Raw genomic sequence first — 115343 nt, 5'->3', positions numbered from 1 at the left:
GGCGCCATCGCCGATCTTTAGGTGGTTGTTGATGCCCACCTTGGCGCCCAGCGCTACGTTGTCACCGATCGTCAGGCTGCCCGCGAGCCCGATCTGGGCCGCCAGCAGGCAGTGCCTGCCGATCGTCACATTGTGGCCGATCTGGACCTGATTGTCGATTTTGGTACCCTCGCCGATCACCGTATCCCGCAGGCTGCCGCGGTCGATGCAGGTGCCGGCGCCGATTTCGACATCGTTCTGGATCAGGACGCGGCCGGTCTGGGGCACCTTCAGATGGCCTTCCGGGCCGAAGAAAATGAAGCCATAACCGTCTTGGCCGATGCTGCAGGCGGGATGGATCAGGACGTTGTTGCCGATCAGGGCGAACTGGATCGCGCTACGCGCACCGACATTGCAGTCGCGGCCGATTTTGACGTCGGCGCCGATCACCGCGCCGGCACCGATTACGGTGCCAGTGCCGATCTCGACCCGCGGGCCGATCACCGCGAGCGGATCGACGATGACGCCGTCCTCGAGATGGGCGGACGGGTCGATGATCGCCGATGGCGCGATGCCGTCATTGTCGAACCAGGATTGCGGGCGGAGCGCATCGGCGTGCCACTCGCGCGCCAGCTTCACGAAGGCGCGGAACGGCTGGGCCGCCCGCAGCACCGCCACATGGGCGGGCACCTGGGCCTCAAAACGCGGGCTGACCAGACAAGCGCCGGCTTTGGTGGCCTTGAGCTGATCGGCGTATTTGAGGTTGTCGAAAAACGCCAGATGCATCGGACCGGCTTCGTCGAGCGAAGCAAGGCCCCTGATCACATGATCGCCCCGCGCGGGGTCAACCAATAGAGCTCCCGTCAACGCGGCCAGCTCGGCCAGCGTCGAGGAAGGAGGTTGCTTGAAGAATATCGGCTGCGCCATTTCACCCGTCGCAGTCCGGCCGCTATTCACACCAGAGGGCCGGCTCCGAAGGAATGGAGCCGAACCCTCATCTTGTTCCCTGGTGTTCTCGTCACGCGGACCTTAGTCCGTTTCGCTTCAAGACACCTTAGAACGATGTGCCACCGCCAAACTTGAATTCCTGCACGCGGTCAAACTGACCCTTCGTAAGCGGAACCGCATAGTCGAAGCGCAGCGGACCGAAGGGCGAGGCCCAGATGATACCGACACCCACCGAGGTGCGAACCACATTGCCGTTGTCGTACTGCAATCCCAAACAGGTCCCGGGATTGGGTCCAGTCGTCGCCGTCGCCTGCGTCGGCGGGACACAGCCAGGCACATTGACCTCGCCCGTTGCCGCCCACGACGTCGGACCCTTGTAGTCGAACAGTCCGCCGGCGTCGGCATAGACCGAGCCCTTGAGCCCAACTTCCTTCGGCAGGAACCAGAACGGCATCTGCAATTCGAACGAAGCGCCCCAATACTTGGTGCCGCCGAGCGCGTCGCGCGTGCCGAACGGATTCAGGTCGCGCGGACCGATACCGTTCGGCGCAAAGCCGCGAACCAGGTTCGGACCCATCTGGAAGTGATCCAGCATGCGCAGCTCGCTGCCGCCGAACTGGTTGAGAATACCGCCCTGGAGATGGATCAGGCCGACAATATCGGCGACCAGCGGGGTGTAGTACTTCGCATCGATCGCCGACTTGATGTAGCTCACGTCGCCGCCAACACCGGCGAAGTCCTGCTTCCAGTCGATCAGCAAGCCATCGGTCGGGTTCTTGTTATTGTCCAGCGTGTTGTAGTTCAGCGAATAGCCGACCGACGAGGTCAGCGTCTTGCCGCTCTGCAGTTCCTTGCGAACCGGCAGCGAAGCTTCACCATCGAAGTAACATCCGAGACCGCTTGTGGATGTCAGGTCGATGCCGTTCAAGTTCGCAAAGGCCGGGCTTGGGTTGAAGGCGAGCAACGAGTTCGCCGGGTTGTTGTTACAGTTCGCGAGCTGGCTCGGCAGCGAGATTTCCTGCTGATAGATCGAGTAGCGCAACTGAAGCGCGAGATCTTCGCGCAAGGTGAAGCCGAGCCGCGGGCTGAAGCCAAGCGTCTTCGTGCCATAGGCGATGTAGCTGTTGGCCAATTGCTCGCGGTAGAACAGGTCGAGGCCGAGCGCGACGCGATAGTCGAGCAAATAGGGGTCGACGAACGACAGTGAGCCGCCACGCGCGTACTGACCGTAGGTCACGGCAGCCTTCGCATACAGGCCGCGGCCGAGGAAGTTGCGCTCGGAGATACTGACCTCGGCCAGTGCGCCGTCCGTGGTCGAATAGCCGCCCGACACCGAGAAGTCGCCGGTCGATTTTTCTTCGAGATCGACGATCAGGATCACGCGATCGGTCGACGAGCCGGGCTCGGTGACGATTTTCACGCTCTTGAAGAAGTCGAGGTTCTTCAGCCGGCGCTCGGCGCGATCGACCAGGGCGCGGTTGTAGGCGTCGCCTTCGGACAGGTCGAACTCGCGGCGGATCACGTAGTCGCGGGTACGGGTGTTGCCGCGGACGTTGATGCGCTCGATATAGGTTCGCGGGCCTTCGTCGACGGCGAACACGATCGAAACGGTGTGCTGCTCGAAATTGCGATCGCCGCGCGGACGCACCACGGCGAAGGCATAGCCGCGCCGTGAAGCCTCGATCTGCATTTCCTCGACGGATTTCTCCAGTGCCTCGGCATTGTAAACCGAGCCGACGCTGACGCGCGAGAAGCTGCGCATCGATGCGGCATCGAGGGTCGGGATGGAGGTCTGGAAATCGACGGAAGCAACGCGATATTGCTGCCCCTCATCGATCTTGAAGGTGACGAGGAAGCCCTTCTTGTCGGGATCATATTCGGTCAGCGCGGCGACCACCTGCACGTCGGCGTAACCGTTCTTGAGGTAGAAGCGGCGAATCAGGTCGCGGTCGGCCTCGACCCGGTCGGGATCGTAGACGTCGGCGCCGCCGAGGAAGCTCAGAAGGTTCGATTCGCGGGTCTTGATGACGTCCTTGAGGCGATAGGACGAATAGGCGACGTTGCCGATGAACTCGATCGACTTGACGCCGGTCTTGCTGCCTTCGGTGATCGTGAAGATCAGATCGACGCGGTTGTTCGGCTGCTCGATGATTTCCGGAGTGACGCGCACGTCATAGCGGCCGGAGCGCCGGTAGATTTCGGCGATACGCTGGGCGTCCGACTGAACCATAGGGCGCGAGAAAGTACCGCGCGGCTTGGACTGGATTTCAGCCGAAAGCTGCTCGTCCTTGACCTTCTTGTTGCCTTCAAACGCAATGCGCCCGATCACCGCGTTTTCGACAACCGTCACGACCAGCCGGCCGCCGACCTGGTTGATTCGCACGTCCTGGAACAAGCCGGTCTCGATCAGCGCCTTTAGACCGTCGTCGATCTGGGCCTGCCCGAGGCGGCCGCCGGGGCCCGGCTTGAAGTAGGAGCGAATGGTCTCGACCTCGACACGCCGGTTCCCTTCGACCGTGATCGACGCCGCGGTCTGGGCCGCAGCCGGCACAGAGATCAGCGCGCCCCCCATCGGCGCGGCAACCATGATCAGAGCGGCCAGCAAGCCCCCCCGCACTCGCATTCCAAACATCATCCGCAACGCGCCCTCGTCATTGCAATGCCGGCCCGTACCCCTACGAACCGGCAGATTCCCAAAGTTGCATTGCTTGTAGCCAATTTCGACAGGGCGGCAAACCAGACATCGCGATGCGATTCCATTTTCATTCCAAGACGTTGCCAATGGGCAACGCCATAAAAAAGCCGCTTCTACGATCTCCCGAACAGCCCCTTCAACCACGGCACCTGATGGAAGTCGTTGTAGAAGGCGAACACCATCAGCATCAGCACCAAAACCAGTCCGACTCGGAACCCGTATTCTTGGGACTTTTCCGACAATGGACGCCCGCGGAGCACCTCGGCCGTGTAGAACATAAGGTGACCGCCGTCGAGCAAGGGCACCGGGAACAAATTCAATAGCCCGATCGAAATGGACAGCACCGCCGCCAAATGGAGCAGCGGGATGATTCCCAAGGTGGCCACCTGCCCCGAAATCTGCGCGATCCGAATCGGCCCGCCGATCTGGTCCGCACTCGCCCGGCCGGTAAAAATGTTCCCGATATAGGCGAGCGTCTGCTCGATGACGAACCAAGTTTCCTTAATTCCCAGCCAAAGTGCGGTGGCCGGATCGACCTTCTCCGTGGTGACTTCGCCGGGCGTCGTCGCCCGGGTAATGCCGAGAATTCCGAGCCGCTGGGTATTGCCGAACGGATCCTTCACTTCGCGCAGTTCCGGCGTGCCATTCAACTGCAGCGTGGAATCACCGCGCTTGACGGTGAAAGTCATGGTCTCGCCGGCGCGAACGCTCACGAAGCGCTGCATGTCGGAGAAGCTGCCGATCGTCTTGCCGTCGATGGCGGTGACGATGTCGCCGACCTGAAAGCCCGCCCGCTCGGCGGCGCTGCTGGCTTCGATCTTGTCGACGCGTGCCGTCGTGCTCGGCTTGCCGAAGAAAGTGAAGAGACAGGTGAAAATGACGATCGCCAGAATGAAATTCGCAATCGGACCGGCGGCCACGATGGCTGCGCGCGCGCCGACCTTCTTGTGATGGAAACTGCCCGCGCGCTCTTCCTCGCTCATGCGGGCGAGCGATTCGGCCGAGGCCGGCGTTGAGGCCTCCGATTCGTCGCCGAAGAACTTCACGTAACCGCCGAGCGGGATGGCGGAGATTTTCCAGCGCGTGCCATGACGGTCGTTGAAGCCGGCAAGTTCCGGCCCGAAACCGAGCGAGAACGTCAACACCTTCACGCCCGCCCATCGGGCGACCAGGAAGTGGCCGAGTTCATGGAAGAACACGACGATGGTCAGAACGAACAAAAAGGGAATGATGTAGCCGATGAGCCCGTGGCCCAACGTATTGAAACTATTTAGCAAAAGTTCTGACATCAGGTTCCCCTCGACAAGAGCCGATGGCTCCGTCCCCAACCCTCTAGGATGCCTTTAAGGCAATTTGAGGCAATAGGGAGGCAGCTCGATTTCGCGCGTTATGGTCAACGGAAATGGCGTCGTCGGCCGAGCTCAAAGGCGCAAGGTTCCCGGCACGAATCCAGTCGTTGATGGTGGCTTCCACGAGGCGCGCGATCGACCCGAACTTGATCTTTCCGGCGATGAACGCCGCCACCGCCACCTCATTGGCAGCATTGAATACCGTGGTCGCGCCGCGTCCTGTACGTAACGCCTCGTAGGCCAGCCGCAAGCCCGGGAAGCGCTCGAAGTCCGGCGCCTCGAACGTGAGCTGGCCGATTTTTGCGAGGTCCAGCCTGGCTGACGGGCCGACGATTCGATCGGGCCATCCAAGGCAGTGCGCGATCGGGATGCGCATGTCGGGCGCGCCGAGCTGCGCAACCACAGAGCGATCGGAGAATTCGACCATGCCGTGGATGATCGACTGCGGATGCACGAGAACGTCGATCTCGTCGGCCGAGAGTGCAAACAGATAGGAAGCTTCGATGACTTCGAGGCCCTTGTTCATCATCGAGGCCGAATCAATGGTGATCTTCTGGCCCATGCTCCAGTTCGGATGCTTCAAGGCCTGCTCAAGCGTCGCCCGCTCGATGTCGGCCGGCGCCCAGGTGCGGAACGGGCCGCCGGATGCGGTGATGATCACGCGCACCAATTCCTCGCGATTGCCGGAAGAGAGCGCCTGAAACAGCGCGTTGTGTTCGGAATCCGCCGGGAGGATGCAGGCGCCGGCCTTCGCCGCGCGCTGCATGAAGAAATCGCCCGCACAAACCAGGCATTCCTTGTTCGCCAATGCGACGGCGGCGCCGCGGTCGACCGCAGCGAGCGCGGGCTTCAGCCCGGCCGCGCCGCTTACCGCCGCCATCACCCAGTCGGCGGGACGCGCGGCGGCCTCGATGATCGCGCTTTCGCCGGCGCCGCATTCGATGTTCGTGCCTGCCAGCGCATCCTTCAGTTCGGCAAGGCGCGCGGGGTCGGCGATCGCAGCGAATCGCACGCCAAATTCCTTCGCGAGCCTGGCCAGCGCTTCGACATTGGTATTCGCGGTCAGCGCCTCGACCTGATAGCGGTCGCGCGCGCCGCGCAGCAAATCCATCGTGCTGTCGCCGATGGAGCCGGTGGCGCCCAGCACCGTGACGGTGCGCACATCCGATAAAGCGGCGGCCCTGTTGTTACGCAATGGAACTGCGCTCATGTTTCACCAAACCATAAGACCGCGACCGACGCCATCGGCGCCGCCCCGCAGAAAGCCGAAAAGTGCCGCCACGACAACGGCTGCGACAAACCCGTCCAGACGATCCATTAGTCCGCCATGGCCGGGAATGATGTGACTTGAGTCCTTTACGCCAAAACGGCGCTTCACGGCGGATTCGAAGAGGTCGCCGAGCTGCGAAGCCACCGAGAGGGTCGCCGAAAGCATCAATAGCGGCCCTATTCTGCCCAGATCGAACGCGGCAAATCCGCCTGCCACAGCCAGACTGGCGGCAAAACCGCCGACGGCGCCGGCCCAGGTCTTTTTCGGACTGACGCGCGGCCACAGTTTCGGTCCGCCAATACCGCGGCCCGCGAAATAGCCGCCACTATCGGTCACCCATACGATCAGCAGCACGAGCATCAGGGCGGCAAAACCCTTTACGGAATCCAAACGCACCAGCACCGAGGCAATCTCGGCCGCCGCCGCGTACAGAAATCCGGCTGCCGCCCAGTTTCGCCGTTCCGGCGCGATCGACACGACCGCGACAAAGCCGATGCCGAGTACGATTAGGGCGGCATCGAGCCGGCCGATCGCAAAGCAAACCCCGCCGAGCGCAAGCGCGGCCACGCCGGGGACGATCACACGCGTTGCCCCGGCGAGACCCACGATCGCGAGCCATTCGACGAACAGACCGATGGCCGCCAGCGTCACCAGCGCGGCCCACAGCCAGCCGCCCGCATAGGCGATGGCGACCGCAAGCGGGATCAGCACCGCGGCGGCGGCGATACGCATCACGAGATTGCGCGAATCGGGCGCGCTTACTGCCGCCGGCGAGGGCTCGGGGTCCGTCACGATCCGGTTTTCGCGGCCAGACCGCCGAAACGGCGTTCCCGTCTGGCATATTCGGCAATCGCGCTTTCGAGCGCGGCCTTGTCGAAATCCGGCCAGTGGATCGGCACGAACACGAGCTCGCTATAGGCCGCCTGCCACATCAGGAAGTTCGACAGCCGCTGTTCGCCGCTGGTGCGGATGATCAGGTCGGGATCGGGAATCTCAGGCGCATCGAGATAGCGGCCGAGCGTATCGGCATCGATCGATGCGGGGTCACGCTTGCCCTCCGCGACTTCGCGCGCCAGCCGCTGGGCAGCGCCGGCGATTTCCTGGCGCGATCCGTAATTGAACGCGACCACGAGGTTGAGCTTGGTGTTGGCTCTCGTCAGTTCCTCGGCCTCGTTCAACAGCGTGCAGATATCGGGCTCCAGCCCCTCTCGTTCGCCGATCACGCGCACGCGCACGCCGTCGCGGTGCAGCGTCGCCAAATCGTTGCGGATGAAGCGGCGAAGCAGACCGAAGAGATCGCCGATTTCGGTCGCCGGCCGCGACCAGTTTTCGGAGCTGAACGAAAAGATCGTCAGATAGAGCACGCCGAGTTCGTGGGCTGCGCGAACGACGCGGCGCAGCGCCTCGACGCCGCGACGATGGCCTTCGGTGCGCGGCAAGCCGCGGGCTGCCGCCCAGCGCCCGTTTCCGTCCATGATGATCGCCACATGCAACGGGACGGATCGATCCGGTCCTTCCGTGGCGGGGGCGGCGGCGTTCGGCATTATCTCAATTCCAGTGCCAGTCTCACTCGTGAACGTTGCCATTAAACGGTGAGGATTTCCTTTTCCTTCGCCGCCAGCAACTGATCGATTTCGGCAATCGTCGCGTCGGTCGCCTTCTGCACATCATGGGCCAAGCGCTCCTGATCGTCTTCGGAGATCTCGTGATTCTTCTCGAGCTTCTTGACGATGTCCAGGCCGTCACGACGGACGTGGCGAACGGCAACCTTGGCGGCCTCGGCGTATTTATGCGCGACCTTCACCAGTTCCTTGCGCCGTTCCTCGTTAAGCTCGGGAATCCGCAGGCGCAGCACCTGCCCTTCGGTCGCGGGCGAAAGGCCGAGATTGGAATCGACGATCGCCTTCTCCACGGCTTTCACCATCGACTTGTCCCACACCTGGACGGAAAGCAGCCGCGGCTCGGGTACGCTGACGGTGGCGAGCTGGTTGAGCGGCATGTGCGAGCCGTAGGCCTCGACCTGCACCGGCTCAAGCATGGACGCCGCCGCGCGGCCGGTCCGCAAGCCGCCCAACTCGTGCTTGAGCGCATGGGTGGCGCCTTGCATGCGGCGCTTCAATTCATTGATGTCAAAACCGGGCGTGGGCATAGCGCTCTCCCCTCCTTAGAAACCAGCCGCCGGCGTCTTGAAGCCGCGGTTCGAAACTGCAACCGGCCTATCAGCCAGCAACCACCGTGCCGCGGCCGGTCCCGCGCAGGATCGCGCCGATCGAACCCGGCTCGGCGATCGAGAATACGATGATAGGCAGTGACGTCTCGCGGGCAAGCGCGAATGCGGTCGCGTCCATCACCTTGTAGTCGCCGGCGATCGCCTGCGAATGCGTCAGCCGATCGAACCGTTTGGCCAACGGGTCTTTTCTCGGGTCGGCGCTGTAGACGCCGTCGACATTGGTCGCCTTGAGCACCGCCTGCGCCCCGATTTCGGCCGCCCGCAGCACCGCGGTAGTATCAGTGGTGAAGAACGGATTGCCGGTTCCACCGCCGAGCAGGACGATTCGTCCGTCCGCGAGATATTTGTGCGCTGCACCGCGGGTGAACAGCTCCGAAATCTCCGGCATCACGAAAGCCGAAAGCGTCCGCGCCGGCGCTCCCTTGCGCTCGATCGCAGCTTCCAGCGCCAGACAGTTCATCACAGTGGCGAGCATGCCCATGGTGTCGCCGGTCGGGCGCGACACGCCGCGCGAGGAGACCTCCACGCCACGAACGATGTTGCCGCCGCCGATCACGACGGCCACCTCGACGCCGAGCTTCTTCGCCGCGATCAGGTCGTCGGCGATACGGTCGATGGTAGGCTGGTGGATACCGAAAGACTGGCTGCCTGCGAGATACTCGCCCGAGAGCTTGATCACGACGCGACGATAGACCGGCTCAGCCATTGCTTATCGCTTCCTTGTCCCGCGCAGGTAACTTCCGGCGCTTTGCGCCGGAAGACTGTGACCGCAGCGGTTACTTTTTGCCGCTGGCCGCCGCGACTTCGGCTGCGAAATCGGATTCCTGCTTTTCGATTCCCTCGCCGAGAGCATAGCGCACAAATCCGGCAATCTTCACAGGTGCGCCGATCTTGCCTTCGGCTTCTTTCAGAGCTTGCGCGACCGACTTGCCCTTTTCGTCGTGGATGAACGCCTGCTCCAACAGACAGACTTCCTTGTAATAGGTCTTCAGGCCGGACTCGACGATCTTTTCGATCACGTTTTCCGGCTTGCCCTGCTGGCGATACTTGTCGGCCAGCACGTCCTTTTCGCGCTTAACGATCTCGGGGTCGAGGCCGGACGGATCCAGCGCCTGCGGATTGGTCGCAGCCACATGCATCGCAAGCTGACGTCCGAGATGCGCGAGTTCATCGGTCTTGCCGGTGGATTCCAGCGCGACCAGCACGCCCATCTTGCCGGCGCCATCGATCACGGCGCCATGGATGTAGCTTGACACCACACCCTTGCCGACCTCAAGCGAGGCAGCACGGCGCAGCGTCATGTTCTCGCCGATGGTGGCGATCGCGTCCGAAATCGCGGTTTCGACCGTGACGCTGCCGACCTTCGCCGCCTTGATCTTCTCGACGTCCGCACCAACGTCGAGCGCGACCTGCGCGATCATCTTGACGAGGCCCTGGAACTGCTCATTGCGGGCGACGAAATCGGTCTCGGAATTGACTTCGACCACGACGCCCTTGACGCCCGAGGTGACCGCGCCGATCAGGCCTTCGGCCGCGACGCGGCCGGCCTTCTTCGCGGCCTTCGAGAGGCCCTTCTTGCGCAGCCAATCCTGGGCGCCCTGCATGTCGCCCGCGGTTTCGGTGAGCGCTGCCTTGCAGTCCATCATGCCCGCGCCAGTCGACTCGCGCAGTTCCTTGACCATTGCCGCAGTGATCGTTGCCATCGTCGAATATCCTTCTTGCCTGTGAGCTGCAGGCGCGGCGCGCGCCTTGCGCCGTGCCGTCGTCAGCTACAGGGAACGCCGTATCTGGGAGCAGGACCGGTGGCCGGAAGACCCGGCCACGCGGAGAACCAATTATTCCGCTTCCGCGGTCAGCGCCTTGGCCTGGGCGACCCAGGCATCGGCCCGGCTCGGAAGACCAACCTCTTCACCGATCTTGTGCGCGGTGTCGTGGTCGAGTTCGGCAAGCTGCCAGTAATGGAAGATGCCGAGGTCGTTGAGCTTCTTCTCGATCGTGCCCGACACGCCGGTGAGCTTCTTGAGGTTGTCGGCAGTGCCGCGCGGACCGGCCAGCCCCTGGAATCCTGAAGTTTCCGGCGCGGTCGGAATTTCCTCGCGGACCGGCTGAACGGCGGCGCCGATGTCGATGCCGGACTCGCCCTGCGCGCGCGAGATGCCGTCGATGGCGGCGCGGGCCACCAGGTCGCAATAGAGCGAAATGGCGCGGCCGGCGTCGTCATTGCCCGGCACCACATAGGTGATGCCCTTGGGATCGGAGTTGGTGTCGACGATCGCGGCAACGGGAATGTTGAGACGCTGCGCTTCCTGGATCGCGATATCTTCCTTGTTGGTGTCGATCACGAAGATCATGTCGGGCAAACCGCCCATGTCCTTGATGCCGCCGAGCGAACGGTCGAGCTTGTCGCGCTCGCGCTGCAGCGTCAGCCGCTCCTTCTTGGTGTAGGAGTTGGCCTCGCCTGAAGACAGCACCTCATCAAGGTGACGCAGCCGCTTGATCGAGCCCGAAATCGTCTTCCAGTTGGTCAGCGTGCCGCCGAGCCAGCGCGAATTGACGAAATACTGCGCCGAGCGCTTGGCCGCCTCGGCAACGCCGTCCTGCGCCTGACGCTTGGTGCCGACGAACAGGATGCGGCCGCCCTTGGCGACGGTATCCGACACCGCCTGCAGCGCGCGATGCAGCATCGGCACAGTCTGGGCGAGATCGATGATGTGGATGTTGTTGCGAGCACCGAAAATGTAATCCGCCATCTTCGGATTCCAGCGGTGCGATTGGTGGCCAAAGTGGACGCCAGCTTCCAAGAGCTGACGCATGGAAAAATCGGGTAGCGCCATCGTGATAGTTCTCCGGTTGGTTCCTCCGGAAACGTGTGAGCAAACGAGCCTGATTGGCCCGGTTGCCACCGGACGGCCTTTGAGAGCCATGTTTCCGTGTGAGATGGCGCGCTATATAGCCGGATTCCAGCCAGAAGCAAGGAAATACGGCCGAATTTTCGGTCTTCCAGCCCCGCGATTTAGGGCCGCTCCGGCCAGACCCGGGGGATCTGGCCCGTTAACAATCAGCATCGGGCACCCGGCGGACACGCCCTCGCCGCCGCTGCCGCCGGTGGCGCTGGACGCGGCGGGGGTGGCGCAGCCATCCGCGGCGGCGGTGGCGGTGGCGCCGCCATCCGGGGCGGTGGCGGTGGCGCTGCCGTCCGGGGCGGCGGCGGTGGCGCCGCCATACGCGGAGGCGGCGGCGCCGCCATACGTGGGGGTGGCGGCGGTGGTGCTGCCATCCTTGGCGGAGGTGATGGCGCGGCCATCCTCGCCGGTGGAGGCGGCGCAGCCATTCGCGGCGGCGGAGCCGACGGGGCGACGCGAGCTGCCGGCGGCGGTGGGGGCCTTGCCACATGCGCCGCCGACGGCGGCGGGGCTCGCCGCAATTCCGGCTGCGGTTGAGGTCTCGGAGCAACCGTAGCGGTCGGCTTTGGCGGCGCGGCGGCGCTCGGTGGCGGCACGGCCGCTCTTGGCTGTTGGCCAGCCGAAGCCGGCGGAGCAGTCGCCCCGATGGCGGGCCTGGGGCCTGCAGCCGCGCCGGGCGTAGCCGGCGCGGCCGATCCCGGACGGGGCGCTCCCGGCGCAAGCCTCGCGCTCGGATTGACTGCCCCCGGTGACACCGCAGCGCTGGGAGGCGCGGCTGGCGCCCCCTTCGCGCCTGGAACTGGCAGGGCATTGCGCGGCGAAGGCTGTGTCGAAGGCAGCGCGCCTGGCGCGTTCGCCGGTTGGGTCGCGTTCGGCCTTCCGGTCGGTCCCGCCGGAGCGCCGGGCAAACCAGTTCTCACGGCGGGATTGATCGTGGCGCTCGGCGGCACCGGCGCTTTGCCCTGCTGGATCAAGGTGGCCCGTTGCGCCACGGCAGGCGGCAGCGTCGGCGTGGCGCTCCCCTGGCCCGGCCTAACCGCCACCGCCGCCGGGGAGCCGGGGCGTCGGGTGGCCCTATCGCCAAGTCCCGCCGCAGGCAAAGCGGGCTGCGGCGGCCTATTGATGACGTTGTTGATGACGGCCCGATTGTGGATGTTGGCAAAGATGATGTTGTTCGGTGGCGGCGCCACATAGCGCGGCGGCCTCACATAGACCGGTATCGGCACAAAGATCGGCTGCGGCAGGATGAACAGGCCGATCGGCGGCGGTGGCGGCTCCAGCACCACGAAGTCCTCCGGCGGCGGCGGCAGGTAGTAGACCGGCGCCGGTGGTGGCGGGACAAAATCGAACTCGGGATCGAAGAAGGCCAGCACCGGACGTTCGACATAGATAAACTCGTCCGGTGGCGGCGGCGGCACGTCGTATTCGATGACTTCAAATGTCGGCGGCGGCTCGAGCGGCGCGGTGAGAATGGCCAGCCGGCGGCGCGCGTCGGCCGCATGAGGCCCGCGCGGGTAGCGCTGCAGATACGACCAATAGGCGTTCGGGGTGTCGGCGCGATAGGTGCGGCGCCAGGTGATCGCTTCACGCCGCGCCGCCACAATCGCCCTCACCCGCTTCGCCAGCGGATCGCTCGCGTGGGCGGCGAGGAAATCCTCGTAGGCCTGCAACGTGTCGCGCTCCAGCGCTGCAGCATAGGCTTCCTGCACGCCGAGATCGCGGATCGGTCTGTCCCTGACAGCGGCGACCTGATCGGGCGGTGCCGGAGCCGGCGCATCGGGAGCGCGCTCGAAGAACGTGAAGCTAGCGTCGATCTTCTGGCTGTCCCAGGGTACCTGCGCGCCCTCGCTCGCCTCGTTGACGCGGAGCCGTACGCGATTGAAAACCTCCGGCAGCGGCAATCCACCGGTCCGGATCATCTCGGCCAACGACTGGGCGTAAATGCCGTACGGTCCCTGCTCGGTCGGCGCCACGGTGCCGGGCGCCGCATTGAACGCGATCAGCATGCGCGGATCGGCCTCGACCAGAGCGAGGCCGCTCGCGATCTGCCCATCGACGAACGGCTGCTGCCGCGCCGCGTCCAGCACGACGATTCCGGCCTTCAGCGGCAGCGAGGCGAGTTGGCGGATGTAGTCGCCGGTTCGCAACGCCTCGGTCGGAATATCGGCATCGCGATTGATCGCGGAATCGACCGGCACGAAATAGTTCTCGCCGGCCAATTGCAGCCCATAGCCGGCCAGATAAACCATCGCGACCGTGTCCGGCCCCGAGCTTTCGGCCTTCCGAATGAAGTCGCGGAAACTCTTGCGCAGCGTGTCGCCATCGAGGTCGCGGGCGCCGATCACGTCGAATCCCGCCGCCTGCAAGGTTTGGGCGATCAGGCCGGCATCGTTGGCCGTGGTTGCCAGCGGCGATTTCGCATAGGCGGCATTGCCGACCACCAGCGCGATGCGCTTTTCCTGTTGTTGCGCAGCGGCGGAGCTCAAATGACCGGCCAGCCCGGATATCGCGACGAGACACACCGAGAGGATCGACAAACTTCTTGCTACCCGCATGGGATCCCACCCTGTCACCGCCCGCGCTGTATGGGACGCGCGTTGAGCTGAACCTTTCTTGAACAAATGCGCTCTCAGCAAGGCATGCCGCAAGTGAAATCGAGCCCGGGATTCTGCTCCTCCCGGTTCCGGCACCGAGATTCGCATTGTCGCGGCGCCCCGGCAGGCGTATCCTCTCGTCGAGATCGTGTTCGCCCGCATCGTGAGGCGACTGCGCGAGTTCCTCCCGGTGTGCGGAATGCCCATGCAATGGAGGAATTGCCATGACCGTCGCCCCGACCCTGCAGAAATATCTCGATCAGAGCGTCACCTACGACCTGATCCCTCATGCTCCCACGAAGTCATCGACGCGTACAGCGGAAGCCTGCCACGTGCCGGGCGACGCGCTGGCCAAGGCCGTCGTGCTGCGCCGTGACGGCGGCTACATGATGGCCGTTCTTCCGGCCTCCCATCACCTGCATATGTCGGCGCTGAGAAGTCAGCTCGGCCACAAGGTCGACCTGGCGAGCGAGAAGGAGATCGCGGAGCTGTTTGTCGACTGCGACGTTGGAGCCATCCCGCCGGTTGGCGAGTGCTATGGGCTCGATGTCATCGTCGACGACAGTATCGACGCACGACGGGACATCTACATGGAGGGCGGCGACCATTCGACGCTGATCCGCATGGACGGCGACCAGTTCGCCAAACTGACGGCGAAGGCCTGGCGCGGCCACTTCAGCACGCACGATTGAGGCCGCCTGATCCCGCCGACGGCCCGCGTCGATTTCGACGCGGGCGCCGGTACTCGTAGCGCGAGGGCCGCCGCGCGTCAGTGATGGGCGGAAACGCTCTTCACGCACCCGGCCAGTAAATCATTGGGCGCCAAGCGGCCGACGTCGCCGAGGCTGATCATGCCGACCATTCGCTTGTTCTTGTTGATCACCGGCAGCCTGCGAACCTGCAGCGCCTCCATATGATGGACGGCCTTGGCGAGGTCGTCGTCCTCGCGACAGCAATGGATGCCTTCGGTCATCACGTCGCGCGCCTGCGCGCGGCTGGGGTCGAACTTGCCGTTCGCAAGCCCTTTGCAGACGATGTCGCGATCGGTCACCATCCCGATCAGCTTGTCGTCCTCTCCGATCGGAATGCAGCCGATGTCATGTTCGCGCATCAGCTTCGCGATTTCGGTAATGGGGGTGTCGGGATTGACCCAGTCGACGCCCTTGTGCATCGCGTCTTTGACTTTCATGGCGGACCTCCGTTACTGCGATTTCAGGTGATACTCCCGTGATGCAGCACAGTTCCCCCTCGGCTCGATTATATGATGGTTCGGGCAGGTCGGCATCGAAAAGGCAATGACAACTTCTTGAATTCGCCAAAGGCGTCGTTGCGCGAGTTGAAGTACTCCGGCGCAACGCCGACGTAGAAACCGCCGGCCAGGTCGTCGCCCGGCAGTTCATTGCGCGCCCGGCCGGCGATGAAAATTGGACGACCGGCGCCAGGAAGCAACCACAGCCGATGTAGCGGCCGAGCCATGCGCGACCGTCGCCTGCACCTGACCGGCATGGTGTTTGGTGGTCTACGCCACGCTCCATCCTCTCGCGTAGGTCAAATATTCGGCCTGGGGCGGTTGGCGATTGATCCAGATCAACCGCGTGCGATCTTGACCGTCTCTGCCCTCGACCCGGCAACAAGCCGGTTACGCCTGATGATGCTGACACGTTTTGGCAGCGTGCCCAGACAGACTTTAGTTGGCTTGGTGACGGGACGGGTTAATGTCGCGCGCGCAGCGGCTGCTCGATCTCATTCAGCTCGTGCCTGGCTCTTCCGGTCCGGCCCGCGTTTGCCGGCGCGCTATTGGCCCAGCTTGAGCTCCGCAATGGTTGTTCTCGCGGCCGCATCGTCCAGAGGAAAAAAGTCGATCGGCCCGGGATTGTCGTAGCCCGAGGTAAATGCAGTGCCGAGCGCCAGCCCCAATATTCCGCCTCCGGTTCCGGCCGCGGTGGCCATCAAGGCGTTCTTTTGCTTACTTGTCCGCGCCACGAAAAAATAGGTTTGGCCGGATTGGACTGTGATGTCGTGTTTGGTCACGCCCGGGAACGCGGCCTCGGTGGCCGTCAATTGACGCGGGCCGTGTGGGCGATCGACGAAGACAAAGGTGCCGGTCTTGAGGCCGGACAGCGGCGTCCCGTCGAGCTGAACTTCCCACGCCCCATCGACGATGCCGCCATAGCCCTTTCCGCGCAGCACGACGATCCGCGCGTGCCCTGCTTTCGGCGGGCCCACCTAAAATGCGATGGGCTTGCCAACGAGCGCGTTGTGCATTTGGGGCCGCACTCGCCGCCAGCGGCGCAATCAACTACTGGATCGTCTCGTTTGGCCTGGCATGCACGCGATCGCTGTCGAGCCTGGTTTTGAGATTGGCGATCTCGCCAAAGAATACGTTTTGCTCACTGAGCTGGACCGCACGGAACGCAGGCGGCATGAGCTGGTGCGTGGTGTATTGCCGCCCGTAGTCGGAAAAAGCCTCGGACCGCTGCAAGGTCTGGAACGCAATCGCCGTAACGAGCAGCGCGACCACGATGGCGCCCTTCAGCTTCAGCCGGGTTCGGCCTACCTCGCGCAGATGCAGGAAGCACATGGCGGCCAAGATCGACCACGTCGCGACATATTGGTACGTGCTGGCCCCGGACCAGGTCCACGCAAACGCAAAAACCCGGGCAAACTCGTGGTAGAGCGAGAAAGCAAGGCCGCCCGCCAGCGTGATGAGCAGGTTGCGCAAGAGGTGCGAGCTGCCGGAAAATATTCGCGACAGCAGCGCCCATACGCCAGCCCACACGAGGATCGTGGCGACGATCCAAAGCAGCGGGGTGAGATAGCTCGAAGCCCGCAACTCGGCCGTCTGGGCCAGCCAGATCTGAAGCGCGCTCAGTCCCAACAGCGACGCGCCGAGCGCTGCGACCGCAGCGATCGGCAAGGTCTGCCACTCCGGCGGGGCCACGCGTTCGGGTTCGACCTCATGGTGGATCTCGCGAATGCGCAGCCAGGTTTGGCCGATACGAATCGGCTGTTTGCCGTCAACGACGATGCGCGCGAGCCGGTTGCGGCCGCCGTCGAGAAACGTGCCGTTGGCGCTGCCCAGATCCTCGGCAACAAGTTGCCCGGCTTCGTCGCGAAAGACGCGCAGATGCTGTGCGGCAACATAGGGATCGTCGATGATGACGTCGTTGTCATAGCCGCGGCCGATGCGCGCCTCCGGAGCGGCGATCCGGAAACGCGCGGCAATATCGCGATGACGCGACAGTACTTCCACCCAGATCATTTGCTCGACTGCACCGATTGAAGGAAGCGCTTGCCGAGCGCCACGGCGTCGTCATAGGCCACGGCCTGAAGGCTCAATCGCGAGACCAACGCCTCGCTGGCCTGGTCCTGGGTCACGGCGATCAGGGCCACGTCGTAGAGCCCTTCGAATTCACGATAGGCCTGCGCGCACCAGATAACCCTGAGCGGTGGGTGGTCCGACGCCGCCGCGGCACCGACAAAATCCTCGTGACAGCGCTGCGGCGTATACCACTTGCGGAAGGGCCCGCCGCCGACAAGCCTCGGCTGGCTCATCTGCGTCAGAAGGTTTGCAAGCTGGAACTGATTGAGATCGGTGGCCTTGACGTAGGAATGATCGATCTGGATCGCTCCCGTGTTCAGGTCGGGAGCGACATACAGGCCGGTATCGGCCTTGCAGTTGATCGAATTGATGCTGGCGCGCGGCCTGGGCGTGGCACCCGCATTGGTATTCGCCCAGCAATTGAACCAGGGCGCGACCGTCTCGGGGGCCAGATACGGCCCGAGCGCGGTCGAACGAAACCCCTTCTCGGCAAACGATCTGTAGAGCGCCGACTGCCAGGCGGCGAGTTGTCGGCCGACCTCGGCCCGCAGATCCGGCGGGGTTTTCTGCCCGCGCACCCGCTGCAGCAGCGCCGCCGCATAGCGCGCCGGGACCAGAAAGCTGACAAGTTGGCCGCCCCTGCGGGTGGCGACATTGACGCCAACCACCTGTCCCTCGGCGGAAACGGTCGGGCCGCCACTCATACCCGGGTTGAGCGCGCCACTGAAGTGCACACGATCATTGTAGGTGCGGTCTACCAAGCCGTTATAGGTGCCTTCGACGATCGTGAATCCGAGGTCGAGCGGGTTGCCCATGGAATACAGGCGCTCGCCCTTGGAAGGCGCGCCTTCCATTGCGGCGCTGTCGAAGGCGAAAAATGGAGCGTCATGCTTGGCAAGGCGAACGATCGCGAGGTCGTTTGGCAGATCTACGCCCACCACGCTGAGCTCTCCGCGACCGCCGTCGGCCGCGGTATACTCGAGCCGAAAGGTTTTCGGCTCGAGTACGGCCTGCGAAATCACGTGGTAATTGGTGATCGCCAGCCCGTCGGCGGACACCAGGAAGCCGGAGCCGATCGACGCCTGCTGTCCTGCATCCGCGACCAGCGTCCGAATCTGCAGCAGTCGCGGCGGCGCCGCGGCATAGATGCCCTCCGCGATCGAAGATGCGCCCTGCGCCGTCCACGCCGTGCCGCCGTCAAGGGCCAGGAACAGCAGCAACCATGTTAGCGCACGCACAACCCTGGCAACCGAAACAGCCACGAAGCCCCCCTGGCCATGCCCACACGTCAATGATGGCTCTCGCCGTTTAGCCAAAACGCCGCGTGGTTGCAATCGTATCCCCATGCGCCCGACAAACGACGCCGCATATTGCGTTAACGGGTACCGAAGGGGTGCGATACCTTTAACGAATGCCAATCGTGCCTGCCGTAATTTCGGTCGGCCGCGGGAGCAGCTCCTTGCCACGACCTACACCGTCTGCACATCCACCACGCCGGCAACCGCCTTGATCGCGCCCGCGATCTGCGGCGAGACCTTGAAACGGCCCGGCAGCTTCATCTCCACCTCGGTCTGCAGATCGAGCATGATGACGAGCGAGACGTCGCCATCGGCGCCGCCAGATGGCGCGGGCGCAGGCTTCGCCGGCAGGCCCTTGGCCGGACCGTTTTGCGCCGATGCTTCCGGCATGTTGAGCCGTCTTGCGATCGAATCCAGCGGCTTGGTGTCGCGAACGAATATCCGCAGGCCCTTTTGGGTCTTGGCCGCGGCGTCATCCAGCGGCTCGGCATGCAGCACCCGCGCGCGCACATCCTCGCCCTGCAACTCGGCGCCGAGCTGCAGCAACACGGCCGCCCCCGGCTCCAGCACGTCGCGATATTGCGCCAGGCCTTCGGAAAACAGCACCGCCTCGAAATGTCCAGTCGGGTCCGAGAGGCCCATGATGCCCATCTTGTTGCCGGTCTTCGTGCGGCGCTCCATGCGCGACACCACGGTGGCCGCAACCCTGCCCGCGGTCGCGCCGGTCTTCACGGCACGGGAGAATTCCGCCCAGGACTGCACCCGCAACCGCTTCAACACGGTGGCGTAATCGTCGAGCGGGTGGCCGGACAGGAAGAAGCCCACGGCGTCGTATTCGCGGCGCAGTTTTTCGGCCGGCAACCACGGCTCGATCTGCGGCAGCATGATGGTCGGCGCGTCGGCAGCATTGCCGAACATGTCGTTCTGACCGATTGTTGCGGCTTCGTGGCTGCGCTGACAGGCGGCAAGAATCGCGTCCGCCCCGGCAAAGACACGGGCGCGATTAGACTCCAGCGTATCGAATGCGCCGGCCGCGGCCAGGCTTTCGATGACACGCTTGTTGATCGCACGCGGATTGACGCGGGCGGCGAAGTCGGCGAGCGAGGTGAAGGCGCCCTTCTTGCGCTCCTCCACGATCTGTTCGACCGCCTGCAGGCCGACGCCCTTCAGCGCGGCCAGCGCATAGTAGATGGTCTTCTCGCCAACCTCGAAGGTGGCGCCCGAGCGGTTGATGTTCGGCGCCTCGACCTTGATGCCGAGACGCTGCGCCTCGGCGCGAAATTCCGAAAGCTTGTCGGTGTTGTTGAGTTCGAGCGTCATCGACGCCGCCAAAAACTCCACCGGGTAATGCGCCTTCATGTAGGCGGTGTGGTAGGACACCAGCGCGTAAGCCGCAGCGTGGCTCTTGTTGAAGCCGTAGTCGGCGAATTTGGCGAGCAGTTCGAAAATCGTGTCCGCCTGCCCCTTCGGTACGCCGTTCTTGACCGCCCCGGCGACGAAGATCGCGCGTTGCTTTTCCATCTCGGCGCGGATCTTCTTGCCCATCGCGCGGCGCAGCAGGTCGGCGTCGCCGAGCGAATAGCCGGCCATCACCTGCGCGATCTGCATCACCTGTTCCTGGTAGATGATGACGCCGAACGTCTCTTTCAGGATCGGCTCCAGGATCGGATGCAGATATTCCGGCTCCTCGTCGCCGTGCTTGCGCGCGCAATAGGTCGGGATGTTGGCCATCGGACCCGGGCGATAGAGCGCCACCAGCGCGATGATGTCCTCGAAGCGGTCGGGACGCATGTCGATCAGCGCGCGCCGCATGCCCTGGCTTTCCACCTGGAACACGCCGACCACGTCGCCCCGCGCCAGCATCTGGTAACTCGGCGCATCGTCGATCGGCAGCGTCGCCAGATCGACATGGATGTTGCGCTGTTTGAGCAGTTTCACCGCGACGTCGAGCACGGTCAGTGTCTTGAGGCCGAGGAAGTCGAACTTCACCAGCCCGGCCGGCTCGACCCATTTCATGTTGAACTGGGTCACCGGCATGTCGGATTTGGGATCGCGATAGAGCGGCACCAGCTCGCTTAAAGGTCGGTCGCCGATCACGATGCCGGCGGCGTGGGTCGAGGCGTGGCGGGTCAGTCCTTCGAGGCGCTGGGCGATGTCGAAGGCGCGCGCGACCACCGGGTCCTCGTCGCGGAACGCCTGCAGCTTGGGTTCACCCTCGATCGCCTGCGCCAGCGTCACCGGCGCGGCGGGATTTTGCGGCACCAGCTTTGTGAGCTTGTCGACCTGCCCGTAGGGCATCTGCAGCACGCGGCCGACGTCGCGCAGCACGCCGCGGGCCTGCAGCGTTCCGAAGGTGATGATCTGCGCCACCTGATCGCGGCCATAGCGCTGCTGCACGTAGTCGATCACCTCGCCGCGGCGGTCCTGGCAGAAGTCGATGTCGAAGTCCGGCATCGAGACGCGCTCGGGATTGAGGAAGCGCTCGAATAGTAGCCCAAAGCGAATCGGATCGAGGTCGGTGATGGTGAGCGCATAGGCGACCAGCGAGCCGGCGCCGGAGCCGCGGCCCGGACCGACCGGAATATCGTGGGCCTTGGCCCATTTGATGAAGTCGGAGACGATCAGGAAGTAGCCCGCATAGTTCATGCGGTTGATGACGTCGATCTCGAAGGCGAGACGCTTGTGGTATTCCTCTTCCGTCGTGCCGGGCGACAGGCCATGAACCTGCAGGCGCCGTGCGAGCCCCTCCTCGGCCTGACGCTTTAGCTCCGCGGCTTCCTCGGTTGCCGCGTCGGAGCCCGAGTCCGCGCCGACGGTGAAGCGCGGCAGGATCGGCTTTCGCGTCTTCGGCCGGAACGAGCAGCGCTCGGCGATCTCGACAGTAGAGGCCAGCGCTTCCGGAATGTCGGCAAACAGCACCGCCATTTCGGCGCGCGTTTTGAAGCGGTGATCGGGGGTGAGCTGCTCGCGGTCGGTCTCGGCGATCAGCTTGCCGCCGGCGATGCACAACAACGCATCATGGGCTTCATAATCGTCGTTCGACGCAAAGTAAGGCTCGTTGGTCGCGACCAGCGGCAGGCCCTTGGCGTAGGCAAGATCGATCAGGCCGGCCTCGACGCGACGCTCCTTGTCGACACCGTGACGCTGCAATTCGACATAGAGGCGATCGCCGAACAGGCCCGCCAGCCGGTCGATACGTGTTGCTCCAAGCGCCGCGTGATCGGCATTGAGCGCCAGCGAAATCGGGCCGTCGGGGCCGCCGGTCAGCGCGATCAAATCCTCGGCATCGCCCTCCAGCCATTCGAGCTTGATGTGCGGCGATTGATGGACCGGCGTTTCCAAAAACGCTCGCGAGTTCAACCGCATCAGACTGCGGTAACCGCGCTCGCGCGCCGCCAGCAGCACGATTCGCGACGGCGTGGCAGCCAGCGCATTACGGGCGTTGGGATCCTGATCGCCGAAATCGACCGCGAGCTCGCAGCCGACGATCGGCTGGATACCGTAGCCGGCCATCTTGTCGGAGAATTCCAGCGCTCCGAACATGTTGTCGGTGTCGGTCAGCGCCAGGGCTGGCTGGCTGTCGGCTTTCGCCAGTTCGCCGAGCTTGGCGATCTTGATGGAGCCCTTCAGCAGCGAATAGGCCGAATGAACGTGGAGATGAACGAATCCTGCACTGGACATGCGCTAAAGCGGCTCTTGCATCGATGGGGAGCGATCGCCGGCAGCTAAGGGAGCGCCGACTCGCTGCCACAATGGTGATGCCTTGGCCGGACGGAGTCCACGCGGATCGCGCGGTGCGCGCGCGCCATCCGGCTTTTCCCCAGCCCACCCGCAAGCCGGATCGGGCCGGGTCTCCGCCCCGCCTTAAAGCTGTGGAATCACCTGGGCCCAGACCGCGATCATCCCGACAAACAGCGTAATCGACGCCAGCGCCGCCGCTTCTTCCACGAACATCCGCAACATGATCCGACTCCCTCGGTCCAAGAACATATGAGGAACATTGTTCCTCTTTTGTTCCTGGAGTCAAGGGCGGCAGCGGCCTCTGCTTTAAAAATGCCCTCCGAAGAGATCGCTTGGTTAATTCCGGAGGTCAGGAAAATCGATTGCAGGCACCAGCCATCGACAAGTTCGAACAAAAAGGCAGCCGCTCAGGGCGGCTAACGACTCTCGCGCTTCGCGCCCGGAGCAGCGTGCCCGTCGCGCTACGCGATGATAGCCTTGGCAATCTGGCTGGAGACCCCCGGGGTGTTCGAGGATTACTCGAAGCGCCTCATAAGTCGCTCGATGTAGTCGTTCACAGCATCAGCAAAACTCAAATCCAAACCGGGACATTCCTCCTTGTGCGCCTGGACGGCTTGCTGGACGTTAGTGAGGGCATTTTTCTGATCCGGTGGCGGTGTCGCGGCGACGTATTCGTTGACCGCTCTTTCCGCCGCTCCAATGCCGTTGGCATCGCCCTCCGCGATTAGCGAGCGCAAGGCCGACATACATTTGTCAAAGGTTTCCATCCCACCAATATGACCCCGAACCGGGTCGATTTCCAGGCATCCGGACTGTCACGATCAAAGTGACGCAGTACCCAAGGGCCCTCCTTCCGGATTGGCCGTCCGTTCACGATGGCTAACCGCCCGGTCGCAAAAAAGCCCCGGGACTGCGCCCGGGGCCTTCATTGTTTCGCAAGTTCGCGCGAGATCAATACCTCGCGACGCCCGGACCGCCGAACTTGTAGTTCAGACGGGCGGTGACGAGATCGACGTCCTGACTGATGCGGTCGGCGCCGAAGAAGCCGCCGGCCGGCGTGGTGAAGGTGTAAGTACGGTCCTGCATGAACAGGTGATTGTACTCGACGCCAATTGACCAGTTCGGCGCGAAGGCGTATTCGAGGCCAGCGCCGATCGTGCCGCCCCAGCGGGTGTCGTCGCCGGTGACACCAGTGACCGCGCCTGCAAGGTTGGTGATGCGGTAGCTATTCGAGGTCACAGCGGCACCGCCCTTGACGTAGAGCAGGACGTTGTTGACGGCATAACCAACCTGACCGGTGAACAGGCCGAACGCATCGACGTTCGTGTGGTTGCGGGAGCCGGCGAACAGCGTGCTCACGTTGCTGCCCGAGAAGTCGGCCCAGTTGCCCTGGGCTTCAAGACCGAACACGAAGGTGCCAGCCTGCCAACGGTAGCCGACCTGGCCACCGACCGTTCCGCCAGTCGCGTCATGGGAGCCCTCGGGGCCAACCAAAAAGGCAGGCGGAACCGAATCCCAGTCGTTGCGGCTCGAACCCCAGCCGCCGTTCGCACCGATGTAGAATCCGGTCCAATCATACACAGCAGCAACCATCGGGGGCGCCTTGGTGTAAGGACGCGCCGCGAGATCCGCAGCGAGTGCCGGCGCAGTCGCGCCGAGCGCGATCAGACTGGCCGTAACAAGCAAAACCTTCTTCATTCTTATTCCCGTTCCTTTTTGAACAGCCCCCAAGGCCGCGGCATGCTCATAGCATCGTTGGCTCGAATTGCTGTAACCTCGCTGCAACAGCACACACCAAACGGCCTCCGTGTGGACGCAAGTTAATGTTGTCTTGCAGACGTTTTTCGAAACTTTGCGCCGGAGCTCGCCGCAAAAAACTCACATTTTGTTTTGCGGCCGTATTTGCAAAGCGGTTTGGCTTGACGGAATTGCAGAGCTGCGGCTTGTGTCGATCAGAATGAACGCGAAGCGCCAATGCGCCGTGAGGGAGATTCGAAATGCGTAGAGCGATTCTGGCCGTGCTGACCGCGATCGGATTGGCAGCTATCGGTGCTGCGCCTGCCGAAGCAGTCGGCACTCGATATCCGTTCTGCCTTCAGGGCGATGAACATCCGGGACTGAGCTACTGCACGTTCACGAGTTACGAGCAGTGTCAGGCGACCGCTTCGGGACGCTTTCTCACCTGCATTGCCAATCCCTATTATATTGGTGAGAGCGAACCCCCTCCCGCCGCGTATCGCCCGCTGCCCGGCCGCGCGCTGCCGCCTGCTCCCGGCTACGGCAGGTACTGAGCAGCGGCGCCTTTCGCCGCCGAGACATTTCCGCATACGCGAGCCTCCGGACCCCTGCACCTACAGCGCGTGAACGTGATTTGACGCCGGACTGCGTCGAATGTCTGCTGGCCGTCAGCACACGCTGACCGACGCAGTTCTCAAGGAGATTTCGATGCGTATTCTGGCTTTGGCGATTCTGGCAGTCGGGGCAGGCTCGACGGCTGCACCGGCGCAAGCACAGACGTACGATCCCAGTTATCCGGTTTGCCTGCATGTCTATGGCCGGATCAGCTACTACGAATGTCGTTATACATCGCTGCCTCAATGCAACATGTCGGCGTCGGGCCGCTCGGCGCAGTGCGTGATCAACCCCTATTTCGCACATGCTCAGGGACCGTCGTCACATCGCAACAAGCGGTACCGCAACGTCTACTGAACGCCCTATTCGAGTTCGACGACCCGGCCGTCGACCAGCGACACCCGCCGGTCCATGCGGCCGGCGAGCTCCATATTGTGGGTGGCGATCAGCATCGCGACCTGCGTCGCCTTCACGAGCTGCATCAGCGCCTTGAAGACGTGATCGGCGGTATGCGGATCAAGATTTCCGGTCGGCTCGTCGGCGAGTAGGGCCCGCGGCGCATTGGCGACCGCGCGCGCGATGGCGACGCGCTGCTGCTCGCCGCCGGACAGTTCGGCCGGACGGTGCGAAATGCGATCGCCGAGGCCGAGATAGGCTAAAATCTCCTGCGAGCGCTTGATTGTCTCGGAACGTTTGAGGCCGCGGATCATCTGCGGCAGCATGACATTTTCGAGCGCGGTGAATTCCGGCAACAGCCGGTGCGATTGATAGACGAACCCGATATCGGAGCGCCGGATCTGGGTGCGGTCGATGTCTGACAATTGCGAGGTCGGCGTGCCCGCGACATAGACCTCGCCTTCGTCGGGGCTTTCGAGCAGGCCCGCGATGTGCAGCAGCGTCGACTTGCCCGACCCCGAGGGCGCCACCAGCGCTACCGACTGCCCCGCCCACAGCGCAAGCTTGGCGCCGTTGAGGATGGTCAGCGTCGCCTCGCCCTGCCTGTACTCGCGTTTTATCTCGTGGAGATAGATAACCGGTACATCTTCCGCCTCCTCGGCCATCTCGTCCTCACTCGTACCGGAGCGCGTCGACGGGATCGAGGCGCGCGGCGCGCCAGGACGGATAGAGCGTTGCCAGGAACGACAGCGTCAGCGCCATGATCACCACCGCAGTGGTCTCGCCGAAATCGATCTCGGCCGGCAGCCGCGAGAGGAAATAGAGTTCCGGCGAGAACAATTCGGTGTTGGTCATCCAGGACAGGAACTGCCGGATCGATTCGATATTCAGGCAGATCAGCATGCCGACGAAAAATCCGGTCAGCGTGCCGACCACACCGATCGCAGCGCCCGTGATCAGGAAGATCCGCATGATCGAGCCCTGCGAGGCGCCCATGGTGCGCAGGATGGCGATGTCCTGGCCCTTGTCCTTGACCAGCATGATCAGGCCGGAGACGATGTTGAGCGCGGCAACCAGCACGATCATGGTCAGGATCAAAAACATCACGTTGCGCTCGACCTGAAGCGCGTTGAAGAAGGTCGAGTTCCGTTGCCGCCAGTCGACCAGGAACACGGGCCGCCCGGCCGCCTCCGTCACGCTCTTGCGGAATGCATCGATTCGATCGGGGTTGGTAGTGAATATCTCGATCGCGGTGACGTCGTCCTTGCGGTTGAAATAGGCCTGCGACTCCGGCAGCGGCATGAACACGAAGCTGGCGTCATATTCCGACATGCCGATCTCGAACACGGCCGCCACCTTGTAGGGTTTGATGCGCGGCGTCGTACCCATCGGCGTCACCGCGCCCTTGGGCGCAACCAACGTGATGGTGTCGCCGGCATGCAGCGACAATTGATCGGCGAGCCGGCGTCCGATGATGACGCCCTGCCCCTCGTCAAAACCTTCCAGCGTGCCCTGCCTGATGTTCTTGGCGATCGAGGTGAGGTTATTCAGGTCCGCAGAGCGCATACCACGCACCAAAACGCCGGCGGCGTTGAAAGCGGAAGACGCCAGCGCCTGACCGTCCACAACAGGCGCGGCAAGGCGGATGCCCTCGACCTGGCTGATGCGCTCGGCGACATCCTTCCAGTCGGTCAGCGGCGATTCCAAGGGCTGCACCAAGATGTGGCCGTTCAGCCCGAGTATCTTGTCCAGCAGTTCCTTGCGGAAGCCGTTCATCACGGCCATCACGATGATCAGCGTGGCGACACCGAGCATAATGCCGAGGAACGAAAAGCCGGCGATGACGGAAATGAATCCTTCCTTGCGACGCGCCCGCAGGTAACGCCCCGACAGCAGCCATTCGAAGGGCGCAAAAGGCGGAGTTCGGGCTGTCTCGTTCATGGTCTCATCCATTACTCGATAATCCCATGATTCGGGCCAAATGTGGCCGTATTGGCCAACATATCAGCCGCGGTGGATATCTTATCCCGCGATCTTCGCCACTACTTCCGCCGGACTGAGATTCTCGCGCGAGCCGTCGCTGCGCCGCTTGATCTCGAGCTTGCCCTCGGCGAGGCCCTTCGGCCCGACCAGTATCTGCCAGGGGATGCCGATCAGGTCGGCGGCCGCGAATTTCGCGCCGGCCCGCTGGTCGGTATCGTCATAAAGCACATCGACGCCCTTGGCCTGAAGCTCGCGATAAAGCTTCTCGCAGGCGCCATCGACAGCAGCGTCTCCCTGCTTCAGGTTCAAGATCACGGCCGTGAACGGCGCCACCGCCTCCGGCCATTTGATGCCGGCATCGTCGTGGCAGGCCTCGATGATAGCGCCGACCAGCCGCGAGACCCCGACGCCGTAGGAGCCGCCATGGATCGGCACGTCGACGCCATCAGGGCCGGCGACCAGTGCCTTCATCGCATCGGAATATTTGGTACCGAAATAGAAGATCTGGCCGACCTCGATGCCGCGGGTGTTGACGCGCTTGTCGGCCGGCACTTCGCGCTCGTAACGAGCGGCATCGTGGACGTCCTCGGTTGCGGCATAGACCGACGTCCATTGCTTGATGATGTCAGTCAGATCGCCGTCGTAATCGACATCGTCCGGCGGGATCGGCAGGTTCAGCACGTCGCTGTTGCAGAACACGCCGGACTCGCCGGTTTCCGCGAGCACGATGAATTCATGGCTGAGATCGCCGCCGATCGGGCCGGTCTCGGCGCGCATCGGGATCGCCTTCAATCCCATACGCGCAAAGGTGCGCAGGTAAGCAACGAACATCCGGTTATATGAACGGCGCGCCGCCGCCTCATCGATGTCGAAGGAGTAGGCATCCTTCATCAGGAACTCGCGGCCCCGCATCACGCCGAAGCGCGGGCGCTGCTCGTCGCGGAACTTCCACTGGATGTGATAGAGATTAAGCGGCAGGCTCCGGTAGGATTTGATGTAGGCGCGAAAAATCTCGGTGATCATTTCCTCATTGGTCGGCCCATACAGCAACTCGCGCTTGTGGCGGTCGCTGATGCGCAGCATTTCCGGACCATAGGCGTCGTAGCGGCCGCTTTCGCGCCAGAGGTCGGCGAGCTGCAGCGTCGGCATCAACAGTTCCAGGGCGCCGGCGCGGTCCTGCTCCTCGCGGACGATCTGCTCGATCTTCTTCAAAACCCGGAAGCCCAGCGGCAGCCAGGCGTAAATGCCGGCCGCCTCCTGCCGCATCATGCCGGCGCGTAGCATCAGCCGATGCGAGACGATCTCCGCCTCTTTCGGATTCTCCTTCAGGATGGGTAGAAAAAACCGCGACAACCGCATGGGACAACTCGAGGAATCAGTGGGCTACCGGAAGAGGTGCAGTGAAACCGGATCGGCTGCGAAAACACAAGGCCGGAAGCCGCGAAAAAGCCGCTGAAAACGCCGATTTGTCGGTCGTTTTGACGGTGAATTGTTGGTTTCCCAATCCGTAGGATGGGTGGAGCGAAAGCGATACCCATCATGCCCGCGACACGGATTCATGCGATGATGGGTTTCGCGGAGTTTATCATCGGGCCGGCCAAAGGCCGGACCCGTTGGCTCTACCCATCCTACAAATTCCCCCCGCAAGCCGCTCCCTATTTCTTCATGCCGGAATGATCATGCTTCATGCCCATATGGCCTGAGTGATCCGCGCCTGCCGGCCCTTGCGCACCGACGCCCTGGACGTCGAGCGACAACGTTACTTTTCCAGCCTTCTCGAATTCAAGCGTGACCGGCACCTTGTCGCCCTGCTTGAAGGGCTGCTTGAGATCCATCAGCATCAGATGATAACCGCCCGGCGCGAGCTTGACGGTCTTGCCCGGCTCGATCGGCAGGCCCTTGTCGAGCGGCCGCATCGTCATGACGCCGTTTTTCATGGCCATCTCGTGAATCTCGACCTTGCCGATGTTGTCGCCCGAACCGCCAACGAGCTTGTCCGGCGCACCGCCCTTGTTCTCGACGGTGAGATAGCCGCCGGCGATTTTTGCGCCGCTCGGCGTAGCGCGGCTCCAGGCTTGCTTGATGACGAGGTCTCCGGCCTTAACCTCTTGCGCGTGCGCGGGCGTGCCCAGGAGAGCAAACAGGATGGCGAAGGCGAAGAATGGCAAGACAGGTTTCATCGGATGTCTTTCGATTATGAAGTATGGCCGGCACACGACGGACGGCCGAGGGCCACCGTTGCATTAACGTGAGAATGCAACGTTCATGTTCACAATAGCGGGATTGCGTCCTTATTTGTTCGCCGCCTTTTGCTGAGCCAACCATTTTTCGAGGTCCGCTATTTCGGCCGAACCTTCGATTGTGGTCACGGTTCCATCTCGTCCGATCAGGAGCGTGCGCGGGATATCACCCTGCCAAGCCGGGTCAATCTCGAATCGAAGGCGTTCGACGAAGCCGTCGCTGAAAATCCAGTTCTCCGCTGTACCGAGTCCGGCCTTCTCCAGCATTGCACGCGTTGCGTTGTCCAGATTTGGGACCAGGTCGGCGCTGATCATCACAACATCGATCTCGGAATGATCCTTCATGAATTGTCCGAGCAGCGGCAGTTCGACCTTGCAAGGACCGCAGGTAACGCCCCAGAAATGCACCAGCGTCGGTCGCCCGGCATGCGAACGTAGCACGTCCTGCCAGCTTCCCCGCACGAACGGCTTGAGCGTGAGCTCGGACGGCGTCTCGGCTCCGGGCGCGGCGCTCAGACACACGACGAATAATGCGGCGAGCAGGAGGCGTTTCATGTTCCATCTCCGATCGGCAGAAGGCGATATCCGTCGGCCTTGGTCATCCAGGACAGGTAGGTCTTCTGCCCGTCGCTGACCAGCAGCGGGTGGTCGGACGTATCCGTCGTCGTGGCAATCGCGACCGGCGTTGACCAGCTCTTGCCCTCATCATGCGAGGTCATCGCGTTCACCGCAGTCTTTTCGCCGTCGAACTCCTTCCAGACCATGGTGGTGCCGTGCGGCCCGGCAAGAACGTAAGGCCGCGTCGGATTGCGGTCGGCGCGGCCGAGCGGAAGCGGATCGGAGAACGTGCGACCCTCGTCTTGCGAGCGGGCATAGAACAGCCCCTTGCGGGCCTTGCCGTTGGTGTACCACGTCACGTGGTAAGTGCCTGCGGACGAGATGGAAAGACTCGGACCATGATGCGGGCACGCGGCGATCTGCCAGTCGTCATTGCTGACGCGGCGAACTTCACCCGGCATCGCCCGATCGGCGAACGTCATGATCGCGTGATCCCGCACACCGCCTTCGAAGATGTTCCTGAACACCACCACGGGACGGCCCGGGCCTGCGAACGCCAGGCCGAGCCGGCAGCATTCGCAGGTGTTGTCGGCTGCCAGCCGCGTCTCGGAATAGGTCGCGCCGCCGTCCCTCGACGACGCGAAGAACAGCCCTGCCCCTTCATATTTCCTGCCCTCCTTACTCGCGGGCACCCGGTTGCGCTTGTCGATCCACGCCGCAAACACCGAACCATCCGCATCGAGGCCGAGCGCGACAAAGCGCTGGCTCTCGTTGCTCGACGTGATCGGCCGCAACTCGGCAAAGCTTTGGCCGCCGTCGGCCGATCTCGTGGTGAGCACCTGGCCGTTGAACGCCTTGTCCCTGAAGAGCGAAAACGCCAGTGCAATGCCGCCGTTCTTCTCGACGACGATCTGGGGTCGGGCATCCGGGCCCCAATCGAGCTTGAGCTTCTCCTTGGTCACCTGCACCGGCGCGGCAAAGCTCCGGCCGCCATCCTTCGAACTTGCCACCGATATCTGGCCCCCCGCCATCCAGGCGAGCCACAGCGTTCCATCCGGCGCGAAGGCCGGCGTGACCTTCGACGCGCAGCGCAAGGCGACCTCCTCGCACGCCGCTTCCGAGGCATGCTGATGATGGCTCATTTGCGCATTCGCGGCGCTTTGGCAAAGCGAGAAAGCGAGCGTCGCGAGCAGGCTCATTCGCAGCATGGCTTTACTCCTCTTGTGTTGTTGTCCGATCATTTGAACGCCAGCTTCATTCCGGCAATGAACGCGCGCGGCGAGCCGGCGTAGATCGTACCGCTCGTGCTGAGACCTTGAATGCCGCCGGCCGTGACCGAATTGCCGAGATTGTTGGCGGAGGCAATGTAGGTCCGGTCGAACACGTTCCTGACTTCGACATACATGCTCAAGGACCTGAAGTAATCGGACACGAGGTCCGTCGTGTAGTGCACGTTGAGATTGACCAGCTCATAGCCTGGCGCCTTCTGCAAATTGGCGTTGTCCATCCAGAACGAGTCTTTCCACTGCACCTCGACAAACGCTCCGAGGCCGGCAAGCGGTCCCCACATCTGCTCATAGCCGAGCCGCGCGGTTAGTTCGTGCGGCGAGATGCCGGGAATCTTGTTGCCGGCACGGTTGAAGCTGAAAACCGTCCCGCCTGCGCCTTGGCTTCTGATGTCTTCCGTATATTCGGTGTAGTACTGATCGAGATAGGTATAGGCCGCAGTGAATCGCCAGCCGGGATAGAACTTCCAGTCAGCGGCTAGCTCCACCCCGCGATGCTCGGATCGCGGTGCGTTGAACATGTAACTGATGCCGGCTGTGCGTGTCGCCTGGCTCACCAGTTCGTTGCGGAAGAACTCATAGAAGCCGGTCGCACTGAACTTGAGCGCGCTGTTTGGCGTCCAGTCGAAGCCGAGATCGTAACCAAGGTTCTTTTGCGTCTGGAGCTGTGTGTTATTGCCGGGGCTACCGTCCGAAAGGACGAACAAGTTGTTGACCTGCGGCGTGCCGTATCCAGCAGCGGCACGCGCACGGAACAGCCACTCGGGATTCAGCTTGTAGACTAACGCCAGCTCGGGCGCTGTGTTCTGGAATTGCCGGTCGGCGGTCGTGGGGATGATCGTCGGGTTCGGAACCGGCGAAGTTCCGTAATTATAGGCGGTATTGATCCCCTTCAGATGCGTGGTTTCCCAGCCGATGCCGGCAATGGCGGTCAGTTGCGGGGTCAGCTTCAATTCTTCGCGCGCGCGAACGCCGTAGTTCGTGGTCTCGCTCCAGGTATTGCTCTGCAGCCTGCCAAGCGTCGCGTTACCGCCTGGCATCACGAATCTCGAGTCGCTCGACGCGGTCAGCGTGTTGTAAAAGGCACCGAAATAGGTGGTGGACTCCAAGCCGAGAATTTCACCGCGCTTGGTGATATCGCTCATGTAATTGTACGACGGAAAATCGCCGATCGCGCTGGTGGCGCCGGTCGGCTGATTGATGTTGCGGTCGTCGAACACGAACTGGTTGCGCCAGGTCGTCGTGTTGTCGAAATCATGCTCCCATCGCCCGCCGATGATCGTTCGCCTGTCGTCACGGCCAAGGCCTGCCTGAGTAGCGGTGTGGGGTGTCGTTAAGCCATTAAAGCCATTGTTGAACAATGGCACCGTTGCACATCCCCGTGCGGCGGTTCCGGCCGTCGCGCAGCCTTGCTGGAACGGATTTTGGTAGAACTGGTCGAGCGTGTAACGAAGCGGCAGTCTTGTATCGAGATTATTGTTGATGAACTTGACCGTGAAGCGATCGTCAGGCGTCGCGCGCAAGGTGCCGAGAAAATTCACCGTCTGGGTATTGAACCAGCTATTGCCGATAAATCCGTCGCCGCGCGCGTCGCTGGCAAACAACGAGTACTCGAAATTGCCGACCTGCTTGCCCGCGGCGAGATAATTGTTGAGATAACCGAAGCTGCCGCCATCGGCGCCGTATTCGATACCGTCGATGGTGCGGCCCGGGCGGGTGCGGAAATTGAGCGCGCCGCCGGTTGCGTAATTGCCATAGAGCGCCGACGATGGCCCGCGGATCACGTCGATCGCGCCATAGGCCTTGGGGTCGATCAGGTCGCTGCGGGAAAGCCCGTCCGGCTGCGTGACCGGAAAGCCGTCGTCAAAGATCACGAGATTGCGGATACCGAAGCCGTTGCGGGCATTGGAGCCGCGGATGGAAATGCCGACATCGCGCGGCCCGTTGCCCTGCTTCACGGAGATACCGGGGCTCTCGCGCAGCACGTCGGCTACGGAGAATGACGGCCGGTTGTCGAACTGGGTGCGATCGATGGTGGTTTCGGTCTGGCCATTGGGTGCCTGATAAAGCAGCGCACGCGCCACGCTCGGGGTAATACCCGCGGTTAGCGAAGCGGCCGGCGCAGGGTTCGCCGAAGGCGGCCTCGCCTGCGTCCTGGTGGCCGAACGGACCGCCGGCTTTCGGGCCGCAGGTCTGGCGCTCGCGGCGCGCGGCGCATCGACGGTGACCGCCGGCAATGCCGTTTGGGCGGTCGCATTCGACGGGTCAAGGGATAGCGCGCTGCCAAGCACAAGCAGGCTCGCGCCACCCAAGGCGTGATAACGATACATAAGATATTCCTGACGCCAGCTCTTCGGCCGGCTTGAATGACTGCACCAACCGGCACGGCTGTCGCCGCACCGATCATTGGGTGTTCCAGCTCGTCAGGAAATGGAGGGAGGCGCGCGCGCCTGCGCTTGGCTGCCGGCTCTAGAATTCGTCAGCCGGAAAGCAAAATCGAACCAGGCCACCCGCTCGGCAACCCGATCGACGTCGACCGCCGCAGTCTTCGGCCCATCGACCGGCGCACCGGTGTGCAGCATGCCGCAAACCGAACAGCATCCGTCATGCGCGCGGTGGTTGGCCTGATCGCTCTGCCCTGCACCGGGCGCACCGTTGCCGTGGCAGATCACGGCGCCAGCGAGCGGATCGGAGCTTGCGATGCTCGCCGCCCAGCATGCGCCGATCGGTGCAAAAACCTGCACCACCAGAGCAATCAGGACGATTGGCAGGAAATTCTTCAGCCGTCGGCGCATCGCAACCTATCCGCCTCAGACCTAATCACCCTTGGTGTCCGAAGTCGAGAACAGGTTCCTGGAACTATGTTGCAGCTTCAAGGAATAAACCTGGCGAAAAGCGACGCGTTTTGCAGCATTTGGAGGGCGCCCTACCGTGATACCAAGCCTCGGGTGAATTGGGGCTAAATCCACAACCTTCAGTCGTAAATTGCCAATCATTTCCCAGAGTGCTGGAATTTTGAACAAACGTTGCCGAAAATGGTGACAAGACGAAAAAGATGGTCTACCAATTCAAGCTCAGGCTTGCCGAGAGGCAAAGCTTGGTGGTCCAAGTCTCGGGAGGAGCCCTGACGCGCACAAGCAGCGTCGCCTTGACAATCAAGATCAAATCTCAATTTTCGGGGAAATTAAGGGTCGACACAATTTTTGAGCAGGGCTTGGTGCCCTGCTCTTTTTTTCGAGACGATCGCAACGACAATGACGGCATCGTCAAATCCGATCGAGCGAAGTTTTGAACTGGCCGCCGAGCGCTGCGAAGATCTGACCCCGCTGGTCTATCGCCGCCTGTTCGAGGCGCATCCCGAAGCGCGGACGATGTTTCGGACCGAGGGCAGCGAACTCGTCAAGGGCTCGATGCTGGCCCTGACGATTGAGGCGATGCTGGATTTCGCCGGCGAACGCAGCGGCCATTTCCGCCTGATCGGATCGGAAGTTTCCTCGCACGATGCCCGCGCGCGATCAGCAAAAGTGGAAGCCGGTTTTGCGTCCGATCGCGCGCTATTCTCTTGAATCGGCGCATGATCTTGTCGCCAAACCGCGCACACTTTGGCGGATCATGCGCTGGCACGCCGCGTGAATTGTTCGTCGCGTTCTTCGGCATCATCGCGCAGACGCTACGCGAAATCGCCGGGCCGGACTGGTCGGACGAAATCGATGCGGCGTGGCAAGAACTGCTCGGCGAGATCGAGGGCCTCGTTGCAGCGCAGTGAAGTGACGAGACCAAAGTCTCCCGGCGCTCATTGATACCGACGATCAAGTCATCCGGTGGCGGAAACGCGCCGAGTGTGAAAGACTGCCTCGATCCGCGGTGCGTGCAATCGACGCCGACGGCGATAACAAACGACAAGCGAGGGAGCAAACGATGTCCGGAACTGACAAAACGGCAACGACCAGGCGCGACCTTCTTCAGGCCGCAGGCGCGGCTGGCGCAGCCACCGCCCTGCTCGGGGGACTGGGTATTAATCCAGCGCTGGCGGCGGCCGCACGTTCAGAGAAACCGCTGAAGGCTGCGTTCTCCAATGCAGGCCTGCAGGCGACCTGGTGCGCCCAGGGCAAGCAGGCCGCGGAATGGTGGGGCAAGCTGTTCAACGTCGAGGTCACCTGGTTCGACGGCCAGCTCGATGCGGTCAAGCAACGCGCGGCGATCGACAACATGGCGTCGCAAAAATGGGACTTCGTCGCCATCCAGGCGTTCGGCATCGGCACGCTGACCCAGCCCGTGCAGAAGATGATCGATGCCGGCATTCCCGTGATCGACATGGACACGCTGATCGCCCCGCTCGATCAGATCAAGGTTCATTCGTTCCTGGCGCCCGATAATGAATTCATGGGCGCTTCGGTGACCCAGGCGCTGTGCAACGCCATGGGCGGCAAGGGCAAGATCATTATGACGCAAGGCGCCCTTGGCCACACCGGCGCGCAGGGCCGCGCCAAGGGTTTCAACACAGTGGTGAAGCAATTCCCGAATATCGAGGTGCTGGACACGCAACCGGCCGATTGGGACGTCTCGAAGACGGCGCGGCTGTGGGAGACCTATCTGACAAAGCACCCGCAGATCGACGCGGCCTTCTTCCACAATGACGACATGGCGCTGGCCGCCTACAACATCATGAAGGCGCGTAACCGCACCAATATCCTGATCGGCGGCGTCGACGCCATGCCGCCGGCGATCCAGGCGGTGAGTGAAGGCCGCATGTTCGCGACCGTCCGCAACCCCTCCTGCCGCATCCACGGCGGCGCCATCATTGCCGGCGTCGCCGCGGTGACCGCGGGCGAGAAGAGCGGACAGGGTATTCCAAAGCACGTCATCACCGACGGTCCGGTGGTGACAAAGGCCAATGCCGCCGGCATGCAATGGATGCAGGACCATTTCCTGATCTGAACCAGCATGCCCGCGGGACTTAAGCCCATCCTCGAACTGCAAGAGATCACGAAGGCCTTCGGCGGCGTCGAAGCCCTTCGTGGTGTCGACTTCGCGCTTTCTCCCGGCGAGATCCACGGTCTCGTCGGCGAGAACGGTGCAGGCAAAAGCACGTTGATGAAAATCATCGCCGGCGTGCATGCGGACTTCTCCGGCCGCTTCATCCTGGACGGCCACGAAACCCGCTTTCGGTCGGTGCGCGATGCTCATGCGGCGGGCATCGCCATGGTGCATCAGGAGCTCAGCGTGGCGCCTGATCTGTCGGTGGCAGAGAACGTGTTTCTGGGCAACCAGCCGACCAACCGTTTTGGCTTCGTGCAGTGGCGGCGGATGGCGCGCGAAGCCGGCGAGCAACTCAAACGCTTCGGCATCGACGTCGATCCGATGTCGCGGCTCGGCGATCTCCCGATCGGCCTGCAGCAACTGATCGAGATCGCCCGCGTACTGTTTTCGGGTGCCCGCATCATCATCCTCGACGAGCCGACCTCGGCGCTGTCGCCGCCCGAAGTGGAGCGGCTGTTCGCGACCCTGAAGCGGTTGCGCGAGGAAGGCACCAGCATCGTCTTCATCTCGCATTTCATCGAGGACATCCTGCGCGTCTCCGATGTCGTGACGGTGTTCCGCAACGGCAGGAAGGTCGCGGAGACCAAGGCCGTCGACACCAGCAAGCCCGCGCTGATCGAGGCGATGATAGGCAAGGGCCGCGAGGCGCTGGAGGAGACCTATACCCACGACATCATGCTGCCGCCGCCCGCCGAGAGGCCGGTGGTGCTGAACGCGAGCGGGCTGTCGCTCGCCCGCAGCCTGCGCGACGTTTCGTTCGAGGTCCGCGCCGGCGAAGTGCTCGGCATCTACGGGTTTATGGGATGCGGGCAGCTCGAACTGGCACGGATCCTGTTCGGCAAGCTCCGGCCCGACCAGGGCACGCTGGCGATCGCCGGCGAACAAAGAGCCTTCCGCAGCACGGCCGGCGCGCGCCGCGCCGGCATCGCCTTCGTGCCCGAGAGCCGGCGCGACATGCTGTTCCACCAGGAGCCGGTCTACAAGAACATCTCGATCAGCGTCCTCGGTCGCATTTCATCGCTGCTGCTGAAGCCCTCGCGCGAACGCGAGATCGCCACGCGGCAGGTCGACCAGTTGCGAATCCGGCCCGCAGCCGTCGAACTCGATCTCGGCATGCTCTCGGGCGGCAATCAGCAGAAGGTGGCGCTGGCGAAATGGCTGAGCTATCCGCCGCGGCTGCTCGTGCTGTGCGAGCCGACCCGCGGCATGGATGTCGGCGCCAAGGATGACGTCATCCACATCGTCAGGGATTTGCGCGCCAAGGGGCTCGCCGTCATCGTGCTCTCCACCGAGCCGGAGACGGTGCTGTCGCTCGCCGATCGCATCATCGTGCTCAAGCGCGGCGCGGTGGTGCGTGAGTTTGCCAATGAACGGATCAGCAAGGACCGCCTGCTCGAAGCGGCATGAGGAGACCGACATGACTTCAGGTGAAAGCGTGACAGTCCCCGCTTCGGATCGCAAACGCTCGCACCGGCTCGCCGTGATGCTGCGCTCTCAAATGCGCAACATCGCGCCGTTCCTGACGCTGATCTGCCTGTTCGGCTTCTTTGCCGCCGCCAGCCCCTCGTTTGCGACGCTGGACAATCTCGGCAACATCCTGACCCAGATTTCGGTCACCGGCATCATCGCCGTCGGCCTCACCTTCGTGATCCTCTGCGCCGAAATCGATCTCTCGATCGCCGCCATCGCCAACGTCACCGGCATTGCGGTCGCCTATTTCACGCTGCAGGAATCCTACGTCAACATTGCCAACGTCCCGATGCCCGGATGGGCCGCGATCCTCTTGGCGCTGGCGCTTTGCGCCCTGCTCGGTCTCGTCAACGCGTTCGGGCTGACGGTCATCGGCATCCCCTCCTTCATCATGACCTTGGCCATGATGCAGATCGCGGCCGGCATCTCGGCGCTGTTGGTGCGCGGCCAGATCGCCTACAAAGTGCCCCCGCTGGTCACAACGCTCGGATCGACGTCGATCGGCGGCATCCCCTGGATCGTGATCGTGGCAGCCTTGATGCTGCTCGGCGGCCATCTGGTACTGACCTACACGCGCTTTGGCCGCTACGTCTACATGGTCGGCGGCAACCGCGAGGCCGCTGAATATTCCGGGCTCAACGTCAAGCTCATCCTCGGCAGCGTCATGGTGATATCAGCCGTCTGCGCCGGCATCGGCGGTATGCTCGGCGTCGCCCATTTCGGCAGCGCGCAGCAGAACGAGTTCGACACGTATTTGCTGGATTCGATCGCCGCCGTCGTGGTCGGCGGCACCAGCCTCTTTGGCGGCCGCGGCGGCATCGGCAACACCATCGTCGGCCTGTTCGTGCTCGGCGTCCTCAACAACGGACTCGATCACGTCAACATCGACAGCTTCCTGAAGATTTTGATCCGAGGTCTCATTCTGCTGGCCGCGCTCATCATCAACGTGTATGCGCAGCGGTTGCGGGAGCGGACCGCCGAATAAGACCGGGGCAACTCGGCTTTACTCCCCGGCTTTGGCTTCGGCCATGGCCGGAGCTGCAATCTTGTCCTTCATTTCCTCGCAGATCTTGCGGACTTCCGCCGTCACCAACGAACAGCTCTCAATTTGAACGAAGACACGTTTAGCCTCCGCGCGGTAGCGCGCTGCGGTCTCCTTCAGTTCTTCAGTCACCGCGAGCGCCTCGCGAGTCATGGCCTCGCATTGCCTGGCTTGCTCGATAAGCTCAACGCCCAGGGCTTCGATGTCCTTCGCCGCGGCTTCATATTCGCGGACGACAGCTTCCGCTGACAGCTTGCCGATCTCCGTGGCCCCGTCGCTATGCTCCACATAGTCCGGCATCCCCAAATCCGGAGCGCGTACCGAGGGCGGCGCGAAATCGGTCGGTTGGGATTCGTGAATTGGCAGCTTGCGAAACTCTTCTTCAATCTCGCGTTCAAGATCGAGCGTATTTAACATCGGCGGTTTTACTGAACGTACCATGCGGATGCTCCTTGAATGATAATGTGAGCAGACACCAAAAATCTCTCGAAATGCAGCTTAGACGGTTAGCTCTCCTGTGGAGGCGAGCAACCAAATCCGTTAGGTAAGCTTGTTATTTAACCTTGATGTCCGCGCTGGCGGTTAATTCGGGAACTATCGGAAGAGTGCCGTCTCGGCGGGGCCCCACGATTCAGCTTGAGAATGTTGATCGGCGGTATGATCCTGCTGGCGGCGCTAATCATCAACGCGTATGCGCAGCGTTTGCGGAACGAAACGCCGGCTCCGTATGCAGCGCACGGCGCCGCGGCGCAGAGGCGGGACCTAGGGTTTCGACACGTGGACCTCGGATCTGAAGACGCCGGCTCGCACAGGATGAGGCGCCTGGAAGAGAGGATCGATCCGTACATTGCCCGTGAAATACTTCGCCTCTCGCTTGCGGGATGATGCGAGCCGGATCGTGCGATCTGCATGGCTCCAGTCCTTCCGCAAGAACCTATAAGCTGGAGCAATATGGCGCGCGGGAGCTTCGACGACCGATGCGAAACGCATTTTGATATAGCCAAGACTCCGAAGGGACATTCCTGACGGCATGCGGAATTAACACCTCCGCCTCATGACGGCGGGCAATGCGCGCCAGCATCAGCCCAGGCCTGCAGCAGGGCGCCGAACGCGGCCTGCGTGCCCGGCGCGGGCTCGCGGCCCGGACCGGGCGACCAGCCCCACCCCACGAGCGAGTCCTCTGCCATGTGATGCAGGAGCGCGGCCATGTCCTTGCCGCCGTTGCGGTTCGGATCCTTGATCTGCGCGCAGATCTCGCCGAGCGTGCGCCCCTCCCAAGCCATCGACGCCGGGGCGAGGTGCCACTGCGGATGGCCGGGGACGCGGGCGGCATCGAAATTCGCGGCGTGGTGGCAGGCATTGCAGGTCATGCCGGCCGCACCGTGCCCGTCGGCCCCGCGCACCACAAGCGGTTGATGCGGCCGCATCGCGTCGCCCTGCAACGGCCGCTCGGTCGCCGGATGGCAGTTCACACAACGCGCATGCTGCAGCACCTTGCCGGCCTCTTCGAAGAGCGCGATCGAACGCGCCTGTTGATCGCCGATGTTCTGGAAGCTCGAGACGGGGCGCAAGTCCTTCGCAGTCTGCTGGCGGGTGGTCTGAGCCACCGCGCCCGCGACGAGAACCGTCACGGCGGCCGCCCCCGCCGCGAGGAGAGCCTGTGCGCGCATCATGCGACCGCCCTCACCAATGGCAGGCGGCGCGGCCGCCCGAGGCCGAGCCGTGCCATCGCGTTCGCGACAGCGGGCCCGATCGGCGGCACGCCCGGCTCGCCGACGCCCGTCGGCTTCTCGGTCGAGTTCACGACGCGCACCTCGACCTGAGGCATTTCGTGGATGCGCAGCACGCGGTAGGTGTCGAAATTCGCCGGCACCGGCCGGCCCTGATCGAGAGCCACCTCGCCGTAGAGTGCCGCGCCGACACCAAAACCGATGCCCCCTTCCATCTGCGCGCGGATCACGTCCGGATTGACCGGCACGCCGCAATCGACGGCGCACCAGACCTTATGCACGCGCGGGCCGTCGTCGCCGGCCGAGACCTCGGCGATCTGGGCGACGTAGCTGTCGAAGCTCTTCACTACCGCGACGCCGCGGGCGCGGCCATTGACCGGGCCGGGACCGGACCATTGCGCGAGCTCGGCCACGGCGCGCAGCACGCCCGCCTCGCGCGGCGCCTTACCCATCATGGCGAGCCGGCCCGCCACCGGATCCAGCCCTGTCGCCTGCAGGAGTTCGTCGACGAAGCATTCGACCGCATATCCGGTGTGCGTATGGCCGACGGAGCGCCACCACAGGACCGGCACGCCGACATCCGTCGTGTGCAGATCGCAGCGGAAATCGACGATATCGTAGGGGATTTCCCTCGCGCCCTCGACCGACGTGGCGTCGATGCCGCCCTTTGCCATCACGGCCTCGAAGGGCGAGCCCTTCAAGATCGATTGGCTGACGATGGTGTCGGCCCAGGCGACGATCTTGCCATCACGGAGGCCGCCGCGCATACGGTGCACGATGAGCGGACGGTAGTAGCCGCCGCGGATGTCGTCCTCGCGGGTCCAGACGAGCTTCACCGGCCGGCCAGGACCGATCGCCTTCGCCACCTCGGCCAATTCTTCCGCCAGATGACTCGTTTGCTGCGCCCGGCGCCCGAAACTGCCGCCGGCCAGCATCGTTTCCAATTCCACCTGCTCCGGCTTGAGCCCAAGCACCGTGGCGATCGTCTGGTGATCGAGCGTTTGCAACTGGCTGCCGAAGCGGGCATGCGCGCGTGGTCCGTCCCAGCGCAGGAAGCCGTCGAGCGGCTCCATGGGTGCGTGCGCGAGATAGGGGAAAACGTATTCGGCTTCAATGATTCTCTCGGCGCGCGCGAGCGTCGTGATCGCGTCCCCGTGGGCACCGGCAATGCGGCCAGGCCGGCGCGCCAGCGCGCGGTATTCCTGGATGAGTTGGTCGCTGCTGCGCTTCTCGGCGGCCGAGTCGTCCCAGTTCATGCGAAGTTGTTCGCGTCCCTTGATCGCCGGCCAGGTGCCGTTGGCGTAGACGGCCACGCCGGTTGGCACCTGCTTGACGTCGACCACGCCCTGGACCGCGCGTGCCGCGCTCGCATCGAAGGACGCGACCCGGGCGCCGAACCACGGCGGGCGCGCCACGACGACGGTGAGCATTCCGGGTTCACGCATGTCGATCGTGAACTGCGCTGTTCCGTCGGATTTCGCGGCACTGTCGAGTTTCTTGACCGAGCCGTCGTCGCGGCCGATCAGCCGGAAGACGGACGGGTCCTTGAGCGGCGGGTCGGCCGGGGCCAGCTGGCGCGCGGCTGCCTCGGCGAACTGCCCGAAGCGGCCCTCGCGACCGGTCCCGGCATGGCGCAGCACGCCGCGTTCGACCGTGATCTCGGGCGCCGGCACGCCCCAGCTTTGCGCCGCGGCGGCGACCAGCATGGCGCGCGCAGTTGCGCCCGCCTTGCGCATCTGATCGTACGAATTGGCGATCGCGGTGGAGCCGCCCGTACCCTGCACGCCGAAGGCCAAATTCTTATAGAAGTCGGCGTTGGCGGGCGCGTGCTCGGCCCGCACCTTTGACCAGTCGGCGTCGAGTTCCTCGGCGACAAGGGTTGCGAGACCGGTGAAGGGACCCTGGCCGAACTCGATATGCTTGATCAGTACGGTCACCGTATCATCCGCGCCGATGCGAATGAAGGCGTTGGGCGCGAAATCAGCGCCGCCGGCGGCGCGACGGAAGGCATGCGCCGCGCCCGATTGCGCGCGCGCCATCTCGGGCAGATGAAGGCCGATGACGAGGCCGGCGGCGCCCTTGAGCACAGTGCGGCGGGAAAGCGCAACGTCGTGGGTCGTCATGGCTCAGCCCTCGAGCGCGCGGGCGGCGTCGTGGATCGCGGCGCGGATGCGGACGTAGGTGGCGCAGCGGCAGACGTTGCCGTTCATCGCGAGATCAATGTCGCGGTCGCTCGGTTTCTTGACCTGCTTGAGGAGCGCGACGGCGCTCATCACCTGGCCTGACTGGCAGTAGCCGCATTGCGGCACGTCGCGCGCGATCCAGGCCTGCTGTACCGCCTCGGCTTCCCGCCCGGAGACGCCCTCGATGGTGGTCACCTCGCGGGTGCCGAGTGCTGAGATCGGCAGGGCACAGGAGCGCATTGGCTTGCCATCCACGAACACGGTGCAGGCGCCGCATTGTGCAACACCGCAGCCGAATTTCGTGCCGGTCAGGCCGAGCGCATCACGCAGGACCCAGAGGAGCGGCGCGTCATTATCGACATCGACGCTCTGCATAGTACCGTTGACCTTGACCGCAAGCGCCATGGCTGCCTCCCGGTTTGCTGAGCACTGATTGATGCAGACGACGGCCTATGCGCTGTCGCCGCTCCACGGGCATCGAATAACTACTCCGCCTCCTGACCGGTTCCCGGGCTCCGAACACGATTCATCGGGAGCAGCATGTCCGATGTGATCGCAGCTTCGGGAAGCATCGCGTTGCGCGATGCCTCTGGCCACGGTGACAATTTAAAAGATGGCTCTACTGCGACTACCTCCTATAATCTGCAAGGACTTATAAGGTGGTGCAATAAATGGCGCGCGGGAGCTTCGACGACCTTCGCTACCTCATAGCCGTCGCGCGGGACCAAAGCTTTACAAAGGCGGCGGGGAAGCTCGGCGTTTCGCAGTCGGCTCTCAGCCAGACGATCCGCCAGATCGAGGAGCGTCTGGGCGTTCGGCTTCTCGCCCGCACGACCCGCAGTGTCTCGCTGACCGAAGCGGGCGAGCGGCTGGTGCGGACGGTGGCACCTCGCCTCGAGGAGATTGATGCCGAGCTCGAGGCCTTGAGCGAACTCCGGGAAAAGCCCGCTGGCACCGTGCGGATCACGGCCGGGGACCACGCAATCAAGTCGATCCTCTGGCCGAAGCTGCAGAAATTTCTGCCGGATTACCCTGACATCAAGGTCGAAATTGTTATCGACTATGGTCTGACGGATATCGTTGCCGAGCGCCATGATGCCGGCGTGCGCTGGGGCGAGCAGGTTGCGAAGGACATGATCGCGGTGCGGATCGGACCCGACATCCGCTTCGCCGTTGTCGGCACGAAATCCTACTTTGCGAAACGAGCAGCTCCACGAACGCCGCAGGATCTGATCGACCACAACTGCATCAACCTGCGCCTGCCGACCTATGGCGGCATCTATGCCTGGGAGTTCGAGAAGGACGGGCGCGAGCTGAAAGTGCGCGTCGAGGGTCAGCTCGTCTTCAACAGCATTTTCCAGGTGCTGGATGCCGCCGCTGCCGGGCTTGGACTAGCCTTTGTGCCGGAGGACATCGCGCAGCCTTATCTCGCGAAGGGGCGCCTGAAGCGCGTGCTTGAAGCGTGGTGCCCGCCCTGGTCGGGCTACCACCTCTATTATCCTCACCGCCGTCAGTCTTCACCGGCTTTTGCCTTGCTGGTCGACGCGTTGCGCTACCGGGGATAACAGCGTTCAAGAGGAGCCGTACCGTTCCCCTCACTTCGCCTTGGCGCCGAGCATAATGGGGACGGCCCGGACAAGTTTGAGTGACTTGACCATCTTCTCCGTCGTGGCCTTGTATTTTTTGAAATGAGTGGATTCCAGATGCGCCTTGTACGCATCCGCATCCCTATAAATTTCAAAAACTCTAATGTTGGCGGGATTATCCTTTTCAGACACGGCGTATAAGACCAGAACTCCTGGCTCCAGGCGAATAGCAGCGTCGATTTGCTCCAGAACCGCAGCCTTGTAGCCTTCCAACTGAGCGGGATCGATTTCCAGTTCTGCTAGCTGCACGTATTGGCCTTGCGTCTCCTGGGTAAGCGCGGGCCCGCACAGACATAGCGTCAGCACCGAGGCGCCAACAATTAGAGAATGCTTAATGTTCATGTCGCCCTCCTGAATTAGCGGGGACGTTTCTCGAAGACATCTTTCGCGACTGGCATCGCCGAGAAGGCGTTGGGCCAACCCGCGTAATAGGCGAGGTGCATGATCGCTTCAGCAGCCTGCTCTTGCGTCAGGCCATTATCCATCGCCCGATTGAGATGGTAGGGCACCTGCGCGATCTGGCCCGATGCGATCAGCGCGCTCACGGTCACGAGGCTCCGGTCACGTGGTGCCAGGTCGGGGCGCAGCCATAGGTCGCGGAACAGGACGTCGGTGGTATGTTGAACGAGTCCCGGAGACGTGGCGCCGAACTGCTGCCCGACCCGTGAAGCGCGGTCGGCCTCCGCGGCTTCGTTCAGCGACAGGAGCGGAGGCGACGCGGGAGCGAGCTGATCAGGTCCGATTCCGCGCTGGGCAAAGACGTCCCTGGCGGGTCCTATCGCCGCAAAGGCGTTCGCCCAGCCCGAATAGAAGGCCAGATGGGTAATGATCTCCGAAAGCTCGCCTGGCTTGACGCCGTTGTCGATCGCCTGATTGAAATAATAAGTCATCGGCAGGGTCAGCTCGCGGGCGATGAGCGCTGCGACCGTGACAATGCTTCGATCGCGCGGGCTCAGACCGGGCCGTTTCCAGACCTCGCCGTAGAGGCGTTCCTGCGTGTACTTCTCAAGAGCTGGAGCAACCCGCCGCACGTCTTCCGGTGACAGTCTCCGGCCCGTGACGTTGGATTGCTGCGCGTGCGCGAATGACGATGCCATCAAGAAGACCGATGCGATCGTGGTGCGAAGAAATTTCACGTCGAACTCCGTTCCTGAGTTTCTGTCACTCGCCTGTATTCCGCGTGGCGCACAGGCATCGGGCTGGGCGATGAGCGGAGCCTCTCGTCAACTGCGCACCCCCCGGCCGTAACGAACGAACCAGAGCTAGAACCGGCCAGCACATGCTTGTTGTAGGCGCCATCGAGCCATTCGATTAGGCGGCAGAATGCGCATGCAGTTATTAGAACGGCTGATGAATTGCCCGGATGACATTCAGCCGGTGGCTTTCGCTAGCATCCTGAAATCGGCATTCCGTGTCCCGGACGCGGTGCAGCCTAGGCGATGCGCAGCATCGTCCGGCAACGCTGCTCCGCAGAGCCGGGACCCGTCGTCTCGGCACATGGACCCCGGATTAGCCGTGCACCACGCCGCAAGCGCGCCGCGCTGCACTGCATCCGGGGAACGCCCCACTAGCGCTGTAAGGTGACCGTAAAGCAATTTAGGCGAAATCCGGCTGCCAGTCGCGCAGTTCCCGCGTCGCTTTCGTCACGGAGACGATCGTCGGAAACGAGGTCGTGTCCACCATCATCGCGCGCCAGTCGCAGGCTGCGCGCCTCAGAGATCGCCCGCCGCTTCGGGTCTTCGATCAATTCGAAATCGATATTGTGCGCCAGCCCCAGAACGCGGCGGATGATTTTTGCGGCCGCGAATCCGACGGTGTCCTGGAAAAGCCGCGCCATATAGGCCTGCCGCTCGGCCTCCAGCCGCGCGGCGCCGGCCTCGCCTTCGAACAGCGTCCGCGGATAGGCATCGCCTCCCGCCCGCGTCCGCCACAGCTCCAGGAACTTGCTGGCGAAGTCGCTCCAGACGTTCTCGACCGTCTTCAGCACCCACGCCTCGAACGCGCGGCGCTCGCCCGGCGCACGCTCGTGGCCAGCCGATGCCAGATAGGCCATCAGCAGATTGGCGATGAAGGCCCCGATATCAAAGCCCATCGGTCCGTAGAAGGCGAACTCGGGGTCGATCACCTTGGTCTCGCTTTCGCTCACCATGATCGATCCGGTGTGGAGATCGCCGTGGATCAGGGCTTCCGGGGAGCCCATGAATTTGACCTTCAGCCGCGAGATCGCGACGTGGAGGTCGAGATCTTCACGGAAGGCCGCCGCGGTCGCATCCAGCCAGGGCTGAGTCCAGCGGTTTTGCTCGGCTACGCGGTAGGGATCGGTGAAAATCAGGTCCTCGGTGATCTTGCAGAGTGCATGGTTGCCGGCGAACGCGGCCATCCCCTCCTTCTTTTCGGCGGCCGATATCGCGAGGTCGGAGGACAGGAACAGCGTGCGCGCCAGGAAGGTCGTGATGTCCTCGACGAAGCGCGGATATGTCGCGCCGGCCACCAGCCCCTTGCGCATGATGATGTGCGGCTCGAGCAGCTCCATGACGACAAGCGCCAGCGCCTCGTTGTGGTGCAGCACATCAGGCACCAGCCCCGGCGCCAGCCGCGCCTGATGCGTCAGCGCCAGATATTCATAGTGCGACCGCGACAGCGGCAGCGGCCAGCTCTCCCCGACGAGCCGCACGTAAGGGAGCGCCTGCTTGACGGCGATGCCGCCCGTCGTCCCCTTGACGATGAACACGAGATTGAGGTTGCCGTCGCCGACTTCGCTGATCGACCAGGAAGCCGCGGCGCCGCCAAGACGTGCCGCGACTTCGGTAAGTCCTGCGAGGTAATCCCGCAGATCGGCTTCATGCAGAATTCGGTATTCGTCCTGCCGGCGATTAGCCAACGATGTTGCTGTGAACTCATCGCGTCTGCCCCCCGTGCTGGTTCGGGGGCTACCGTTTACTCCCGTTCCAGGAAATTCGAGCCGATATCGGCCTTTTTCTTGACCTGATCATAATCGCAAAATTCTGTCAGATTTCGACAATCTTCTTGTCTGACGCATATAGTAGGCTTCGCCGAAAGGGTGGACGGCACATGAGCATCACAAGCGACGCCCGTTTCTGGGACAGGTCCTCCCGCAGATACGCCAGATCTCGCATCGCGGATCCGAACGGATACGAGCGCACCTCGAGCGCACGCGCGCTTATCTGCAGCCTGGGGACAGTGTGCTGGAACTGGGTTGCGGCACGGGAACGACGGCGCTGCGACTTGCGAATGGCGTGCGGAGCTACCTCGCGACCGATATTTCCGGCGGGATGATCGCGATCGCCGAAGAGAAGCTCGCGGTCGAGTCGATCCCGGCACTTTCCTTTCGCACCGCGACCGCCGAAGAACTGGTCCACGAAGAAAGCCGGTTCGATGCCGTTGTGGGCTTCAACTATCTGCATCTGGTGCGCAACGTGCCGGACACGCTGCGCAGCATCCACGTACTGCTGAAGCCCGGGGGACTGTTCATCTCGAAAACGCCTTGCCTGGGAGACATGAACCCGCTGATCCGGCTGGTCCTGCTGCCCGCGATGCAACTCATCGGAAAGGCGCCACATGTCAGCTCCCTCGGCGCGTCCGAACTCGAGCGGTTGATCGTTGGCGCGGGTTTCGACGTGCTTGTCCGAGAGAGCCACGCCAGCAAGGGCAAGGACCAACGCCCCTACATTGTGGCCCGCAAGCGATGACCGAAATTTCAGCGCCCGGACCGATGTCGGCTTTCTTCTTGATCGGGTCATAGTCGCAAAGACGCTGTCGGCGACCAGCGTTCACCGTCCGCATTTGTCCCAGCGCCTCAAATGAGCTGCGCGAGCCAAATGGTGTGGCCACCGCAGCCGGGGTCCTCGACGACATGCGACACCACGCGAAACCCGTTCCGATCGAGCAACGAACGATATTCGACGGGATCGAGACTCGCATGATACAGCGGCTCGCCGCCAAAATTCCCGATCACCTCGCCATGCGCGGGGCCGCTTGTGAACATCAGTGCCGCGCTCGGTGCCGCGTGCGCGCGAAACACCGGAAACATCCGGCGCTGGTCGTCATGGCAGAGGTGAAAGAAACTGTCCCACGCAACAATACCGGAGAACTGCCGCCGCAAGGCAAGTGTGCGCATATCGGCAACTATCCATTCCTGCTTGGGAAAATGCTTTCGGCAGACATCGATCATCGCCGTGGAGGAATCCACGCCAACGACGGGATGACCAAGCCCGATCAGATACGCGGCCAATGGTTCAGCGGATCCGCACCCGACGTCGAGGATCGAGCCAGCAGGCGGAAGCAGCGTCCGGAAGCGGTCGATCCAAGGCTTTTCAAACAGATCGCTGCGTGCGCGGCTCTCGATCCAGTCCTGCGCCTTGCGCTGATACAGGTCGATGATACCTGCGGCCTCTTCCGATGGCATTCAGGAACTCACGCTCCACTTATAGCCCCAGCCTAGAATGTTTCCCGTTCCAGAAAATTCGATCCGATATCTGCCTTCTTCTTGATCGGGTCATAGTCACAAAAGACGCTGTCGGCGACCAGCGTGTAGCTTGGGATGATCGTATCCTTGTTGAGCTTGACTGAGGTCAGGCCAATGACGGCGGTCTGCTTGCCGCCGGTCCATTTGAACGGGGTCGTGCTCTGCACCCTCTCGCAGGCGGCGACCGCGTCGGCGAACACCGAGCTCTCCACGAACGCCTTCACCGTTCGAAGCTGCCCCAGCGTCTTCCAGTTCATGTAGAACGATCCGGCAAGGCCGGCGGCAAGCAGCACGACGAGCGCCATCAGGATGCGTTGAACGGCCATTCTTCTCCCCCGCCAGATCGAAGTGTCAGAACGGCAGCCCCATCAGCTTCGACAGCCGCTCGATATTCAGATAGCCCTGATGATACGCCCACATCCCGATGCCGAAGACCACGCCCGAGATCACCGTGGTCCAGAGCAGCTTCCAGCCCATCCGCGCCATGACCGGCGCGCCGGGGTCGGTGCCGGGCGCGCCCTCGCCATCCTCATGCTGGCTGCGGACGCCGAACGGCAGCGTCGTGAACAGCACGACCCACCACAGCACGAAGTAGATCGCAAGCGCGGTGGAGATGCTGTAAGCCATCAGCGTTCAAGCCTGTTCGATTTCGACGAGCGCGCCGGAGAAATCCTTGGGATGGAAGAACAGTACCGGCTTGCCATGCGCGCCGATCTTGGGTTCGCCGTCGCCGAGCACGCGCGCGCCCCCGCTGATCAGCTTGTCGCGCGCGGCGATGATGTCGGGCACGTCGTAGCAGATGTGGTGAATGCCGCCGTCGGCATTGCGCTCGACGAATTTGGCGATCGGCGAGGCTTCGCCGAGCGGCTGGATGAACTCGATCTTGGTGTTGGGCAGCGTCACGAACACGGTGATGACGCCATGCTCCGGCAGCGGCACCGCGCCGGAGATTTCGGCGCCGAACGCGCTGCCGTAGATTTTGGCAGCTTTTTCCGCGTCTTTGACCGCGATCGCGACGTGATTGAGCCGGCCCAGCATGATTATTCCACTCCCGTCTTGCCGGCACGTTGGCGCGGTGCGATAACCTTAGTACGTCACAAGCCAGCCCTCATGGTGAGGAGCGCGAAGCGCGTCTCGAACCACGAGGCCCCGTCTGTGGCCTACATCCTTCGAGACGCCCGCTCCGCGGGCTCCTCAGGATGAGGGGTTTGAGCAGCTATGACACAGTAGAACTAACGCTTTCTACCTCAAACCATCAGAACATGAACGAGGCAAATCGGCTTCTTGCCCCAATTCTCGGCAATGACCGCCCGCACCGCGCGGCGCACCGATTCCGCCGTGGCGTCCGCGTCGCGGCGCCGCGCCCGCGGCAGTCCTTCAACCGTAGAGATCACCACGTCGAACACGATCTCGTCGATGAGCTCGCCGGCTATATTCTTCTCGGGGATGCCGACGAGATCAACCTCGGGATCGTCGACCAGTTCGCCCTTATCGGTCATGGCAATCGCCACGAAGGCGCAACCGGCAAACCCCATGCGGCGCCGTTCCACCACGGCGCGGGATTTTGCATCCTCCAGGATCGCGCCGTCCTTGTAGAGCCGCCCGGCCGGCAGTTCGTCGATGATGCCGGGCTCGCCGGGGCCAAGCTTGACCAGATCGCCGTTACGGCAGGTTATGACTTTCGGCACGCCGGCGGCGCGCGCCAGCTTGGCGTGCTCGGCGAGATGCAGCGCCTCGCCATGGACGGGGATCAGTATCTGCGGGCGCACCCATGAGATCATGTCGCGCAACTCGTCGCGGCGCGGATGGCCGGAGACGTGGACGAGATCGTTGCGGTCGGTGATGACCTCGATACCCTGTACGACCAACCCGTTGATGATGCCGCCGACCGCCTTCTCGTTGCCAGGAATGGTACGCGAGGAAAAGATCACGCTGTCGCCCTTGTTCAGCGTTACCTGCGGATGGTCGTTGTTGGCGATGCGGGCCAGCGCGGCGCGCGGCTCGCCCTGGCTGCCGGTACACAGCGCCAGCACCTTATCCGGCGGGAAATGGCCATAATAATCGGCACTGCGAAAGTTCTGCACGCCGTCGAGATAGCCGGTCTCGCGGGCGACCTGCACCACGCGCTCCATGGCGCGGCCAACTACGACCACCTCGCGGTCGGCGGCCCTGGCGGCGTCCGCCACCGCTTTGACCCGCGCGACGTTGGAAGCGAAGGTGGTGACGGCGACCCGGCCCTTGGCGGCGCCGACCAGCTTCTTGATGGTGGCGGCGACTTCGGTTTCCGAGGGCGAGCGCCCGTCCCTTACCGCATTGGTGGAATCCCCGACCAGCGCCAGCACGCCCGCGTCGCCAAGCTCGCGCAAGCGGCGCTCGTCGGTCGGCAGACCGATGATCGGCGTCGGGTCGATCTTCCAGTCGCCGGTATGGAGGACGGTGCCGGCGGAAGTGTGGATCGCCAGCGCATGCGATTCCGGAATCGAATGCGCGACCGGAATGAATTCGACGGTGAACGGCCCAAGCTCGACGCGGCCGCCCGACGGCACCACCGTCACCGGGATTTTCGGCGGGTTGCGCTCGGCGGCGCATTTGGCCTCGAACAGCGCAGCGCTGAACTTGGTCGCATAGACTTTGCACTGCAGCTTCGGCCAGAGGTCCATGATGGCGCCGAAATGGTCCTCATGGGCGTGCGTCAGCACCAGGCCCATCAGGTTGTCGCGCTCTTTCTCCAGGAAGCGGATATCGGGCATGATCAGGTCGATGCCCGGCAGGTGCTCCTCGTCGCCAAAGGAGACGCCGAGATCGACCGCCAGCCAGGACCGCTGGTGGCGGTTGCCGAGCCCATAGATCGACAGGTTCATGCCGATCTCGCCGACACCGCCCAGCGGCGCAAACGTCAGTTCATCCGGCCGCGCCATCAGGCAGCTCCCACTGACGCTGCCGCGCCGAAATAGACTTCGCCCGCCGTGACGGCCGAGCGCTTGCCTTCGGCGCTGCGAACGATCAGGCAGCCGCTCTCGTCGATGGTGTCGAACGTGCCTTCGACGGTCGCGGATCCCGTGTTGATCGCGACCCGCTCGCCGAGACCGAAGGCACGCTCCAGCCAGGCTTTCCGAATGTCGCTAAAGCCACGGCCGTTGTCCCAGATGCCGCGGAACTCAACCCAGGCATCCGACAGCGCCGTGAAAAGCTCCTCCGCGCCGACATGGACGCCGAGCGTCGAGAGCGAGGTCGCCGGCGTCGGCGTGCCCTCGGGCGCGGCAATGACATTGGTGCCGATACCGACCACCACGGCGAGACGGTTACCCGCCACGGCTTCAGCCTCCAGCAGGATCCCGGCGAGCTTCTGCCGCTCCGCCAGCACGTCGTTCGGCCATTTCAAGGTGAATTTCAGTGGGTCGGCGCCGGCCCGGCGCATATTGGCTTCGATGCTGAGTTTCTGCAGCGCGCGCTCCAGCGAAAGCCCGGCGGCAAAGCCAAGCGTCGCAGCCACGGCCGGCGACACATCCATGACTTCCAGAATGCTGCTGGCGAGGTTGCCGCGCGGCGCGATCCAGGCGCGCTGCCGTCGGCCCCGCCCTGCCGTTTGTTCGGTGGTTACGAACCAGGTCGGGCCAACTTCGCCGTCGCGGGCGCGTGACATGGCTTCGGCGTTGGTCGAACCGATCCGGTCGAAGGCGGCGAGGCGATAGCCCGCCGATATGGCTTTGGGACCGAGCGAGAAAGTCATTTCCAGTTTCTGCGCATGATCTTCTCCGAAACCCGGGGCCCGCTTTTCGGGATCATACGCTCTAAAACAGCGACTTCGCCGCCGCCGTGGCGACGCTGACCAGCGGCCCCGGATAGACGAAGAAGAAGATGTTGAAGAGACCGGCAACCGCCAGCACCGTGCGCAGTTCGATGCGCATCGGCTCGATCTGGCCGGCCGGCTCGTCGAAATACATCACCTTGATGATGGTGAGATAGTAGAACGCGCCCACCACGCTGGTCAGCACGCCGATAACGGCGAGCGTGAACAGGCCCGCCTTGATCGCGGCGACGAACACGTACCATTTGGCGAAGAAGCCCGCGAGCGGCGGAATGCCGGCCAGCGAGAACAGCAGCATGGCGAAAAAGAACGCCAGCATCGGATTGGTGCGCGACAGGCCTGCGAAATCGCTGATCTGCTCGACCGCCTGCCCGTTGCGCTTCATGGTCAGGATGACGGCAAAGGAGCCGAGTGTCATCGCGACGTAGATCGCGATATAGACCAGCACGCCCTGGGCGCCCTCCACCGTGCCCGACGCGAGCCCGACCAGGGCAAAGCCCATATGGCCGATCGACGAATAGGCCATCAGGCGCTTGATGTTCCTCTGTCCGATCGCGGCGAACGAACCCAGCGCCATCGAGGCGATCGCAACGAACACGAGTATCTGCTGCCATTGCGGGACGATGCCCGGGAAAGCGGTCAGCGTGACGCGGGTGAACACCGCAAGGGCCGCGACCTTCGGCGCGGAAGCAAAGAACGCCGTGACCGGCGTCGGCGCGCCCTCATAGACGTCGGGCGTCCACATATGGAACGGCACGGCAGACACCTTGAAGCAGAGCCCGGCCAGCAGGAACACGAGGCCGAACACGATACCGACGCTGCCGGTCTTCACCGCCGCCGCGATACCCGCAAAATCGACTGTGCCGGTAAAACCATAGATCAGCGAGGCGCCATAGAGCAGCATGCCGGAGGACAGCGCGCCGAGGACAAAATACTTCAGTCCGGCCTCGGTGGACTTGGCATTGTCGCGGTTGCTTGCCGCGACCACGTAGAGCGCCAGCGACATCAGCTCGAGCCCGAGATAGAGCATGATCAGGTCCGCGGCCGAGATCAGCACCATCATGCCGAGCGTGGAGAGCAGCACCAAGATGGAATATTCGAAAATGCGCCGCGACGGGTCGGACAGAAACTCCGTCGACAGGATCAGCGTAACCGCCGAGCCGATGATCGCAAGAATTTTCAGGAAGCGGGCGAAGTCGTCGACGATGAAGCTGCCGCCGAAGGTCGTGAGCTTGCCCGCCGGCAGCATCAGTTCCAGCGCGCCGGTGACGACCAGCAGCACGACCGCGAGGCCGGTGACGAGCCGGGTCGTCGTCCCCTCCCCGCGATAGGCGCCCAGCATCAACAGCGCCATGGCGCCGACGGCCAGCACCAGCTCCGGCAATACCGGCAGCAACGGATAACCTGCACTGGAAAAGCTCATGGCATTCTTATCCTTGGCGCGTTTTCTTCATGCGAACCGGCTTCCACTTCGCTTGAAAACGCTACGTTATTGCGCCACCAGCGCGGCTGCCTTCACGGCAGTCACGGCGGCATTATAATTGTTGACGAGTTGCTGAACCGAGGCGGCCGACATGTCGAGCACCGGCTTCGGATAGACGCCGAACAGAATGGTGAGCGCCACCAGTGGGAACAGCGTCAGGCTTTCGCGTAACGTCAGGTCCTTGATGCTGGCCAGCGCCGGTTTGGTCAGCGCGCCGAACACGACCTTGCGATAGAGCCACAGCGCATAGCCGGCCGACAGGATGACGCCAAGGGTTGCAAAAGTTGCGGTCGGGATCGAGACCTTGAAGGTGCCGAGCAGCGTCATGAATTCGCCGACGAAGCCCGAGGTGCCCGGCAGCCCGACATTGGCCATGGTGAAGACCATGAACACCAGCGCGTAGAGCGGCATCCGGTTGACGAGACCGCCATAGGCCGCGATCTCGCGGGTATGCATGCGGTCGTAGACGATGCCGACGCAGAGGAACAGCGCGCCGGAGACGATGCCGTGTGACACCATCTGGAACACGCCGCCGGCCACGCCTTGCGTGGTGCCGGCGAAGATGCCCATGGTGACGAAGCCCATATGGGCGACCGACGAATAGGCGATCAGCTTCTTGATATCTTCCTGCATCAGCGCCACCAGAGAGGTGTAGACGATGGCGATCACCGACAGCGAAAAGATGATCCAGGCGAAATCATGCGACGCCAGCGGGAACATCGGCAGCGAGAAGCGCAGGAAGCCGTAGCCGCCCATCTTCAACAGGATCGCGGCCAGGATCACCGAGCCAGCCGTCGGCGCCTCGACGTGCGCATCGGGCAACCAGGTGTGCACCGGCCACATCGGCATCTTCACCGCAAACGAGGCAAAGAAGGCCAGCCAGGCCCAGGTCTGCAAGCTACGCGGCACGGCGGTCTGCATCAGGGTCGGGATGTCGGTGGTGCCGGCGTTCCAGTACAGCGCCATGATTGCGAGCAGCATCAAGACCGAGCCGAGCAGCGTGTAGAGGAAGAACTTGAACGACGCGTAGACCCGGCGCGGACCGCCCCAGACGCCGATGATCAGGAACATCGGGATCAGGCCGCCTTCGAAGAACAGATAGAACAGCACGAGATCGAGCGCTGAAAACGTGCCGACCATCAGCGTTTCCAGCAGCAGGAAGGCCATCATGTATTCGCGCACGCGCATCGTGACCGATTTCCAGCTCGCGATGATGCAGAGCGGCATCAGGGCGGTGGTCAGGATCACGAACGGCAGCGAAATGCCGTCGACACCCATGTGATAGGTGATGCCGCTGGCGAGCCAGTTCGCTTTTTCGACGAACTGGAAGTCGGGGTTGGCGGCATCGAAGCGCCAGACCAGGATCAGCGACACCGCGAAGGTGACCAGCGTGGTCCACAGCGCGATCCAGCGCGCATTGCGCCGCGCGGCTTCGTCCTCGCCACGGCTGAGATAGATCACCAGCGCGCCGAGCACCGGCAGGAAAGTGACGACCGAAAGAATGGGCCAGGTTGTCATTACTGGCCTCCCAAGCCGAACATAAACCAGGTGATCAGCCCCGCGACCCCGATCAGCATCGCAAAGGCATAGTGATAGAGGTAGCCGGTCTGGATCTTCACCACATTGCGGGTGACGTCGAGCACGCGCGCCGAGACACCGTCCGGGCCGAAGCCATCGATGACGAAACCGTCGCCCTTCTTCCATAGAAAGCGGCCGAGCCACTTCGCCGGGCGAACGAAGATGATTTCATAGAGCTCGTCGAAGTACCATTTGTTGAGCAGGAACTGGTAGAGCATCTGGTGCTGGTTGGCGAGTTCGACCGGCAGATACGGCCGGCGGATGTAGAATACGTACGAGATGTAAAGGCCAATCACCATCATGACGGTCGGCAGATAGACGATGATCTTCGGAATGTGGTGCATCTCGTCGATGATGTTCGGATGCATCTTCAGCGACTCGCGGAAGAACTCTCCCACACCGTGGCCGGCAAACACTTCGTAGAACGGGAAACCGGCCAGGATCGAGCCTGCAGCGAGGATGCCGATCGGGATCAGCATCCACAGCGGCGACTCATGGGCGGCCTCGTAATGATGCTGGTCATGCGGCTCGCCGTGGAAAGTCTTGAAAATCAAGCGCCACGAATAGAACGAGGTCAGTCCCGCCGCGACCACCGTCATCGCGAAGCCGTAGTACGCGAAAGGGTTGTGCGCGACATAGGCCGACTCGATGATCGCGTCCTTGGAGAAATAGCCCGCAGTCAGCGGGAAGCCGGTCAGCGCAAGCGTGCCGATCACCATCACTGCATAGGTGTAAGGAATCTTGCGCCACAGCCCGCCCATGTTGCGGATGTCCTGCTCGTGATGCATGGCGTAGATCACTGAGCCTGACCCTAAGAACAGCAGCGCCTTGAAGAAGGCGTGGGTGAACAGGTGGTACATGCCGACCGAATAGGCCCCTGCTCCCATCGCCACGAACATGTAGCCGAGCTGCGAACAGGTCGAATAGGCGACGATGCGCTTGATGTCGTTCTGCACGAGGCCGACTGTTGCGGCGAAAAACGCGGTGGTGGCGCCGAAGAACATCACAACGGCCTGCGCGTTCGGCGCCAGTTCAAACAGCGGCGACAGCCGCGCCACCATGAACACACCCGCGGTGACCATGGTCGCGGCGTGGATCAGCGCCGAGACCGGGGTAGGACCTTCCATCGCGTCCGGCAGCCAGGTGTGCAGCAGGAACTGGGCTGACTTGCCCATCGCGCCCATGAACAGCAACAGGCAGATCAGCGTCAGCGCATCGGCGTGCCAGCCGAAGAAATTGATGGTCTTGCCCGAGAGCCCCTGCGCGCCGGCAAAGATGGTCTCGAAATCGGTGGTATTCAGCAGCATGAACACGGCGAAGATGCCGAGCGCAAAGCCGAAATCGCCGACCCGGTTGACCACGAAGGCCTTGATCGCCGCCGCGTTCGCCGACGGCTTTTGGTACCAGAAGCCGATCAGCAGATAGCTCGCCAGACCGACGCCCTCCCAGCCGAAGAAGAGCTGGACCAGATTGTCCGCAGTCACCAGCATCAGCATCGCGAAGGTGAACAGCGAGAGATAGGCGAAGAAGCGCGGCCGGTGCGGGTCCTCGTCCATATAGCCGATGGAATAGAGGTGCACGAGCGAGGAGACGGTGTTGACCACCACCAGCATCACGGCGGTCAGCGTGTCGACGCGCAGCGCCCACGATACCTGCAGATCGCCGGAATTGATCCAGGGGAACAGCGCAATCCGGGCGTCGTGGTGCATGAAACCGACATCGACCAGCGTCAACCAGGAAAGCGCGGCGGAAACGAACAGAAGTCCCGTCGTGATCAGTTCAGCCGCGCGCGAACCCTGAGCCGGCGGCTCGGAAACATGATGGCCGTCGTGGCCGTGATCGTCGTGGCCATGGGCCTCGGCGGCGTGCGCGTGATCGCCAAGGCCTTGATCGTGATGGCCGTGGTCGTGGTGCTTGACCTCATCGCCGCTCGGGTTGCGTGCATGCGCTCCGAAGATCGCGATCAGGCCGGCCAGAATCGCGCCCAGCAGCGGCAGAAAGACGATTGCCTGAACCATTAGTCGATCCTTTTGCGCATGATCTTGCCGGAAAACCGGCTTCCACTTTTCCGGATCATGCGCGCCCTAGCCCTTCATCAGATTGACGTCTTCAACCGCAATCGAACCGCGGTTGCGGAAATAGACCACCAGCACCGCAAGACCGATCGCAGCTTCAGCGGCTGCAACCGTCAGCACCAGGAGTGCGAACACCTGGCCTACGATGTCGCCGAGGAAGGTCGAGAACGCCACCAGGTTGATGTTGACGGCGAGCAGGATCAGCTCGATCGACATCAAAATGACGATGATATTCTTGCGGTTTAAGAAGATGCCGAGGATCCCGATCGTGAACAGGGTGGCGGCGACCGCGAGATAGTGGCCCAGACCGATCGTCATTTCACCCACTCCGCCGCGTCCGAATCCTGCAGCCCCTGCCCCGGCGCCACCTTGCGCACGGCCATCGCGAGTTCCGGCGTCCGCGCGTTCTGCACGTTGATGTCCTGCCGCTTGACCTTCGCCTTGTGGCGCAGCGTCAACACGATGGCGCCGATCATCGCGACCAGAAGCACCATGCCGGCGATCTGGAAGTAATGGATGTACTTCGTATAGAGCACCAGCCCGAGCGCCTCGGTGTTGCTGACATTGGCCGGGATGGCCGACGTGATCGATTTCGCCGCGCCGGGGTTCATGACCCAGCCGCCGGCAACCAGCAGCAATTCGGCGAGGAAGATGCCGCCGATCACGAGGCCGATCGGCAGATATTCGATGAAGCCCTCACGCAGTTCGGTGAAATCGACATCGAGCATCATGATCACGAACAGGAACAACACCGCGACCGCGCCGACATAGACCACGATCAGCATCATGCCGAGGAATTCGGCGCCCAGCAGGATGAACAGGCCGGAGGCGTTGACGAAGGCCAGGATCAGATACAGCACGGAGTGCACGGGATTGCGCGACACAATCACCATCACCGCCGAGGCAACGCAGACGCCGGCGAAGAGATAGAAGAACAGCGCGGGAAGGATCATGCGACGCTCCTGATTTGGAGGGCCGGTCTATCCAGGCGTGCAGCTGCGTTGCCTGCCCCCTTGCGGGGTCCGAGGCGAGCGAAGCTCGCTCTCGAGGTTAGGGAGAGGGGTAAGCCACGCGCACCGACCCCGGGGCTCACCCCTCTCTCCAGCTCTCCCCCGCAAGGGGGGAGAGGGCTGACCGCCGTTGCGGCGAATGCGTGCATCTCACAGGCCACGTTCATCACCTCAGCGGTACGGCGCGTCGAGTTCGATGGCTTTCGCAATCTCGCGCTCCCAGCGGTCGCCATTGGCGAGCAGTTTCGCCTTGTCATAATAGAGTTCCTCGCGGGTCTCGGTCGCGAATTCGAAATTCGGTCCCTCGACGATGGCATCGACCGGGCAGGCTTCCTGGCACAGGCCGCAATAGATGCATTTCACCATGTCGATGTCGTAGCGCACGGTGCGGCGGGTGCCGTCGTTGCGGCGCGGGCCGGCCTCGATCGTGATCGCCTGCGCCGGGCAGATCGCCTCGCACAGCTTGCAGGCGATGCAGCGCTCTTCGCCGTTCGGGTAGCGGCGCAGCGCATGCTCACCGCGGAAGCGCGGCGAGATCGGGTTCTTCTCGAACGGATAGTTGATGGTCGGCTTCGGCTTGAAGAAATAGCGCATGGCTAGGAAGAACGCCGATACGAATTCGCTCAAGAGAAGCGCGCGGGCCGTTGCGTTGATGTTGACACTCATGAAGGCCTCACTTCGGCGCAATGCCGGCGAATTGCAGCACCCCGGCCACAATCACCACCATTGCCAGCGACAGCGGCAAAAACACCTTCCAGCCGAGTCGCATCAGTTGATCGTAGCGATAGCGCGGCACCATCGCCTTCGCCATCGCGAACAGGAAGAACATGAAGAACACTTTCAGCGCGAACCAGACCACACCCGGGATCCAGGTGAACGGCGGCAGCGCCACCGGCGGCAGCCAGCCGCCCAGGAACATGATCGTCGCCAGCGCGCACATCGTGGTGATCGCGACATATTCGCCGAGCATGAACAACAGATACGGCGTCGAACCGTATTCAACCATGAAGCCGGCGACCAGTTCGGATTCCGCTTCCACCAGATCGAACGGCGGACGGTTGGTCTCGGCCAGCGCCGAGATGTAGAACACGACAAACATCGGGAACAGCGGCCACACATACCAGTTCAGGATGGTGAGCTGCGGCAATCCGATCAGGCTGGCGAAGCCGCGGGTGTTCTGCGCTTCCACCAGGCCCGACAGATTGAGGGTGCCGGCGCACAGCAAGACGGTGATGATGACGAAGCCGATCGAGACCTCGTAGGAGACCATCTGCGCCGCGGAGCGAAGCGCGGCCAGGAACGGGTATTTCGAGTTCGACGACCAGCCGGCCATGATGATGCCGTAGATCGACAGCGAGGAGATCGCGAAGATGTAGAGCACGCCGACATTGATGTCTGCGATCACCCAGCCGAGATCCATCGGGATCACGGCCCAGGCCGCCAGCGCCAGCACGCAGGACACCAGCGGCGCCAGCAGGAATACGCCCTTGTTGGAGCCGGACGGAATGATCGGCTCCTTCAGCACGAACTTCAGGAGGTCCGCGAACGATTGCAGCAAGCCCCAGGGACCCACGACGTTGGGGCCGCGGCGGATTTGCACCGCCGCCCAGATCTTGCGGTCGGCGAGCAGGATGTAGGCGATCGCGATCAGCAGCACGACGAGCAGCAACAAGCTTTGCGCGACCATGATGATCAGCGGCCAGAGGAAGCTGGTCCAGAACGAGCTTGCGAAGAAATCAGCCATCAGATCACGCTCATTCTGCTGCTTGCGCGGTTGGGACGTGGCCGAGCGCGAAATTCACCGCGGCGTCGGCATGGATCAAAGTAGTGTCGAACATCGGAAGCGGCGAATTCCCCCCGTTGAGCAGCATACCGACTTCGGTGCAGCCAAGCACAAGGCAGTCCGCGCCCTTTGCCTTAAGCCGCCGCGCGACGTCAACAAAGACAGCCCGCGAGGCGTCGGTGACGCGTCCGACGCAAAGCTCGTCATAGATAATCTGATGCACCAGTGCGCGATCGGCTTCGTCCGGCGTGATCGCATCGAGGCCGAACTTCTCTCGCAGCCGGCCGGTGTAGAAATCCTGCTCCATGGTGAAGCGAGTCGCCATGATGGCGGGTTTGCGCTTGCCGGAGGTGCGGATCTTCTCCGCGGTCGCGTCAGCGATGTGCAGAAAGGGGATGCCGATTGCGGTCTCGATGGTGTCAGCGACCTTGTGCATGGTGTTAGTCGCGAGCACGATCACCTCTGCCCCCGCCCCTTCCAGGCGCCTGGCGATGGCAGCAAGACGCACGCCCGCTTCCTCCCAACGGCCTTCTGCCTGCATCTGTGCAATCGGGGCGAAATCGACTGACCACATCAAGATTTCGGCCGAATGCAAGCCACCGAGGGCCTCGCGGACGCGCCCGTTCAGCCGCGCGTAATAATGCGCGGTCGACTCGCAGCTCATGCCGCCGATGAGGCCGATGACTTTCATCGCATTACTCCGCTGCCGTCAGCATTTTCCCGGACGCCAGCCGGGAACATTCCGCCATCACCGCCGAGGCCCGCGCGATGGGGTTGGTCAGATAGAAATCCTCGACCGAACTCTTGAACGGGGTCTTGTCGAGCTTGCCGCCCTTCTTGCCTGCGAGCGCAGTGACGTCACTGGCCTTGCCGGGCTCGATCTGGTCGATCCGCATCAGGTGCGGGAAGGCCTTGAACAGCGCCTGGCGCAGCGCCTGCAGCGAGTCGTAGGGCAGCTTCTTGCCGAGCACGTCCGACAATGCGCGGACGATCGCCCAGTCCTCGCGCGCCTCGCCGGGCGGAAACGCCGCACGGCTGGCGATCTGCGCCCTGCCCTCGGTGTTGACGTAGAGGCCGGATTTTTCGGTGTAGGCCGCGCCTGGCAGAATAACGTCGGCGCGGTGCGCGCCGCGGTCGCCATGGGTGCCGATATAGACTACGAACGTGCCGTCCGGCACCTTCACCTCATCCGCCCCCAACAGGAACAGCACGTCGAGCGTGCCGAACGTCGTCATCTGCGCCAGGTTGAGGCCGCCTTTGCCGGGCGCAAAGCCGATATCGAGCGCGCCCGCGCGCGAGGCGGTATCCTGCAGCACGGCAAAGCCGTTCCAGTCGTCCTTGAGCGCGCCGGTGCCTGCCGCGACCTTGGCCGCCAGCGAAAGCACGGCCGCGCCGTCATGCCGCGCCAGCGAACCGGCGCCGACCAGCACGATCGGGTGCTTGGCGCCCTTCAGCACCTCGATAAAGGAATGCTTCCCACTGGCGAGTTCGCTAAGCGTATCCGTGCCCGCGCCGAGATAGTCGTAGTCGTAGGTCAGATCGGCCTTGGCGCCGACCAGGCCGACCTTGAGCTGACCCGTGCGCCAGCGCTTGCGGATCCGCGCATTAAGAACGGCGGCTTCCTTGCGCGGGTTGGAGCCGATGATCAGGAGCGCGTCAGCCTGCTCGATGCCCGCAATGGTCGGATTGAAGATGTAGGTCGCCCGTCCCGCCTTGGGATCGAAGGCGTCGCCGCCCTGCACCGCCAGATTGCTGGAGCCGTATCGGCCGAGCAGATCCTTGAGCGCGAACATCTCCTCGACTGCAGCGAGATCGCCGGCAATGGCCCCGATCCGCTTGCCGTCGCTCATCTTGACCTTGGCGGCGACCGCCGCGAAGGCCTCCTGCCACGACGCGGCCCGAAGCTTGCCGTTCTCGCGGACATAGGGCCGGTCGAGCCGCTGCGTGCGCAGGCCGTCGACGACGTGACGGGTCTTGTCGGAAATCCATTCCTCGTTCACCGCCTCGTTGATGCGCGGCAGGATTCGCATCACCTCGCGGCCCCGGGTGTCGACGCGGATCGCGGAACCGACGCCATCCATGACGTCCACCGACTGCGTCTTGCCGAGCTCCCACGGACGCGCGGCGAAAGCGTACGGCTTAGAGGTCAGCGCGCCCACGGGACAGATATCGACGAGGTTGCCCTGCAGCTCGGAAGTCAGCGCCTGCTCCAGATAGGTCGTGATTTCCATGTCCTCGCCGCGGCCAGTGGCGCCCATTTCCGGGGCGCCGGCGACTTCGGCGGAGAATCGGACGCAGCGCGTGCACTGGATGCAGCGGTTCATCGAGGTCTTGACCAGCGCGCCCAGATATTTGTCCTCGACCGCGCGCTTGTTCTCGGCAAAGCGCGAAGTGTCGACGCCATAGCCCATCGCCTGGTCCTGCAGATCGCACTCTCCGCCCTGATCGCAGATCGGGCAGTCCAGCGGGTGGTTGATCAGCAAGAATTCCATCACGCCTTCGCGCGCCTTCTTGACCATCGGCGAACGGGTGGAAATCTCCGGCGGTTCGCCCTTCGGGCCAGGCCGGCAGTCACGTACGCCCCAGGCGCAGCTTGCGACGGGCTTCGGGCCGCCCTTCACCTCGACAAGGCACATCCGGCAATTGCCGGCGATCGACAGCCGCTCGTGGTAGCAGAAGCGCGGAATTTCGGCGCCCGCCGCCTCACACGCCTGCAGCAGCGTGTACTCCGCAGGCACATCGATCTCTTTGCCGTCGATGATGAGTTTGGTCATTGCTGTCTCAAGTCTTTCCCAGCTTGCAGTCTGGCGGTGTAACGCTGGCGGTCTTCAGTGACGCCGTGATCCATCGCTGGGTCTCAGCGCCATAGGTCGCGAGATAGGCCGGCTGCGCCGCGTTCTTCTCGCACAGGAACGGCAGATGCGGCTTCAGGTCGTAGTCGCAGGACGCCAGCCACTCGCGCTTTCCGGCGAATGCGCCGATCGCTTCCTCGCAGGCGTAGAGGAAATAGGTGACGAAGCTCTCGTACTGCACCTGCTCGTCGCCGCCGGCCGCCTTGATCTTCTCGTAATCCGGCTGCGCGAATTTCGGATTCTTGAACGCCAGATCGGTATAGCCCAGAAACGCCTGCCGCGCGCTCGTGGCCCGGTTGTTGGTACGGATTTCATTGATCTGGAAGAGGATCGCAACAAAGCCGAGCAGCGCCACGGCCGCCTGCGCCATCTGCGCCAGCGTTCCGTATCTCTGCCACCAGAAAACGCTCGGTTGCGACATCGACATCACTCCGCCGCCGCCATGCTCACGGGATCGCGCACGCCGGTATCGTCGATGTCGGCCTTATGCGAATACTGGTCGATGCGCGCCTCGATCTCGTGCCGGAAATGCGCGATCAGGCCCTGGATCGGCCATGCGGCAGCGTCGCCGAGCGCGCAGATGGTGTGGCCCTCGACCTGCTTCGTGACTTCCAGCAGCATGTCGATCTCGCGCTTGTGCGCCCGGCCCTCGGCCATGCGCGTCAGCACCCGCCACATCCACCCCGTACCCTCGCGGCACGGCGTGCACTGGCCGCAGCTCTCGTGCTTGTAGAAATAGGAGATGCGCGCGATCGCCCGGATCAGGTCCGTCGACTTGTCCATCACGATCACGGCAGCGGTGCCGAGGCCGGAGCGCAGCTTGCCGAGGCTGTCAAAATCCATCGGCGTGTCGATGATCTGCTCGGCCGGCACCATGCGCACCGACGAGCCGCCGGGGATCACGGCTTTCAGATTGTCCCAGCCGCCGCGAATGCCGCCGCAATGGCGCTCGATCAGTTCGCGGAACGGAATCCCCATCGCCTCTTCGACGTTGCAGGGCCGCTCGACGTGGCCGGAAATGCAAAATAGTTTGGTGCCGACATTGTTCGGCCGGCCGATGGCCGCGAACCACGCCGCGCCGCGCCTGAGGATGTCGGGCGCAACCGCGATGGACTCGACGTTGTTGACGGTGGTCGGGCAGCCATAGAGACCGACATTGGCCGGGAATGGCGGCTTCAGCCGCGGCTGGCCCTTCTTACCCTCTAAGCTTTCCAGCAACGCCGTCTCTTCGCCGCAGATATAGGCGCCGGCACCGTGCGCGACATAGACGTCGAACGGCCAGCCGTTGACGTTATCCTTGCCGACCAGTTTTGCGTCATAGGCCTGGTCGATCGCTGCCTGCAGGCGCTCCCGCTCGCGAATGAACTCGCCGCGGACATAGATGTAGCAGGCATGCGCGCCCATGGCATAGCTCGCCAGCAGGCAGCCCTCGACCAGCAGATGCGGGTCGTGCCGCATGATCTCGCGGTCTTTGCAGGTGCCGGGCTCGGACTCGTCGGCATTGACGACTAGATAGCTCGGCCGGCCGTCGGTGGATTCCTTCGGCATGAACGACCATTTCAGGCCGGTCGGAAAGCCCGCCCCGCCGCGGCCGCGCAGGCCGGAGGCCTTCATCTCGTTGATGATCCAGTCGCGGCCCTTGTCGATGATCGCCTTGGTGCCGTCCCACGCGCCGCGGCGGCGCGCACCCTCCAGCCCCCAATCGTGGAGGCCGTAGAGGTTTTTGAAGATGCGATCCTTGTCGTCGAGCATGACTTGAAGCTTCCTCAGATCAGCGATTGGACTGCGCGCAGGCGAGCCCCGGCATAGCGTGACTTCTCCATCACGCGGCCCCTCTCCGGCCGGCTTACGGACAATGTAGGGTCACGCATCATCTGGATTCCTTCAGCGTTGTCGGCCCGCCCACAGGCGCCGAGAACTGACGGTCGATCTGCGGTCCGGGCTTTGGCGGATTGCCCGATGCAAAGCCGTCCAACACCTTGCCGAAACTTTCCTTGGTCAGGTCCTCGTAGGTGTCCTTCCAGATCTGCACCATCGGAGCATTCACGCAGGCGCCCAGGCACTCGACCTCCTCCCAACTGAAATTGCCGTCCTTCGACAGATGGAAGGGGTCGTGATGGATGCGGCTCTGGCACACCTCGATCAGGTCGCCGGCGCCGCGCAGGCGGCAGGGCGTGGTGCCGCATACCTGGACATGGGCCTTCTTGCCGACAGGCTGGAGCTGGAACATGGTGTAGAAGGTCGCCACTTCCAGCACGCGAATGTAGGGCATGTCGAGCATGTCGGCGACGACGCGGATCGCGGCCTCCGGTACCCATCCGTCATGCTGCTCCTGCGCGCGCCACAGGATCGCGATCACAGCGGACGCCTGTCGACCCGGCGGATACTTTGCGATCTGCGCCTTGGCCCAGGCGAGATTCTCATCCGTGAACGTGAAGCTCGCGGGCTGCAATTCCTTCGGAGCGAGGCGGCGGACGGACATCGTTCAGTCTCTCATTGCACGCGGCGCGCGGCCTTTCGCATTGAGCGCATCGATCCGGGCGAGCCAGAATGCGCTTGCGGTGCCGAACACGTTGTAGCCGACATGGGTTGAAACCTTGATCCGATCCAGAATCGAAAGGTCGGTCACGGTTTCAAGGCGATGGCTGCGCGGATCGTAGACGATCAGCTTCAGCGGGGTCTGTTCGAGGATATAGCGCGACACGGTGTGCTCGGGATCGTTGCCGTGCTCCTCGCACAGCAGCACGCTGTCGATCTGCATCAGCCGCGCGCCGCCCTTCATCGCCTCGATCTCGACGCCCTCGACGTCGAGCTTGATCAGGTATTTTCCATCCGCGGCGATCTTGCCGTCATCGAGCAGATTGTCGAGCGCGATGACCGGCACTTCCTCGCCGCCCGACTGATCGCCGGCGATGCTGAACGCCTCATGCTTGCTGCCGGACAGGCGCGCAGTGCCGCGCGCGGCGCCGATCGCGCATTTCATCGCTTCGAAACGATTGCCGTTGATTTTGGCGTTGTTGGCCAACTTCGGGAAGTTCTGCCCTGAAGGCTCGATCGCGATCGCCTTGTGCGAGCCGAACGGCTTGCTCGAGACCAGGACCGACCAGTAGCCGTAATTGGCGCCGCAATCGAGCAGCGTGTAGTCGACGTCGGCGGAGTCCTTGAACAGCAGCTCCAGCTCGTCCTCGTAGTTATAGGTGCGGTTGAGCAGCTTACTCCAGTAGCCGTCGCCATAGGGGAATTCGAAGACGGCGTCGGGATTGAGTTTGATCTGGATGCCGCGCTCGGGCAGCGTCTTCCGCAACAAATTGGCGCAGAGATTGTAGCCGCGGTGCGAAAAATGCGCGCTCACCTTTGAACCAAGCGTCAGCGCAATCGCGGCCAAACGCTCCCACGCGTTCGCGCCCGCCAGCACGCCCGAAGCCCGGTCAAACTGGATTGGCGCCGGCGCCATCACTGGTGGACCTCGTTCAGTTCTTTGCAAGAGTTGACGCGGTCACGACCGCGCCCGCCTAGCTGTACACAGACGACCGCAAGTTTCTCGCGAGTCCAGACCTCGTAAAGCCAATACGCGTCCATCAGGTCTTGAGGGCTTTCCGACCTATATTTGAGGGTCCAGCCCTCCTTCGAAAGTTGGTCTGGGCACCAGCGAGCCGACGCCGGTTTGCCGGGACAAGCCGCGTGGAATGACTGCGATAGCTGCGCTTGCGCACTACCGAGCAGGCCAAACGTGCCTGCGAGTACCGCCGTCAGCGCTAGCATCCTCATCGATCGACCTCTCCGAACACGATGTCGAGGGAGCCGAGGATGGCCGAGACGTCGGCGAGCAGATGGCCGCGGCAGATGAAATCCATCGCCTGCAGATGGGCAAAGCCCGGTGCGCGGATCTTGCACTTGTAGGGCTTGTTGCTGCCGTCAGAGACCAGGTAGACGCCGAACTCACCTTTCGGCGCCTCGACTGCGGCATAGATCTCACCGGCCGGCACGTGCACGCCTTCGGTGTAGAGCTTGAAGTGGTGGATCAGCGCTTCCATCGAACGCTTCATCTCGCCGCGCCGCGGTGGCGCGATCTTGTTGTCCTCAACGACGACAGGCCCCTGCCCGTCCGGCGAGTTCAGCTTCGCGATGCACTGCCTCATGATGCGGACCGACTGGCGCATCTCTTCCATGCGGATCAGGTAGCGATCGTAGCAGTCGCCGTTCTTGCCGATCGGAACGTCGAAATCCATCTCGGTATAGCACTCGTAAGGCTGCGACTTGCGGAGGTCCCAGGCCGCGCCGGAGCCGCGCACCATCACGCCCGAAAAGCCCCACTCCCAGGCCTGCTGCAGCGTCACCACGCCGATATCGACGTTGCGCTGCTTGAAGATGCGATTGCCGGTCAAAAGCGTGTCGAGATCGGCGACGACCTGCAGGAACGGATCGCACCAGGCGTCGATATCGTCGATCAGTTTCTGCGGCAGGTCCTGGTGCACGCCGCCGACGCGGAAATAGGCCGCATGCATACGCGAGCCGGAGGCGCGCTCGTAAAATTGCATCAGCTTTTCGCGCTCTTCAAACCCCCACAGCGGCGGGGTCAAAGCGCCAACGTCCATCGCCTGCGTGGTGACGTTGAGCAGATGCGACAGGATGCGGCCGATCTCGCAATAGAGGACGCGGATCAATTGGCCGCGGCGCGGCACCGTGATGCCGAGCAGCCTTTCCGCCGCGAGACAGAAGGCGTGCTCCTGATTCATCGGCGCGACGTAATCGAGCCGGTCGAAATACGGGATCGCCTGGAGGTAGGTCTTGTGCTCGATCAGCTTTTCGGTGCCGCGATGAAGCAAACCGATATGCGGATCGACACGCTCGACGACTTCGCCGTCGAGCTCCAGCACGAGGCGCAACACACCGTGCGCAGCCGGATGCTGCGGCCCGAAGTTGATCGTGAAGTTACGAAGATTCTGTTCGTTCATAACTTATCAGCCCTTCGCCTGGCTTGCCTGGAAGGCGGCGAAAACTTCAGCACCGGTCAGTTTCTCCGTCTCATTGGCAAACTCGTAATAAGCAGGCTTCTCGTCGACGAAAATCTGCCTAGTAAGCTCAAACTGCGCGTTCTCGTCGATGGCCTCTGCAGACACCGCGTAAACCGGCGCATCGATCAAGCGATAGAGCAGCGAAGTCCCGCATTTCGTGCAAAAGCCGCGCTCGGCCCAATCCGACGAACGGTAGATACCCAGATTTGCCGCATCGTCGATCTCGACGCTCGCGCAATGCACCGACAGATAAGGCCCCGCCGACCATCTGCGGCACATGCTGCAATGGCAGGCCTCGACGTCAGGGCTTTGCAGCACAGCGCGGAACCGCACGGCGCCGCAAAGGCATCCGCCGGTGATCGGCTGCTCTGCTGCGCGGACAGCGTTCACGGCTGCTCCTTCGCCTTCTCATCGCCCGGCAGCGGATAGTCCGCGCCTTCCCAGGGCGAGAGGAAATCGAATTTACGGAATTCCTGGTTGAGACGGACGGGCTCGTAGAGCACCCGCTTCTCCTGGTCGTCGTAGCGGACCTCGACGAAGCCGGTGAGCGGGAAATCCTTGCGCAGGGGATGACCGTCGAACCCGTAATCCGTCAGCAGCCGGCGCATGTCGGGATGGCCGGTGAAGATCACGCCATAGAGGTCGTAGGTCTCGCGCTCGAACCAGTCGGCACCGGGAAACACCTCGATGATCGAGGGCACCTGGGTGGTCTCGTCGGCTTCGGCGCGCAGGCGGATGCGCTCATTCAGCGTCGGCGACAGCAGATGATAGACCACGTCGAAACGCTTCTCGCGGCTGGGATAGTCGACCGCAGTGATGTCAGTAATGTTGACGAAGCGCAGCGCGGGATCGTCGCGCAAATATTTGACGACCTCGACGATCTTGCTCGCCTCGACCGTAACGGTGAGCTGGTTGAACGCGACCGCATGGGCAGTGGCCGCGCCCGGAAGCGCGCTAACAATCGTCTGCCCAAGGGCGTCGAGCTTGCCGTCGTCCATTACCTAAAACCTTAACGTTCGATGGTCCCGATGCGCCGGATCTTCTTCTGCAGCAGCAATATGCCGTAGAGTAGCGCTTCCGCCGTGGGCGGGCACCCGGGCACGTAGATGTCGATCGGCACGATGCGGTCGCAGCCGCGCACCACCGAGTACGAGTAATGATAGTAGCCGCCGCCATTGGCGCACGACCCCATCGAGATTACGTAGCGCGGCTCGGGCATCTGGTCATAGACCTTGCGCAGCGCCGGCGCCATCTTGTTGGTCAGCGTACCCGCCACGATCATCACGTCCGATTGCCGCGGCGAGGCGCGCGGCGCGAAGCCGAAGCGCTCGACGTCGTAGCGCGGCATCGACACCTGCATCATCTCGACCGCGCAGCAGGCGAGGCCGAACGTCATCCACATCAACGAGCCGGTGCGCGCCCACGTGATCAGATCGTCGGCGGCGGCAACGAAGAAACCCTTGTCTGACAGCTCGTGATTGACCTCGAGGAAGAACGGGTCGTTGGCCCCGACCGGCTTGCCGGTCGAGGGGTCGAGAATGCCCTTCGGCGCCTGCGCGATATCAGGCGAAGAGCCTGTTGCTGTTGGGCTCAATCCCATTCGAGCGCGCCTTTCTTCCACTCATAAGCAAAGCCGACCGTGAGGACGGCCAGGAACACCATCATGGACCAGAAGCCGGTGGCCCCTAACTTGCCGAACGCGACCGCCCACGGGAACAGGAACGCCACTTCCAGGTCGAAGATGATGAAGAGGATCGCAACCAGGTAGAAGCGGACGTCGAACTTCATGCGAGCGTCGTCGAATGCGTTGAATCCGCATTCATAGGCGGAGAGCTTTTCCGGGTCCGGCTGCTGGAACGCGACCACGAAGGGGGCGATCAGGAGCGCCAGACCGATCAGGCTCGCCACCCCGATAAATACCACAAGCGGAAGGTAATTCTGCAGGATGCCGTTCATCGGCGGGGCCTTTTCCTGCGGATTTGGCCGCAGATTCGTTGATTGGAATTATTCTTGGCTTAGCGCAGCGCAACAGAGGGCGCAAGACAAGCCGGTTTCACGTCTCCGTCCGCCCTTGACGCGTCGGCAGAACCCGAAAAAGTGTTGCGTTCCTGCCTCGCCCGACCAACGCGGGCCGGGCTGCATGGTGCCCAAATTTTCACTTCAAATCCTTTTCGTCGGCGAGCATTTGGGCGGCCGTGTCGGTCAGGCGATCGATCTGGTCGAGCAGCACCGCCAGCTCTTCCTTGCCGAGCTGTTCCAGCAGGCGCCGGTTGCGCTCCTGCGCCCCTGCCACAATTGCATCATGGGCGGCCAGCCCCGTCTTGGTCAGGCAAACCAGCGTCTCGCGGTTGTCCCGTGGGTTGACCGCCTTGGCGACCAGCTTGCGCGCGACCAGTTCCGCCAGCGCCCGGCTGATCTGGCCCTTGTCCATGCCGACCGCCTCCGCAAGCCGGACAACGCTCATTGGCGGCCGCCGCCCCAGCGAGGCCACCAGACCGAACTCCACCGAGGACAAGCCCGCCAGCCGCTTATAGCGCAGGATCGCGCCGCGCTTGAGCAGATTGGCCAACACCATCAGCCGCGATGACATCATCGCGGTGATCGGCGCCAATTCCGCGACATCGGAGGCCGCAGGTGATGGCGCGGTCTGCTTTTCCGGCTTCCGGCTCATTTTCAAGCTCTGCCAACAAAGCGCGCCGGTGCCAAGGACCATCGAGAAGGATCATCAGATAAGCCCGTCGAATGGGGTTATCGAATAGCTCGATCGAGATCGTTGACATTATCATCGATTTGCGTTTCGCTCGGCATCAAACGATCGCAGCACCAACAAGCCGCGGCGGGAGGAAACAGCATGACAGTCACGCAGCGGGATCGCGATCTCGGGACTGGCTATGCCATGAAGCCGTCGACGACCCGGACGGAGCTCACGGCGGTCGGCCGCGGCACGCCGATGGGCGAATTGCTGCGGCGGTACTGGCACCCGATCGGGCTCGCGTCCGACGCCACCGATATCCCCAGAAAGGTGCGCGCGCTCGGCGAGGACCTGGTGCTGTTTCGCGACCGGCATGCGCGCGTCGGGCTGCTGCACGCCCGCTGCTGCCATCGCGGCACGACGCTCTATTACGGCAAGGTCGAGGAAGACGGCATCCGCTGCTGCTATCACGGCTGGAAGTTCGACACCGAAGGCCGTTGCCTCGAACAGCCCTGCGAGCCCGAGGGCGGCCTGTTCAAGGGCAAGGTGCGGCAGCCCTGGTATCCGGTCGAGAAGCGCTACGGCCTGATCTTCGCCTATTTGGGCCCGGCCGAGAAAAAGCCGGTGCTGCCGCGCTATGAATGCCTGGAGAACATGGACGATGGCGAGTTCGTCGAGGCGGATGGTTCATCGATCGGCGGCGGCGGTCCGGCCATCATCCCCCTGCAACTGGCTGCAGCATTTCGAGAACGTCGTCGATCCCTATCACGTCCCGGTGCTGCACGGCTCGTTCTCGGGCCCGCAATTCAGCAACATGATAGCGTCGATGCCGCAAGTGAAGTTCGAGATGTCGCCGCGCGGCGTCACCGTGCGTTCAATCCGGCATCAGGACGATGGCAAGGTATTTTACCGGGTGACCGAAGCCGCCCTCCCCACGCTGCGCGTCGTGCCCAATCCGCGGGTCGCGCAATTCGCCCGCGTCGAGTCGATCGGCTGGACGCTGCCGATCGATGACACGTCCTTCCGCATCTACGTCGCAGGCCGGGTGAAGAATTCAGGCGATATCGGAAGGATGCGCTCGAAATTCAACGGAAAATTCTGGTGGGAGATGAACGAACGGGAGCACCAGCAATTCCCCGGCGATTACGAGGCGCAGGTCGGCCAGGGCCCGGTGACGCTGCATTCGGAGGAGCATTTCGGCCAGAGCGACCGCGGCATCCTGATGATCCGGCGGATGCTGAGCGATCAACTCGCCGCGATCGCAGCCGGCCGCGATCCGATCGGCGTCTCCTTCGATTCAGACGCGCCGCTGGTCGAATTCGAGGCGGGCAATTTCATTCGCGACGCATGAGGCGGCAGCAAAAAAGAACGCCCGGAGAGGGGAAGCATGGTTGATGTCGCGCCGCAGGCGGCCGCCCGCCTGTATGTGACCTACATCACGGATGCATAAGCAAAAACCGGCCACAAACCAGCCGAATGAAACCATTTTGCCGAAACCGCGAAACGATCCTGAAACAGATGGGGCGTACCTCTCTTCCCAACACGGGACGCCAAAGGCGTCCGGGAGGCATCACATGAACCACTCCTTTCACTCGGCGGATCGCAGTACCCACCTGAAGATCGTGGTTGTCGCACTGGTGGCCGGTATAGCGGTTGCGGCTTTCGGCATCTCGGCTCGGACCGGTTCTGAGTACAGCCAGACTGCCCAGGTCGTAAAAGCGGGCAAGGCGGTCGTTATTACCAGCGCGAATACTTCGACGGTCCGTTAAGCGATATCAAACTTCGTTGGAATAAAAACGGCCGCCCTCGGGCGGCCTTTCTGTTTGCAGCGGATCAACGTCAAGCCATTGAAAAGAATGGCGCGAGAGACGGGACTCGAACCCGCGGCCTCCGCCGTGACAGGGCGGCGCTCTAACCAACTGAGCTACTCCCGCGGATGCCGTAATCAGATCCTGATCCGCGCAGAACCGAGGGCATAAAGGCCCGCTCCCGCTTAGTCAAGGACGTTGCGAATCCCCGCGCCAGACGGACGTTTTTGCGATTCCAATTCAAATAACGGCCTGTTTTCAGGTAAAACTGCGTGGGCGGCGATTATCCGAGTCGTCTAAGGCCTGCTACATCGGGGTTCTTGAAATCCTCACCGCTCTGGTTGGACCGGAACCGCGGGTTTCAGGTCACCACGAACGCATTTTCCCAGCGCGGAGCGGTATCGACGAACGCGCTCAAGCGATTCAACCAACGAGGAGGGTCAGACATGGCGAAGAAAGCGGCGGCTCCAGCCACCATTACACTGAAGCATCTGGCAGCAGCTCTCGCCGAGGAACACGATCTGTCGAAGAAGGCCGCCGAGGCGATCCTGACCGACATGGTCGGCAAGATCACAAAACACCTGAAAAAGGGCGAGCGCATCCGGATCGTTGGCCTCGGCATCCTTCAGGTCCGCAAGCGCGCCGCCCGCACCGGGCGCAACCCCGCCACCGGCGAGCCGATCCAGATCAAGGCCAGCAAGAAGGTCGCGTTCCGCGCGGCCAAGGAACTCAAGGAAGCCGTCTGACCAAGGCTTCTCTCGATTGCACCAGAAGCGCCATTCCGGCGGCCACCCGGAATGGCGCTTTTCTGCTATAGAGCGCTTTCCTTGCTCAATTTTTCCGGATCGTCATGCTGGCCTCGTCGATAGCCTTCACCCACGATGTCACCGAGCGCTTCCTGCGCTATGTCGTTATCGACACCCAGTCCGATCCGGCCTCGCCGACCTGCCCTTCCACCGCGAAGCAAAAGAATTTGGGTCGCCTGCTGGCTTCGGAGCTGCAGGCGATGGGGCTCACCGACGCCCATCTCGACGAGCACGGCTATGTCTATGCGACGATCCCGGCGACTACCGAGAAGAAGGTCCCGGTGATCTGCTTCTGCTCGCATATGGACACGTCCCCGGACTGCACCGGCGCCAACGTCAAGCCTCAGATCGTGAACAATTATCGCGGCGGTGACATCGTGCTGCCGGCCGATCCCACCCAGGTGATCCGGTTTGCCGACCATCCTGCCCTCGCCGGCCAGATCGGCCACGACATCATCACGACCGACGGCACCACGCTGCTCGGCGCGGACAACAAGGCCGGCCTCGCCGAGATCATGGATGCGGCACGATTTCTGATCCAGAGCCCGCATATCAAGCACGGCACCATCAAGATCCTGTTCACGCCCGATGAAGAGATCGGCCGCGGCGTCGACAAGGTTGACCTGAAAAAGCTCGGCGCCGATTTTGCCTATACGATGGACGGCGAAAGCGCCGGGCATATCGAGGACGAAACCTTTTCAGCCGACGGCGCCACCATCACCATCGAAGGCGTGTCGACCCATCCCGGTTTTGCCAAAGGCAAGATGGAGCACGCCATCAAGATCGCGGCGGCCATCATTGACTGCCTGCCCAAGGACACCTGCTCGCCTGAGACCACCGAAGGCAAGGAGGGATTCCTGCATCCGATTGGCATTTCGGGCGCGCTGGAGAAAGCCAGCATCGGCTTCATCGTCCGCGATTTCACCGACGAGGGCCTGCAGCAAAAGGAAGCGCTGCTCGAAAGTATCGTCAAGGGCGTGATGAAGGACTATCCGCGCTCGACTTACCGGATGGAAGTCAAGCCACAATACCGCAACATGAAACAGGTGATCGACCGCCATCCCCAGACGGTCGACTACGCCATCGAGGCGATCAAGCGCGCGGGGCTGACGCCGGTGCGAAGCTCGATCCGCGGCGGCACCGACGGCTCACGCCTGTCGTTTATGGGCCTGCCCTGCCCCAACATCTTCGCCGGCGAACACGCGTTCCATTCGCGGCTGGAATGGGTCAGCCGCCAGGATATGGAAAAGGCCGCGGAGACGATTGTACATCTGGCAATGATCTGGGAAGAGCGGGCTTAGCGCTTTGTGATCTGCATCAACGGAGGACTTTTGACCGGCGATAAGTCGGTTGCAAAAATTCAAACATCCGACCCGAAAGACGTAGCTCCAATCGCGCCCATCAGTGCAGGTTTGCATGAAAACGAGGTCTACCATGCGGTTATCTATGGTGGTCGCTTTGGCGCTTATCGTTGGAGCTACAGGCTCGAGGTTCGTGTCTCCAGCACTGGCTGCTTCCGACTGTCCAAAATTGGTAGAACTGGCGGACTTTGGTGAGAACTCGACCGGCGACATTAGCGTCGGGTCCGGGCAAAGGTGCCTATTTCCGATCACGATCCGCGGCACGGTAAGCAGCTCGGATATTTTTCAAAAGCCGTCACACGGCAAGTTGAAAAAGCTCAACGTGACCACTTACGAATACAGGGCGAAGGCCAGATATAAGGGAAGCGATACTTTTGCCATCAAAGCAACAGGTCAGGGCCCGACGACTTCTGGCACGTCGGTAATCACTGTGCACGCGACGATCAAATAGCGTTTCTCGCGTCCTTTGCGTGGACGCGGACGCGTGTCGCCGTCCAGCAAATATCTTACGGCAACGACCCCTTCAGGTCTGCGACGCCAATATCCAAAGTGGCACCGTTCTCGCGGGTCGCGTGCGTGCGGACCTCACCGTGTTCGGAGACAGTGATGACTAGAACGACCATCGCGCCAAGCAGAAGCACTGCAACTATAATCAGCCCAACCCGGGCTGGAGTTAGATATGGATCGGACAAGCGCATCATTGCTGCACCCATGCGCATCGCCGCCAGCCCACTGCAACTGGTCGTTGACTCGTGAGGCGATTTGGTGGCGTGGCGGTGGCGATCCGGCGTTCAATTGGAATGGGTCAGCCGCCAAGTATGGCAAGGGCCGTGCACACCATCGTGCATACGGGCGATGATTTGGGAAGAGTGGGCATTGACGTCGCTTCGCGCCGCTCTGTCCCCGTCATTGCCTGCGACAGCGACGAACAATCCATCTCCCCGCGCCTGCCGATGGATGGATTGCTTCCGCCTTCGCTCTTCTACGGCGGACAAGTCGCTACGCTCGCAATGACGGTGTGGCGCGAGATGCGCCCGTCTCAACTACGACGCGCGCGCCGTTACGATCCAAACCGACGCCGGCAGCAGCACGGCATCGCCCTTGGCGAACGGCGTCAGCGCTTCGCGAATGGAAGCGGCGACGGCAGCGCGAGCTTCTTCCGGCTGGCCGTCGAGCGCGCGGCTCACCGGGCCGATCTCCAGCGCGCCCTGCACTGCGCCGTCGAGGCCGCGGCCGATCGCTGCATCCAGCAACAGCGGACACGCTTCCATGTCGACGCCGGTAAAGCCGGCCGAGTCGAGGATGCGGCGAACGCGTGCCTCCGAGGCAAATGCAAACGGTCCCGGGTCTTCCGGCCCAAGCTGCGGCAGCTTTGGCACATGCTTGTAGGCCGCCTGCAGCGGCGCCATGAAGAACGGATTTTCGCGCGGCTCGCGCCAGCAGGCAAAGGCCATGCGCCCCGTCGGCCGCAGCGCTTTCCGCATGTTAGCGAACGACAGCGCGGGATCGGCAAAGAACATCACGCCGAACCGCGAGGCCAGCACATCGAAGCCGGCAGGCTCGAACGGATAGACGGTGGCGTCGGCCAGAACGAAATCGATCGGCAGATCCTTCGGTGCGCTCTGCCGCGCCCGCTCCAGCATCGGGCCGGACACATCAATGCCGAGCACATGGCCCGATGGCGCGACTTCCCGCGCGAACGCAATCGCGGTGGCACCACTGCCGCAGCCGACATCGATGACGCGTTCGCCGGGCGTTAGCCTGGCGCGGTCGATCAGAAGATCGGCGACCGGTCCCAGGACGATGTCCTGCGCCGCCTGCCGCTCCGCCCAGCGCTGACCTGCCGGACCGTTCCAGTAGGCAACCTGGTCGGCGTTTTTTTCGTGGCTTGCCGGTGTGTCCATTTGCGCGCTCCTTTTCAACTTCGAACTTCCGTCGCGCCTTGCCGGATCGTTCACGCCGTATCGTTGCCGTATCATTGCCTTGATGCCGCTTCGTTCGTTCATGTACCCCAAGATTTGCCGTCGTAGCTACACTTTCATGCATTTCCTTCGGAACGATATCCCGCCTTTCGCGTGATCTATTGCCGCAAGGCAACTGACCGGCACTAGCACCTGGAGGGATCAAGATGAATAGAATGCGCAAATATGCGTGTGGCGCCGCAGCGGCGGCCGCTCTTTTTGTAATTCCAATATCGGCCTTTTCTCAATCCATTGAGATTGGACCGGGAGGCGTCCGAGTAGATCGAGGAGGTGGGCGCTGCGAGCAATTAAGACTTGCCTGCGAAAACAAGGACGCGCTGGGCGAGAGGGGCGAAGGAAATTGCCGCAGATATCGGGAGGCCTGCGGGCGACCAGTTCGCAGGGATGTGTGCGCCGAATTGAGATATGCATGCCTCAACAAGGATGAGTTGGGTGAACGCGGCGAAGGAAATTGCCGTCGGTATCGCCAGACCTGTCGAGGTCAACTGTAGAGCTCGCCAATTGCCAGTGTCGCGGGGTGGTCCGGCATCGCTCGGCACCGCCCCGCGCTGGCCCGCCGAACCATTCCAGTATGCGACTTGGTCGGCGTTTTGATCGTGGCTGGTGGCGGCGTCCATTGCTCGTTCTTTTGCTTGCGATTGGGAGATGAGGTTCAACTTCGAACAAGTCCGCCTTCGCTCTTCGAGCTTCGGCGAGACAGCCTTTGCCCTGCGCGCAGAGCATCTGTGGCACCACTGCCGCGAAGCTGGCTTGCCCAGCCGAAGCCCGCAGGGCGAAGGCTGGTAGGCGGCGAGAGATTCGAACTCCCGACCCTCTCGGTGTAAACGAGATGCTCTAACCAGCTGAGCTAGCCGCCCGTAAGCCGCCTGTTTAGCCCTGCGGCCCCCTTTAGTGCAAGGGTTCGATACCGCAAATTGCCGGTCGCACAAGAGCGTTTTCAAGCGAAGTGGACACCGGTTCGCGTCAAGAAAACGCGTCAAAACAAGAATCTAGAGCGCGGTTCTGATTCAATCAGAACCGAAAAGGCGCTAGTCGCCCGGCCGCCCGGGTAGCGCCTCAAGATCGTGGATCCAGGGTGCAGCCGAGCGACACCAGATTTGCCGCGCCGGCTTGAGCCGGTCGCGCTGCCGGATGCTGCCCCAGCGAATACCCCAATCCTCCGGTCCGCCGTCTCCGCTGGTGAACAATGGCGAGCCGCAGACTTCGCAAAAGTGCTGAAAGCGCGTCCGGCCATTATCGCCCTTCTTCGGATAGACCTTCGCCGGCGCGCCGGTCATGCGGACCTGCTCGGCCGAACAGATCACCGTTACGCGATACGGCGAGCCCGTCAGGTTCTGGCAATCGGTGCAGTGACAGATCGATACTTTTTCGGGATCGATGTCGGCCCGATAGGTCACCCGCCCGCAATGGCATTGCCCGTCGATTTCCATCCCTCATCAACTCCGTCTGCCGGGCTGAGGTTCAAGCCGAGATCCCAGCCGCACAAACAAAAGCGGCGCCCGAAGGCGCCGCTTAATCGTTTTCAGTTCAGTGATCAGTGGTGACTGATCGGGCTCAGTGCGCCGTCAGGCCACCGGCCGCTTCGTCCGAGGCATCCGACTTGACCGGCACCTTGGTGTCCTCTTCCCAGACGATCGGCACTGGGGCGCGGACCAGCGCCTTGGCGATGACGTCATCGAGCCGGGCAACCGGGACGATCTCCATGCCGCCCTTGATCGCATCGGAAATCTCCGTGAGATCCTTGGCGTTGTCCTCGGGGATCAGCACCGTCTTGATGCCGCCACGCGCGGCCGCAAGCAGCTTCTCCTTCAGGCCGCCGATCGGCAGCACGCGACCACGCAGCGTGATCTCGCCGGTCATCGCGACATCGTGCCGGACCGGAATGCCGGTCATGGTCGAGATAATCGCGGTGGCCATCGCCACACCCGCCGACGGTCCGTCCTTCGGGGTTGCGCCCTCCGGCACGTGGACGTGGATGTCGCGCTTGTCGAACAGCGGCGGCTCGACGCCGTAGTTGATCGCCCGCGAGCGGACGTAAGACGCCGCCGCCGAGATCGACTCCTTCATCACGTCGCGCAGATTGCCCGTGACGGTCATCTTGCCCTTGCCGGGCATCATGACGCCTTCGATGGTCAGCAGCTCGCCGCCAACATCGGTCCAGGCCAGACCCGTGACGATACCGACCTGCGGCTCGCTTTCGATCTCGCCGAAGCGGTATTTCGGCACGCCGAGGAAGTCTTCGAGAGTCTTCTCGGTGACCTTGACCGACTTCTTCTTGGAGATCATCAGCTCCTTCACCGCCTTGCGGGCGAGTGTGGAGAGCTCACGCTCCAGGTTGCGCACGCCCGCTTCGCGGGTGTAGCGGCGGATCATCAACAGCAACGCATCGTCGTCGATCGACCATTCCTTGGAATCGAGGCCATGCTTGGAGATGGCGTTCGGGATCAGGTGCTTGCGCGCGATCTCGACCTTCTCGTTCTCGGTGTAGCCGGCGATCCGGATGATCTCCATGCGGTCCATCAGCGGCCCCGGAATGTTGAGCGTATTCGCGGTCGTGATGAACATGACGTTCGACAGATCGTAGTCGACCTCCAGATAGTGATCGTTGAAGGTCGAATTCTGCTCGGGGTCCAGGACCTCAAGTAGCGCCGACGACGGATCGCCGCGGAAATCGGCGCCCATCTTGTCGATCTCATCCAGCAGGAACAGCGGATTCGAGGTCTTGGCCTTGCGCATCGACTGGATGATCTTGCCGGGCATCGAGCCGATATAGGTGCGGCGGTGGCCGCGGATCTCGGCCTCGTCACGCACGCCGCCGAGCGAGACACGCACGAACTCACGGCCGGTCGCCTTCGCGATCGACTTGCCGAGCGAGGTCTTGCCGACGCCGGGGGGTCCGACCAGGCACAGGATCGGTCCGGTCAGCTTGTTGGCGCGCGACTGCACCGCGAGATACTCGACGATGCGGTCCTTGACCTTTTCGAGCCCGTAGTGGTCGGAGTCCAGCACGGCCTGCGCCTGCTCGAGGTCTTTCTTGACCTTGGACTTCTTGTTCCACGGGATCGACAACAGCCAGTCGAGGTAGTTGCGCACGACGGTGGCTTCCGCGGACATCGGCGACATCTGGCGCAGCTTCTTCAACTCGTGCTGCGCCTTCTCCCGCGCTTCCTTGGAAAGCTTGGTCTTGGCAATCTTCTCTTCCAGATCGGCCAACTCGTCGCGACCTTCGTCGTCACCGAGTTCCTTCTGGATCGCCTTCATCTGCTCGTTCAGGTAATACTCGCGCTGGGTCTTCTCCATCTGGCGTTTGACACGCGAGCGGATGCGCTTCTCAACCTGCAGCACCGAGATCTCGCTCTCCATCAAGCCCAACACCTTCTCCAGGCGCTGCGTGACGGACAACGTCTCCAGGATGCCCTGGCGATCGGCGATCTTGACGGCGAGATGCTGCGCGACCTGATCGCTGAGCTTGGCGAAGTCAGTGATCGCCTGAACCACGCCAACAACTTCGGCGGAGATCTTCTTGTTCAGCTTAACATAGCTTTCGAAGTCGGACACGACCGAGCGCGCCAAAGCTTCCGCTTCAACCGAGTTGGCGTCGGTATCGGCGAGCGCGATCGCGGTCGCCTCGTAATATTCGATGCGATCGGAATACTTTTGCACGCGCGCGCGTTCGAGCCCTTCGACCAGCACCTTCACGGTGCCGTCGGGAAGTTTCAGGAGCTGCAGCACGCTGGCGAGCGTACCGACTTCGTAGATGGAATCCGGGCTCGGATCGTCGTCGGACGCGTTCTTCTGCGTCGCGAGCAGGATCAACGCGTCGTTCTTCATCACCTCTTCGAGGGCGCGGATCGATTTCTCGCGGCCGACGAACAGCGGCACGATCATGTGCGGAAATACGACGATGTCGCGGAGCGGCAGCACCGGATACGAATGGCTTTCGCCGAGAATGATTGTTGGCCGGGTTTTTGGGGTTGTCATGGCCTATTCCTTCTGTTTTGCCCCCTTGCACGCAGTCCGCATCGCTTGCGCAACCGCCACAAGGTGCTGGGAGTTCCGGGCCGGTCGGCCGCCTTCGCTGCCGCCTTCACCGGATGATTTCTGCGACGAATCCCGAACGTGATTTCCGCCACCATGGGCATTAGGTGGCTATCGGGTATGGGGGTGTCAAGTCACGGAAAATGACCGCAAATTGCAGGTCAAACGCGCGAAAAACGCTTACGCCACTGCGGCCGCCGAAAGGCTCGGCAGCCGCGCTATAGAAACTTCTGAGTTCTAGCCAGCGCGACGGTATCAGGCGCTGGCGCTGCTCTCGACAGCCCGATCCGAACGGTCCGCATAGATGTAGAGCGGACGGGCGGTTCCTTCGACCACTTCGCGCGAGATCACGACCTCTTCGACACCTTCCAGACCCGGCAGATCGAACATGGTCTCGAGCAGGATGCTTTCGAGGATCGAACGCAATCCGCGCGCGCCGGTCTTACGCTCGATCGCCTTGCGGGCGACCGCGCCAAGCGCCTCGTCGGCGAAGGTGAGTTCGATGTTCTCCATTTCGAACAGCCGCTGGTATTGTTTCACCAGCGCGTTCTTCGGATCGGTCAGGATCTTCTTCAGCGAGGTCTCGTCGAGATCCTCCAGCGTCGCGACCACCGGCAGACGGCCGACGAATTCGGGGATCAACCCGTACTTCAGCAAGTCTTCCGGCTCGACATGGCGGAAGATTTCCCCGGTGCGGCGGTCTTCGGGCGCCAGCACCTGGGCGGCGAAACCGATCGAGGTCGAGCGTCCGCGTGCGGAGATGATCTTCTCAAGGCCTGAGAACGCGCCGCCGCAGATGAACAGGATGTTGGTGGTATCGACCTGCAGGAACTCCTGCTGCGGGTGCTTGCGACCGCCCTGCGGAGGTACGGAGGCGACCGTGCCTTCCATGATCTTCAACAGCGCCTGCTGGACGCCCTCACCCGACACGTCGCGGGTGATCGACGGGTTGTCGGACTTGCGGCTGATCTTGTCGATTTCGTCGATATAGACGATGCCGCGCTGCGCGCGCTCGACATTGTAGTCGGCCGACTGCAACAGCTTCAGGATGATGTTCTCGACGTCCTCGCCGACGTAGCCGGCTTCGGTCAGCGTCGTCGCGTCTGCCATGGTGAACGGCACGTCGAGAATCCGCGCCAGCGTCTGCGCCAGCAACGTCTTGCCCGAACCGGTCGGACCGATCAGCAGGATGTTCGACTTCGCGAGTTCGACGTCGTTGTGCTTGGTCTGGTGATTGAGGCGCTTGTAGTGGTTGTGAACGGCAACCGAGAGCACCTTCTTGGCATGGCTCTGGCCGATCACGTAATCGTCCAGCACCTTGCAGATTTCCTTCGGCGTCGGGATGCCGTCGCGCGACTTCACCAGCGAGGACTTGTTCTCCTCGCGGATGATGTCCATGCAGAGTTCGACGCATTCGTCGCAGATGAATACGGTGGGACCCGCGATGAGTTTGCGGACTTCGTGCTGGCTCTTTCCACAGAACGAGCAATACAGCGTGTTCTTGGAGTCGCTCGTGCCAACCTTACTCATTCCTGTCTCCGTCCGCCGTTCGATCCGTTACCCGATCGACCCATTCCGGCACTGTCACCGGACCTGAAGGTAGATAGAGCAAATTCCGTACCAAAAAAGACCCTAACTCAATTACGCACCGTGCGAATCACTGCGTCTCGATTCCCCCGCGATCTTAACCCAACCCACACAGCCAACCATGCTGGCACCCGACTATCAAGAATTCGCTAATCGGGGCCGGATTGGCTACCCGTGACAATACCGTGATTTGTGGCGTTCGCACGGGGAGAAGTTGACGAAATCGACCGAGCGTTGCGGTATTGCCACGCCGCAAACCAGCACGAAAGCGGAACTTTCGGCCTATGCGAGGGCATGGGCGCGGCTTTCGGCCAGATTTGCCGATTCAATCAACCATTAACGTCAACGCGGGGTGTTGCTATCCGTTACCTTACGGGATTTTCACCGGCGTCACCTCTTCGGGGCGCCTGTCGATCACCTTGTCGACGATGCCGAAGTCGCGCGCCATCTCGGCGGTCAGGAATTTGTCGCGCTCCAGCGCGTCCTCGATCGCCTTGTAGGTCTGGCCGGTGTGCTTCACGTAGATTTCGTTGAGGCGCTTCTTGAGATTCAGGATCTCCTGTGCGTGAAGCATGATGTCGGTGGCCTGGCCCTGGAAGCCGCCGGACGGCTGATGCACCATGATGCGCGAATTGGGCAGCGAGAAGCGCATGTCCTTTTCACCGGCCGCGAGCAGCAGCGAACCCATTGAGGCCGCCTGCCCCGTGCACAGCGTCGACACCGGCGGGCGGATGAACTGCATGGTGTCGTAGATCGCGAGCCCCGACGTCACCACGCCGCCGGGCGAGTTGATGTACATCGAGATTTCCTTCTTGGGATTTTCCGCCTCGAGGAACAGGAGCTGCGCGACGGTGAGCGTCGACATGCCGTCTTCGACCGGACCGGTCACGAAGATGATGCGCTCCTTCAGGAGCCGCGAGAAAATGTCGTAGGCGCGTTCGCCGCGGTTGGTCTGCTCGACCACCATCGGAACGAGGTTCATGTAGGTTTCAACGGGATCGCGCATTAATCACCCCAAGGGTTCGGATAGAGAATAAGCGGGAACGAACATCCGGCAAGACAGCCATGATTGCCGCACGGACGAACGTCCCGTGATGCAGGACTTCAACTCAGAACTCGCATAGGCGAGCTGCTCACAGATATGAGCCAATTTCCCGGCGACAAGACCGGGCACTTGCGAGCCGAATAAGCCAGCCGAATAAGAGAAGCTCAAACTGATTCGCAGCCGATCGCATAGCGACGGGTGCCGCCACCACGCCGCTATCGCCGTTCATCATTAATGCCGGCCTGACCAAACCGATCAGGCTGCACTCTTCTCGTCGGCCTAGTCATCCTTGAACAGGTCCTCGCGCGAAACCTTCTTTTCTGTCACGTTGGCGAGTTCGAGGATGAAATCGACCACCTTGTCTTCATAAATCGGCGCACGAAGCTGCGCCAGCGCATTGGCGTTGTTGCGATAGTAGTCCCAGACTTCCTTCTCGCGGCCGGGCATCGAACGCGCCCGCTCGATCACCGCGCGGCTGACTTCGTCGTCGGTCACTGTGATCTTGTTCTTCTCGCCGATCTCCGACAGCACGAGGCCAAGCCGGACGCGACGGTCGGCGATCTTCTTGTACTCTTCCTTCGCGGCTTCCTCGGTGGTGTTCTCGTCGGCAAAGGTCTTGCCGGAGGATTCCATCTCGGCCTTGATCGAGTTCCACATCAGGTTGAACTCTTCCTCGATCAGCGACGGCGGCGCCTCGAATTTGTGGCTGTCGTCGAGACGGTCGAGCAGCGCGCGCTTGACGCGCTGGCGCGTCGCACCGGCGAACTCGGCGACCAGCCGCTCGCGCGCGGCTTCCTTCAGCTTGTCGAGCGATTCCAGGCCGAGCGTTTTTGCAAACTCGTCGTTGATCTCAGTCTCGCCCGGGGCTTCGATCAGGGTTGCCGTGGTCTCGAACTCGGCCGCCTGGCCGGCAAGTTTCTCGCTGGCATAGTTCTTCGGGAATGACACTTTCAGCGTGCGGGTTTCACCGGCCCCGATGCCGGCGAGCTGTTCCTCAAAACCCGGAATGAACTGTCCGGCGCCGATCACGACCTGGATGCCCTCGCCGGTGCCGCCGTCGAACGGCACGCCGTCGATAGACCCCTTGAAATTGATAGTGACGCGATCGCCGGTTTCGGCATTGGCGCCCTCCGCCTTCGCCGCATAGGGACGGTTCTGGTCGGCGATGCGCTTGATCGCCTCGTCGACCTCGGCATCGGTCACTTCGACCACCGGCTTCTCCACCGAGAAGGTCTTGAAATCGGCGAGCTGAATCGTCGGCACCACCTCGATCGCCACCGTGTAGGTCAGATCGCTCTTGCCGGCGAGCAGCTCCTCGACTTCTTTCTGCTCGGTTGGCAACGTGATCTTGGGCTCGGTCGCAAGGCGGAAACCGCGGTCGGTGAAGATCTGCGTGTTAGTGTCGCGGATGGTCTGGTCGATGGTCTCGGCCATCACCGAGCGGCCATACACCTTTTTCAGATGGCTCACCGGCACCTTGCCGGGGCGGAAGCCATTGAGCTTCACCTTGTCCTTGAGGTCGACCAGCTTGGCATCCGCCTTAGCATCGAGATCCGATGCGGGGACGCTGACCTTGAACTCGTGCTTCAATCCCTCGGCGAGGGTTTCGGTGACCTGCATGGTGTCAATCTTCTTCCGCTTGCGCCGGGCCAACTAGCCCCGGCAGTGTCTAATTTGGTTCGACGCGCAAGCCTTGCAGCCCTGCGCCGGTGGTTCGGATGACCTTGGCTTCCCCATACGGGGAGCAGGCCCTCCAGTATTCGTCATGCAAACGCTTGGATAGAGCGCTTGGTGCGGGCGGAGGGACTCGAACCCCCACAACTTTCGTCACTGGAACCTAAATCCAGCGCGTCTACCAGTTCCGCCACGCCCGCGTGAAAAGCATCCTTACCCGGCCGCGATGCCGCGGGCGGCGGGCTTATAACATGAGCCTACACCTCCGCAGCAAAAAAATGGCCCTTTTTGACAGCACCGGGGCAAGGCGTCACAGCTAGCATGGATACATCAGAAATGGTCCGCATCGGTCCGATGGCAAGACCCAAATCAACGCTAGCTCGACGCGAGCTGCTGGCCGGGCTGGGCGCCGCCGCCCTCACCCCGATATGGCCGGTTTCCGGCGCAGCCCAGGCACGTCCCCCGCTGACGTTACAGGCCACACCGGAGACCCTCGCACTCCGGCCGGCCGGTACGGCCGCGCCGGTCTGGTCGATGCAAGGGCCCGACCTCACCTTCAAGCGTGGCGAGACGGCCGAGATCGCCTTCGCCAATGAGCTGCCGGTGCCGGTCGTCCTCAACTGGCGGGGTATGGACGGCATTCCGGCGCAGGCCCCTCTCACGGCGCGCGCAGCCGTCGCAAGCGGCGGCAAGGCCACCTTGCAGCTTCCCCTGCGCCACGCCGGGACCTTCCTCTGCGACTTCGGGCTGCTTGGCGATCGGCAGGCACAACCAACGCGGGCACGGCCGTTGATTGTTCGCGAAACCGAACCGATCGCTGTCGACCGCGACGAGGTCCTCCTGATCGAGGATTGGCAGGCAAGGCCCGATGGAATAGCAATCGCGCCGGGAATCGATCCGAAGGACACCGTTCCCCTCCATACGATTAACGGCCGGACTTCGCTCGAACTCTCAGGGCGGACCAACGAGCGGATCAGGCTCCGCATCATCAGCGGCTGCCAACGCTCTGTCATGGCTATCAAACTGGAAGGGTTGGACGTCCGGGTCATGGCCATCGACAGCCAGCCATCGGAGCCGTTCCAGGCCCGCAATGGCGCGCTGGTGCTGGCGCCGGGCGGGCGGGTCGATGCCTTCATCGATTTGACCGCTCCGGCAGGCTCTATCAATGCGATCCTCCTGCATGATGGCAAGGAAGCTCGCACGATCGGCAAACTTGTCGTCTCTAGCGAACCGCCGGTCCGCGCGGCACCGCTGCCACCCGCCCCTGCGCTGCCCTCCAACGGCCTGCCCGAGCGGCTCGACCTCAAGGGGGCGACTCGGATCGATGTTGTGCTGGGCGGACCTTCCGGCGACTGGATGACGCCAGCCAATTTTGCCGTGAGTGCCCCGCCCGCCTTCCGCGCCAGGAAAGGCCGCACCGTGGTGCTGGCGCTCACCAATCGCGCCGCGGTCACCAGCGTCTTCCACCTCCACGGCCACCACTTCCGCCTGCTGGACCGGCTCGACGACGGCTGGAAGCCATTCTGGCTGGATACGCTGGCGATCGAGCCTGGCCAGACCCAACGCATCGCCTTTGCCGCCGAACATGCCGGCCGCTGGTTGATCGAATCCGTCGCCACCGATTGGGCGGCACCGCGCCTGGTGCGGTGGTACGCTGTTGAGTGAGGAGCACGCCATGAGCAAGCCGGTTCCCGCCATCCGTAGCGTCGAGGCGCGAGCGCTCGTCGTGCCGCTCGCCCGCCCCGTGAAGAACGCCTTTGGCGTGATCGACGTGGGCCCGCTGGTCCTGATTGATGTCGAGACCGATCAGGGCGTTACCGGTCACTCCTACATTTTCGCCTACAGCAAGCTGACGCTGAAGCCGCTGGTGCACCTGATCGAGGAGATCGGACGCGAACTCACCGGCAGGCCAGTTGCGCCCTACGATCTGATGACAGCGATGGACGCAAAATTCCGCCTGCTCGGCTGGCAGGGCCTGGTCGGCATGGCGGTGTCCGGCCTCGACATGGCCTATTGGGACGCACTCGGCCAGTTGGCCGGCAAACCCGTGGTTGAACTGCTCGGCGGTTCGCCAAAACCGATCAGGGCCTATGACAGCTATGGCGTAGTCGATCCCGTGGCCGACGAAAGAGCGCTGCGCCGCTCGCTCGAGCAGGGATTTCGCGGAATCAAGATCAAGGGCGGCGATGGCGATGCCGGCAATGATGAGCGCGTGGTCAAGGGCGTGCGCGCCCTCATCGGACCCGACATCGCGTTGATGATCGACTTCAACCAGTCGCTAGATCCCGCTGAAGCCGCGCACCGGATCGCCCGCCTCGAACCCTACGACTTGCACTGGATCGAAGAACCCGTGCCGCAGGAAAACCTCGCTGGACACGCAAAAGTGCGCGAGACCTCGGCCACGCCAATTCAGGCCGGCGAGAACTGGTGGTTCCCGCGCGGCTTTGCGGAAGCGATCGCGCGAGGCGCCAGCGACTTCATCATGCCCGATTTGATGAAGTGCGGCGGCGTCACCGGCTGGCTGCAGGTCGCCGCCCAAGCCGAAGCCGCCAACATCCCGATGTCGAGCCATCTCTTCGCCGAAGCCAGCGCCCACATGCTGGCAGTGACGCCGACCGCGCACTGGCTCGAATTTTTGGATTTTGCCAGCGTGATCCTCGCCCATCCTGCCGAGATCGTCGACGGCACGGTCACCGCACGGGGACCGGGTCTTGGGCTGGAGTGGGATGAGACGGCGGTGGCGAAATATCTGGTGTGAGAGCTGTCTCTTGTCCCGGACGCGGTGCAGCGTGCAACGCTGCTCCGCAGAGCCGGGACCCACCATTGCACGACGCCACGTGGACCCCGGAACAGCAGCGCACCACGCCGCAAGCGGCGCGCTGCGCAGCATCCGGGGAACGCAGGCGACTAATACTCGATCCCGAACTCGTCATAGAGCCGGCGGAACACGGCGGGCAGCACTTCCGGCAAATCTTCCGCGATCAGGCCCGGCCCCGCCTCGCCCGCGGCTTCGCCGTGCATCCAGACGCCGATGCTGGCGGCTTGATAGGCCGGCACGCCTTGCGCCAGCAGCCCCGCGATGATCCCCGCCAGCACGTCGCCGGCGCCCGCCGTCGCGAGCCAGGGCGGCGCGTTCGACGCAATGCTGGCGCGGCCGTCGGGTGAGGCCACCACCGTGTCCGGCCCCTTCAGCAGCACCACCGCGCCGCAGCGCTGGGCGGCATCGCGCACCCGCTCCAGCTTTGACCTGCCGGGGTGCTTGTTGCTCATGTCGCTGAACAGGCGCGGAAACTCGCCCTCATGCGGGGTCAGCACGACCTGCGGATCCTCGCTCGCCCTGATCTGCTCAAACAGCCGCTCCGGCGCTTCGGCAAAACTCGTCAGTGCGTCAGCGTCGAGCACGAGGCCGCGTTTCGTCGAAAGCGCCGTGTGGACGAAATCGCGCGTGCGCGCGCCGATGCCGGCGCCCGGCCCGATCGCGACGGAACTAAGCCGTTTGTCACTGAGCATGTCGGCGAATTCCACGGCGGTATCGACGGGACGGACCATGACTGCCGTCAGCGCCGCGGCATTGACAGCCAGCGCATCGCGCGGCGAGGCCACCGTGACGAGGCCGGCCCCAGTCCGCAGCGCGCCACGCGCCGCCAGGCGCGCCGCACCGGTCGCCGCCAGTTCCCCCGACAGCACGACGGCGTGGCCACGGGCGTATTTATGGCCGTCGATCGCAGGCACCGGGAAGGATGTTTGCCAGCTCTGCGGAACGTTTTCGAACGTCTGCGGCCGGATCTCCTCAAGCACCTGCGCATCGATGCCGATCTCGGCGACGCGGACGCGGCCGCAATGCTTGCGCCCGGGCATCAACAGATGCGCCGGCTTGCGGCGGAAGAAGGTCACGGTTTCGACAGCGTTGATCGCTGCGCCCATCACGGCGCCCGTGGTGCCGTTGATGCCGCTCGGCAGGTCGATGGCCAGCACCGGCGCGCCGTTGGCGTTGATCGCCTCGATCATCTCGAGCGGATCGCCCTTGACCGGACGGTTGAGGCCTGCGCCAAACAGCGCGTCAATGATCAACGCCGGCTTGCCGATCGCCTGCGGGTTGAACGGCAGCACCGGGTATTTCCAGCCGCGCGCGGCGAGCGCGGCATCGCCCTGCAGGCTGTCGCGCTCGCACAGCAGGATGATGGAAACCTCGCGCCCGCGGGCGGCGAGTTCGGCGGCCGCCACAAAGCCGTCGCCGCCATTGTTGCCGCGGCCGGCGACGACGACGATCGGGCCCCCCTCGACGAGATTCATCGCGGCCTCCGCCACGGCCTGGCCGGCGCTCATCATCAGCGCGAAGCCCGGCGTCCCGCCGGCGATCGTCAGCCGGTCAGCCCGCTCCATCTCGGTCGTGGTCAAGATTTCCATGCCGAATCCTCGATCCATCCGCCTTTTCTGAAGGCATATCCCCGTCGCGTCCGTGGTCCGACTCGCCCCACCTGCACACTAAATGACCGGTTTGCCTATTTTGTAAGCTTCGCTATCATGCGGGCCGCCGGCGCACCTCCTTCACTTGCCTGTTAAAAGTCTGATAACGTTCCGAAATCAGCCGCATTAACAACTTGGCATAGACCCTGCTTTTGAGGAAGCCGGTTGGAAAACCGAGCTCAGGATCGTCGCAGTCAGCGGCAATAATGAGCAGTCCGGCTTTGCAATCATGAGCAGTTCCGGCTTCGCCGGATGCAAGGATCAAACCAGACGGCGCCAGGTAAGTTCACCGGGCTACGACATCGATACTATCTGCACTCTGCAATTTGGAAATGCCCGGGAGGCGCTCAGTGAAGAAGATTGAAGCCATCATCAAGCCATTCAAGCTCGACGAGGTGAAAGAGGCGCTTCAGGAAGTCGGACTGCAGGGTATCACGGTCACCGAAGCCAAGGGGTTCGGCCGGCAGAAGGGACACGCCGAGCTCTATCGCGGTGCGGAATACATCGTCGACTTCCTGCCCAAGGTGAAAATCGAGATCGTGATTTCGGACGAGCTGGTCGAGAAGGCGATCGACGCGATCCGCCGCGCCGCCCAGACCGGGCGCATTGGCGACGGCAAGATCTTCGTCTCGAATATCGAGGAAGCGATCCGGATCAGAACCGGAGAATCCGGGCTGGACGCTATCTGAGCCGGGTGCTATCCGAAAGTTTGCGACTGAAAAACAAGAAAAGGGCTGCTTCCGCGGCCCGATTTCGTTCGCGATGCCTCGATCGTCTGCGAATGTCGCGTTCTGGAAACCGTCCGTAGCCAAAAGGGGTATTCATGAAGACCGCTAAAGACGTCCTGAAGTCGATCAAGGACAACGACGTAAAATACGTCGATCTGCGCTTCACCGATCCGCGCGGCAAGTGGCAGCACGTGACCTTCGATGTCAGCATGATCGAAGAGGACACCTTTGCCGAAGGCCAGATGTTCGACGGCTCCTCGATCGCCGGCTGGAAGGCGATCAACGAGTCCGACATGAACCTGATGCCCGACCCGGCCACCGCGACGATCGATCCGTTCTTCGCCGAGACCACCATGGTCATCGTCTGCGACGTGCTAGAGCCGACCACCGGCGAGCCCTACAATCGCGACCCCCGCGGCATCGCCAAGAAGGCCGAGGCCATGGTCAAGTCGATGGGCGTCGGCGATACCGTGTTCTTCGGTCCCGAGGCCGAGTTCTTCGTATTCGACGACGTGCGCTACCAGACCACGCCTTACAACACCGGCTTCAAGCTCGATTCCTCGGAACTGCCGATCAATTCGGACACCGAATATGAGGGCGGCAATCTCGGTCACCGCATCCGCACCAAGGCCGGCTACTTCCCCGTGCCGCCGCAGGACTCGGTGCAGGACATGCGCTCGGAAATGCTCGGCGCGATGGCCAAGATGGGCGTCAAGGTCGAGAAGCATCACCACGAAGTCGCTTCCGCCCAGCATGAGCTCGGCATGAAGTTCGACACCATGACGCTGATGGCCGACCAGATGCAGATCTACAAATACTGCATCCACCAGGTGGCGCACATCTACGGCAAGACCGCCACCTTCATGCCGAAGCCGGTCTACGGCGACAACGGTTCGGGCATGCACTGCCACCAGTCGATCTGGAAGGACGGCAAGCCGGTGTTCGCCGGCAACAAGTACGCCGACCTCTCGGAGACCTGCCTCCACTACATCGGCGGCGTCATCAAGCACGCGAAAGCGATCAACGCCTTCACCAACCCCTCGACCAACTCCTACAAACGCCTGGTCCCGGGCTATGAAGCCCCGGTGCTGCTCGCCTACTCCGCGCGCAACCGCTCGGCCGCCTGCCGCATTCCCTATACGGCGAACCCGAAGGCCAAGCGCGTCGAAGTCCGCTTCCCCGACCCGATGGCCAACCCCTATCTCGGCTTCGCCGCGATGCTGATGGCCGGCCTCGACGGCATCAAGAACAAGATCGATCCGGGTCCGGCGATGGACAAGGACCTCTACGATCTGCCGAAGGAAGAGCTGAAGCTGATCCCGACCGTATGCGGCTCGCTCCGCGAGGCGCTGGAAAATCTCGACAAGGACCGCGCCTTCCTCAAGAACGGCGGCGTGTTCGACGACGACTTCATCGACAGCTTCATCGAGCTCAAGATGACCGAGGTCGAGCGTTTCGAAATGACCCCGCACCCGGTCGAGTTCGAGATGTATTATTCGCAGTGATCTCGCGCGGCGCTCGCGCCGCCAGTATCACCGTCCGACAATGCGAAAGGCGCTCCTTGCGGGGCGCTTTTTGTTTTTGCGAAGGAAGTCAGGCATTTCGGCCGTCTGCACTCGGGCCAACTGCCGCCCGCTAATTCAGCTCATGTGGCCGCAAGCGCTGAAAGGCGATTACAGGAACGGGAACATCGCAATGTCGCTGGGCGTTGAGGTGGTCCACCAGAATGCGTCGAAGGAGGACGCCGCCCATGAATAAAGCAACCCTGAATAGAATAATTTTAAATAGTCTCGCAACCATATGCGTCGCCCTGCCGCTCGCCCTTGCCGCGGCTCCGGCCACGGCTCAGGACACCGGGCGGACGAGGGTCGGCACGCTCACCTGCAATATAGCGCCCGGTGTCGGCCTCGTTGTCGGAGGGCAGCGGCAACTGAGCTGCATCTATGCGTCTCCGAGAGGCAGGGCGCGCGAGGCTTATGAGGGCACCGTCAGCACGCTTGGCCTCGACATCGGTGCCACGACCGGCGGCCAGATGGTCTGGGCGGTTTTTGCGCCGGGCAGGCTGCCCCGGGCGGCATTGGCGGGAACCTATACGGGTGCGACCGCCGGCGGCACGGTCGGCGCCGGAGCGAGTGCCAACGTCCTGGTCGGAGGCCCGGACCGCAGGGTCATCATGCAGCCGGCATCCGTGCAGGGGCAGACGGGCGTGAATATTGCGGCAGGCGTATCCACAATGGAGCTGCGGCCGGCCGCTGCGCCCGCGCCCGCACGTCGCAAGGCCCAATGACGACATCATCGCAGGTGAACCAGTCGGCGGCTTGCCGCGGGGATCACTGCCACAAGATGCGAAAGGCGCCTCCATTCGGGCGCCTTTTGTTTTTTGCAGTAGGATGGCTGGAGCGAAGCGATACCCATCACTCGCATAGGTCCCTGCCTGTGGCTGCGCTCATGCGGGCTACTTGCTTCCGCGATTGCATACGGACGTAAACCGGGACCGCTTGCTGCCGGCGAGAATTGACCGACCCCGAGAGCATTGAGCTTGGGATCGGTCCTGTGTGCATGAAGAAGTGGGGATGGTGAGTGTTGTGCATGTACCTTCGTCCCCACTGACGGATATCATACGCCTTGCATCCAACCGAGAATCTAGACTGCCCATGACCTCACCCTCCCCCGGTTCTGAGCACTTGGCGGCAGCAAAGCGACTGCGGGAGGAGTTGCGGCGATATTTGGAGCTGTTCGCTGGCGCTTTCGATGAATTACATGGCGCGGTCATAAAGCAAGTTAATGTGCCAGGTCAGTACATCAGCCCCCACAACGACTATCCTGTTATGTCATTGCTTGACAGCGGCTTCCCTCACTTCCGGGAGTCGGGATTTTATGAAGGTAGTACTCCACGAAACTACGTGAGCACGGTTCGACCCGGTCTCGCCGGGCTACTCAGTGGCTTGGCGCGTCCCGCGGTGGACTTACCAAGGGGTATTGAACTCGCATCTTTTCTGCGAAATCATGAAATCGGAAAGAGGTTGGGTTCAGGTCTGCTGTCCGACATCCGCATTGGCTCCTTGGTTGACGATGCAGTTGAGCGATATTTACATCTGCACGGACTAAATGCTCCTGTCGAAGCCAGACGTCGTGCCGCCATCATTCGACCTCTAGCATTCGGAACTGTTTCTGAAAGTCTTGATCTCCGCCTCGTCGTTCCGGTCGCCATGACTAACTTTGAGGTGGACCATTTTCCGCTTACCGAAACGACCTACATCGCTCGCATTCCGCAGAAGTTGCAGCTAGCAAGAGCGCGAATGAGTACGCGGGGGTCAGGCGCAGAGGGGTTAGTGGTCGGCGCAGCCACACATGCATTCGTATCCAAGGGCTGGACCCTCGAAGTTGATAACATTGATAGTGTTCGCGAATCGCTGCGTCAGTCGTCATCGAATGTCTTGGATGCGACCGATACCTTCTTTGGTGCGTTGCGAGTGGTGACGGGCATCAGCACAGGCTACGCGCAATTGTTATGGGCTCCAAGACGCTGGACGCTCGACTACTTCTGCGACCTCGCTCCAGTTTACGGCACAACTCTGCGCCGCTATCCGAGCGAATACGATAACTATGGATGGGCACGTCTTGGGGCCACCGTTACAGCCGAGCACCTCAAAGAGGTGCGTCGAATATATCAAGCCGCTGTGAGCAGCCAGAGCGAGGCGATTAGGCTTGCGTTGAAACGGTTGAGCGGATGCCTCACACGCACTGATGAGGCGGACGCCATTCTCGACGGAACGATTGGTCTCGAACTGCTTCTTGGCGACGACGAAAACCAGTCGCTCTCCTATAAGCTTCGCCTTCGCGCTGCCGCTCTCGCGGCGTTGCACGACGATCCTGCTTATCCAGCGGCTGAGGTCGCCTCCAAAGTGAAGCGGCTTTACAGAGCCAGGTCAGTGATCGTCCACGGAAGGCGGAAAAAGCCTTCCAAAAAGGCCTCCGAACCGACTGACACGAGCAAGGCTAACGAGCGCTTGCTTGCTTCCGACCTGCTTCGCTTCGTGCTCAACGTGCTTCTCACTCACCCGCAATATCAAGAGCCAGCGAAGATCGACGAAGGCTTGCTTCTTAGAGGCGACGAAATCATTGCAGCACCGAAGGCAATAAGGCAGCGTAAGCGGCAATCACGGTCTGTGCCGCGATCTTCGGCTTCCAATCCTTGAGTTCTTTGACCTGGGGCTGCATCACGGTGACAACTGACGCGTGCTGCCTTAGCGCCGCCTTGATCGCGCGAACTCGCGCCGGCAACACGACAAGCGTCTCTTGCAAGCGGTATCTCGTGCCAAGGCTGCGACAAATCAACACGACGGGCAAATCACTTCGGATTTTCCGAAATCGCGTCAAGCCTAGGAATCAAAAATATTCCGCTTAACATGACAGGCAAATCAGCCGCATAACTCCGCCCGTCTCACCCGATGGAGGGGCGGCTCGCGATCGTCACGAACGTGCGGTGAGATGCGATGGACGCTGATGGCGCGCTAGACGTACGCGCCGGAAGCGTACGGCGAAGTCGTGTGGTCCGGACGCCGCGGTGCTGGCGTTAAGTTACGTGGAAGTTTCCGCGTGGCGACGGTGGCAATAGAGCCGTTCACCGGGGAGAGCTCGAAGTAAGCCGTAAAGCCATTGCGCAGGGAAGGCCGGGATGCTCCCGCTGTACCTGTATGCTCGTGTGCGCGTTCTTAGTGCGCAAATTGCACACGAGACCGCGGGTGCGGCGCGCACCCGGTCTTCCCTGCGCCCTCTGAACAAGAGGGCGGGAGGTTAGTAGCAAACGTCGGGCAGTTCATGTCGCGAGAATGCGAACGCACACTCAGTTGTCATCGCCCGGCTTGACCGGGCGATCCAGTATTCCAGAGACGCCAGTGATTGAACCGAGAAGCCGCAGCGTACTGGATCCCCGTCTTGAGGATGACAGTCGAATGTTACGTCGCTATCTCAACGTCATTGCGAGCGCAGCGGAGCAATCCACATCTCCACTTGCCGTGCGATGAATTGCTTCGCTGCGCTCGCAATGACGTGGTTAGGCCAAGGCGCACTGGATACTGCACCTGTGCGGAATGTTCGAATGACGATTCTTTACGCCGCCCGCGTGTGCGCCTTGAGCGCCGCTCCGAACGCCTCGAACAGCTTGCGATTGATCGGGTTGCGCTGCGGGTCATACTCGGCGTGCCACTGCACACCGAGCGCAAAGCTCGGCGCGTCCGCGATCCGGATCGCTTCGATCGTGCCGTCCTCGGCAATGCCTTCGATAACGACGCGCTTGCCCGGTTCGAGGATGCCCTGCCCGTGCAGCGAGTTCACCCGGATGGTTTCGCAGCCGAGCAGGCTTGCAAAGGTGCCGCCGGGCGTGAGGTGGACGTCGTGCCGGTCGGCGAACACGACCGTCGGGTCGGGATGGATCTCGCCGTTCTCCAGGCGCGGCATGCGGTGGTTGATGCGGCCCGGGATTTCGCGGATTTCCGGATGCAGCGAGCCGCCGAAGGCGACGTTCATTTCCTGCAGGCCGCGGCAGATGCCGAAGATCGGCACGCCGCGGGCAACGCAGGCCTCTGTCAGCGCCAGCGCGACGTCGTCGCGATGGATGTCGTAGGGCTCGTGCTTCTCATGCGGCTCGGTCTTGAAGCGCATCGGATGGACGTTGGCCCGTGCCCCGGTCAGCACGATGCCATCGACGACGTCGAGCAGCGCCCCAATGTCGGTAATCTCGGGCGACCCGGCAAACATCAGCGGCAGTGCCCCCGCTACGTCGGTGACCGCGCGCAAATTGCGCTCTCCGACCATCTGGGTCTGGAAACGATTTTCGACGCGATAGGCGTTCCCGATCACACCGACCACGGGCCGTCTCATCGCCAATTTTCCGCTGTCATCGTCCTGTGCAAAGACCTTCTGGGTTGGGCCGCCATTGCAGACGATAATGCCCGCGAGCCGGCGGCGGATCAATATCCGGCAGCGGCCTGCGGGCCTGCCCTGCTATTTTCGCGTGAAAGCCTCCCGCGCATCGATGCCGTCGACCCCGGGCAAACCGGCCGCCCGGAGCGCTGCGGCAGCCGAACTGCCTTCATTGCCCAGCCACGGCAGTTTCGCCTGAATTCCACGCGTGACCGGTTCGCCCAGCGCGCCGCCGAAATCGACCGGCCAATATCCGTTCGGCACCACTTCAGCCGATATTTCCTGAAGGCGATAGCCCCTGCCGAGCACCGCCTCGGCATCGTCGGGCGCTACCTGCCGCGCGGTGCCGGGATTGGCCGGATCGGTAAAGGTCACGAGCACCGGGATCAACGTGTCTTTTACCGGCACGACGCCGGTCAACCGGCTCATCTCGTTAAACGAGACCCGCTTGCCGGCCGCCGCCGTATAGGCGCGCAGAGCCACGTAGTTCATGTCGTCGAGGACAACGTTGTTATCGACATGCGCGAGCAGCGCGACAAGGTTTTTGCCTTGCCCGAGATCGACGAAAATGGCGTCGCCGACGGTCCGGGTCTGACCGCGGCGGGTGTAGCTGCGATCGGGATGAACGGCCACCACGCCAGATGCCGATTTGCGCCCCTCCGGCGTCTCGACCTCGACCGACAGACGATAGTTGTGGGCAGGACGGTTGATTCTGATCTGGTCGCCGATCACCAGCGCCGCCAGCAGCGCAATCGGACCAAACCATTTGAAATTCATTTCATCCCCGCCGGCGCCACATCGGATTCATCTACCGCTTGGCATAGCCGACGTGGCAGCGTCAAACCGGCGCGTGCGCTCCCGCTTGATCCCGGCGGCGTTTTTGGCGAAAGACTGCAGACAACATTCTGCGAAAAGGAATCAACGTGACAGGTCCGGCTGACAATCGCCTTCAGGCCCGCAACGATATGGCGTGGGCGATATCGGTCGGCGGCATCGGCGTCGTGCTGTTCGCCGCCCTGCTCGTGTTCACCTGGCATTTTGCAGCGACGCTGTTTCTGATCTTTTCCGGTGTCCTGCTCGGCGTCACCCTCAACGCCATGAGCAACCTGCTCGGACGCGTGGTGCGGCTGCCGCATGCGCTGCGGCTGACCGTAGTCTGCCTGGTGGTCGCGGGCATGCTGTCGGGCATCGTCTTTCTCGGCGGCACCACGATCGCCCAGCAGACGACGACGTTGAGCAACACGCTCAAATCGCAACTCGTCAACGTCAAAGGCTTCCTGGAGCGGAACGGCATCGACACCAGCTTTTTCGATTTCGGCACGCTGTCGTCGACGTCCGATGATGGCACGCCGGCGCCGGCCGCGACGCCGACGCCGCATACCCTTCCCAGCGCCGGCACGATTGCGGCCAGCGGCGGCGCCATCTTCAGTCAGAGCCTTAAGCTGATCCTGGGCACCGCCAGCGCAGTCGGAAACTTCTTCATCGTGCTTTTTTTAGGGATCGCCTTCGCGACCCAGCCAAGCGTCTACCGCAACGGACTGCTGTTCATGGCGCCGAAGAAGCATCGCGTGCGCGCGGTTACGATCGTCGACCGCATCAGCGAGACGCTGGAGCGCTGGCTGATCGCGCAGATCATCACCATGATTGCAGTATTTCTGGTGACCTGGATCGGGCTGTCGATCATCGGCATCCAGAGTTCGTTCATCCTCGGCATCCAGGCCGGCCTGCTCGCCTTCATCCCGACCGTCGGCGCCATCCTCGGCGGGCTGATCGTGGTGCTGGCCAGTCTCGCTTCGGGATGGGTCGCGGGCCTCTCCGCCTTCATCCTGTTCCTCGGCGTGCACGCGCTGGAAAGCTACGTGCTGACGCCGCTCATTCAGCGCCAGGCGCTGGATATTCCGCCTGCGACGCTGTTTGCGTTCCAGATCCTGCTCGGCGTCGTCTTCGGCATCTGGGGACTGGCGCTCGCGCTGCCGCTGATGGCGATCGCCAAAGTGATGATCGATCATTTCAAGGCGGAAGTGGCGCCCGCCGCCCTCACGACGGCGGCTTGAACGGTGTCAGTCCGCCGTGGTCAGCACCGTCTCGGTATGCTCGACCTCGGGGGGCGAAGCAAAGTACGGGCCGACCAGCGCGCGCCAGGCGGTGAAATCTTCCGAGCCGCGAAAGTCCACGGTGTGGTTTTCCAGCGTCTCCCACTTCGCCACCAGCCGATAACGCTGCGGCTTCTCGATCGACTTCTGCAGTTCAAACCCCTTGCCGCCCTTGGCGCGCAGGAACAGCGGGCGGGCCTTGGCAACGGCCGCTTCAAAATCCTTCTCGGTGCCCGGCTTGACATCGATTTGCGCGATTTCGGTGATCATTGGTTATGCCCTCTCGTGAGAATTGGCGTGTCTAACCCAGCCGCCTCAAAAGCAAAAGGTGGATAGGTGTTGCTGCGATGCACGCCAGTCCTTGATGCCGCAAGCGTGAGGAAAGCGCGCGCGTGACATGCTGCCGCCGCAACCCTGGTCTGGTGTAGGCTTGCGCCAATAACGAGCGACAACAAGCTCATGGTCGCGGGGAGAGAAACAATGAATCTCGGTCGGATCCTGTTCTCCTTCACCCTGGCTGTGGCGGCAAGTGGACTGAGCTTGATGGCGGCGCCATCGCAAGCGCAGCAGCCCGCAGCGGTCGCCATCGACAATGATGATATCGGCGGCGCGGTGCGCGGACCGAACGGCCCGGAGCCCGGCGTCTGGGTCATCGCGGAGACAAATGAGTTACCGACAAAATTCGCCAAGATCGTCGTCACCGACGACCAGGGCCGTTATGTGATCCCGGACCTGCCGCCGAACGTGAACTACGCGATTTGGGTTCGCGGCTATGGCCTAGTGGATTCACCCAAGCTGCGCGCCAAGCCCGGTCAGCAGGTCAATCTCACGGCAGTCCCGGCGCCGAACGATGCCGCCGCCGCACATTATTACTCGGCGATCTACTGGTACACGATGATGAAGATCCCGCCGGCAAAGGATTTCGGCGGCTCCACCGAGATCCCGAAGGAGATCACGCAGGACATCTGGCGCCAGCGGATGAACAATGTCGACTGCATCGGCTGCCATCAGCTCGGCCAGGAATCCACCCGCACGATCCCGGCGGGGTTCGGCGAATTCAAATCGCACGAGGAAGCCTGGATGCGCCGTGTCGCCGCAGGCCAAACCGGCGAATGGATGGTGAACCGGCTCGCGGGGCAAATGGGCGGCGTGCCGTTCAAATATTTCGGCGACTGGACCGACCGGGTCGCCAAGGGCGAGTTGCCGAAAGAAAAACCACCGCGGCCGACCGGCATCGAGCGCAATGTCGTGATCTCGTCGTGGGAATGGGCGACCGAAAAACACTTCGTCCACGACCTGATTTCCTCGGATCGCCGCTACCCGACCGTCAACGCCTACGGTCCGCTGTACGGGGCGAACGAATATTCCTCCGACGACATGCCGATCCTCGATCCCAAAACGCACAAGGTGACGTTCTTCAAATTGCCGGTCGCCGATCCCAACGCGCCGGAATCATTCGGCCCTCCGCTGCATGGCACGGCTCTCCTCAATCCGGTCAGTCCCTCGGCCTATTGGGGTGACGAGAAGATCTGGAGCCAACGGAGCAACAATCACAACAGCATGTTCGACAAAAAGGGCCGCCTGTGGTTGGCGGCGGCCGTGCGCGGCATCGACAATCCGGCGTATTGCAAGAAGGGATCTGATCACCCGTCGGCTAAGGCTTTTCCGCTCGAACGCTCCGGACGGCAAGTGTCGGTATTCGATCCCAAGACCCAGAAGTACAGCTTCGTCGATACCTGCTTCGGCACCCATCATCCGCAATTCGGCTACGACGCCGACGATACGCTTTGGATGTCGGGAACCGGACCGGTCGCCGGCTGGATCAACACCCGGCTCTGGGACGAGACCGGCGATGCCGTCAAAGCGCAGGGCTGGGCGCCGTTCGTGCTCGATACCAACGGCAACGGCAAGGTCGACGAATATACCGACCCGGGCAAGCCGGCAGAGGCCGGCAAGGACATGCGGATCGCGGGCTCAGGCCCCTACGCGGTGATGCCGCATCCGACCGACGGCTCGGTCTGGTACACTGTCAACGTGTTCGTCGGGCCACCCGGATTCATGCGGTTCGATCCCAAGACCAAGCTCTCGGAATTTTACGCGATTCCGAAGGAAGGCATCGGCGTTCGCGGCGGCGATATCGACAAGAACGGCGTGCTCTGGGGCTCGGGCTCGAACGGCAGCCTGATCCGCTTCGATCGCAGCAAGTGCAAGGCGCCGCTGAACGGGCCGGGCGCGACCGGCCATCACTGCCCGGAAGGCTTCTCCTACTTCAAGTATCCGGGCCCCGGCTTCGAAGGTTTTGAGAACTCCAGCGCCGAAGCGAGCTATTACACCTGGGTCGACCATCACAACACGGGCGGCCTTGGCGAGAACATCCCGATCTCCACCGCCAACCTCAACGACGGCTTCGTCGCCTTCAAGGACGGGCAGATGGTGATGCTGCGCATCCCCTATCCGCTCGGCTTTTTTGCCAAGGGCCTCGACGGACGCATTGACGATCCAAACGCAGGCTGGAAAGGCCGTGGCCTCTGGAGCTCGAGCGGCGATCGCACACCTTGGTTGATGGAAGGCGGCAAGGGCTCAAAGCCGCGGGCCGTCCATATTCAGGTACGCCCCGATCCGTTAGCGAAGTGAGGAGTAGCAGCTAGCCGAACAGCAGCGCCGTTCCGGCGACCATCAGCGCAAAGCCGATGAACAGGATGGCAGGCCAGCGCATTCTGCGCTGAACGTAACGCCCCTGCGCACGGCGCTCGGTGATGAGCGCCATCTCGAATTCTTCCGAGGTCGAGAACATGCAGCCAAACCCGCCGCGGGCGGAGGCTGCGGCCGCTTCGAGCGACATCAGGGCAGCCTGTGGATTTTGTCTGCGGGATGGATCCATGCGCGGATGATATGGATGGAATGGTAAACGGGAGGTTACCGCGCGCGCCATCGCATGGAGAGCGATCCAAAGTGTTGGATCAATCTCCCGAGATATCGCCTTGTTTGAGCAGCACGTTCAAGTCGCCGCCGGCGCCTGGCGTTGCGAAGCTGCGCGCCCCGCCGTCTTGCGCCGCCACTTCTCGAGCGACAGCGGCAGTTCTTCCGCCGCTTCGACCCGATTGCGGCCGCCGCGCTTGGCCTGATAGAGCGCGGTGTCGGCTGCCGCCAGCAACACTTCGAGCTCCGTGCCCGCCGGACCGCCGGCGACGCCGATGCTGACGGTGGTGACGACCGGGCCTTCCTCGCAGACGATGTTGGACGCCTCGAACGCCTCGCGCACGCGCTCGGCCACGATCACACCCTCTTCCAGTGGACATGCCAACAACGCTGCAAACTCCTCGCCGCCGATGCGCCCCGACAGATCGCTGATGCGCAGATTGCTGACCACGACAGTGGAGAACAATTTGAGGATTTCGTCGCCCGCGGGATGGCCGAAGCGGTCATTGATGCTCTTGAAATGGTCGATGTCGAAAATCATCACCGTCACCGGCCGCCCGGCGGCGGCCTCGCGTTCGATCACACGGTTGCAGGCTTCCGTAAAACCGCGGCGGTTCAGCATTCCGCTCAGGGGATCGACGGACGCCGCGGTCTTGTGCACGGTGACGGCGCGGTCCGATACCAGCATGAAGATGACGAACACCGTGCCGATCGCATACAAGATCAGTTCGATCGAGAATGCCGTCACCCAGATGCTGCTGGTGAAGGTCTCGTCATGCGGGCGCAGCAGGCTGCCGAGCAGGATCGGCAGCGCCAGCACGCAACCATGCATTACAGGCACGGCGATCGCGGGCCAGCGCTTTTGCATCGTCCGCCGCCGTTCGCTCCACAATTCGGAAGCCGTCAGCCCCGCATAGATCGCGACGATCGCCGCGCCGACAATCAGCCGCATGGCGGGATTCAAGGATGGCACAGCCAGCGCGGTGCCGACCCAGGCGATCGCGCCGAGGAAAAGCCCCGGCAGATTGGGCTTGCGGCCGTGGAACACGCGCGAAGCGTTCCAGACCATGCCGCAGGCCACGAAACCAAGCGCATGCAGCGCCAGCAATAGCGGCTCGCCGAGTTTGGCGCCGCCGACGGTCCAGATCGCCACCGACGACGCGCCAAGCAGATAGGCCGTTCCCCACCACTTCAAGGCTGGAATGTTTTCCTGCTTGCCGAACAGCACCAGCATGGCCCCGAGCATGCCTGCGACCATCGTGGCAAATAAATACAGCGTGGAAGTATCGAACGACATGGGCTCACCCGAACGCGTGTGATGCAACTTGTTCGGCGCACACTGAAAATGCATTTCGCGCCATCGCATCGCGAACACTAGGAGGGCCGAGTTCCAATTTCGTGAGTGCGGGTAAGCAAGTTTTCACGAAAATCCGTGGTAACCCATCACTAAATGGTAAGCAAAAAGGGCGCCGATCGGCGCCCTTTTTCCGTCTGATGAATGCAGCAATCCGCTGCAAATTTTAGCGAAGCAATTAGCGCTTCGAGAACTGGAACGACTTGCGCGCTTTGGCCCGGCCGTACTTCTTGCGCTCCACGGTACGGGAGTCGCGGGTCAGGAAGCCGCCCTTCTTCAGCACGCCGCGCAAATCCGGCTCGAAGTTGGTCAGCGCCTTCGAGATGCCGTGACGGACGGCACCCGCCTGGCCCGACAGACCGCCGCCGGCGACCGTGCAGATGACGTCGTACTGGCCGGCGCGCGCGGCCGCGACCAGCGGCTGCTGGATCAGCATGCGCAGCACCGGACGGGCGAAGTAAACCTCGACTTCGCGGGTATTGACCATGATCTTGCCGGCGCCCGGCTTAATCCAGACGCGGGCGACCGCATCCTTGCGCTTGCCGGTGGCGTAGGCGCGGCCGTACTTGTCGACCTTCTTGACGTATTTCGGCGCTTCCGGAGCGGCCGTCTTCAACGACGCCAATTGGTCGAGCGACTGCATGGTATCCGACATCTTATGCGGCCCTCATGTTCTTGCGGTTCATCGAAGCGATATTAACCTTCTCGGGCTGCTGGGCTTCATGCGGATGTTCGGCGCCGGGATAAACGCGCAGATTGCCCATCTGCACGCGTCCGAGCGGACCGCGCGGGATCATGCGCTCGATGGCCTTCTCGACCACGCGCTCGGGGAAACGGCCCTCGAGGATCGACTTCGCGGTGCGCTCCTTGATGCCGCCGATGAAGCCGGTGTGCTTGTAGTAGACCTTGTTGTCGCGCTTGCGACCGGTCAGCACCACATGCGCCGCGTTGATAATGATGACGTTGTCGCCGCAATCGACATGCGGGGTATAGGTGGGCAGATGTTTGCCACGCAGGCGCATCGCGACCAGAGTGGCGAGCCGGCCGACCACCAGACCCTTGGCGTCGATCAGGACCCACTTCTTGGTCACCTCGGCGGGCTTTGCCGAATAGGTTTTCATGTGAGGAAATCCGTGAAAATGGAAATCGGCGCCAGACGCGCCGAACTGGCGGGTTTCTAGAGAACGGGGCGCGGTCAGTCAACGCCAATGTTTGCAAATTACCCCAATGAAAACAGTTGCTTATAAATATGGTGCCATACTACCTTCCAAAACTCTACGTGTTTGGAATGGAATAGGTCGCTGTCACGTGGGCGATCGGATCGGGCGACGAGCCCGACAGCAGGTTCACCTCCCCGACCGCCAGCCGCTTACCGAGCTTCAGCAGGCGCGCCGCGGCCAGCACGTCCTGCCCCGGCTGGCCCTTGCGCAGGAAATTGATGTTGAGATTGGTCGTTACCGCTAGCCCCACCGGGCCGATCGCCGAGAGCAGTACCACATACATTGCAAAATCAGCCATCGCCATTAGCGTCGGCCCCGACACCGTGCCGCCTGGACGCAGCATGCGCTCGTCATAACGCCGCCGCAGCAGGCAGGTCTCGCCATCGGCGCTCTCGATGGTGATATCGCCGTCGCTGAACGCCTGCGGAAACTCCTCGCGGAGGAACTTCTCCAGCTCAGCCACGCTCATTTTCGCTGCCGCCATGCCACCCCTGCCCCTCGATTAAGGCTGCCTGTTACATTACGTTGTCATCAAAGCCAAAATGAAAATCCTGGAGTGGAAACCCGGAAATGCCCGCCCAGACTGCCCGCGTGCCCACGCCGCAACCTCCGATCCTGCTGCAGGAAAATGTCGGCAGCATCCGCGTGCTCACCCTCAACCGGCCGGCCGCGCGCAATAGCCTGTCGGAGAGCCTGATCGCCGAGCTGCACGCTGCGCTGACGGCAATCCACGACGACAACAGCGTGCGCGCCGTCGTCATCGCGGCCAACGGTCCGGCGTTCTCCGCAGGCCACGACATGAAGGAATTGACTGCACGCCGCAGCGACGCCGATCGCGGCCGCGCCTATTTCGGGCAGATCATGAACGCCTGCAGCGCGATGATGCAGGCTGTCGTGCACCTGCCAAAGCCGGTGGTCGCGGCCGTGCAGGGCATCGCGACTGCCGCCGGCTGCCAGTTGGTAGCGAGCTGCGATCTCGCGGTCGCCTCCGAGACCGCAGGCTTCGCCACCCCCGGCGTCGACATCGGCCTGTTCTGCTCGACGCCTATGGTGGCGCTGTCGCGCAACGTCCCGCGCAAGCAGGCGATGGAGATGCTGCTCACGGGCGAGCCGATTTCGGCGGCCGTGGCGAAGAATATCGGCCTCGTCAACCGCGTGGTCGCCGCCGGCACCGAGCGCGATGCGGCGATCGCGCTGGCGCAGAAGGTCGCGCTCAAGTCCGCCTACACCGTCAAGCTTGGCAAGGAAGCATTTTATCGCCAGGCCGAAATGAACCTTGCCGACGCCTATCGCTATGCGGCGGAAGTGATGACCGAGAACATGATGGCTCGCGATGCCGAGGAAGGCATCGGCGCGTTCATCGAGAAGCGTGAGCCGAAATGGCAGGATAAATAGACGTTCCTCATCCTGAGGAGCCGCGCAAGCGGCGTCTCGAAGGATGCAGGCCCGCCTGTGGCCTCATGGTTCGAGACGCGCGTTCCGCGCTCCTCACCATGAGGGGCTGAGGAAATCAAATGAACCACGACAATTACGACGACAATTACATCCGCGGCATCCTCAACTCCGTGAAGTCGATCGCGATGGTCGGTGCCTCGCCGGTCAATGTGCGGCCGAGCTACTTCGCGTTCAAATATCTGGCGCAGCGTGGCTATGACATGATTCCGGTTAACCCTGGTCATGTCGGAAAGCAGCTACTCGGCAAGCCTTTTGTCGCCTCGCTGTCCGATATCGGCCGTCCCGTCGACATGATCGACATCTTCCGCAGCTCCAGCCACATCATGCCTGTCGTCAACGAGGCCCTGACATTGTCGCCGTTGCCAAAGGTGATCTGGATGCAGCTCGGCGCGCGCGACGACGCGGCTGCCGAAAAGGCCGAAGCCGCCGGCATCAAGGTGGTGATGAACCGCTGCCCGAAGATCGAATATGGTCGGCTGTCGTCGGAGATTTCATGGATGGGCGTCAATTCGCGCACGCTGAGCTCGAAGCGCGCGCCGATTCCGACACAGGGCATGCGGCTGTCGCTGAACCGGATGAGCGTCGGCGGCGGGGCAACGGCAGCATCGGATCGCGCCGCAAAGAACAAAAGCGAGCCGACGTGAAGCAATGAGAAACAATCATTTCGAAGACGCGGCCTGACGAAGCAGGCCCGTTTCCAATCCGCCACATGTGAAGGCTTCGCCTTGACGGCAGACACGGCTGCGATCAGCATGCCGCGCAATTCGAGCAGGCCAAAGAACAGGACGAAGAAGAATGACCGACCGTCTCCCGGGATTTTCGACCCTTGCCGTGCACGCCGGCGCGCAGCCCGATCCCACCACCGGCGCGCGGGTGACGCCGATCTATCAGACCACGTCCTTCGTATTCAACGATGCCGACCATGCCGCCTCGCTGTTCGGGCTGCAAGCGTTCGGCAACATCTATACCCGCATCGGCAATCCGACCACCGCCGTGCTGGAAGAGCGCATGGCGGCGCTGGAAGGCGGCACCGCAGCTTTGGCGGTCGCCTCGGGACATGCTGCGCAGGTTGTCGTGCTGCAGCAATTGCTGATGCCGGGCGACGAGTTCATCGCCGCGCGAAAACTCTACGGCGGCTCGATCAACCAGTTCACGCATGCGTTCAAGAGCTTTGGCTGGAACGTCGCATGGGCCGACCCCGACGACATCGGCAGCTTCGAGCGCGCGGTGACGCCGCGCACCAAGGCGATCTTCATCGAATCGATCGCCAACCCCGCCGGCAGCATCACCGACATCGAGGCGATTGCAGAAGTCGCCCGCAAAGCCGGCGTGCCGCTGATCGTCGACAACACGCTGGCGACGCCGTATTTGGTCCGCCCGGTCGACCACGGCGCCGACATCGTCGTGCACTCGCTGACGAAGTTTTTGGGCGGCCACGGCAATTCGCTTGGCGGCATCATCGTCGATGCCGGCACCTTCGATTGGTCGAAGGACAACAAATATCCGATGCTGAGCGAGCCGCGGCCGGAATATCACGGCATCCGGATCCAGGAGACGTTTGGCAATTTCGCGTTCGCGATCGCCTGCCGCGTGCTGGGCCTGCGCGACCTCGGTCCGGCGCTGTCGCCGTTCAACGCTTTCATGATCCTGACCGGAATCGAGACCCTGCCGCTGCGCATGCAGAAGCACTGCGAGAATGCCAAGGCGGTGGCGGAATTTCTTGCCGGTCATTCCGCGGTAGCCTCGGTGAACTATGCCGGCCTCGCCAGCGACAGGTACAACAAGCTCGCGCGCAAATACGCGCCGAAGGGCGCCGGTGCCGTATTCACCTTCAGCCTGCGGGGCGGCTACGACGCGGGCGTCAGCCTGGTGTCGAACCTGAAATTGTTCTCGCATCTGGCCAATGTCGGCGACACCCGCTCGCTGGTGATTCACCCCGCATCGACCACCCACAGCCAGCTCGACGACGAGGCCAAGGTGAGATCCGGCGCTGGACCCGACGTCGTGCGCCTGTCGATCGGCATCGAGGACAAGGAAGACCTGATCGCCGATCTGGAGCAGGCGCTGAGCATGTGATGCAATGGATGCTATGGCGTCTCCTTGCAGAAGATCGTCGTACCTGCGAAAGCGGGTATCCAGTACGCCGCGGCCTCTCGGCTGAGTTGCCAGTCTCTGGAGTACTGGATCGCCCGCCTTCGCGGGCGATGACGTCCGAGGGAGGTCCAACCACCCTCCAAGGTTAGTAGGCCCGCAATCACAGCCTCTCGTTAACGGTCATTCCGGCATAAAGTGGCAGTGATCCGCCCCCGAGTGATTCGGAGCCAACCATGCTGCGCTGGACGATGTCCTTGCTGATTGCGACGTTCGTGATCGGAACCGCCGTCGCCGCCGATGGTCCCGCCGCCACCAAGCGCGCCGCGGTTCGTGCCGCCAGCAATTTGCCGCCGGGTCTGCCCCGGGCGCATTACAATTACCGAACCACAGTTGCACCCGGCTCCGCGCCGCTCTATGTGCGGCGCGGCCGCCAACTGTTGGTCGTTGAAGAAGATCCCGACGCGCTGATCAAGCCGGTGGGAGTGATGCCCTACGTGCCACTAGTCCGGGGTACGCCATTGCTGCCAGGGTCGTCGACGCTGCCCGGCTATTACGGAACGAGCCATTCCTACAGCTATGACGGCCCCTATTATGGCGGCTCCTATACACCCTACTGGGCTCGCTTGCCGTATGCTTGCGGCGTGTATGGGTATTGCTAACGACGCATCAGCGACGGAGACGGACAACAGAGGTGGCAGGGGCATCGACAAAAAGCAGGGCAACAGGTCCTGCCAACGCGATCACGGCGGACCTGGTCGCCGTCCTCGTCGCCGTCACTGACGGCGAGCCCAAGATCATGACCATTGCGAACGATAGCGCGCTGCCAAGCGGACCGTTCGAATTCGCGCACCGTTCGCTGCAGACGGGATTGCGGGCGTGGGTCGAGGCGCAAACCGGTCATCCGCTCGGCTATGTCGAGCAGCTCTACACGTTCGCCGACCGTGGGCGGGCCGGAGACGCCAAGTCGCCGCATTCGATCTCGATCAGCTATCTGGGCCTGACCCGCGAAGACAAAGTCGGCCAGGGTTTTGAGGCGCACTGGTCTGGCTGGTACGAATATTTTCCATGGGAGGATCAGCGGGCCGGGCTCCCCCCGTCGCTCGCGAAGACATTGGCGTCGCGGCTGCGGGCATGGGCAAAATCCGCGGCGACGACGGGCGTGCAGCGCGAACGCTGGCAGCGCGCAGCCATCACGTTTGGCTTCGACGATCGCGAATGGAACGAGGAGCTGGTGCTGCAGCGATACGAGCTGCTCTATGAGGCTGGCCTAATCCCGGAAGCCGTGCGTGACGGGGCACCGGCGACGACCGTCATTCCGGGCAAACCAATGACCGGAGATCACCGCCGCATTCTCGCCACCGGGATCGCGCGGCTACGCGCCAAGATCAAATACCGTCCCGTGGTGTTCGAACTGATGCCGGCGGAATTCACCCTGCTGCAACTGCAACGCAGCGTTGAGGCGCTTGCAGGCCGCTTGGTGCACAAGCAGAACTTCCGCCGCCTAATCGAGCAGCAGCAACTCGTTGAGGAGACTGGCGCAATCGCCGCCGATACCGTTGGCCGCCCGGCCAAATTGTTCAGGTTCCGCCACGGCGTGCTGGCCGAACGGGCGATCGCCGGAACCAAGCTTCCCTTATCCCGCACTTGACTTCGATTATGCTCAGGATAAGTATAAGCCAAGATATACTCAAGGAGAGTATAAATGGCCAAACTCAGCTCCGCCGCACTCGCCCGCGTTTCACCGCTTTACGATCGGGTCAAACGGGTTATCCCGCCGCCTGAATGGGCCGTGTTTGCCGAGGATGTCGACGCCATTCTGGCGCTGAAGCGAGAGCGCAATGCCGTGGTCCTCGCACATAACTACCAGACACCTGAAATCTTCCACGGCGTCGCTGACATCGTCGGCGACAGCCTGCTGCTGGCGCGTGAAGCCACCAAGGTTGATGCCGATATCATCGTGCTGGCTGGCGTACATTTCATGGCCGAGACGGCCAAGCTGTTGAATCCGGAAAAGACGGTGCTGATCCCTGACCTGGCGGCGGGCTGTTCGCTCGCCGAGTCCATCACCGCAGAGGATGTGCGGCTGATGCGGCAACGCTATCCCGGTGTCCCCGTCGTCACCTATGTCAACACATCGGCCGCGGTGAAGGCGGAGTCCGATATCTGCTGCACTTCCGGCAACGCGCTCAAGGTCGTGGAATCGCTCGGCGCCGAACGCGTGATCATGCTGCCGGATGAATATTTGGCGCAAAACATTGCCGCGCAGACAAACGTGAAGATCATCGCATGGAAGGGCCACTGCGAGGTGCACGAGTTGTTTACGGCCTCTGACGTGCGGCAACTGCGCGAAAATCATCCAGACGTGACCATCCTGGCGCATCCGGAGTGCCCGCCCGAAGTCGTGGCGGAAGCCGATTTCTCCGGCTCCACGGCTGCGATGTCGGACTACGTCGGCAAGCAGCGCCCGCCCCGGGTCGTGCTACTGACGGAATGTTCGATGAGCGACAACGTCTCGGTGCTCCATCCCGATGTGGAGTTCATACGGCCGTGCAATCTGTGCCCGCACATGAAGCGGATCACGCTGAAGAACATTCGCCATGCGCTGGAGACCGGCCGGCACGAGGTGACGATCGATCCCGCGATCGCCGCGCCTGCCCGGCGCGCGGTCGAAAGGATGCTCGCGATATGAGCACTGAGATCTCAGCGCTTAACCACCGTCCTGTCATCATCGGCGGCGGCGCCGCCGGATTGATGACGGCGCTTCAGATGGCACCCGAGCCGGTCGTGCTGTTGTCGAAGGCGCCGCTTGGCGCGGAGGCATCGAGCCTGTGGGCGCAAGGCGGGCTTGCGGCGGCGATGGGCGACGACGACAGCCCTGCCCTGCACCTCGCCGACACGCTAACCGCAGGTGCGGGTCTCTGCGACCAAGCCGTCGTTCACGGGATCGTTCACGCGGCGCCCGCGGCGGTCGAGCATCTGGCAAGGCTTGGCGTCGCATTCGACCGACGTCCCGACGGCGGCTGGCGGCTCGGCCTCGAAGCCGCACACAGCCGCAACCGCATCGTGCACGCCACCGGCGATGGTACGGGCCGCGAAATCATGCGTGCGCTGATCGCAGCAGTGCGCCGCTGTCCATCGGTTACCCTGCTTGAAGGCGTCGAGGCGCGGAGCCTGGTCGTCGAAGACAATTCCATCAGGGGCGTGCTTGCCGTGAACGCGCAGGGTGTGTTCGTGATCGAAACCACCCGCGTCGTGCTCGCAACGGGAGGCATCGGCGGCCTGTTTCTCGACAGCACCAACCCCAGTGGCTGTTACGGCCAGGGGCTTGCCTTGGCGGCACGCGCGGGAGCTCTGCTTTCCGATCTCGAATTCATCCAGTTTCACCCGACCGCGTTCGACGGGCCCTCGCGCCCGATGCCGCTGGTGACGGAAGCCGTGCGTGGCGACGGCGCGATCCTGATCGACGACACCGGGCAGCGCTTCATGGCGCATCAGCCCGGTGCCGAACTTGCGCCCCGTGACATCGTCGCGCGCGCGGTCTGGCGCCGCCGCGCCGAAGGACATCGCGTCTTCCTCGATGCGCGCAAACATCCGGGAGCGGAATTTGCCAAACGCTATCCCGTCATTTCCGCGTTCTGCAAAATGGCCGGGATCGATCCAGCGGCCGATCCGATTCCGGTGAGGCCGGCGGTGCACTACCACATGGGCGGGATAGCCGTTGATGGCGAAGGCCGCAGCAGTGTGGACGGCCTCTGGGCCTGCGGCGAGGTCAGCCGCACCGGGCTGCATGGCGCCAACCGGCTCGCCAGCAATTCGCTGATGGAAGCCATCGTCTGTGCACAATGGGTTGCAGAGAGCGTCACGGGCGCGAGCCACGGCCCACTGAAAGCGCGCGTGGCCGACGCGCCTGCGCCCGCGTCCGATCCTTCGGCCGTACGGGCGATCCTGTCGCAAGGCCTCGGTGTGCTCCGCGAGCGGCACGGAATCGAGCGGACGATCCGCAGCCTCTACCCGCTCGCCAACGGCAGAAATGCGGCTTCCGATCCCGCGCTGGTCGGATTGATGATCGCCGTCGCGGCCTGGCGGCGCGAGGAAAGCCGCGGCGGACACTACCGAACCGACTTCCCTGACGCCCTGCCTTCGGCCGTGCCTTCATCCATCTCGCTTGCGGACGGAATCGATACGGCCCGCGACGTCATTGAGACCGAATTCCTCTCCGTCGGGAGTGCCCAGCCGTGACTCTTACGCCGCTTCTACCGCTCATGTACGAACCGCTGGTTCGAACCGCCCTGCTCGAAGATCTCGGACGCGCTGGCGACATCACCGCGGACGCAATCGTTCCGGCCGACAAGCACGCCTCGCTGGTGCTGCGCGCGCGCCAGCCGGGCGTCGTGGCCGGGCTCGACGTCGCGCGCTGCGCGTTTCAGCTCGTAAGTCCCGCCATTCGGCTCACCGCCGAGCGACCCGACGGCAGTGTAGTGGCGCCGGGAGATATTATTGCCGCCATCGAGGGACCGGCGCGTGGACTATTGACCGGCGAACGCACGGCGCTGAACTTCCTTTGCCATCTCAGTGGCGTCGCCACCGCAACGGCCTCGCTGGTTTCGGCGGCGCAAGGCACCAAGGCGCGCATCGTCTGCACCCGCAAGACCACGCCTGGGCTGCGCGCGCTGGAAAAATACGCGGTCCGCGCCGGCGGCGGTAGCAATCACCGGTTCGGCCTCGACGACGCCATCCTGATCAAGGACAACCATATCGCGCTGGCCGGCGATATCAGGACCGCGATCGAACGCGCCAAAGCGCACGCCGGTCACCTCGTCAAGATCGAGGTCGAGGTCGATACCCTACCGCAGCTTGAACAGGCCCTTGCAGTTGGCGTGGATGCTGTCCTGCTCGACAACATGACGGTCGAGCAACTCCGGCAGGCGGTCGCGATGGCCGGCGGCCGGGCGATCACGGAAGCGTCCGGCCGCATCACGGCCGAAACGGCCAAAGCGATCGCGGCAACCGGCGTCGATCTGATTTCCGCCGGCTGGCTGACCCACAGCTCCGCCGCGCTGGATATCGGGCTCGACTATCTCGGACTCAATCGGCAGGCAGCGTAGCTTTTGGCGGATCACTCGGCCGCGCGCATAGCGGCCTTTTCCTCACGCATCAGGCGGTTGTTGCGCTGGACCACCGAATAGGTCGCCAGCGCAAACAGGATCACCAATAGCTGGATCGACAGCGCTTCAAGCGTTGGATTCAAGCCGATCGCGGTCAGGAACGCCGAGCCTTTTACTTCAGTGACCGTGATGATCGCCTGTTCCTGGAACTCCTGCACCGCCTCGCCGATGAACTTGATCGCCATCACGAACAGGAACGCCGAGGTGACGATGAACAGCGGCCGCAGCGGAAGCTTTCGTGCAATCAGGTTGATGAAATAGAACAGCACGGCAAGGCCCACCGTCGCGGCGGCAAGGCCTGCAAACAGCCCCGCGCTCCAGCCGCCTTCGGTCTTCGCCAGCGCATTGATGAACAGCACGGTCTCGGCGCCCTCCCGGAACACCGCGAGGAAAGCCAGCGCGCCGACCGCCCACACCGTGTCCTGCGACAGCGCGCGGTCGGCTTTATGCGCGAGGTAATCCTGCCAGCCGCGCGGGTCCTGCTTCACCATCAGCCAGCCGCTGACATAGAGCATCAGAGCGGCGGCGACGAGAATGATGACGCCCTCGAGGACATCGCTGTGGTCGCCGGAGTTCAGCACCGCAAACAGCCAGGCGGCCACGAAGCTGGCGCCGACCGCGGCGAGCGCGCCGCCGTACAGCGCCTGAATGCGGTGGGCGGCTCCGGCCTTGGTCAGGTAGCCCGCGAGTGCTGCGATCACCAGCATGGCTTCGAGCCCCTCGCGGAGCAGGATAACGGCGGCCTGGATGAAAGCTGACGACATGAAACTGAACCTTTGCTTTGGCTCGTTTTATCGTCCCAACGATTCAAGTAAAGCGGTCGCACGCCACCCAAATACGTCAAGGCCATCGCGCAGCAAGAAACCCCTGCAAATCGGGCACTTCCGGCAATGACAGCAGATTAGAATTACTCAATTTCAGCCGGGCTGCCCGAGCGGCATCGCCAGCTTCTGCCTATCGTGCTCGGTGCGCCGCGCAACCAGACGTTCGGTCTGCAACACCGCAAGCGTCAACACCACGATCGCAACAGCCTGATGTGCCAGCGCAAGGTCGATCGGCACCTGATGGAGCAGCGTCAGAATGCCGAGCCCGGCCTGCAGCGTGATCGCCGCCACCAGAGACCAGGCGCCGCCGACAACGGCAACACCGGCCCGTGACCTCACGCTATCGACGGCATGAAGGACGGCCAGCGCCAGCAGCGCATAGGCGGTCATTCGGTGCTCGAACTGCACGGTGAGCGTGTTGTCGAACAGATTGCGCCACCACGGCTCCTCGAAGAACAGCCGCGCCGCCGACGGAATGAAGGCGCCGTCGATCTCGGGCCAGGTATTGTACACCCTCCCTGCCCGCAGGCCCGCGACCAGCGCGCCGAAATAAATCTGGACGAAAGTCAAGGCGAGCACAGCCACCCCGGAGATCTTCAGCCGCGGCGGAACGAGCGGCTGCGGACGCGCGCTCATCCGCCGTAGCGTCCAGACGATTGCGGCAAAAATCACCAACGCCAGCACCAGATGTATCGCCAACCGATATTGAGATACCTCGGTCCGTTGAGACAGGCCGGAGGCGACCATCCACCAGCCGACCGCGCCCTGCAGCGCGCCGAGGGCGAAGATCAGCCACAGCCGTTTTTTTAGTTCGGCGCTGAACGCACCACGCCACAGGAAGTACAGGAACGGCAGCAGATAGACCGCGCCGATCACGCGCCCGAGCAGCCGATGGCTCCATTCCCACCAGAATATGGTCTTGAACTCGGCAAGGCTCATGCCGGCGTTGAGTTCACGGTATTGCGGAATGGCCTTGTAGCCTTCGAATGCCTGCGCCCATTGCGCCTCGTTGAGCGGCGGCAGCGTGCCGGTAACCGGCTTCCATTCCACGATCGACAGTCCGGATTCCGTCAGGCGCGTGGCGCCGCCGACCAGCACCATGACCGCAATCAGCGCGGCGACCACGATCAGCCACGATCGGACGGCAGTGGCATGCGGGGCCTGCTGTGTGGAACCAGCGATCATAAAAATCCGTCTTGAAATCCGTCCTGGCTCGCCCCGAAGGCGCGCTTGATCGAATTGGCGCGCCCCTTATAGTCCGCCCCTTCCCGCGCGCAACCCGCCACGAGCCTGACATATCCGCCATGACGATACGCACCCGCAAATTCTTTGGAACCCTCGCTTTGCTGGTGCTGGTCGTGGTGTGGTCGCTGTTGGGAATGACCATCGCCCAGACGCCATGGCTGGCCAGTTCAGGCCTGCTACAGGCGATCTTCTATGTCGTGGCAGGGCTTGGATGGGTGCTGCCGGCGATGCCGATCGTGAGCTGGATGTCGCGGCCCGATCGCGCCGCTTAGACTAGAGCATGATGATTTTTGGTTAGATCGATTTGGCCGCAGACGCGCTTCACCTCTCCCGCTTGCGGGGGTCGAGACGAGCGAAGCTCGCTCTTAGGTCGGCGCGAAGCGCCGGGTGGGCGCTCTCTCCACTCGGGCAGTGTCGCCCGCGGAGCCACCCCCACCCCAGCCCTCCCCCGCAAGCGGGAGAGGGAGCGCACCTTCTGCGTGGTCGCAACCAAACCCAATTTCATCATGCTCTAGC

At 62.7% G+C, this 115343-nt stretch carries 102 protein-coding genes, 3 tRNA genes and 5 pseudogenes (1 of these 110 running past the window's edge); 32 read left to right on the top strand and 78 right to left on the bottom strand.

Annotated elements, in window-relative coordinates:
- The 11 genes from lpxD to IVA95_RS15275 all read right to left on the bottom strand — a co-directional run.
- A protein-coding gene (gene lpxD, locus IVA95_RS15325; protein WP_247511210.1) for a UDP-3-O-(3-hydroxymyristoyl)glucosamine N-acyltransferase crosses the window boundary here: on the bottom strand, positions 1-906 show its 5' portion. 162 nt of this gene lie to the left of the window's left edge; 906 of the gene's 1068 nt are visible here — the first part of the coding sequence; the start codon lies at positions 904-906; its stop codon lies beyond the left edge, outside the window.
- Positions 907-1033: 127 nt separating this feature from the next.
- Complete coding sequence (gene bamA / locus IVA95_RS15320; RefSeq protein ID WP_247511216.1) at positions 1034-3562, bottom strand: outer membrane protein assembly factor BamA; 2529 nt, start codon at positions 3560-3562, stop codon at positions 1034-1036.
- A 173-nt stretch (positions 3563-3735) separates the two neighbouring features.
- Entirely contained in the window at positions 3736-4911 is a 1176-nt protein-coding gene (gene rseP / locus IVA95_RS15315; protein ID WP_247511209.1) for an RIP metalloprotease RseP, read from the bottom strand.
- Between the two features lie 43 nt (positions 4912-4954).
- A complete protein-coding gene (dxr, locus tag IVA95_RS15310; protein WP_247511208.1) occupies positions 4955-6181 on the bottom strand; it encodes a 1-deoxy-D-xylulose-5-phosphate reductoisomerase in 1227 nt (408 codons plus the stop codon).
- Between the two features lie 3 nt (positions 6182-6184).
- Positions 6185-7033, bottom strand: coding sequence for a phosphatidate cytidylyltransferase (locus tag IVA95_RS15305; protein ID WP_247511207.1), 849 nt, complete (start codon positions 7031-7033; stop codon positions 6185-6187).
- Positions 7030-7785 (bottom strand): isoprenyl transferase, encoded by a 756-nt coding sequence (locus IVA95_RS15300; protein WP_213250322.1) that lies wholly within the window; start codon positions 7783-7785, stop codon positions 7030-7032. The genes IVA95_RS15305 and IVA95_RS15300 overlap by 4 nt, the downstream gene beginning before the upstream one ends.
- Before the next feature lie 41 nt (positions 7786-7826).
- Complete coding sequence (frr, locus tag IVA95_RS15295) at positions 7827-8390, bottom strand: ribosome recycling factor (protein WP_065729162.1); 564 nt, start codon at positions 8388-8390, stop codon at positions 7827-7829.
- A 70-nt stretch (positions 8391-8460) separates the two neighbouring features.
- Positions 8461-9177: a UMP kinase gene (gene pyrH, locus IVA95_RS15290; RefSeq protein ID WP_247511206.1), complete on the bottom strand. Its 717-nt coding sequence runs from the start codon at positions 9175-9177 to the stop codon at positions 8461-8463.
- A 70-nt stretch (positions 9178-9247) separates the two neighbouring features.
- Positions 9248-10174: a translation elongation factor Ts gene (tsf, locus tag IVA95_RS15285; protein WP_213250329.1), complete on the bottom strand. Its 927-nt coding sequence runs from the start codon at positions 10172-10174 to the stop codon at positions 9248-9250.
- Positions 10175-10306: 132 nt separating this feature from the next.
- Positions 10307-11305, bottom strand: a complete 999-nt coding sequence (locus IVA95_RS15280; protein WP_213250331.1) for a 30S ribosomal protein S2 — start codon at positions 11303-11305, stop codon at positions 10307-10309.
- Positions 11306-11529: 224 nt separating this feature from the next.
- A complete protein-coding gene (locus tag IVA95_RS15275; protein ID WP_247511205.1) occupies positions 11530-13929 on the bottom strand; it encodes a caspase domain-containing protein in 2400 nt (799 codons plus the stop codon).
- 263 nt (positions 13930-14192) lie between these two features.
- On the opposite strand from IVA95_RS15275, the gene IVA95_RS15270 reads away from it, so the two are divergent.
- Positions 14193-14660: a YbaK/EbsC family protein gene (locus tag IVA95_RS15270; RefSeq protein WP_247511204.1), complete on the top strand. Its 468-nt coding sequence runs from the start codon at positions 14193-14195 to the stop codon at positions 14658-14660.
- Between the two features lie 77 nt (positions 14661-14737).
- Here IVA95_RS15270 and IVA95_RS15265 read toward each other — a convergent pair whose 3' ends face one another.
- The 7 genes from IVA95_RS15265 to IVA95_RS15235 form a co-directional block, all read right to left on the bottom strand.
- Entirely contained in the window at positions 14738-15157 is a 420-nt protein-coding gene (locus IVA95_RS15265) for a CBS domain-containing protein (RefSeq protein ID WP_213250337.1), read from the bottom strand.
- A 605-nt stretch (positions 15158-15762) separates the two neighbouring features.
- Positions 15763-16194: a DUF2846 domain-containing protein gene (locus IVA95_RS15260; RefSeq protein ID WP_247511203.1), complete on the bottom strand. Its 432-nt coding sequence runs from the start codon at positions 16192-16194 to the stop codon at positions 15763-15765.
- 73 nt (positions 16195-16267) lie between these two features.
- Positions 16268-17230: an FHA domain-containing protein gene (locus IVA95_RS15255; RefSeq protein WP_247511202.1), complete on the bottom strand. Its 963-nt coding sequence runs from the start codon at positions 17228-17230 to the stop codon at positions 16268-16270.
- Positions 17227-18507 carry a serine protease gene (locus IVA95_RS15250; protein WP_247511215.1) on the bottom strand — a complete coding sequence of 427 codons (1281 nt, stop codon included), beginning with the start codon at positions 18505-18507 and terminating at the stop codon, positions 17227-17229. Before IVA95_RS15250 ends, IVA95_RS15255 begins: the two co-directional genes overlap by 4 nt.
- 252 nt (positions 18508-18759) lie before the next feature.
- Positions 18760-22269 carry a DNA polymerase III subunit alpha gene (dnaE, locus tag IVA95_RS15245; protein ID WP_247511201.1) on the bottom strand — a complete coding sequence of 1170 codons (3510 nt, stop codon included), beginning with the start codon at positions 22267-22269 and terminating at the stop codon, positions 18760-18762.
- A 575-nt stretch (positions 22270-22844) separates the two neighbouring features.
- Positions 22845-23096, bottom strand: a complete 252-nt coding sequence (locus tag IVA95_RS15240) for a hypothetical protein (protein ID WP_247511200.1) — start codon at positions 23094-23096, stop codon at positions 22845-22847.
- A 184-nt stretch (positions 23097-23280) separates the two neighbouring features.
- A complete protein-coding gene (locus IVA95_RS15235) occupies positions 23281-24027 on the bottom strand; it encodes an outer membrane beta-barrel protein (RefSeq protein WP_247511199.1) in 747 nt (248 codons plus the stop codon).
- A 299-nt stretch (positions 24028-24326) separates the two neighbouring features.
- On the opposite strand from IVA95_RS15235, the gene IVA95_RS15230 reads away from it, so the two are divergent.
- Together IVA95_RS15230 and IVA95_RS15225 are read left to right on the top strand one after the other, a co-directional pair.
- A complete protein-coding gene (locus IVA95_RS15230; protein ID WP_247511198.1) occupies positions 24327-24620 on the top strand; it encodes a DUF3551 domain-containing protein in 294 nt (97 codons plus the stop codon).
- 100 nt (positions 24621-24720) lie between these two features.
- Positions 24721-25038 carry a DUF3551 domain-containing protein gene (locus IVA95_RS15225; protein ID WP_346658006.1) on the top strand — a complete coding sequence of 106 codons (318 nt, stop codon included), beginning with the start codon at positions 24721-24723 and terminating at the stop codon, positions 25036-25038.
- Positions 25039-25043: 5 nt separating this feature from the next.
- Here IVA95_RS15225 and IVA95_RS15220 read toward each other — a convergent pair whose 3' ends face one another.
- The 8 genes from IVA95_RS15220 to IVA95_RS15185 form a co-directional block, all read right to left on the bottom strand.
- Positions 25044-25742 (bottom strand): ABC transporter ATP-binding protein, encoded by a 699-nt coding sequence (locus IVA95_RS15220; RefSeq protein WP_213250349.1) that lies wholly within the window; start codon positions 25740-25742, stop codon positions 25044-25046.
- 7 nt (positions 25743-25749) lie between these two features.
- Positions 25750-27030, bottom strand: a complete 1281-nt coding sequence (locus IVA95_RS15215; RefSeq protein WP_247511197.1) for a lipoprotein-releasing ABC transporter permease subunit — start codon at positions 27028-27030, stop codon at positions 25750-25752.
- A 69-nt stretch (positions 27031-27099) separates the two neighbouring features.
- Positions 27100-28419, bottom strand: coding sequence for a proline--tRNA ligase (proS, locus tag IVA95_RS15210; RefSeq protein ID WP_213250354.1), 1320 nt, complete (start codon positions 28417-28419; stop codon positions 27100-27102).
- Between the two features lie 296 nt (positions 28420-28715).
- A complete protein-coding gene (locus IVA95_RS15205; RefSeq protein WP_247511196.1) occupies positions 28716-29240 on the bottom strand; it encodes a copper chaperone PCu(A)C in 525 nt (174 codons plus the stop codon).
- Positions 29241-29351: 111 nt separating this feature from the next.
- Positions 29352-29855 carry a TlpA disulfide reductase family protein gene (locus IVA95_RS15200; protein ID WP_247511195.1) on the bottom strand — a complete coding sequence of 168 codons (504 nt, stop codon included), beginning with the start codon at positions 29853-29855 and terminating at the stop codon, positions 29352-29354.
- On the bottom strand, positions 29852-31066 hold the full coding sequence (locus tag IVA95_RS15195) for a sialidase family protein (protein ID WP_247511194.1): 1215 nt from the start codon (positions 31064-31066) through the stop codon (positions 29852-29854). The genes IVA95_RS15200 and IVA95_RS15195 overlap by 4 nt, the downstream gene beginning before the upstream one ends.
- Positions 31067-31095: 29 nt before the next feature.
- Positions 31096-33474, bottom strand: coding sequence for a TonB-dependent receptor (locus IVA95_RS15190; protein WP_247511193.1), 2379 nt, complete (start codon positions 33472-33474; stop codon positions 31096-31098).
- A gap of 93 nt (positions 33475-33567) precedes the next feature.
- On the bottom strand, positions 33568-33939 hold the full coding sequence (locus IVA95_RS15185; RefSeq protein ID WP_247511192.1) for a DUF2946 domain-containing protein: 372 nt from the start codon (positions 33937-33939) through the stop codon (positions 33568-33570).
- Positions 33940-34398: 459 nt separating this feature from the next.
- Between IVA95_RS15185 and IVA95_RS15180 the strand changes: the two are divergent.
- The 5 genes and pseudogenes from IVA95_RS15180 to IVA95_RS15160 form a co-directional block, all read left to right on the top strand.
- Positions 34399-34650: pseudogene (locus IVA95_RS15180) on the top strand (globin); the annotation flags it as partial.
- A 68-nt stretch (positions 34651-34718) separates the two neighbouring features.
- The gene (locus IVA95_RS15175) at positions 34719-34910 is read left to right on the top strand and encodes a hypothetical protein (RefSeq protein ID WP_213250371.1); all 192 of its coding nucleotides are present in this window, start codon (positions 34719-34721) and stop codon (positions 34908-34910) included.
- A 152-nt stretch (positions 34911-35062) separates the two neighbouring features.
- Positions 35063-36082, top strand: a complete 1020-nt coding sequence (locus IVA95_RS15170) for a sugar ABC transporter substrate-binding protein (RefSeq protein ID WP_213250374.1) — start codon at positions 35063-35065, stop codon at positions 36080-36082.
- Positions 36083-36088: 6 nt separating this feature from the next.
- Positions 36089-37591: a sugar ABC transporter ATP-binding protein gene (locus tag IVA95_RS15165; protein ID WP_247511191.1), complete on the top strand. Its 1503-nt coding sequence runs from the start codon at positions 36089-36091 to the stop codon at positions 37589-37591.
- Between the two features lie 10 nt (positions 37592-37601).
- Complete coding sequence (locus tag IVA95_RS15160) at positions 37602-38639, top strand: ABC transporter permease (RefSeq protein ID WP_213250379.1); 1038 nt, start codon at positions 37602-37604, stop codon at positions 38637-38639.
- A gap of 18 nt (positions 38640-38657) precedes the next feature.
- Here the strand turns inward: IVA95_RS15160 and IVA95_RS15155 are convergent, their stop codons facing one another.
- The 4 genes from IVA95_RS15155 to IVA95_RS15140 form a co-directional block, all read right to left on the bottom strand.
- On the bottom strand, positions 38658-39137 hold the full coding sequence (locus IVA95_RS15155) for a hypothetical protein (RefSeq protein ID WP_213250382.1): 480 nt from the start codon (positions 39135-39137) through the stop codon (positions 38658-38660).
- Positions 39138-39748: 611 nt separating this feature from the next.
- On the bottom strand, positions 39749-40369 hold the full coding sequence (locus IVA95_RS15150; RefSeq protein WP_247511190.1) for an Isoquinoline 1-oxidoreductase subunit: 621 nt from the start codon (positions 40367-40369) through the stop codon (positions 39749-39751).
- On the bottom strand, positions 40366-42549 hold the full coding sequence (locus tag IVA95_RS15145; RefSeq protein WP_247511189.1) for a xanthine dehydrogenase family protein molybdopterin-binding subunit: 2184 nt from the start codon (positions 42547-42549) through the stop codon (positions 40366-40368). The genes IVA95_RS15150 and IVA95_RS15145 overlap by 4 nt, the downstream gene beginning before the upstream one ends.
- A 3-nt stretch (positions 42550-42552) precedes the next feature.
- The gene (locus tag IVA95_RS15140; protein WP_247511188.1) at positions 42553-43014 is read right to left on the bottom strand and encodes a (2Fe-2S)-binding protein; all 462 of its coding nucleotides are present in this window, start codon (positions 43012-43014) and stop codon (positions 42553-42555) included.
- A gap of 266 nt (positions 43015-43280) precedes the next feature.
- On the opposite strand from IVA95_RS15140, the gene IVA95_RS15135 reads away from it, so the two are divergent.
- Positions 43281-44174, top strand: coding sequence for a LysR family transcriptional regulator (locus tag IVA95_RS15135; RefSeq protein WP_247511187.1), 894 nt, complete (start codon positions 43281-43283; stop codon positions 44172-44174).
- Between the two features lie 30 nt (positions 44175-44204).
- Here the strand turns inward: IVA95_RS15135 and IVA95_RS15130 are convergent, their stop codons facing one another.
- The 3 genes and pseudogenes from IVA95_RS15130 to mtnK form a co-directional block, all read right to left on the bottom strand.
- Positions 44205-44597, bottom strand: coding sequence for a putative quinol monooxygenase (locus IVA95_RS15130; RefSeq protein ID WP_247511186.1), 393 nt, complete (start codon positions 44595-44597; stop codon positions 44205-44207).
- Positions 44598-44611: 14 nt separating this feature from the next.
- Positions 44612-45352 carry a carboxymuconolactone decarboxylase family protein gene (locus tag IVA95_RS15125; RefSeq protein ID WP_247511213.1) on the bottom strand — a complete coding sequence of 247 codons (741 nt, stop codon included), beginning with the start codon at positions 45350-45352 and terminating at the stop codon, positions 44612-44614.
- Between the two features lie 499 nt (positions 45353-45851).
- Positions 45852-47136, bottom strand: a pseudogene (gene mtnK, locus IVA95_RS15120) (S-methyl-5-thioribose kinase).
- Between the two features lie 191 nt (positions 47137-47327).
- Between mtnK and IVA95_RS15115 the strand changes: the two are divergent.
- Positions 47328-47965, top strand: a pseudogene (locus tag IVA95_RS15115) (class I SAM-dependent methyltransferase).
- 107 nt (positions 47966-48072) lie between these two features.
- On the opposite strand, the gene IVA95_RS15110 reads toward IVA95_RS15115, so the two are convergent.
- From IVA95_RS15110 to IVA95_RS14990, 25 genes are all read right to left on the bottom strand, one after another.
- Positions 48073-48681, bottom strand: coding sequence for a class I SAM-dependent methyltransferase (locus tag IVA95_RS15110; protein WP_247511185.1), 609 nt, complete (start codon positions 48679-48681; stop codon positions 48073-48075).
- Between the two features lie 32 nt (positions 48682-48713).
- A complete protein-coding gene (locus tag IVA95_RS15105) occupies positions 48714-49067 on the bottom strand; it encodes a hypothetical protein (RefSeq protein WP_247511184.1) in 354 nt (117 codons plus the stop codon).
- A gap of 25 nt (positions 49068-49092) precedes the next feature.
- Positions 49093-49368 carry a DUF1467 family protein gene (locus tag IVA95_RS15100; protein WP_213250395.1) on the bottom strand — a complete coding sequence of 92 codons (276 nt, stop codon included), beginning with the start codon at positions 49366-49368 and terminating at the stop codon, positions 49093-49095.
- Positions 49369-49374: 6 nt separating this feature from the next.
- Positions 49375-49779 carry a methylmalonyl-CoA epimerase gene (gene mce / locus IVA95_RS15095; RefSeq protein WP_247511183.1) on the bottom strand — a complete coding sequence of 135 codons (405 nt, stop codon included), beginning with the start codon at positions 49777-49779 and terminating at the stop codon, positions 49375-49377.
- A gap of 209 nt (positions 49780-49988) precedes the next feature.
- Positions 49989-51659: a ribonuclease J gene (locus IVA95_RS15090; protein WP_247511182.1), complete on the bottom strand. Its 1671-nt coding sequence runs from the start codon at positions 51657-51659 to the stop codon at positions 49989-49991.
- A complete protein-coding gene (locus tag IVA95_RS15085; RefSeq protein ID WP_247511181.1) occupies positions 51659-52471 on the bottom strand; it encodes a biotin--[acetyl-CoA-carboxylase] ligase in 813 nt (270 codons plus the stop codon). The genes IVA95_RS15090 and IVA95_RS15085 overlap by 1 nt, the downstream gene beginning before the upstream one ends.
- 61 nt (positions 52472-52532) lie before the next feature.
- Positions 52533-53972 carry an NADH-quinone oxidoreductase subunit NuoN gene (gene nuoN / locus IVA95_RS15080; protein WP_247511180.1) on the bottom strand — a complete coding sequence of 480 codons (1440 nt, stop codon included), beginning with the start codon at positions 53970-53972 and terminating at the stop codon, positions 52533-52535.
- A 66-nt stretch (positions 53973-54038) separates the two neighbouring features.
- Positions 54039-55550, bottom strand: coding sequence for an NADH-quinone oxidoreductase subunit M (locus IVA95_RS15075; RefSeq protein WP_247511179.1), 1512 nt, complete (start codon positions 55548-55550; stop codon positions 54039-54041).
- Positions 55550-57628 carry an NADH-quinone oxidoreductase subunit L gene (nuoL, locus tag IVA95_RS15070; protein WP_247511178.1) on the bottom strand — a complete coding sequence of 693 codons (2079 nt, stop codon included), beginning with the start codon at positions 57626-57628 and terminating at the stop codon, positions 55550-55552. Before nuoL ends, IVA95_RS15075 begins: the two co-directional genes overlap by 1 nt.
- 66 nt (positions 57629-57694) lie before the next feature.
- On the bottom strand, positions 57695-58003 hold the full coding sequence (gene nuoK, locus IVA95_RS15065) for an NADH-quinone oxidoreductase subunit NuoK (RefSeq protein WP_028345789.1): 309 nt from the start codon (positions 58001-58003) through the stop codon (positions 57695-57697).
- Positions 58000-58638, bottom strand: a complete 639-nt coding sequence (locus IVA95_RS15060; protein ID WP_247511177.1) for an NADH-quinone oxidoreductase subunit J — start codon at positions 58636-58638, stop codon at positions 58000-58002. Before IVA95_RS15060 ends, nuoK begins: the two co-directional genes overlap by 4 nt.
- A gap of 228 nt (positions 58639-58866) precedes the next feature.
- Positions 58867-59361 carry an NADH-quinone oxidoreductase subunit NuoI gene (nuoI, locus tag IVA95_RS15055; protein WP_108516273.1) on the bottom strand — a complete coding sequence of 165 codons (495 nt, stop codon included), beginning with the start codon at positions 59359-59361 and terminating at the stop codon, positions 58867-58869.
- Positions 59362-59368: 7 nt separating this feature from the next.
- Positions 59369-60439 carry an NADH-quinone oxidoreductase subunit NuoH gene (gene nuoH, locus IVA95_RS15050; RefSeq protein ID WP_247511176.1) on the bottom strand — a complete coding sequence of 357 codons (1071 nt, stop codon included), beginning with the start codon at positions 60437-60439 and terminating at the stop codon, positions 59369-59371.
- Between the two features lie 10 nt (positions 60440-60449).
- The gene (locus IVA95_RS15045; RefSeq protein ID WP_247511175.1) at positions 60450-61169 is read right to left on the bottom strand and encodes an aspartate/glutamate racemase family protein; all 720 of its coding nucleotides are present in this window, start codon (positions 61167-61169) and stop codon (positions 60450-60452) included.
- Between the two features lie 4 nt (positions 61170-61173).
- On the bottom strand, positions 61174-63252 hold the full coding sequence (gene nuoG, locus IVA95_RS15040) for an NADH-quinone oxidoreductase subunit NuoG (protein ID WP_247511174.1): 2079 nt from the start codon (positions 63250-63252) through the stop codon (positions 61174-61176).
- Positions 63253-63259: 7 nt separating this feature from the next.
- Complete coding sequence (locus IVA95_RS15035; RefSeq protein ID WP_247511173.1) at positions 63260-63751, bottom strand: hypothetical protein; 492 nt, start codon at positions 63749-63751, stop codon at positions 63260-63262.
- Between the two features lie 5 nt (positions 63752-63756).
- A complete protein-coding gene (gene nuoF / locus IVA95_RS15030; protein ID WP_247511172.1) occupies positions 63757-65082 on the bottom strand; it encodes an NADH-quinone oxidoreductase subunit NuoF in 1326 nt (441 codons plus the stop codon).
- Positions 65083-65200: 118 nt separating this feature from the next.
- A complete protein-coding gene (nuoE, locus tag IVA95_RS15025) occupies positions 65201-65812 on the bottom strand; it encodes an NADH-quinone oxidoreductase subunit NuoE (protein ID WP_247511171.1) in 612 nt (203 codons plus the stop codon).
- Between the two features lie 3 nt (positions 65813-65815).
- Entirely contained in the window at positions 65816-66784 is a 969-nt protein-coding gene (locus IVA95_RS15020; RefSeq protein WP_247511170.1) for an FkbM family methyltransferase, read from the bottom strand.
- Between the two features lie 310 nt (positions 66785-67094).
- The gene (locus IVA95_RS15015; RefSeq protein WP_247511169.1) at positions 67095-68285 is read right to left on the bottom strand and encodes an NADH-quinone oxidoreductase subunit D; all 1191 of its coding nucleotides are present in this window, start codon (positions 68283-68285) and stop codon (positions 67095-67097) included.
- 6 nt (positions 68286-68291) lie between these two features.
- The gene (locus tag IVA95_RS15010) at positions 68292-68735 is read right to left on the bottom strand and encodes a GFA family protein (protein ID WP_247511168.1); all 444 of its coding nucleotides are present in this window, start codon (positions 68733-68735) and stop codon (positions 68292-68294) included.
- Positions 68732-69343: an NADH-quinone oxidoreductase subunit C gene (locus tag IVA95_RS15005; RefSeq protein WP_247511167.1), complete on the bottom strand. Its 612-nt coding sequence runs from the start codon at positions 69341-69343 to the stop codon at positions 68732-68734. Before IVA95_RS15005 ends, IVA95_RS15010 begins: the two co-directional genes overlap by 4 nt.
- Positions 69344-69354: 11 nt before the next feature.
- Positions 69355-69939: an NADH-quinone oxidoreductase subunit B gene (locus IVA95_RS15000; RefSeq protein WP_213250556.1), complete on the bottom strand. Its 585-nt coding sequence runs from the start codon at positions 69937-69939 to the stop codon at positions 69355-69357.
- Positions 69936-70301 (bottom strand): NADH-quinone oxidoreductase subunit A, encoded by a 366-nt coding sequence (locus IVA95_RS14995; RefSeq protein ID WP_247511166.1) that lies wholly within the window; start codon positions 70299-70301, stop codon positions 69936-69938. The genes IVA95_RS15000 and IVA95_RS14995 overlap by 4 nt, the downstream gene beginning before the upstream one ends.
- A 199-nt stretch (positions 70302-70500) precedes the next feature.
- Complete coding sequence (locus IVA95_RS14990; RefSeq protein ID WP_247511165.1) at positions 70501-71016, bottom strand: MarR family transcriptional regulator; 516 nt, start codon at positions 71014-71016, stop codon at positions 70501-70503.
- A 180-nt stretch (positions 71017-71196) separates the two neighbouring features.
- Between IVA95_RS14990 and IVA95_RS14985 the strand changes: the two are divergent.
- Positions 71197-72388 (top strand): annotated as a pseudogene (locus IVA95_RS14985) (aromatic ring-hydroxylating dioxygenase subunit alpha).
- Between the two features lie 223 nt (positions 72389-72611).
- Positions 72612-72806: a hypothetical protein gene (locus IVA95_RS14975; protein WP_247511162.1), complete on the top strand. Its 195-nt coding sequence runs from the start codon at positions 72612-72614 to the stop codon at positions 72804-72806.
- 88 nt (positions 72807-72894) lie between these two features.
- On the opposite strand, the gene IVA95_RS14970 is transcribed toward IVA95_RS14975, so the two are convergent.
- Positions 72895-72971: transfer RNA gene (locus tag IVA95_RS14970), tRNA-Asp, on the bottom strand.
- A gap of 320 nt (positions 72972-73291) precedes the next feature.
- Between IVA95_RS14970 and IVA95_RS14965 the strand changes: the two genes are divergently transcribed.
- The 3 genes from IVA95_RS14965 (at position 73292) to IVA95_RS14955 (ending at position 75463) form a co-directional block, all read left to right on the top strand.
- The gene (locus tag IVA95_RS14965; protein WP_057844275.1) at positions 73292-73591 is read left to right on the top strand and encodes an HU family DNA-binding protein; all 300 of its coding nucleotides are present in this window, start codon (positions 73292-73294) and stop codon (positions 73589-73591) included.
- A gap of 104 nt (positions 73592-73695) precedes the next feature.
- Positions 73696-74952, top strand: a complete 1257-nt coding sequence (gene pepT, locus IVA95_RS14960) for a peptidase T (RefSeq protein ID WP_247511161.1) — start codon at positions 73696-73698, stop codon at positions 74950-74952.
- 133 nt (positions 74953-75085) lie between these two features.
- Positions 75086-75463 (top strand): hypothetical protein, encoded by a 378-nt coding sequence (locus IVA95_RS14955; RefSeq protein ID WP_247511160.1) that lies wholly within the window; start codon positions 75086-75088, stop codon positions 75461-75463.
- A 592-nt stretch (positions 75464-76055) separates the two neighbouring features.
- On the opposite strand, the gene IVA95_RS14950 is transcribed toward IVA95_RS14955, so the two are convergent.
- The 8 genes from IVA95_RS14950 to IVA95_RS14915 form a co-directional block, all read right to left on the bottom strand.
- A complete protein-coding gene (locus IVA95_RS14950; protein WP_247511159.1) occupies positions 76056-76916 on the bottom strand; it encodes a methyltransferase domain-containing protein in 861 nt (286 codons plus the stop codon).
- A gap of 858 nt (positions 76917-77774) precedes the next feature.
- Positions 77775-77851, bottom strand: a tRNA-Val gene (locus IVA95_RS14945).
- 171 nt (positions 77852-78022) lie between these two features.
- Positions 78023-78424, bottom strand: coding sequence for a GFA family protein (locus IVA95_RS14940; RefSeq protein WP_247511158.1), 402 nt, complete (start codon positions 78422-78424; stop codon positions 78023-78025).
- Between the two features lie 124 nt (positions 78425-78548).
- Entirely contained in the window at positions 78549-80975 is a 2427-nt protein-coding gene (lon, locus tag IVA95_RS14935) for an endopeptidase La (protein ID WP_213250454.1), read from the bottom strand.
- A 312-nt stretch (positions 80976-81287) separates the two neighbouring features.
- A complete protein-coding gene (clpX, locus tag IVA95_RS14930) occupies positions 81288-82562 on the bottom strand; it encodes an ATP-dependent Clp protease ATP-binding subunit ClpX (RefSeq protein WP_028345767.1) in 1275 nt (424 codons plus the stop codon).
- Between the two features lie 427 nt (positions 82563-82989).
- The gene (locus IVA95_RS14925; protein ID WP_213250456.1) at positions 82990-83625 is read right to left on the bottom strand and encodes an ATP-dependent Clp protease proteolytic subunit; all 636 of its coding nucleotides are present in this window, start codon (positions 83623-83625) and stop codon (positions 82990-82992) included.
- A gap of 318 nt (positions 83626-83943) precedes the next feature.
- Complete coding sequence (gene tig, locus IVA95_RS14920; protein ID WP_247511157.1) at positions 83944-85284, bottom strand: trigger factor; 1341 nt, start codon at positions 85282-85284, stop codon at positions 83944-83946.
- 169 nt (positions 85285-85453) lie between these two features.
- A tRNA-Leu gene (locus IVA95_RS14915) sits at positions 85454-85538 on the bottom strand.
- Between the two features lie 121 nt (positions 85539-85659).
- Between IVA95_RS14915 and IVA95_RS14910 the strand changes: the two genes are divergently transcribed.
- Both IVA95_RS14910 and IVA95_RS14905 read left to right on the top strand, forming a co-directional pair.
- Positions 85660-87003 carry a multicopper oxidase domain-containing protein gene (locus IVA95_RS14910; protein ID WP_247511156.1) on the top strand — a complete coding sequence of 448 codons (1344 nt, stop codon included), beginning with the start codon at positions 85660-85662 and terminating at the stop codon, positions 87001-87003.
- Positions 87004-87013: 10 nt separating this feature from the next.
- On the top strand, positions 87014-88096 hold the full coding sequence (locus IVA95_RS14905; protein WP_247511155.1) for an enolase C-terminal domain-like protein: 1083 nt from the start codon (positions 87014-87016) through the stop codon (positions 88094-88096).
- Between the two features lie 149 nt (positions 88097-88245).
- Here IVA95_RS14905 and IVA95_RS14900 read toward each other — a convergent pair whose 3' ends face one another.
- Entirely contained in the window at positions 88246-89745 is a 1500-nt protein-coding gene (locus IVA95_RS14900) for an NAD(P)H-hydrate dehydratase (RefSeq protein ID WP_247511154.1), read from the bottom strand.
- Positions 89746-90155: 410 nt separating this feature from the next.
- Between IVA95_RS14900 and IVA95_RS14895 the strand changes: the two genes are divergently transcribed.
- From IVA95_RS14895 to IVA95_RS14880, 4 genes are all read left to right on the top strand, one after another.
- Complete coding sequence (locus IVA95_RS14895) at positions 90156-90494, top strand: P-II family nitrogen regulator (protein WP_027537227.1); 339 nt, start codon at positions 90156-90158, stop codon at positions 90492-90494.
- Positions 90495-90628: 134 nt separating this feature from the next.
- Positions 90629-92038, top strand: a complete 1410-nt coding sequence (gene glnA / locus IVA95_RS14890) for a type I glutamate--ammonia ligase (RefSeq protein WP_247511153.1) — start codon at positions 90629-90631, stop codon at positions 92036-92038.
- Positions 92039-92283: 245 nt separating this feature from the next.
- A complete protein-coding gene (locus tag IVA95_RS14885; protein ID WP_247511152.1) occupies positions 92284-92820 on the top strand; it encodes a DUF992 domain-containing protein in 537 nt (178 codons plus the stop codon).
- A 397-nt stretch (positions 92821-93217) separates the two neighbouring features.
- A complete protein-coding gene (locus IVA95_RS14880; protein ID WP_247511151.1) occupies positions 93218-94732 on the top strand; it encodes a HEPN domain-containing protein in 1515 nt (504 codons plus the stop codon).
- 913 nt (positions 94733-95645) lie between these two features.
- On the opposite strand, the gene IVA95_RS14875 is transcribed toward IVA95_RS14880, so the two are convergent.
- Both IVA95_RS14875 and IVA95_RS14870 read right to left on the bottom strand, forming a co-directional pair.
- Positions 95646-96416: a gamma-glutamyl-gamma-aminobutyrate hydrolase family protein gene (locus IVA95_RS14875; RefSeq protein WP_213250480.1), complete on the bottom strand. Its 771-nt coding sequence runs from the start codon at positions 96414-96416 to the stop codon at positions 95646-95648.
- A 123-nt stretch (positions 96417-96539) separates the two neighbouring features.
- The gene (locus IVA95_RS14870; protein ID WP_247511150.1) at positions 96540-97235 is read right to left on the bottom strand and encodes a hypothetical protein; all 696 of its coding nucleotides are present in this window, start codon (positions 97233-97235) and stop codon (positions 96540-96542) included.
- 146 nt (positions 97236-97381) lie between these two features.
- Between IVA95_RS14870 and IVA95_RS14865 the strand changes: the two genes are divergently transcribed.
- Positions 97382-98512: an AI-2E family transporter gene (locus IVA95_RS14865; protein ID WP_247511149.1), complete on the top strand. Its 1131-nt coding sequence runs from the start codon at positions 97382-97384 to the stop codon at positions 98510-98512.
- A 6-nt stretch (positions 98513-98518) separates the two neighbouring features.
- Here IVA95_RS14865 and IVA95_RS14860 read toward each other — a convergent pair whose 3' ends face one another.
- Positions 98519-98821: an antibiotic biosynthesis monooxygenase gene (locus IVA95_RS14860; protein WP_247511148.1), complete on the bottom strand. Its 303-nt coding sequence runs from the start codon at positions 98819-98821 to the stop codon at positions 98519-98521.
- Positions 98822-99031: 210 nt separating this feature from the next.
- Here IVA95_RS14860 and IVA95_RS14855 point away from each other — a divergent pair, with 210 nt between their 5' ends.
- The gene (locus IVA95_RS14855) at positions 99032-101185 is read left to right on the top strand and encodes a carboxypeptidase-like regulatory domain-containing protein (RefSeq protein ID WP_247511147.1); all 2154 of its coding nucleotides are present in this window, start codon (positions 99032-99034) and stop codon (positions 101183-101185) included.
- Positions 101186-101195: 10 nt separating this feature from the next.
- Here IVA95_RS14855 and IVA95_RS14850 read toward each other — a convergent pair whose 3' ends face one another.
- From IVA95_RS14850 to IVA95_RS14830, 5 genes are all read right to left on the bottom strand, one after another.
- Positions 101196-101432 (bottom strand): hypothetical protein, encoded by a 237-nt coding sequence (locus IVA95_RS14850; RefSeq protein ID WP_213250492.1) that lies wholly within the window; start codon positions 101430-101432, stop codon positions 101196-101198.
- 117 nt (positions 101433-101549) lie between these two features.
- The gene (locus IVA95_RS14845; protein WP_247511146.1) at positions 101550-102767 is read right to left on the bottom strand and encodes a GGDEF domain-containing protein; all 1218 of its coding nucleotides are present in this window, start codon (positions 102765-102767) and stop codon (positions 101550-101552) included.
- Positions 102768-103002: 235 nt separating this feature from the next.
- Complete coding sequence (gene rpsI / locus IVA95_RS14840) at positions 103003-103479, bottom strand: 30S ribosomal protein S9 (RefSeq protein ID WP_065747101.1); 477 nt, start codon at positions 103477-103479, stop codon at positions 103003-103005.
- A 1-nt stretch (position 103480) separates the two neighbouring features.
- Positions 103481-103945, bottom strand: coding sequence for a 50S ribosomal protein L13 (gene rplM, locus IVA95_RS14835; protein ID WP_247511145.1), 465 nt, complete (start codon positions 103943-103945; stop codon positions 103481-103483).
- 154 nt (positions 103946-104099) lie between these two features.
- Positions 104100-104528: a PaaI family thioesterase gene (locus tag IVA95_RS14830; RefSeq protein WP_213250498.1), complete on the bottom strand. Its 429-nt coding sequence runs from the start codon at positions 104526-104528 to the stop codon at positions 104100-104102.
- A gap of 86 nt (positions 104529-104614) precedes the next feature.
- On the opposite strand from IVA95_RS14830, the gene IVA95_RS14825 reads away from it, so the two are divergent.
- The 8 genes from IVA95_RS14825 (at position 104615) to nadC (ending at position 112698) form a co-directional block, all read left to right on the top strand.
- A complete protein-coding gene (locus IVA95_RS14825) occupies positions 104615-105439 on the top strand; it encodes an enoyl-CoA hydratase (protein ID WP_247511144.1) in 825 nt (274 codons plus the stop codon).
- A gap of 119 nt (positions 105440-105558) precedes the next feature.
- Positions 105559-106143, top strand: coding sequence for a CoA-binding protein (locus IVA95_RS14820; protein ID WP_247511143.1), 585 nt, complete (start codon positions 105559-105561; stop codon positions 106141-106143).
- A 151-nt stretch (positions 106144-106294) separates the two neighbouring features.
- Positions 106295-107575 carry an O-acetylhomoserine aminocarboxypropyltransferase gene (locus tag IVA95_RS14815; RefSeq protein WP_247511142.1) on the top strand — a complete coding sequence of 427 codons (1281 nt, stop codon included), beginning with the start codon at positions 106295-106297 and terminating at the stop codon, positions 107573-107575.
- 251 nt (positions 107576-107826) lie between these two features.
- Positions 107827-108252 (top strand): hypothetical protein, encoded by a 426-nt coding sequence (locus IVA95_RS14810; protein WP_247511141.1) that lies wholly within the window; start codon positions 107827-107829, stop codon positions 108250-108252.
- A 32-nt stretch (positions 108253-108284) separates the two neighbouring features.
- Positions 108285-109241 (top strand): hypothetical protein, encoded by a 957-nt coding sequence (locus IVA95_RS14805; RefSeq protein WP_247511140.1) that lies wholly within the window; start codon positions 108285-108287, stop codon positions 109239-109241.
- A 54-nt stretch (positions 109242-109295) separates the two neighbouring features.
- Positions 109296-110282: a quinolinate synthase NadA gene (gene nadA, locus IVA95_RS14800; RefSeq protein ID WP_247511139.1), complete on the top strand. Its 987-nt coding sequence runs from the start codon at positions 109296-109298 to the stop codon at positions 110280-110282.
- On the top strand, positions 110279-111832 hold the full coding sequence (locus tag IVA95_RS14795; protein WP_247511138.1) for an L-aspartate oxidase: 1554 nt from the start codon (positions 110279-110281) through the stop codon (positions 111830-111832). The genes nadA and IVA95_RS14795 overlap by 4 nt, the downstream gene beginning before the upstream one ends.
- Positions 111829-112698 carry a carboxylating nicotinate-nucleotide diphosphorylase gene (gene nadC, locus IVA95_RS14790; RefSeq protein ID WP_247511137.1) on the top strand — a complete coding sequence of 290 codons (870 nt, stop codon included), beginning with the start codon at positions 111829-111831 and terminating at the stop codon, positions 112696-112698. Before IVA95_RS14795 ends, nadC begins: the two co-directional genes overlap by 4 nt.
- A gap of 11 nt (positions 112699-112709) precedes the next feature.
- Here nadC and IVA95_RS14785 read toward each other — a convergent pair.
- Both IVA95_RS14785 and IVA95_RS14780 read right to left on the bottom strand, forming a co-directional pair.
- A pseudogene (locus IVA95_RS14785) lies at positions 112710-113525 on the bottom strand (FTR1 family protein); the annotation flags it as partial.
- Between the two features lie 150 nt (positions 113526-113675).
- A complete protein-coding gene (locus IVA95_RS14780) occupies positions 113676-114767 on the bottom strand; it encodes a COX15/CtaA family protein (protein ID WP_247511135.1) in 1092 nt (363 codons plus the stop codon).
- A gap of 119 nt (positions 114768-114886) precedes the next feature.
- Here IVA95_RS14780 and IVA95_RS14775 point away from each other — a divergent pair, with 119 nt between their 5' ends.
- A complete protein-coding gene (locus tag IVA95_RS14775; RefSeq protein ID WP_057844248.1) occupies positions 114887-115099 on the top strand; it encodes a DUF2842 domain-containing protein in 213 nt (70 codons plus the stop codon).
- The last annotated feature ends 244 nt before the right edge of the window (positions 115100-115343 follow it).

The organism is Bradyrhizobium sp. 157 (assembly GCF_023073815.1).
GTDB lineage: Bacteria > Pseudomonadota > Alphaproteobacteria > Rhizobiales > Xanthobacteraceae > Bradyrhizobium.
Note: the sequence above shows the minus strand (reverse complement) of the source record. Positions and strands in the feature narration are given on the sequence as shown.

Excerpts from the sequence above, each read along its gene's own strand:
- bamA (WP_247511216.1), bottom strand. The coding sequence starts at position 3,562 with ATGATGTTTGGAATGCGAGTGCGGGGGGGCTTGCTGGCCGCTCTGATC.
- rseP (WP_247511209.1), bottom strand. The coding sequence starts at position 4,911 with ATGTCAGAACTTTTGCTAAATAGTTTCAATACGTTGGGCCACGGGCTC.
- dxr (WP_247511208.1), bottom strand. The coding sequence starts at position 6,181 with ATGAGCGCAGTTCCATTGCGTAACAACAGGGCCGCCGCTTTATCGGAT.
- IVA95_RS15300 (WP_213250322.1), bottom strand. The coding sequence starts at position 7,785 with ATGCCGAACGCCGCCGCCCCCGCCACGGAAGGACCGGATCGATCCGTC.
- frr (WP_065729162.1), bottom strand. The coding sequence starts at position 8,390 with ATGCCCACGCCCGGTTTTGACATCAATGAATTGAAGCGCCGCATGCAA.
- pyrH (WP_247511206.1), bottom strand. The coding sequence starts at position 9,177 with ATGGCTGAGCCGGTCTATCGTCGCGTCGTGATCAAGCTCTCGGGCGAG.
- tsf (WP_213250329.1), bottom strand. The coding sequence starts at position 10,174 with ATGGCAACGATCACTGCGGCAATGGTCAAGGAACTGCGCGAGTCGACT.
- IVA95_RS15280 (WP_213250331.1), bottom strand. The coding sequence starts at position 11,305 with ATGGCGCTACCCGATTTTTCCATGCGTCAGCTCTTGGAAGCTGGCGTC.
- IVA95_RS15275 (WP_247511205.1), bottom strand. The coding sequence starts at position 13,929 with ATGCGGGTAGCAAGAAGTTTGTCGATCCTCTCGGTGTGTCTCGTCGCG.
- IVA95_RS15270 (WP_247511204.1), top strand. The coding sequence starts at position 14,193 with ATGACCGTCGCCCCGACCCTGCAGAAATATCTCGATCAGAGCGTCACC.
- IVA95_RS15265 (WP_213250337.1), bottom strand. The coding sequence starts at position 15,157 with ATGAAAGTCAAAGACGCGATGCACAAGGGCGTCGACTGGGTCAATCCC.
- IVA95_RS15255 (WP_247511202.1), bottom strand. The coding sequence starts at position 17,230 with ATGATCTGGGTGGAAGTACTGTCGCGTCATCGCGATATTGCCGCGCGT.
- dnaE (WP_247511201.1), bottom strand. The coding sequence starts at position 22,269 with ATGTCCAGTGCAGGATTCGTTCATCTCCACGTTCATTCGGCCTATTCG.
- IVA95_RS15240 (WP_247511200.1), bottom strand. The coding sequence starts at position 23,096 with ATGGAAACCTTTGACAAATGTATGTCGGCCTTGCGCTCGCTAATCGCG.
- IVA95_RS15235 (WP_247511199.1), bottom strand. The coding sequence starts at position 24,027 with ATGAAGAAGGTTTTGCTTGTTACGGCCAGTCTGATCGCGCTCGGCGCG.
- IVA95_RS15230 (WP_247511198.1), top strand. The coding sequence starts at position 24,327 with ATGCGTAGAGCGATTCTGGCCGTGCTGACCGCGATCGGATTGGCAGCT.
- IVA95_RS15225 (WP_346658006.1), top strand. The coding sequence starts at position 24,721 with ATGTCTGCTGGCCGTCAGCACACGCTGACCGACGCAGTTCTCAAGGAG.
- IVA95_RS15220 (WP_213250349.1), bottom strand. The coding sequence starts at position 25,742 with ATGGCCGAGGAGGCGGAAGATGTACCGGTTATCTATCTCCACGAGATA.
- IVA95_RS15215 (WP_247511197.1), bottom strand. The coding sequence starts at position 27,030 with ATGGATGAGACCATGAACGAGACAGCCCGAACTCCGCCTTTTGCGCCC.
- proS (WP_213250354.1), bottom strand. The coding sequence starts at position 28,419 with ATGCGGTTGTCGCGGTTTTTTCTACCCATCCTGAAGGAGAATCCGAAA.
- IVA95_RS15205 (WP_247511196.1), bottom strand. The coding sequence starts at position 29,240 with ATGAAACCTGTCTTGCCATTCTTCGCCTTCGCCATCCTGTTTGCTCTC.
- IVA95_RS15200 (WP_247511195.1), bottom strand. The coding sequence starts at position 29,855 with ATGAAACGCCTCCTGCTCGCCGCATTATTCGTCGTGTGTCTGAGCGCC.
- IVA95_RS15195 (WP_247511194.1), bottom strand. The coding sequence starts at position 31,066 with ATGCTGCGAATGAGCCTGCTCGCGACGCTCGCTTTCTCGCTTTGCCAA.
- IVA95_RS15190 (WP_247511193.1), bottom strand. The coding sequence starts at position 33,474 with ATGTATCGTTATCACGCCTTGGGTGGCGCGAGCCTGCTTGTGCTTGGC.
- IVA95_RS15185 (WP_247511192.1), bottom strand. The coding sequence starts at position 33,939 with ATGCGCCGACGGCTGAAGAATTTCCTGCCAATCGTCCTGATTGCTCTG.
- IVA95_RS15175 (WP_213250371.1), top strand. The coding sequence starts at position 34,719 with ATGATCTTGTCGCCAAACCGCGCACACTTTGGCGGATCATGCGCTGGC.
- IVA95_RS15170 (WP_213250374.1), top strand. The coding sequence starts at position 35,063 with ATGTCCGGAACTGACAAAACGGCAACGACCAGGCGCGACCTTCTTCAG.
- IVA95_RS15165 (WP_247511191.1), top strand. The coding sequence starts at position 36,089 with ATGCCCGCGGGACTTAAGCCCATCCTCGAACTGCAAGAGATCACGAAG.
- IVA95_RS15160 (WP_213250379.1), top strand. The coding sequence starts at position 37,602 with ATGACTTCAGGTGAAAGCGTGACAGTCCCCGCTTCGGATCGCAAACGC.
- IVA95_RS15155 (WP_213250382.1), bottom strand. The coding sequence starts at position 39,137 with ATGGTACGTTCAGTAAAACCGCCGATGTTAAATACGCTCGATCTTGAA.
- IVA95_RS15150 (WP_247511190.1), bottom strand. The coding sequence starts at position 40,369 with ATGATGCGCGCACAGGCTCTCCTCGCGGCGGGGGCGGCCGCCGTGACG.
- IVA95_RS15145 (WP_247511189.1), bottom strand. The coding sequence starts at position 42,549 with ATGACGACCCACGACGTTGCGCTTTCCCGCCGCACTGTGCTCAAGGGC.
- IVA95_RS15140 (WP_247511188.1), bottom strand. The coding sequence starts at position 43,014 with ATGGCGCTTGCGGTCAAGGTCAACGGTACTATGCAGAGCGTCGATGTC.
- IVA95_RS15135 (WP_247511187.1), top strand. The coding sequence starts at position 43,281 with ATGGCGCGCGGGAGCTTCGACGACCTTCGCTACCTCATAGCCGTCGCG.
- IVA95_RS15130 (WP_247511186.1), bottom strand. The coding sequence starts at position 44,597 with ATGAACATTAAGCATTCTCTAATTGTTGGCGCCTCGGTGCTGACGCTA.
- IVA95_RS15125 (WP_247511213.1), bottom strand. The coding sequence starts at position 45,352 with ATGGCATCGTCATTCGCGCACGCGCAGCAATCCAACGTCACGGGCCGG.
- IVA95_RS15110 (WP_247511185.1), bottom strand. The coding sequence starts at position 48,681 with ATGCCATCGGAAGAGGCCGCAGGTATCATCGACCTGTATCAGCGCAAG.
- IVA95_RS15105 (WP_247511184.1), bottom strand. The coding sequence starts at position 49,067 with ATGGCCGTTCAACGCATCCTGATGGCGCTCGTCGTGCTGCTTGCCGCC.
- IVA95_RS15100 (WP_213250395.1), bottom strand. The coding sequence starts at position 49,368 with ATGGCTTACAGCATCTCCACCGCGCTTGCGATCTACTTCGTGCTGTGG.
- mce (WP_247511183.1), bottom strand. The coding sequence starts at position 49,779 with ATGCTGGGCCGGCTCAATCACGTCGCGATCGCGGTCAAAGACGCGGAA.
- IVA95_RS15090 (WP_247511182.1), bottom strand. The coding sequence starts at position 51,659 with ATGGCGCGGCCGGATGAACTGACGTTTGCGCCGCTGGGCGGTGTCGGC.
- IVA95_RS15085 (WP_247511181.1), bottom strand. The coding sequence starts at position 52,471 with ATGACTTTCTCGCTCGGTCCCAAAGCCATATCGGCGGGCTATCGCCTC.
- nuoN (WP_247511180.1), bottom strand. The coding sequence starts at position 53,972 with ATGAGCTTTTCCAGTGCAGGTTATCCGTTGCTGCCGGTATTGCCGGAG.
- IVA95_RS15075 (WP_247511179.1), bottom strand. The coding sequence starts at position 55,550 with ATGACAACCTGGCCCATTCTTTCGGTCGTCACTTTCCTGCCGGTGCTC.
- nuoL (WP_247511178.1), bottom strand. The coding sequence starts at position 57,628 with ATGGTTCAGGCAATCGTCTTTCTGCCGCTGCTGGGCGCGATTCTGGCC.
- nuoK (WP_028345789.1), bottom strand. The coding sequence starts at position 58,003 with ATGACGATCGGTCTGGGCCACTATCTCGCGGTCGCCGCCACCCTGTTC.
- IVA95_RS15060 (WP_247511177.1), bottom strand. The coding sequence starts at position 58,638 with ATGATCCTTCCCGCGCTGTTCTTCTATCTCTTCGCCGGCGTCTGCGTT.
- nuoI (WP_108516273.1), bottom strand. The coding sequence starts at position 59,361 with ATGAGTGTCAACATCAACGCAACGGCCCGCGCGCTTCTCTTGAGCGAA.
- nuoH (WP_247511176.1), bottom strand. The coding sequence starts at position 60,439 with ATGGCTGATTTCTTCGCAAGCTCGTTCTGGACCAGCTTCCTCTGGCCG.
- IVA95_RS15045 (WP_247511175.1), bottom strand. The coding sequence starts at position 61,169 with ATGAAAGTCATCGGCCTCATCGGCGGCATGAGCTGCGAGTCGACCGCG.
- nuoG (WP_247511174.1), bottom strand. The coding sequence starts at position 63,252 with ATGACCAAACTCATCATCGACGGCAAAGAGATCGATGTGCCTGCGGAG.
- IVA95_RS15035 (WP_247511173.1), bottom strand. The coding sequence starts at position 63,751 with ATGTCGCAACCGAGCGTTTTCTGGTGGCAGAGATACGGAACGCTGGCG.
- nuoF (WP_247511172.1), bottom strand. The coding sequence starts at position 65,082 with ATGCTCGACGACAAGGATCGCATCTTCAAAAACCTCTACGGCCTCCAC.
- nuoE (WP_247511171.1), bottom strand. The coding sequence starts at position 65,812 with ATGTCCGTCCGCCGCCTCGCTCCGAAGGAATTGCAGCCCGCGAGCTTC.
- IVA95_RS15020 (WP_247511170.1), bottom strand. The coding sequence starts at position 66,784 with ATGGCGCCGGCGCCAATCCAGTTTGACCGGGCTTCGGGCGTGCTGGCG.
- IVA95_RS15015 (WP_247511169.1), bottom strand. The coding sequence starts at position 68,285 with ATGAACGAACAGAATCTTCGTAACTTCACGATCAACTTCGGGCCGCAG.
- IVA95_RS15005 (WP_247511167.1), bottom strand. The coding sequence starts at position 69,343 with ATGGACGACGGCAAGCTCGACGCCCTTGGGCAGACGATTGTTAGCGCG.
- IVA95_RS14995 (WP_247511166.1), bottom strand. The coding sequence starts at position 70,301 with ATGAACGGCATCCTGCAGAATTACCTTCCGCTTGTGGTATTTATCGGG.
- IVA95_RS14990 (WP_247511165.1), bottom strand. The coding sequence starts at position 71,016 with ATGAGCCGGAAGCCGGAAAAGCAGACCGCGCCATCACCTGCGGCCTCC.
- IVA95_RS14975 (WP_247511162.1), top strand. The coding sequence starts at position 72,612 with ATGAACCACTCCTTTCACTCGGCGGATCGCAGTACCCACCTGAAGATC.
- IVA95_RS14965 (WP_057844275.1), top strand. The coding sequence starts at position 73,292 with ATGGCGAAGAAAGCGGCGGCTCCAGCCACCATTACACTGAAGCATCTG.
- pepT (WP_247511161.1), top strand. The coding sequence starts at position 73,696 with ATGCTGGCCTCGTCGATAGCCTTCACCCACGATGTCACCGAGCGCTTC.
- IVA95_RS14955 (WP_247511160.1), top strand. The coding sequence starts at position 75,086 with ATGCGGTTATCTATGGTGGTCGCTTTGGCGCTTATCGTTGGAGCTACA.
- IVA95_RS14950 (WP_247511159.1), bottom strand. The coding sequence starts at position 76,916 with ATGGACACACCGGCAAGCCACGAAAAAAACGCCGACCAGGTTGCCTAC.
- IVA95_RS14940 (WP_247511158.1), bottom strand. The coding sequence starts at position 78,424 with ATGGAAATCGACGGGCAATGCCATTGCGGGCGGGTGACCTATCGGGCC.
- lon (WP_213250454.1), bottom strand. The coding sequence starts at position 80,975 with ATGACAACCCCAAAAACCCGGCCAACAATCATTCTCGGCGAAAGCCAT.
- clpX (WP_028345767.1), bottom strand. The coding sequence starts at position 82,562 with ATGAGTAAGGTTGGCACGAGCGACTCCAAGAACACGCTGTATTGCTCG.
- IVA95_RS14925 (WP_213250456.1), bottom strand. The coding sequence starts at position 83,625 with ATGCGCGATCCCGTTGAAACCTACATGAACCTCGTTCCGATGGTGGTC.
- tig (WP_247511157.1), bottom strand. The coding sequence starts at position 85,284 with ATGCAGGTCACCGAAACCCTCGCCGAGGGATTGAAGCACGAGTTCAAG.
- IVA95_RS14910 (WP_247511156.1), top strand. The coding sequence starts at position 85,660 with ATGGATACATCAGAAATGGTCCGCATCGGTCCGATGGCAAGACCCAAA.
- IVA95_RS14905 (WP_247511155.1), top strand. The coding sequence starts at position 87,014 with ATGAGCAAGCCGGTTCCCGCCATCCGTAGCGTCGAGGCGCGAGCGCTC.
- IVA95_RS14900 (WP_247511154.1), bottom strand. The coding sequence starts at position 89,745 with ATGGAAATCTTGACCACGACCGAGATGGAGCGGGCTGACCGGCTGACG.
- glnA (WP_247511153.1), top strand. The coding sequence starts at position 90,629 with ATGAAGACCGCTAAAGACGTCCTGAAGTCGATCAAGGACAACGACGTA.
- IVA95_RS14885 (WP_247511152.1), top strand. The coding sequence starts at position 92,284 with ATGAATAAAGCAACCCTGAATAGAATAATTTTAAATAGTCTCGCAACC.
- IVA95_RS14875 (WP_213250480.1), bottom strand. The coding sequence starts at position 96,416 with ATGAGACGGCCCGTGGTCGGTGTGATCGGGAACGCCTATCGCGTCGAA.
- IVA95_RS14870 (WP_247511150.1), bottom strand. The coding sequence starts at position 97,235 with ATGAATTTCAAATGGTTTGGTCCGATTGCGCTGCTGGCGGCGCTGGTG.
- IVA95_RS14860 (WP_247511148.1), bottom strand. The coding sequence starts at position 98,821 with ATGATCACCGAAATCGCGCAAATCGATGTCAAGCCGGGCACCGAGAAG.
- IVA95_RS14855 (WP_247511147.1), top strand. The coding sequence starts at position 99,032 with ATGAATCTCGGTCGGATCCTGTTCTCCTTCACCCTGGCTGTGGCGGCA.
- IVA95_RS14850 (WP_213250492.1), bottom strand. The coding sequence starts at position 101,432 with ATGGATCCATCCCGCAGACAAAATCCACAGGCTGCCCTGATGTCGCTC.
- IVA95_RS14845 (WP_247511146.1), bottom strand. The coding sequence starts at position 102,767 with ATGTCGTTCGATACTTCCACGCTGTATTTATTTGCCACGATGGTCGCA.
- rpsI (WP_065747101.1), bottom strand. The coding sequence starts at position 103,479 with ATGTCGGATACCATGCAGTCGCTCGACCAATTGGCGTCGTTGAAGACG.
- rplM (WP_247511145.1), bottom strand. The coding sequence starts at position 103,945 with ATGAAAACCTATTCGGCAAAGCCCGCCGAGGTGACCAAGAAGTGGGTC.
- IVA95_RS14830 (WP_213250498.1), bottom strand. The coding sequence starts at position 104,528 with ATGGCGGCAGCGAAAATGAGCGTGGCTGAGCTGGAGAAGTTCCTCCGC.
- IVA95_RS14825 (WP_247511144.1), top strand. The coding sequence starts at position 104,615 with ATGCCCGCCCAGACTGCCCGCGTGCCCACGCCGCAACCTCCGATCCTG.
- IVA95_RS14820 (WP_247511143.1), top strand. The coding sequence starts at position 105,559 with ATGAACCACGACAATTACGACGACAATTACATCCGCGGCATCCTCAAC.
- IVA95_RS14815 (WP_247511142.1), top strand. The coding sequence starts at position 106,295 with ATGACCGACCGTCTCCCGGGATTTTCGACCCTTGCCGTGCACGCCGGC.
- IVA95_RS14810 (WP_247511141.1), top strand. The coding sequence starts at position 107,827 with ATGCTGCGCTGGACGATGTCCTTGCTGATTGCGACGTTCGTGATCGGA.
- nadA (WP_247511139.1), top strand. The coding sequence starts at position 109,296 with ATGGCCAAACTCAGCTCCGCCGCACTCGCCCGCGTTTCACCGCTTTAC.
- IVA95_RS14795 (WP_247511138.1), top strand. The coding sequence starts at position 110,279 with ATGAGCACTGAGATCTCAGCGCTTAACCACCGTCCTGTCATCATCGGC.
- IVA95_RS14780 (WP_247511135.1), bottom strand. The coding sequence starts at position 114,767 with ATGATCGCTGGTTCCACACAGCAGGCCCCGCATGCCACTGCCGTCCGA.
- IVA95_RS14775 (WP_057844248.1), top strand. The coding sequence starts at position 114,887 with ATGACGATACGCACCCGCAAATTCTTTGGAACCCTCGCTTTGCTGGTG.